The sequence below is a fragment of the Paenibacillus sp. NRS-1781 genome (assembly GCF_050467745.1).
Classification (GTDB): domain Bacteria; phylum Bacillota; class Bacilli; order Paenibacillales; family Paenibacillaceae; genus Paenibacillus; species Paenibacillus terrae_A.
The window spans coordinates 1-115,343 of the sequence record NZ_JBITPI010000047.1; the positions used below are offsets into that span (position 1 = coordinate 1).

A 115,343-nucleotide genomic window follows, 5' to 3' on the forward strand; every position below is an offset into this window, starting at 1 on the left:
TATTAATTTATAGTGGGAGGAGTACAAATGACTGAGGGCAGAGAATATATGGGAGTGTCAGGTAAATATACAAAAAACGGAATGCCCAACGGCTGTACATCTATTACCCCATTTATAACAGTGAAGAATCCATCTGAGGCCATAGAGTTCTATAAAACTGTTTTCAATGCAAGGGTTAAGGATATTACTGAATATCCTGATGGAAATGGCATTAAAATAATTGTTCATGCGGAATTAGATTTTGGAAATGGTTTTTTGCAGCTGGGAGCAGCGAATCCGGCATATAAATTGGCCTTGCCGCCAGATGAGGACAATGCGTGTTATTCTTTAGGAATTTACGTAATGAATGTTGATCAGGTACTTGAAAATGCGGTAGCAAGAGGAGCAAAAGTAAGGGAACCGGTTACAAACTTTGTTTCAGGTGATCGATTCGCAAGTATATTGGATCCTTTTGGAGTAAGATGGTCTATTATGACTAGGATTGAGGATTTGTCAGAAGAAGAAAGTAGTCGGAGGGTTGCTGAATGGTCCAAAAGCTTTAGTGGAGAATAAATGCAATAACTGTCTTGATAAAAGTGTTAAATGTTGAGGTTGAAAAAGCAACCCTTACAAACCAAGAATGCCTGACCAATCAACAGCCAATTTAACTTTCCATGTAAGTTCGTAAATAAAGAAGATGGTTCGAGATATGAAGAAGGCCTGCAAGTATGTTATATTTAACAAACGGCAATCATGGTGAACATCAAATGGATTTACTTTTTTTAGTAAAGCCACAGGATCGAAGAACAGGTGAACAAAGCGTTCTGATGGTGGAACCGTTATAGGATCGAATATAGATTGACTCAGATATAGAAAAGGATGAGATTATTTTGGAAAACAACGAAACTCAACAGGAATTTACAGAAGTTTATGAGCAGCTTAAAGTAGCTGTAAACCGAACCTCCGATTGGAAAGCGCGTCTAGCTGCGGTGAATGATCTAGGTGTATGGCAGAACCAGCAGACGATTGACGTGCTGACACACCGCTTGAATAATGATACGGTATATGCCGTTCAGGAAGCCGCTTACCGCAAGCTTCAGGAATGGGGCGAGAATGTACAGCCGCCTGTGCGCAAAGAGGGTGAGCTTGTTAAGGGCTTGACGAAGATTCTGGTGCGGATTAAAAAAAGCCTGCCAGCCGACCATACCTATACCGATTTTCGCGAGAAGCTGCACAAGATGAGAGTCGATATTTTTGACATCTATGAAGGTGACAAGGGTGCTGAGTTTGATCCGTGGCTGGAGCAAAAATGGGCTTCGTTATCGACAAGATAATGTCGGAATCCTACAACTGAATGTATTTTAAGGATTGTTACTGGTAATGCAGACAAAACCTTAACAGGGATAAGGGGTTATCTTTGTTAAGGTTTTTTTATATTGGGAGAATGCAGGGAATGCGACTAAGGCTATTAGATGTGGATAAATTGTAGGAAATTGATCATTTTTTAATCCAGACAATAGTGAGATTTGTTGCTGATAAACACGTTTTCGTGGCATATAGTAGCCGAAAACGTGAACATAGTGTGAATAAGCTGCTATAATGGCAAAATCATCCCTCTATTTTTTACCATTATTCTTTAACCATTGGTTAATTAACAAATGTTGATTTTCCGTTTTTTTTGTCATACAATTCTTTCATTACTGTAGGATCGGACTCAGAAACTGCTAGGCTTGATTCATATTTGGACGTGATTTCCTTGTACGCACTCGGATGATGAAGTAGCTCTGTATTGGCAAGATCAGCATCACGGCAGACCGATATCTCCATATCCTTTTTGGGATAGCGGCTGTATTTCATATCTTTCAGGTTTGATGATGAACAAATACGAAGGGGAGCGTTCTTTTGGAATCGAAACAATTAACGAGAGGGCTAAAGCCACGACATGTAGAACTGATTGCGCTTGGAGGCACCATTGGCGTTGGCTTATTTATGGGGTCGGCAAGTACGATAAAATGGGCGGGGCCTTCTGTTCTGTTGGCCTATCTCTTAGCTGGGATTATTATGTTTTTTGTCATGCGAATGATGGGAGAAATGCTGATTCTCGAACCGGTGACAGGCTCATTCGCTACTTTTGCTCATAAATATATCAGCCCTTTGGCTGGTTTTTTGACCGCTTGGAGCTATTGGTTCTTATGGGTCACTGTAGGGATGGCGGAGGTTACTGCGATTGGAGTATATGTGGGCTATTGGTTCCCTGACATTCCGCAATGGCTGCCAGCCTTGGCAGGTGTCATCATTATAGCGTTAGCCAATTTGGCGGCTGTGAAATTTTATGGAGAATTTGAATTTTGGTTTGCCATGATTAAGATTGTCGCCATTATCTTTATGCTGATCATTGGTACGGGCATGATCTTCTTTGGACTAGGTAACGGCGGGCAACCGATTGGTTTCTCCAATCTGTACAGCCATGGCGGTTTTTTTGCAGGTGGTTTGAAAGGGTTTTTATTCGCGCTCTGTATTGTAACGGCTGCTTATCAAGGTATAGAGATGGTGGGCATTACGGCGGGTGAAGCAGAAAATCCGAAAATGACGCTGCGGAAAGCTATTAAAAATATCATCTGGCGTATTCTGATTTTTTACGTGGGTGCGATCTTTGTTATTGTTACGATCTATCCTTGGAACCAAATTGGCGAGATCGGCAGTCCTTTCGTTCTAACCTTTGCCAAAGTGGGGATTGTGGCCGCTGCGGGTATCATCAATTTTGTTGTTCTCACAGCCGCGATGTCAGGTTGTAACAGTGGTATTTACAGTGCAGGAAGAATGCTATATACATTGTCTAAAAACGGACAAGCCCCCAAGTTTTTTGGGAAAGTTTCCAAAAACGGGGTTCCCAGAAATAGTATTATTGCGACTATTTCCTTGCTACTGGTGGGAGTGCTGTTTAATTACTTAATCCCTGACTCCAAACTGTTCCTGTATATTTATAGCGCCAGTGTTCTTCCAGGCATGGTACCGTGGTTTGCAATGGCGATCAGCCAATTTAAATTCAGGAAAAAGTGGAAGAACGAAATGGAAGATCATCCCTTCAAGTCTCGCTTTTTCCCGATCAGCAACTATATCACCATTATCTTCTTGTCCCTGGTGATCGTTGGAATGTGGTTCAATCCAGATACACGTACGCCACTGATTGTCGGAGCATCATTTATGGTGATCGTCATTGTTGGCTATTTTGTCTTTGGCATAGGAAAGCGGCAGAGAATTGAAGAATTAGAGAAGAAATAGAAGGCTGCTAAAATGCAGAGATCACGCCGAGCGAGATTCAGGTTACTCCCTGAGTTCGCTCGGCTTTTCTTTTGCCAAGGTAAAAGCAACCTACTTTGGAAACGGAAAAACAGCTCAAGCTTTAACCCTATACCAATACGTATAAACTTCCGAGTATCCTAGTTTGGCATAAAGCCGTTGTGCAGGTTTGTTTTCGGCTACAACGGCTAAATAGCTGTGTTTGGCCCCATGTTCTTGTCCCCATTTGAGCAAAGCGAGATAAACCCTTTCTTCGTTATGATATTAGATAACATGCGTTCCATGATACCCTTATGATGATCTTCCACACGATTAAGTCTGCAAAAATGCTCTAACCATTCTTCATTCATATGTTCATCTATGTTCACCGAATTTAGTTGGGGGCTGCTTAGGTTATCCAGCTTCAAGGTTTGAACACTCGTCGGGTCAATGAGGGAATAGCCCTTTTCCTCTAAAATGCGATCTAAATGCTCAGGATGGATAAAGGGAGTGATTTTATAGGTTGCGGGCAAGTTACGATTGAAATATAAGCTCTCACACTCTTCAATTTTATGATCGAGGTCAAAGGTTGAATAATGAATCGGGTTAATCGAGTTGGCACGTTTGGTATAACCATCTGCAAAGCGCAAAATCCATCCATCGTAAAGTAAAGTGGACAGGGGCTGCCAGTTGTTCAAGGATAGCTCTTCAATAATTTTGGGGTTCATAGGTATCCTCCATATGGTTGGTTGATTGAATGAATAATAATACATACTTATGAATAATAAAACAAAGATAAATAGAAAGAAAGCACTAATTTTGTTTAGGTACTAGCCAATATACAAAGGACATAAATTATCTATACTTTCTTCTAAATTTTAACTGTTAATATAATTTTAGAGAAGCTATAATTTTATTGAATAATTGGAGTGCAAATGGAGAGGGGTTAAGGGGAAGATGTTGAAAAAATGGTCATTGCTCTTGATGTTATCCTTGCTAGTAGTAGCATCATTGGGCTGGAACGGCGGGGTATCTTACGCAGCTACCACAGAATATACTTGGGACAAGTACAAGGGTACTGAGGTGAAGACATATAGATTGACTGCAGTACCTGGAAGAATAGAATATATGGATCAGGAAAGCTTTTTTGCCGCTTTAAGCCAAACCCCAAATGTGTATGGAGATTTCAGCGGCTATAAAACGGGGAAAACAACTGGAGTTGTAACCGTAAGCATAACGGATGCGGTTTACAAATTTACAGTTACTGATTTTCTTCGCGACCAAGAGCCTGAGGTTGTAGAGTATGTCAATCCCAGAGGTGGAATTCCTCATAGATGGAATGGAACTAGTGATATTCGAATTTTTATGAGAGGGTCAGAAGCGACTTCTTTGTCTGAGCTATTTTATGAGGGGACATCAAGTGAAGGACGCTTTCAATTTAATCCTGACGATATATATTTAGTTACATTCTGGTCCAGTACCGTAAGACCTATCAGTGGTATGTCTGCTGAATCGCTAATAGAGGAAGGAACTCACACGTTTATAAATCGGGAGCTTGTAGGTCAAGTAACAAGCGAAGATCCTGCAGCTTATCCGCAAGATGGGATTTCAGAGAGTTACTATTATGTTTTTAATGGTGCTACTACAAAAGAATAACCCAGATGATATAGGATGGCTAATAAGTGATCCAAATAAGTAAGTGATAGTGATCTGCAATAGTAGAGATAACATAGTGTATACCCATCCGGGGCTATATACATGATGTTATCTTTTTTATTTCTACGCTGGCAATGAGAACATACAGTGATGGAAGAAAAGGGTTGAAAATTTAATTTCCAATGAAAACCATTTTAAATGATCGGGATATATGGCTTTAAAATTATGACGATTTAACGGATAATACAGCATACCTAAAGCGACTTTTTTTACTGTCTTTATTCAAATCTAGGGAGATTATTCCGATAATTCAAGTATATACAGTTTGGTGTCACTGGTTATGAAAATTCGTTTGAAAACAAAAGAGATAATTTTCACAAATGAAAAGGAGCACAGGGGGAAGTGATCTGGTATTACATCATAAAGGAGGGAAAATGCTCTAGAATCTTATGAAATGTAAAAAGGAGTTACAACAAATTAGACGGTACATGGCTGGTTTACTAGCTGTTTGGTTGTTCTGCGTACATACTGTGCCTGTTTTTGCAGACAGGGCCTTTAATGATATTGAACATTCCTACGCTGCTGATGCGATTGAAGCCATGGCTGCTCAAGGGGTTGTTACTGGTTATCAGGATGGCAGCTTCCGGCCCATAGATTTTATTTCGCGGCAGGAGTGGGCGAGTATCTTTGCCAAAACCGTAAAACGAACGTCGTACACCAGAAGTGTTGTTCCTTTTACAGATGTATCGCCGTGGGCTCTATCTTATGTGCGGACCCTGCAGGAAGAGAACATTACCAAAGGAATTAGTGATCAGTTATTCGGTGCAAAGCACAATATGACTCGCCAGGATATGGCAGTTTGGTATGCCAGGTATTTCAGCGTTTCTGAAGATATCCGGTCTTCCAGTGTATCCGGATTTGTGGATCAGCCTGATATATCAGACTATGCACAAACGAGTGTATGGCTGATGGAACGGTTGGAGCTGATGGAGGGGGATACAAATCACTATTTCCACCCCAAAGAGCCTGTGAGACGGCAGGATGCTACACTGGTTGCTTATCGGATATGGCTAGGCGGTGAAGATCTGAGAGAACGTGCCAAGCGTTTGCTGGATTCATTAGGAAGTGGAGCAGCAACGACAAATCAGCCGATCAGCCTACCAGAATCGAAGAAGCTAGTGGTCGACCTGGCGCCGGAAATTAGTCACCAGCGTGCGAATCCGGAAATCGAAGAGCCCAGAAGCCATAGTCCAAGGCCCGATCCACCGGACTCGCCGATAACACCAACAGAGCCCAAGCCTGAGCTGCCAGTTATACCATCAGATCCTAGTCCTAGACCACCAGTAATACCGCCAGTAACGCCACGACCACCGGGACCGAAACCACCGGTGATTTCACCGGATCGTTCCTCGGATTTTGTAGTGGATGCGGTTGTAATCAAGGCGCCGGAGTTGGTAAATCAACCGGAAACGTATCCTGCGTATCAGCTGTCCTTCCAGCTATACAATGAAGGACGCTTGGTAAGCATTCCCGATGTCAGCGTCACAAGTGTCACTTACACATTTAGTGATACATTAGGTGTTTTTGATGAAAAAGGGAAAATCGCGCGTTCCGAAAATATTCCTGCTGCTGATGGTTACATCCCTGTAGAGATAGAAGTCACAATTGCCAAACCCTATCGGGTACTTAAAGCACAGACCAAGCTGATTGTGAAAGGGAAGACTCCTCCAATAGAGGACCCGAGTGTAATCAGGTCTGTATACTTGGCGACATACAGCATTTCACAGGCGACTACTCTAGACCCTGTAGCCTGGAGCATGCCCTATGTATTTCAAAATGCAAAAGGAGAGGTCATACCGCCAGGTTTGTTGCCGTCAGACTTGAAGCTTCGGATAGAGGATTCCAGAGGGATATTTGACGAGGATGGGCATATTGCCAATCTGCATCTGATTCCTACAGTGAACTCTGTCATTCCATTCAAGATCGAGGTTGAATCACCATCTCAGGGAATTCACTTCATATCCGATGCCGAGTTAACGGTAGTACCGGGAGAGCGCAAAAAGCAATATTTTGCTGTCTCGATGATGCTACAGGGACAAGATGCGGGCAGTACGACCACGGTAGACCAAATTGAGCAGGCACGTCAATTGCTGATGGATCACTTTGGCCCCAACTTAAAAGTGACCTGGGCCATGGAAAATAGATTTGTTTTTGTAGAAACGAATCGCCCGCAGCTTAAAAAGGTTTTGGAATATGTGGATCAGTATGGTGATGAAGTCGGGATTTTGGATGGGTATCCGAATAATCTGTACGAGCTCCCTGAATGGGAAGCACGGATGAACGAGTGGTTGTATATGTATCGTTATAATGCACTCAATGAGCTGCACCAATCCGGGTCGTTGGGATCACCTTCGGTGTTTGAAAGCATGGATACAGACCAATACCGGAAGTATCTGCCTAAATCATTGACCAGTTTTACGGTGAACCCTGAGCAGGTCCAATGGCTTAAAGATCATTTTAAGATCACTTCAGCGATGGGGTGGTCGGCTACACAATATAATGTTAACAGCATGTATGGTGAAGGTTCACCTTTGATGCCTTACTGGTCCAATAAGGATAATCCGATTGTTCCAGCACAGGGGCTTGCAAATAATAGCGGTATCGTGTTTATGAACTCAATTACGATTGATCCTATTGGATCACGCTATACAAAGGATTCCTCACGTTGGACTCTCCATCCAGGTGACCCATATATGACTGAAACGGATGCGGCACCACAACTGTATATAGCACAGCAATATTTAGATAACCCGTATCAACGTTTAAATACGGTAAACTACATGTCCATTATTTTAGACATCAACTGGTTTGCCAAAAATCAAAATATGTCTCAAATATGGGAGAACTTTGTGAATCACTTCCCTACTGACCGTGAGGTCGAGATTGTGGGAGTGGACGGGCTGAAACGGATTTATGAATCGTTAGCTGGATCGAATAATGATCATACAGAATTTTCGCTCATGTTTAGGGGTTCTGGCATTAAGGCAGTTATGGACTCCAATAATTCACCGGCCAATCTGCGTTACTTGTGGACTGAAAATGCTTCACAGCGGATCATTTTATCCAAGGAGGATGGAGATACGGCATGGTCCATTATTGATTTTACCGACTATACCCGAAATTCGGTTCCAAAGCTGCCATACAACCTGGATAGGAAGACAGATGTAAGCTATATTACGGGAAGGAACTTCAAGCTGTATCCTACGGCTCCATTAACAGCAGAGGAAATTCAGCGTGTCAAGGATCGTTTGAAGGAGATTTACTTCGCAGAAGAAGTGAACTATCAGTAGGAGTTTGGAGCAACAGCATATTTTAAAACCTGAGGTTTTATAATTGGGCGCCCGAAAGCTATGGAAATGGCTATAGGGCGCCCCTTTATTTTAGTGAAAGATATTTTGGTTTAAGCGAAAAATATTCTCTAATCGAATTTGGAAGAACTCTGGCCTACATGGAGCCATCCAAACTCGGCTTGTAGAGGAATGTTTACCTACAAGAGCCTTTTACATAAATCCAGTGAGAGTCCAGTCCCCCTCTTTTTTTGAAGCTTCGATTTTAAGTTGACAGCAGGGAAGCTGCCTGATATATTTCATACGATATTGATAATCATTATCATGTATACTGAAAAGGTTATTTTTACAATACATAGGGGGCTAATATGTTGAAGAAAACATCGTTTTTTATTTTGGCTGCTATGATGCTCGTATTGTCTGTATTCATTAGCGCTTGCGGAGGAAACAGCAATGGTAATCATTCCGCTTCATCTTCAGGAGATAAGCAAGAGTCAGCTTCTACTGGAGAGAAAAATGCTGATACGACAGACGGTCAGATGCGAAGCTTTAAAACGGTCAAAGGGGATATTCGAATTCCAATCAAACCGCAGCGTATTGTGACGGATTTTTACGGCGGAGAATTACTGTCCGTAGGGGCTAATGTGGTGGGTGTGGAGCCGACGGCCTTTCAAAATCCTTTCATAATTGATTTACTTAAGGAAAAAGGGACCAAAGAGGTGGGTGACCCGACCCATTTGGAGAAGACGCTGGAACTCAAACCCGATCTGATCGTGGTGATGAAGGATACCCACTATGAGGCATTGTCCAAAATTGCACCTACGCTGTATATTCCATACGGAACGACTACGAATATTTACGATACGGTCAAGCTGTTTGGTGATATCACCGGGGAGAAAGAGAAGGCAGAGCAATTTATTGCCGCATTTGATAAAAAGGCTGCCGAAGGCCGCGAACGTCTTAAAGGCGTCATTGATCCCAAGGCTACCTTTGGTCTGTATGAGCTGACGGACAAAAACGCTCTTTGGATTTTCGGTGACAATGCAGGTCGTGGAGGACAAGCGGTATACAATGCACTCAAGCTGAACATGCCGAAGAAAACGACCAACTCCAAGGAACAAACCGTACAGCTTTCGCTGGAGGTATTGCCACAGTACGCCGCAGATTATATGTTCCTGACAACCTATGACCCGGAGAAAAAGGGAGACGCGCTTAAGCAGCTGAAGTCGTCCGCTGTGTGGGGGAACCTGCCTGCGGTGAAGAACAATAGAGTGTTCTTTAACGACTTTGATACGTACTATCGCTATGATCCTATCGCCATTACCGGGCAGATTGATATGATCGTGGATATGCTGATTGAAAGAGAAACAGAGAATAAAGCGAGAAAATAAGTATATGATCCACATTCGCAAGCACTTTACTACATAGGGAGCGCGACCTCGGCCCCCAGCTTGTCAAAAACAGAACGAAGGGGAATAAACGCCTGCCCGTTGCGGGTAATGACACCGTTACTTAGGGAGACAGGTGTATCATTGAGACGGACGAGAATCGGCTTTTGTACAGGAACCGGCGTACTGTAGAGAAATTCATAATCCCCTATGCCAAGCTGCGCATGTTTGTTGACCCCCCAGAACCATAACCGTCCTTGTCGATCAATCGCGAGATTGGAACTCCTATTGGTTTTAATTGTTTTGATGTCCGATAAGGCTTGAATCTGCGATGCAGATAAAGCTTCGGAGGGGGTAGTGTTTTTTTAAAATACCTTGGGCCATGTCCATACGGTACCGTCCTTCTTCAAGAAGATCCAGCGTTCCTCATATTGCGGTCTTTCTTCATAGTAACTATTCAATTTTGTAACATCTTCGATGCTGGATAGGGTTTGAAAAGGAGCAAAGTTACCACCATTTTCGATTCGATCAGCGGATAATACGGTTCCTTCGGCGTTTAGGGCCAGCACATGATCATTCATAATACGCACGTCTATGATGTTTTCTAGCTCTTCCAGAGGAATGAATTTCAAGGATAGCCCAATAACCACAAGCTCCCATCGTGTTGAATCAGACTCCCGGAACCATAGGAACGAATACGGGACGTCGATTCATCTTCGGCCGCCCATGCACTGGAACTGAACAATAACAACGCGATCATACTGATTAACAGAGTACGTCTTTTCATGCGTTTTTCCTCATTTATTCATCAATGTATATAAGGAGAATATCTACTTATATACATTGATGAATAATATATAGAAAAGTTTTCCAAAATAAATCAATTCCAAAAAAAATAACCTCCAGAAACCCATGCTTAGACATGGATTTGGAGGTTATTTCTTAGCCCGTTATTCGACTGCGTACGAAATGTCCAAGGGAATCACTCCAAGATAGCTCACTCATGAATAGGCCACCTCTCTGGAGTAGTGTTGCAGATCTATTGCTTTGAGCAGATTCTTGTACAAAATCGCAGTTGTTAATGTGCCGACACCGCCGGGAACCGGAGAAATCGCATGTACCTTTTCTCCAACGTCCAAGGCGGCATCCCCCACTATTTTTCCCTCCAGCGTCTCGTTAATTCCCGCATCTACCAAAATCAGACCGGGATGAACCATATCCTGTGTAATCACATCAGGGCATCCGACTGCGACAAAGGCAATGTCTGCATGACTCAAATGCTCTGCAATATCACGTGTGCCTGCATGACAGGCGGTAACGGTGGCATTTTCTCTTTGCAGCATGTGAAAAAGGGGGAGTCCCACCGTCTGTCCTATGCCGACAAGGGTGACGTTTTTGCCTGCCAAGGTGTGACCGTAATGCTTGAGCAGCTCAATGCAGGCTTGAGGCGTAGCGGGATACAACCCGGCTTCACCTGTAACGGTAGCCAGCTTGTTGCCTGGGGTAATTCCATCAATATCCTTGTATGGGGCGATGGATTGTTTAATGGCAGAGGTGGATAAATGCTGGGAAAGAGGCAATTCCAACATAATACCATGTACATGAGAGGCTTCGTTCAGGCTACCGATCAGGTGAAGGAGTTCAGCTTCGCTTACATGGCGGTCAAAGGTATGAAGATGAAAGGAGATGCCCAGCTTCTCCGCTATTTTTTGCTTGGTCCGGGCGTAGTAAGCAGATGCCGGATCACCTTCTACCAACAGTGTTGCCAAATGAGGGCGATGCCCTTGCTGTTTCATTTGTTCTACTTTGTTACGGATCGTTGCATACACTTTGTCAGCTGCTTCTTTGGATTTCATAATGATAGCCATAGTCTGAACCTCCTCTGAATTTATCGCATGATGGAATCAACAGGGTGTCATGGTCTTGTAAAACGAAAAAAAGTATTTGCACAAGGTCGTCACGACAGACGAATCCTCTGCAAATACTTCTCCCAGGCGAACGGCACGCTTTCATTGTATGCTCCCTCGTGGTTGATTCCACTGACTTCGCCAGTCACATACAGCGTTATTTACCTTATATTTTAACAAATAATCTTCCGAAAGGAAACCCGTGAACATTTGGCAAAGAGGTCATGTTATTTGTCTATATGACAAATGTCATATTCCCGAACTGACGTTTATGACTACATCCAACACAGGTATCCCCTTATACTGAGGTTAGATCAACATGTACGCCTGACGAGATCAAAGTACGGGCGTCATTTTAAAGGAGGATCATAAATAAGTATGACACAACTCCCATTAGCCCAATTGAAAAAAAATATGGCTCCCTATGAGAAAATAAACACGAAATCCAGCGTTCTGCAACTCTTTAATACCCTGGGTCCACTGATCCTGCTATGGTATGCCGCCTATCTTAGTCTGTCGGTATCGTATTGGCTGACTCTTCCGATTACTATTATTACTTCCGGATTTGTTATACGAGCATTTATCATTTTTCATGATTGCGGTCATCAATCGTTCTTCAAAAGTCGCAAACTGAATGACATTGTGGGCACAATTACAGGTATTATTACACTTTGCCCGTATGAACAATGGAAAAATAGCCACGCGATTCACCATGCAACCAGCAGTAATCTGGACAAACGGGGCACAGGTGATATGTGGGTGCTTACGGTGGAAGAGTATGTAGAAGCTTCTGCATGGACACGAATGGCTTATCGTGTATACCGGAGTCCATGGGGGATGTTCGGACTCGGTCCGATCTACACCTTTTTGATTTCCTATCGCTTTAACACAAAGAAGGCAAAACGCAAGGAAAAAATGAACACCTATTTGACGAATGTCTCCCTCGTCGTATTGTACGCTCTGCTGTGCTGGGCCATCGGATGGCAGAATTTTGTTTTGATACAGACACCTATTTTTTTTGTATCAGGTGTGCTGGGCATCTGGTTATTCTATGTACAACATCAGTTTGAGGATTCGTATTTTGAGCATGATGAAGAGTGGAGCTATATTAATGCAGCCGTAGAAGGCAGCTCTTATTATAAGCTTCCTAAGGTGTTGCAATGGATTACGGGCAATATTGGCTTTCATCACGTTCATCATTTGAGTCCGAAAGTACCGAATTACAATTTGGAGAAGGCGCATGATGCCACCCCGCAGCTTCAAAAAGCGACGACTATCACGGTGAGCACAAGTCTGCAATCTCTGAAGTTCCGGCTTTGGGATGAAAGCACGAAAACCTTTTTGACCTTTAAACAAGTGAAGCCGTTGCTTAGCAAACGTGCTGCCGTTACGAAACCCGTCCCTACACCTGTTGTGAGCACAGAAAGAAAATAACTTTGTACGAAGCACGGTATGATAAGATAAGGGGTATAAGCTGAATTAGCGAAATGAGTATTTTGCAACAATCTCAAGAAGCATAAAGGGTGGGCAGGATGCAAAAATGGTATCAGATTTTTCAAAGAAATACGGGACTTAACCCTTATGTATGGGTTGTCTTTTATATCCTGCCCTTCTATTATTTTAGTTCCTCATCTACAAGTCATATCGTGCTGGGTACCGCCTTTATTTTAGTGTTCTTTGCTTGTTATGTACTGGCTTTTGTCTCTCAAGGCTGGCTGATCTACTTCTGGACCAGTGTACAGATTGCGATATCCATAACCATGACGCTGTTATTCAGCTATATGTATTTCTCGATATTTATCGCTTTCCTGATTGGTAATATCAAAAGCAAGGCCGCATTCACTACACTGTATATTGTGCTGATGGTCTGTACCATTGGATTGATCAATTATGGTTTTGTTTCTGAAAATCCTGTTTTTATTAAGCAGCTTCCTTTTATTCTGCTGAATCTGCTTGGTGTAATCTTGATTCCGATAACTACATTTAATCGTAATAAAAGCGATCGGCTTCAAGTACAATTGGAGGATGCTAATAAGAAAATATCGGAATTGATTAAGCTAGAGGAGCGGCAAAGAATTGCGCGCGACCTGCATGATACTCTTGGTCAAAAGCTGTCACTCATCGGACTGAAAAGTGATTTGGCTGGCAAGCTGATGGATCAGTACCCGGAGCGGGCTCACGCTGAAATTAACGATGTTCGCCTTACGGCGAGAAGTGCGTTAAAAGAAGTGCGGGAAATGGTCACTCAGATGCGAGGTATGCGATTAGAGGATGAATTACTGCGTATTCGGCAGATTTTAAAGGCTGCTCACATTGAATTCACCTTGGAGGGCGATCCGAAGCTGGAGCATACGTCCTTAATGAACGAGAATGTGCTCAGTATGTGCATGAAAGAGGCGGTGACCAATGTGGTTAAGCACAGTGGCGCTACAGCCTGCTCCATTGCCATTGAGCCGTCTCGTAAGGAGCTGACCCTTCGGATTCAGGACAATGGAGTCGGCGTTACGGGAGAAAATGCAGCCTTTCGGGGGAATGGTCTGCAAGGGATGAAGGAACGGCTCGAATTTGTGAACGGGTGTATGGAGCTGCGTTCAGATCAGGGAACGGCCCTGATCATAAAAGTGCCGAATATCACTGAAAAGCCAAATGAGGAGGTGGGGCCATGATTCGAATCGTTATTGCGGAAGACCAGCGTATGCTGCTGGGTGCTTTGGCCTCCCTGCTGGACTTGGAAGAGGACATGAAAGTAGTCGGAAAAGCAAGCAACGGGGAAGAGGCTCTAGAGCTGGTCAAGCTGCATCAGCCAGATATATGCATCATGGATATCGAAATGCCAATCAAAAGCGGATTAGATGCGGCTGAGGAGCTCAAAGGCTTGAATTGCAAGGTGCTGATTCTGACCACATTTGCCCGTCCCGGATATTTTGAACGGGCCATCAAGGCAGGCACGCACGGTTATCTGCTCAAGGACAGTCCCAGTGAAGAACTGGCTTCCTCGATTCGAAGTATTATGGCAGGCCGCCGCATTTATGCTCCAGAGCTGGTCGATGATGCTTATGCGGAAGTTAACCCGCTGACCGAGCGTGAGAAGACCGTCTTGTCGCTCATTGCTGATGGGAAGAACACCAAAGAGATTGCCAGTGAGCTGTACCTAACGACAGGAACGGTGCGCAATTACATTTCAGTCATTCTGGATAAGCTGGGTGTCAGCAATCGAATTGAGGCGATTACGCGTTTTAATGAAAAAGGCTGGTTTAAATAAGCGTAAGGCAGAAATGTCCAAGGAGAAACAGAGGAGCTATGAAGGAAGACATAGCTCCTCTGTTTTGTTGTTTTATCGGAGGATACATAAGAGAAAGTATATGCCTTTAGCCTACTTCCTTGTGATACAATAGGATAGCTGTCCATGGGATGGACCGAAGTGCAAGGAGGAACGGAACCATATGAAACAAGCCCCATATATAGCCGTTGAAGGGCCGATTGGAGCAGGAAAAACGACATTGGCTTCCCTGCTTTCAACGGAGCTGCATATGCCAATGATTAAAGAGATTGTCGAGGAGAATCCGTTTCTCGATAAATTTTATCAAAATATAGATGAGTGGAGCTTCCAACTGGAAATGTTCTTTCTCTGCAATCGGTACAAGCAACTGGAGGATACTGGCCTGCAATATATCGAGAAAGCACAGCCTGTTATTTCCGACTATCATATTTATAAAAATTTGATTTTTGCTGAGCGAACGCTAAAGGGTGTGAAGCTCGAAAAATATCGCCAAATCTATCATCTGCTCACCGACGATATGCCTAAGCCGGATATGATCATCTACATTAAAGCCGATTTGGATACGTTGCTGGGCAGAATTCGCAAACGGGCGCGCTCCTTTGAACAAGAGATGGACCCGGCATATCTGGAGCAGCTCATCACCGATTATGATAATGGCATACAATTTCTCGCCAAGCAGGCTCCTTTTCCCAAGATATTGACTGTTAACGGGAATGAGATTGATTTTGTAGAAAACCGAGCACAATTTGAACAGATTGTTTCTGATGTAAAGGAGCTTATTCAATGAATAAATACAACATTCCGGCGAATGCCCTGATTACGGTAGCGGGCACGGTAGGTGTGGGGAAATCCACACTAACGGCTGCGTTGGCTGAACGCCTGGGCTTTAAAACCTCACTGGAGAAGGTGGATCATAATCCTTATCTGGAGAAGTTTTATCACGATTTCGAAAGATGGAGCTTTCATCTGCAAATTTATTTTCTGGCCGAGCGCTTCAAGGAGCAAAAAAACATCTTCTTGTCCGGTGGAGGCTTTGTGCAGGACCGTTCGATTTATGAGGACACAGGAATTTTTGCGAAAATGCATGCCGATCAGGGGACGATGAACCCTACGGATTATGAAACGTATACCAGTCTGTTTGAGGCGATGGTGATGACACCGTTTTTCCCGCACCCGGATGTGCTGGTCTATCTGGAGGGCAGCTTGCCATCCATACTGAGCCGGATCGAGGAGCGCGGTCGTGAAATGGAAATCCAGACCGAGCGATCTTATTGGGAGCAAATGTATCGCAAATATTCCAATTGGATCAACGAGTTCGATGCCTGTCCTGTGCTGCGTCTGAACATTGATGAATATGACGTGCATGACCCCGCTTCTATGGATGCCATTTTGGTAGAGGTAGGCAAGGTAATTTCTAAAAAATAAAGAATATTGACCGTCCGTGAGGACGGTTTTTTTGTGCTATACATTTCTAAAAGCCTTGCACATATGTGCAGGTAAGCACGTTGAAAATGATCCATCAGGAATATGGATTGTCGGTCATGAAGCTGGTATATTTTGATGGATGAATATGAGAACATGTGTTCTTGATTGTTCTTTCTTATTTATTATCGTGGTATAATATGAGCAGATGGAGCTGATTCTAGTGGTAGAAATGCTGGACCCCCGCAATGACTTTTTGTTTAAGCGCATTTTTGGAAGCGAGGAAAATCGTGATGTGCTTTTAACCTTTCTAAATCGTACCTTTGAGGAAGCGGGGGGGCCTCTGTTAACGGAAATTGTACTTTTGAATCCGTATACGGATAAGGACGCACCGCGTGATAAGCAGTCTATTTTGGATATTCGGGCCAGAACGTTGGAAGGTCAGCTCATTAATGTGGAGATGCAGCTTTTCAATAAGTATGACATGGATAAACGAACTTTGTTTTATTGGAGTAAGCAGTATGCAGGACAACTGTACGAAGGACAATCCTATAAGCTGCTGAGAAAGTGTGTAACGATCAATATTTTGAATTATTCCTTCCTACCGAACAGCCGTTATCATAATGTGTTTCATTTGACGGAGGATCGTACGGGCATCCCGTTTAGTGATGATATGGAGTTGCATTTTTTGGAACTGCCCAAACTGGATGAGCACGAGATTCCGGCTGGTAGCGGTGGCTTGGTCAACTGGCTTCTGTTTCTAAAGGGAAGTAATCCATCTCAATGGGAGGTACTAGCCATGAATGAACCCGGTTTGAAAAAGGCGATGACTACGCTGGAGTTTCTAAGTCAGGATAAAGAGGCGCGTTTACAGTATGAAGCCCGACAAAAGTACCTGCATGATGAGGCTTCCATGATCGAAGGCGCAAGGGAAGAAGGCTTGAAGCTAGGTAAAGCAGAAGGTAAAGTTGAAGGTAAAGTTGAAGGAGAGCGTCAGAAGGCAATTGAAATTGCACGAAATATGCTGAATATGGGGCTTGAGATCGATGTGATTGTAAAAGCATCTGGCTTATCCGAGTCAGAGGTGCGTTCGCTGGAAGTATAAATCAGAAACATCATACAAGGACTGTGGTACAATCAGAATGAATTAGCTGATGGCCGCAGTCTTTTTTTGTCGAATGAGAAGCTCTAAAAACGAAGTATGCCTAACCGTATAGTGGACAAGCTTAGGCCAGAATGCGAGAATAGATACATATATTAAATGTAAATGACTCTCGGGGAAGGATGGGATACTGTGATGCGTTTTGGTATAGTTGGAACCAACTGGATAACGGAGAGATTTATTCAAGCCGCAGTAGAGACGGACGAATTTGCCCTGACGGCGGTGTACTCACGAACAGAGGATAAAGGCAAAGCCTTTGCCGCCAAGTACAGCAGCCATCCGGAGGTATTTACAGACCTGGCGCAAATGGCTGCAAGTGATCAGGTGGATGCCGTATACATTGCCAGTCCCAACTCCTTGCATGCGGAGCAAGCGATTGTGTGTATGAATCACGGAAAGCACGTGCTGTGCGAGAAGCCGTTTGCCTCCAATGCAACGGAGGTGCGGAGCATGATTGAGGCTGCGCACAACAATGATGTTTTGCTGATGGAGGCCATTAAGTCCACGCTTATGCCAAACTTTAAGATTGTTAAGGACCATATGTATAAAATTGGTCGGGTTCGGCGTTATTTTGCAAGTTATTGTCAATATTCATCACGCTTTGATGCTTTTAAGCAAGGAAAAGTGCTGAATGCCTTTAATCCGTCTTTTTCGAATGGCTCCTTGATGGATCTTGGGGTTTATTGCCTGTATCCTATGGTGGCATTGTTCGGCAAACCGGAGGAAGTTCGCGCGGTTGGCGTGCTCTTGTCTTCTGGTATAGATGGGGAAGGCAGCATCGCTATGCGATATCTGGATATGGACGCCGTCGTCATGCATTCCAAGATTACCGATTCATATTTGCCTGCCGAAATTCAGGGTGAGAATGGAACGATGGTGATCGACAAAATAAGCCAGCCGTATGAGGTGAAAATTCATTATCGGGACGGCACGATTGAGGATCTGACGAAAGCACAGACCCGTGAACCGATGTATTATGAAATTCAGGAGTTTATTGATCTGATTAAGAGCGGAGAACGTAATAGCTCCATTAATTCACTGGAGTGTTCACTCGCAGTCGCTGAAGTGATGGAGGATGCAAGACAGCAGATTGGTCTTCGTTTTGAAGCGGATTTGAAAAATACGTCTGCACATTAGTTGGTTAAATAGTTCCACCTAAAAAGGGTATCCAAGCGGCCAACAAGACTGTAGGATATCCTTTTTCATTTTCTTACGGGACATCTGCTGCTGTACTTGTAATACTTTCACCCTGTTCGAAAGCTGGTAAAACATACATAATGTTAATAACAAGTTCAACGTTTGATATGAAGTTAAATACAGGAGGATGAAACGGTGGCTTATATGGAAATAAATGGAGTTCGGGTGTGGGGAGCGCCCGATGCAGGGGCGTTATCTCAAGCCCGTACTTGTGCGGAGAATGGTAATGTGATTCAGGCGCTGCTGATGGCGGATCATCATAAAGGCTACAGTCAGCCGATTGGCGGCGTGATGGTATATGACGGACAAATTTCACCTTCGGGTGTCGGGTATGATATCGGATGCGGAAATAAGGCGGTTAGAACCAAGCTGTTCGCAGCAGATGTTTTGCCGCGTATTTCATCCATTTTGGATGAGATTGCACGTCATATTTCCTTTGGCGTAGGCCGTGTAAATGCGGTTCAGGTCGATCATGAACTGTTCGATGACCCGGATTGGGCGGTATATGCTGCGATTGGGAAACAGGAGCATGACAAGCTAAAATCCTTGGCAAGAGACCAGTTGGGTACGGTGGGGAGCGGTAATCATTTTGTTGATGTATTTGTGGAGGAAGCGACAGGGCAGGTATGGATTGCAAATCATTTTGGCAGCCGGGGCTTTGGACACAAAACAGCAAGCGGATTTCTAAATTTGGCGGCAGGACGAGAATTTCTTGGAAAAGCGCCGGGAGAGCATATGGATCAGCCGCCAGTCCTGCTGGACATGAATAGTGAGCTGGGAGACATGTACTACCGTGCGATGCGGCTTGCCGGGCGTTACGCTTATGCTGGACGGGATTATGTGATAGAACAGGTGCTTGGTATTATGGGCACCGAAGCGGAATTTGCCGTGCATAACCACCATAATTATGCATGGAAAGAACAGCATGATGGACGTGACACGATTGTAGTCCGCAAAGGCGCCACTCCCTCGGCTCCTGGCCAAACGGGTTTTATTGGTGGAAGCATGGGCGATATTTCGGTGATTGTACGCGGAAGGGATACGATAGAAAATCGAGATTCCTACTATAGTACAGTTCATGGCGCAGGGCGCATTATGAGCCGTACCCAGGCAGCTGGTAAAATGAACTGGAAAATCCGTATGCGTAGCGGCGGGAAGATTACGGACTTACAGATGAAGGAGGCCGTTCAGAACTATGGTGTTGAGCTGCGCGGAGCGGGTACGGATGAAAGCCCGTTTGTTTACCGCCAGCTGCGTGAGGTGCTGGACGCTCATTCCGAAACGGTGGAGGTTCTGCATGAGCTTAAGCCTATTGGAGTATGTATGGCTGGGGCGAATGAATTCGACCCGTATAAGGATTAATGAAATGATTTTATCATAAAAAAGAGACTATACCCCGGCAGGAACGATCATTCGCCGGATATAGTCTCTTTTGAGTAGTATAGTCCTTTTAATTCTTACAATCGGTCCCCAAACAGCTGTTCCTTGATATAAGAGACTGGCATTTCTTGGCCTGTCCACAGCTCGAAAGCAAGTGCGCCCTGCCACAGCATCATGCCCAGACCGTTAATGGCGGTTGCGCCAACGGATTCAGCTTGCTCCATCAGCTTGGATTTAGCCGGGCTGTATACCACATCAGTCACGATCAGGTCGGAACGAAGCATGGATGTATCTTCAAGTACGCTTTTGCCTTCCAGTGGTTTCATGCCGACACCTGTTCCGTTTGCGAAAATATGACTGGTGCGGATCTCTTCACGCAGTTGTTCTTGATCTTCCAGAGGATATATATTCGCTTTGACTTGGGTGTGTTTCATATCTTCATTAATAATACGGACATTTTCTTCTGCACGGGCAAAGAACTGATCGTTACGGGCAAAGATTGAAATTTCAGCCAGACCTGCTTGAGCCGCTTCAATAGCAATCGGAGTAGCTGCGCCGCCAGAGCCGACGAGTGTCATTTTTTTAACTTTCAGATCAATACCATGTTCACGCAGGTTACGAACATAACCAGATCCGTCTGTACTGTAGCCCTTCAGCTTGCCATCCGTGTTCACGACGGTGTTGACTGCTCCTGTAAATTTGGCGCTGTCGTCCAGCTCGTCAAGGTACTGCACAATGGCTGTTTTGTTGGGCATGGACACGTTATAACCACGTACATTCAGAGCACGCATCCCACGTACCACTTCTTCCAGCTGTTCATTTCCAACTTCAAAGGCCATATACGCGTTGTTTAGGCCCAGTTTTTCAAACGCAAGATTATGCATAGCCGGGGACAAGGAATGTCCGATCGGTGTAGCAAGCAATCCGATTAATTGTGTTCTTCCGTCAATACGCCCAGCATTTTTCATGATATAAGCCTCCAGGTTATCTGTGTAGTTTAATAAAACACTTTTTTATAGCGATAAGCAACAAACACGGCCAGCAAAATACTGACTACGGCAATCGCAATATCCAGAATGAACACGGAAGTAATTCCGAGGCTCTTGGACATGCCCCCGGTAGCTAACGGCATCAGAATGAACGAAAGACTGGCTGCAATGTTCACGAGAGAAGTCGTAGTCCCTTTATTCTTGCGGAAAAATTCAGTCATAACGGTGAGAGCAATTTGGAATATACCTGCGGTAGACAATCCGATTAAGAACGAACTGATTATAGTAGCGACAGGATTGTGCCATGTAATTAAAGCCAGCAAGGAAAGCAGTGCAACAAACGGATACACAATCATGACGGTAATCGGTTTAATGAATCTGCCAAGCACCACGGCTAACAGAATAACGGAAACCAACGAACCTATACTATAGTAGCTTAGCAGTTTAATGGCACTGGCTTTCTCCATGCCCAGGGCCTCTTGACCAAAGGTAGGAAGCCATAGCTGCACGACCATGAACAATACAGTGGAAGTAAAACCGATAATGATCAGAGACAGACCCTCTTGCCAAAACTTAGGCTCACTGCGGAAAGTATTTGCTGATTGGACAGTTTGGGTTGGAGTCTTTTGTTCCTCAGCTTTGTGATTGGGGAAGGCTGTCATCGATAAGAAGATACCGCTTAGCAGATAAATACCTGCCGGAATAAAGAAGGAATAGCCATAGAACATATTGTGATCGATAAAGAATGCAATCATGAACGGAATAACAATGGCACCGATAGAAATGGATGCTTTGACCAAGACGGTTGCAGAACCAGCTTTTTTTCCGAAACCTTCAATTAATGCCGGATACGTTCCCGAATCCATCATGGAGTTACAAAGCCCTGCGATAATGGCAAATACGAATGCCAACGTATAGTTAGGTGCAAGGGGAATACCGATCAGGAAAATTAAATAAGCAAATGATGCGATCACAACGAGCGGCTTTCTTCCGTATTTGTCTGACATTTTCCCGGCTACCCCGAGAGCCAGCAGCTTACCGATCCCGATGGCTGACACCAGATAACCGATGGCAGCCTTATCCGTGTTCAATTGCACGGTCAGGAAGCTCATATTCGAGGAGAGAATAACATTGATCATACCCAGAAGAAAATAGTTGATGTAAAGCCCTGTTGCCATTCTGATGTAAGGATTTTTCATAAGTGTAGCTCCCAACTTGAATTTTAGATCCATGGATTAATAGTGAAAAAATTCACATTGTTTCTATGTCTTTATTATATAAGGAGTGTTATTATAAATCCAATGCATATTTCTAACGTTTTCCATAGTTTAGGTCTATAATTTAAAATATAAATTAAAGAAGGGAACGGCATAATTATGAACCTGAAGCAACTACAATATTTTCGTGTACTTGCAGAGATGGAGCACTTTACCCAAGCAGCTGTGCGACTATGTATTACTCAACCCAGTTTAAGCCATGCAATTTCAGAATTAGAAAAGGATCTGGGGGTTCATTTGTTTGAGAAGCAGGGGAGGAATGTTCGGCTGAACAAATACGGACGATTTTTCCTAAAATATGTGGAGCATGCGATGGATGAATTGGAGAAGGGAGAGCACAACTTGCGGGAATTGGTTAGCCCAAGCCATGGGAATGTGGATCTGGCGTTCATTTACACGTTAGGCTCTCACTTCATTCCAGCGATCATTCAAGCCTTCTCGGCCTCGGATGCCCGTAAAGACATATCCTTTTCTTTTCATCAAGGGAATACGAACGATATTATCCAGGGCTTGAAGCAGGAGCATTATGATGTGGCGTTCTGTTCGCACATGGAAAATGAACCGGACGTTGAATTCATTCCGTTGGCTCAGCAGGAGCTTGTTGTTATTGTTTCACCAGATCATCCGCTGGCTTCCCTGAACCAAATTGATCTCAAGGATGCGGCAGCGTACCCTTTTATCTTTTTTAACAAAAAAAGCGGTATCCGTCCCATTATTGAAAACTTATTCGCCAAAGTAGGTGTTACTCCAGAGATCATTTGCGAGATTGAAGAGGACACGGCGATGGCAGGGCTGGTATCTGTGAATTACGGAATTGCAGTCATGCCTCGAATTTCATCGTTGGATTATTTTAACGTCAAAACATTGCCTATTGTTAATCCCGAATACGAGCGTTTTATCTATCTGGCGAGCATCAAAAACAGGTATTTATCCCCGGCTGTAGTGGACTTTCGGAACTTTGCGCTCAGCTACGGTGAGGAATTTTATTTGAAAACGCATCAGCGTGTTTAAATGTGTCTCTCCCAATATTTGAACTTGATAAATTTAAAAATGTGTTCTATACTTCATCATCGACACGGATAATGTGAAATGATTCACATTTGTGACACTACAAGACTTACTTACAAAAGCAGGTGAATTCACGATGAAACGTTCTTCTTTTCCAGTGGCGTCCGGCCTTTATGTAAACTATCTTTTGTTCGGTATGTTTAACATTATGCTGGCGTCACACATGTCCTTTTTAACCGAGCATTTGCATACAGATCAGGCGGGAATCAGTCTTCTGGTATCCGCAATGGGATTTGGCAGGCTGTTTACGCTGTACATATCCGGGGTGCTTTCCGACCGTTATGGTCGCAAGCCGTTTATTGTGGCCGCAGGGCTACTAATGGCCGTTTTTTTAGTCGGTATACCGCTAAGCCCCAGCTTTGAAATGGCGATGGTGCTGGCTGTGCTGGCAGGCGTAGCGAATTCTTTTCTTGATTCAGGCACCTATCCAGCTCTGATCGAAGCTTTTCCCCAATCCTCCGGCTCTGCTACCGTGCTGGTGAGAGGCTTTATATCCATCGGGGCGGCATTTTTACCGTTAATGATTATCTTTTTTATGAACCATGATATTTTTTACGGGTTCTCGTTCTTTTTACCAGCGCTCATATTTGGTCTGAATGCGATTTACCTGTTCAAAATGAAATTTCCAGACATGCGGATTCAGGCGCCCAAGGAGCCAGTTCACGATACATCTGTATCTAACGTAGAACATACGGTAGAGCTAAAAGCAAATGACCGGAGCAAGCCGCGCTTCTGGCAGGAAGGGCTTTGCCTTATTGTTCTCGGCTTTACCGGGCCTACCTTGCTGTATATTGTTCAGTTGTGGCTGCCTACTTTTGGACAGCAGTTTATCGGTATGACTGAATCAGAGTCCCTGAGATTATTAGTCTATTACAATGTCGGCTCTCTCGTCTCCGTGTTCGTATTGGTGATTGTGTTAAGAAAGTGGGTCAAACCGGTTCATATTATTCTCATTTATCCATGCATTTCTTTGTTGGCTTTTGGAGCACTACTTCTTTTCAAATCACATGCTGCGGCCATTATTAGCTCATGTGTCATTGGATTTTCCATTTCGGGTGTGCTTCAACTGACATTGACCGTAATGAGTGAGTTTTTCAGTCAACGAAAAGGACAGATCACCGGGTTCATTTACACAGCAACTTCAGTATCGTACACAGTCATCCCTGTGTTTACAGGCTTTCTTTTGAAGAGTTCTCAAATATCTAGTGTTTTTATGCTGGCTCTGATTGTGAATGTGGTGGGTATTGTGCTGGCCGTGCTTGTTAATTTCCGGTACAGTACCGTTTTTCCATCAAGTCGCACATTATCCCCTAAAATCGCGCTTGATTCGGAGTAAGCCAACAATCGGGGATGAATGATCAGCAGGCTTATTCAGAATGCGTTATACTATGAAATATTGTAATGGTTCGACTTAAAACTGTTATTTAGGAGTGAGTTAGATATGGCAAAAATCGTTAAGGTAAAAGATGTTCTGATCGGTGAAGGAGCGCCTAAAATTTGCGTCCCGATGGTGGGAGAAACGTTGGAGCAACTAAAGGAAGAAGCTGCCCATTTGCGTACACTCGACCTGGATATCGTAGAGTGGAGAGTCGATTTTTACGAGCATGTAGAGGATTTGGGGAAGGTTAAGGAGGTCTTGCTTGAAATCCGGTCCATCTTGGCCAATATCCCGCTCGTCTTTACGTTTCGTAGTGCCCGGGAAGGCGGGGAAAAGGAAATCAGTACGGCGAGTTATGTGGAGTTGAATCGCATGGCAGCCGAAACGGGACAGGTAGATATCATTGATGTGGAGCTTTTTAATGACGAAGCCGATGTGAAGGTGCTGGTGGAAGCTGCGCATAAGCATAACGTATCCGTGATTATATCCAACCATGATTTCCAGAAGACGCCGCCAAAGGAGGAAATCGTATCTCGGTTGCGTAAGGCGCAGGAGCTAGGAGGCGATTTGCCTAAAATAGCGGTTATGCCGACAAGTACAGCCGATGTGCTGACCTTGCTGGATGCCACCCGTACCATGGCAGAGGAATATGCAGATCGGCCTATTATTACGATGTCAATGGCGGGAAAAGGTGTCGTGAGCCGTCTGACCGGAGAGCTGTTTGGTTCGGCTTTAACCTTTGGTGCCGCTAAGAAAGCTTCCGCGCCGGGGCAGATACCTGTCACTGAACTGAGAGAGATATTAACAGTGCTGCACAGTCATTCATAAAAGACACATGGTATTAATGCTGACAACCCAAGTGCCATCATCCAAAAAAAGGAAGGTCCACATGCAGTAAGCATGATGGAACCTTCCTTTTTGTAACTCTAATTCAATCCACGAGTAGACTCATACAGTTCCCAACCTAGATTTAGAGTTTGAATAATATAGTCTGCGACTTCTTCCGCATCCAGCTGATCTGTATCGATCTTGGAGTGATTTACGGCGTAAATGTCCTGTCTGGAACGGAAAAGAGCTTCGATTTCGTCCAAATTCTTGTTTTGCAGATTGGGACGGGTATCGATGAGCATCTTGAGTCGATCCTTCCAGGATTCCCAATTTAAATCTAAAAAGAAGACGATAGATGAAGCCAGGCAAGCCTGCTTAACCTCTTCTTGTAAAAAGGCACCGCCACCAACCGAGATGACTTTCAGGCAGGTATTGCTGCATAGTTTGAGAATATGATCTTTTTCAATCTCGCGGAATCTTTTTTCTCCATATGTTTTGAAAATTTCTGTTGTCGGCATGTTGTACTCTTGTTCAATCTCCTGATCAATATCCACAAAGTCCCGATACAGCTTGCGCGCGAGATGAGAACCTATCGTTGTTTTACCTACACCCATAAAGCCAATGAGCACAATATTCTGTTCTCTTAATGGAATCTCTCTCTTGTTTTGCACCATAACCACTCTTTTCTCACCAGTAATGTTGAGATGTAACGCTTCAAAGCGCTAAATACATAAATACATTATACGTTCATCAAACGTGTCATTCAATAGCATAGATCACTTTAGGAGAAAGGTACAAGATAAAAATGGTGTTCATCATCATATGGATGATATTGAACAGGTAAGGGGCTGTCCCACAGATCGTTTGGATCTGATGGACAAGCCGGGCTTCGTTCAGAACGAGTACTGTGATATGATCTTGCTATTACATTTTATACAAAAAAGTTGGGAAGCTATGAATCTATTTCATCCATATGTGAATGTTGACGGTACTTTGAATGATACGCAGGTGTGGAGGCGGGAAGTTTTATATACAGGTACAAATGGTCGGCAGGTTGAACGTTTTTACGTGTCACCTTCTGAGAGTTATGTGTTCAAGCCATTAACCAATGATGAGCAAGCAGGCCGGGAGAGATGGGTATATGAGCATGTGCTTGCTACGTTGCCACCCATCTATCCCCGATTGCTGGCCTGTTCTGGCGCAGGCACAGATGGCGGAGTGGAATGGATGATTTTTGAGGATATTGGTCCGTTGCATCATCTACACGAAGAACAAACGATGTTGCGGGCTGTTGGACTTGTAGCAGGGTGGCATGCTTTGCCACCGGATCGTTTTGCTGGAATGCCACTTCGAGGACCCAAGCCGCTCATTCAGGATTTGGTTTCTGAGTTGTACATGCGCAAGCTTGATGTGTTGAAGCTTTGCAGCTCGTTAGGGTTTCCTAAACAGCAGGTTCAGCGTATGTATGCACAGTTGGATCACTTCGCTTTTTCACCCAGCTTGTGTTGTCTCATGGTGATCTTCATCCGGGCAACTATGCGCTGAGTGGGGAGCGGCTAATGGTGCTGGATTGGGAGCATGCCCATTTGAACACACCGCTATGGGATGTGTATCATCTGATCGACATGTCCCACCCATTGTTTCCCCGGCGTATGACGTCCGACTTGCGAATTTGCTTGCTGGACAGGTATTTGGAGCAGCTGGAGCTGTTGGGAGCAGGACTGGAGCGAGGCGCATTTATGCAAGAATATGGCATGTTTGCTGTGGTATTTTCGCTGTGGATGCTGTTGTTAATTGAAAGTGATTTGCGAAGGATCGGAACGAAATTGCATATAAACGGTGATAAATGGTCAAAAGAGCAATTAGAAGCCCAACGGGGCGAGGCGTTAGCCTGTTTGAACCAATGCGCAGCGATGCTGGAATGGGGACAAGTCAGAAGGTGTGAATAAAGAGTTTGAGCTACAGCGTGTGTACAGATCGTAAACAAAGGTGGGGACATATATGAAAAAAGTCGGTTTGGTCATGAGAAAAATACAGTTTGCCGAAGCGCAGGGCCCGCGTATTTTTGCGGAACGTCTGAAGCAGATCGGGCTGGAGCTGGGCGTGGATATCGTATTTGTGTCACCGGAGCGCCATGTTAGCAGCCATGACTGGCTTCCCGGTTATGAGCATGAAAAGGGTGATCTTGTTAATTATGACGTGGTACTCGATCAGCTTCATGAGCAGCAGATTGAGGATGTTATTTATACGGTATCCGGCTTTACATATTTGAAAATGTTTTTTAAAAACAGCGTGCTTTTTCCGCACAGTTTTCCTGATCCGGCGCTTACAGGCTATGAGATGATGAAGCCTTTTTATCAGATCGTGGACAAGGCTATTGTGCAGACTGATTTTCTCAAGCAGGAGATGGCATCCAAATTTGGTGTAACGGATGTGACAGTTATCCCGATTGGGTTTAATGAGCGGCTGGTGGAAAAGCATTTTGACCCTTCGCAGGTCGTGGAGAATCGGGTGATGTGGATCGGAAGGGATGAAGAGAATCGGCGTCCTGATCTGGTATTGGAGTATGCGCGGCATAATCCCGACAAGGAAGTTTACATGGTGTTTGGCGGAGAACGCTATAAGGAAAGCATGAAGAAGTACGATATCCCTGACAATGTGAAGCTCCAATTTGCGTTGACGCAGGATGAGGTATTTGCGCTGATGAATACGGCCAAAGTATACTGGAGCTGCTCCAAATTCGACACGTTTGCGATGCCGCTGACCGAAGCGCTGGCTATGGGGAAAATCGTCGTGAAGCCTGAGCATCCTTGCTACGGACATATCAGCTCCACGCACTCTTTTTCGGGCAATGAGAAAAACTGGTTCGAGCTGGTCAATATGGCTACCGCCTCACCTCGTCGGGTTTCCACGGAAAATCAGTCGTATGCCATGGAGAAGTTTTCGAGCAGGGTGATGAAGCAGGGGTATCGGGACTTTTTTGAGAATTGGTTAAGCTGAGTGCGAGGCAGAATACTTCGGTTTCAACAGCGTTTAAGCGTCCAGAATTAGAGGATGATTTAAAAAGGGACTTTCGCTCAAGTGAACGAAAGTCCTTCCTTTTTAGGAATGTATCCCCGCTACGGCTTCAGAATCAGCCATTCTGCGGTCGATGACGTAGCTGACCAGCATGAGAAGCAGGCCACCGACAGTGATAAGAGATGCGATCCATGGGATGGCGGCAAGTCCCATCTGGTTAATGACGACCCCGCCGATAAAAGCGCCTCCTGCATTGCCCAGATTCAATGCGGAATGGCTGGAGGTAGAGGCGAGCAAAGGAGCCTCATAGGCCAGATTCATGATGCGAACCTGAATGCCGGGCATAATGCCGAACGCGGCAATGCCCCAGATAAAGACAGTGATGACGGCCAGCACCGGGCTTTGTAGCGTGAACGTCAGGATGGCCAAAATAATAGCCAGTATGGCATAATTTGCGATCAGCGACGGCAGCAGCTTCCAATCCGCGAGCTTGCCGCCGACGATGTTCCCGATGGTTACGCCAAGGCCAAACAGGACGAGAATCCACGTAATACTATGCTCGGCAAAGCCGCTAATGTCGGTCAGTAAAGGCGTAATGTACGTAAAGACGGTGAACAGACTACCGCAACCGACAGCACCTGTGAGCAGCATCAGCAGTACCTTCGGATTAAACAGGCTTCGGACTTCTTGTTTGAGACTGGAGGGCTTGTCCTGATGCATGACCGGAATGTACCGGATGATGCCAAAGAGGGAAATCAGGCCGATCACGACGATGGCTCCAAAGGAAGCACGCCATCCGAGCTGCTGTCCGATAAAGGTGCCAAAGGGCACGCCGATAATGTTGGCTACGGCCAGTCCGGTCAGCACCATAGAAATGGCACCAGCCCGCTTGTCAGGGCGAACCAGTCGGGCGGCGATCAGGGAGCCGGCTCCCAAAAAGGTTCCGTGCGATAGCGCGGTAGCCATACGGGCTGCAATCAGAAGCTCGTAGTTGGGAGCAATGACGGAAAAAAGATTGCCCAAAATGAATATAATCATCAGCAGGCATAACAGCTTTTTTTGCGGTACCTTGTGAGTTAATACGGTGAGCACAGGTGCGCCAATGGCCACACCAAGCGCGTAGCTGGTGATGAGCTGTCCGGCTTGCGGGATGGTGACATGAAGATCCTGGGCCACATTGGGCAGAAGCCCCATAATGACGAATTCGGTCATGCCGATGGCAAAGGCACCGAGCGTCAACCATAGCAAGGAGGGGGGAAAGCGATTGGCTGTCAAATTTTCTTGAGTACTCATAAATGTCTTGTATCCTCCTGAAAAATAGTAATGCGAGTATATCATTAGAAACCACATCTGGCGACCCATTTGCAAAAATTTTACATACTAAGCAGATAAGATTTATGTATTTTACAAAAGCGACAGGTATGAGCGGGTTAAATATGTTATTTTTATAGTATGGATCTATCCAAGGAGGATACAATGATGACGCTTAAAGTGGTACATAGCATTACAGATTTAATTGGAGATACGCCTTGTGTACGGCTTCAGCGATTAACCGGACCGCAGGATGCGGAAGTGTATGTGAAGCTGGAATACTTTAATCCCAGCGGCAGTGTTAAGGATCGGACGGCGGGCAATTTGATTGACGAGGCGGAAAAGGCTGGACACTTAAAGCCGGGTGGAACTATTATTGAGCCGACCAGCGGGAATACGGGGATTGGCTTAGCGATGAATGCGGCTGCCCGAGGCTACCGTGCGATTTTGGTGATGCCGTCGAATATGACGAGGGAACGAATCAATATTTTAAAAGCATACGGGGCTGAGGTCGTGCTGACACCAGCGGAGGAACGGATGTCAGGAGCGATTCGCAAGGCGCTGGAGCTAGGGGCTGAGATCGAAGGGAGCTTTATCCCGCATCAATTTGAAAACGAGGCCAACCCGGATATCCACCGTACAACGACTGCAATTGAAATTTTGGAGCAGACAGAAGGCAAGCTGGACGTGTTCGTCGCTTCTTCGGGAACAGGCGGTACGATTACGGGAACGGGGGAGGTGCTGCGCCAGCATTTGCCGAATCTGCGGGTTGTCGTGGTAGAGCCGAAGGGCTCGCCCGTGCTATCAGGAGGCAAGCCTGGTCCGCATAAGCTGGTTGGTACTAGCCCGGGATTCGTTCCTGCTGTACTGAATACGGATATTTATGACGAAATCATACAGGTTTCGGATGAGGATGCGATTGCGATGACACGGGCCATTGCTGCTCAGGAGGGAATTCTCGTCGGACCTTCCAGCGGAGCTACAATATGGACGGCAGTTCAGGAAGCTCGGCGCTTGGGACCGGGCAAACGGGTGCTTTGTATTGCCCCGGATACAGGAGAGCGATATTTGAGTATGGGTATTTTCGGATAAAAAGAGTGAAGGAGGAGCAACATGAAAATTATGCCTTTACAGAAACGCAACATTTCGAATAGCCGTCTGGTGCTTGGCTGTATGCCTTTTGGCGGGGAATGGGATCGTACGCCGTATACACAGGAGCATGTAGTTGAAGCAGAAAGAGCGGTGGAAGCCGCACGTTCCATTGGCATTACGATGTTTGATCATGCAGATATCTATCGAGCAGGGAAAGCGGAAGAGATTTTCGGTCGAATTTTGAAGGGACAACCCGGCTTGCGCGAGCAGATCGTGATTCAGTCCAAATGCGGTATTTGTCTTCCGGATGGTACGCTCCCGACCCGTTTTGATTTTTCATATGCTCATATTATGGAGTCTGTGGATGGTATTCTGAAGCGTCTGGGTACCGAATATTTGGACATCCTGCTGCTGCACCGTCCCGATCCGTTGGTAGAGCCGGAAGAAGTGGCGGAGGCGTTCAGCAAGCTCAAGGCATCCGGCAAAGTACGGCATTTTGGCGTTTCCAATATGAATGTAAGCCAAATTCAGTTTTTGGAGCGCAGCTTAGCCGGCCCGCTGGTGGCTAATCAATTGGAGATGAGCCTAGCGCATCTTCATTTTGTAGATCAGACGGTGCATGTGAATCAGCAGGCCGGGACGCATGTTCATTTTGGCGAAGGCTTGCTGGAATACTGCCAAACGGAGGATATTCAGCTTCAAGCGTGGGGGCCACTGGCACAGGGGCGTTTTAGCGGTGGTTCTTTGGAAGGGCAGCCGGAGCATATACGCCAAACAGCAGAGCTGGTGCAAAAGCTGGCTGCTGAAAAGGAAACGACACGCGAGGCCATCGTTCTTGGCTGGCTTATGAAGCATCTGGCGCGGATTCAGCCCGTCATTGGCAGCGCTAATCCTGAACGGATCAAGGCGTGTCAGGATGCGGAGCGACAGAGCGAGCTAATGACCCGCGACGAATGGTATACTTTATATGTGAGTGCACGGGGACAAGCTTTACCGTAACCTGGCGAGTGCTTTTCAGCTGGTTACAGCAGACATTTTTTTGGAAAAAAGTATGATTTCGCAGTGCAAATCGTAATTGAATAGGCCTGCCTTTTGTCTAATGGACAGAGTGCGGGCCTTTTTTCGTAGGATTATTAAGCATTTTTCCAGTGGCTAATCCTCTTCGTATCTGGCAAGTGCCCTGGCGGTTGTTTCCTTCATTCGGGAAATGATCCGGGAGCCTTGGACGACCTTGACGCGTTTGCCGAGAAAGCGGATTTTGGACAGTACGTATTCACATTCGTCTGTCTGAAAAGTGAGCGTAATACGATAGGTATCCACATCCTGAACATACTCCACCTCTTTCTCAAAGCAGGAAAAGGCATATAAAATACGGGATAATTCCCCGTTGTACACAGGTATAATTTCGATAATGCCCTGTTCCTTGCGTGACTCCAGAATACCGAGTATGCGTTGGGTGAATTTCTCGGTCTCTTCAGGTGGAATTTCCTCTTCGGTGATGGTTACGATGTTAGGCAGCTTGGTGGACATCAGCGCACGGTGCCTGCGATTGTACCAAAGCAGGCTCCATTCCTTTTTGACCATGGAAAATTCCAGTTTATACGGAAAGCCGGACATACGCTCATGAACACGCCCGTTGCGCATTCTGTAGCTCATACAGATACCTGAGCGTGACCGCAGGATGGGACGCAATATACGCAGGAGCGGATGATAAACCGGGGAGGCAGGAATGCCGGCCTTTTCCCTCAAGCTGCCATCGACCTCCAACGGCTCGTCATCTGCGAGCATCAGCCGAAGCTTATCGAGCGTAGACGGGGTAAAAGCTTCTGTCGCCGACGGATCTGCCAGCATGGACTGGAGCCAGATTCTTTCCTGCGATGTGGTAGCAAAAGCGCCCGATTCATCCAGCCGCGAGACGATTTGGTAGTTAAATATTTTCTCGAATAGGCTCATAATAGGCTTGAAGCTCCTTCCATTCCTGCTTGAATTCCTGACGCAGCCGCTTGGGTTCCAACACTTCACAGCTTGATCCAAAGCTGCGCAGCCACGGTTTAATCTCGGTGATTCCGTTCACTGTAATTTCATAGATAAAGGATTCACTTTCTTCCTCCGTGATCGTTCCCCATTGTCCCTGCAACAGCACGCGTTCCCGAATAAAGTTGCGTTTGGCACCTTCGGGATTGAAAAAACGTACCTGCACCTTCACGGTGCGCCCGGTATCCACAAGCCAGCTATACCGCGTTCTTTCTTCCAACACGACCAGCAGGTCGGCAAAACGCTTCTCCGACACGGGTTCGCCCTCCGCCAACTGTGTCATGCCCTCCATGCGAAACTTCATGATCCCTTTGCCGTCCACCTGACCCAGTACATACCAACGTCCATATTGATGATCATAGATGACTTGCAAGGGAAGAATGGTGTGCTCACGGCCTTCGGTTTCTTTTTCAAACAGCGGATTCGTGTTCTGTGACCCATACATGCTTCGTTTGGCCGCCGAAAAGTACAAAAAAGTCACACAGCGACGTTGCCGAATGGCGTGAAGAAGCGGATGAATATGGGCCTCATCCAGAATGCGTGAGTAATAGTGGTATTTGTATAAAAAAGGTTCCACCATTTCCTGATCTCCGGCTTGACGACGCATGGCTTTTTTTAAAAGATCGCGCAGCAGATATCCCTGTACAGAGGGGAGGTGCGTATTCGCCATAATGTCCACAAAGTCATACAGGTCCAGTAATTCCTCGTCCGTCAGTCCAGTGACCAGATCATTGCGAACAGCATAGCGGTAAGGTCTGCCGCCGGGCTCCTTGCGAACCACGCCGACTTCGACCAGATATTTCAGGTCCGAACGGATCGTTTTCTCATCCGGTAGCGTACTGTCGGGAGGCAGCCCATCGCAGCAGGCATCCAGCAGTTCCATGGTGGTTAGCGGTTGTGACTGTAGCGCTGTCAACAGAAGGGCTAGGCGGACGCTTTCCGACTCCTTGAGCGATTTGGCCCGAAACAGGAATAGCAGTAGTGGATCAGCGGATTCATAGTAGTTGAAGCGCAGCATTTCATTGAAGTCATGTCCCTGCTCCGCTGGTAACTGCTGCTGCACGGATTGAACGATTTCTTTGAGACGCCGGATCGTTTTATCAAAGGTATGTACGGAAATGCCCAGTCTGTCTGCAAATTGCTGCCGATTATAAGCGCCGCTCGTCAGTGTCAGCATGCGCAGAAATTGAATTTCTTTATCAAAGCTCTCTCTCGCCATGGCGGATTCCCCGTTTCTGTTGCCGTTCTCCGAAAATAAGTATCCCTTTATTCTAACAGGGAAGAGATGCAGGAAAAAGGGAATTTATTCATCCTTGTAATACTTTCGCCATGTTCGCGGCAAGCAAAATATAGGATGATATAAATACCAAGTAGAATCCGTCAGCCAAGACGGGGCGTAGAATGAATGTGGAGCATTCAGGAAATATCAAGATATAAAAGCGGTGGTTAGGGAGGGAATAGCATGACAGATATAAAACATGGACGGAATTCAATCAGACCGGAAATGCGTGAAACGATATTGCAGGAGCTGCGTGCTTTGGAGCAGGAGGAGCAGGTGCGTATTGTATATGCCTGTGAATCAGGCAGTCGGGCGTGGGGATTTCCTTCACAGGATAGTGACTACGATGTGCGTTTTATTTATGTAAGGCCGGTGGAGTGGTATTTGTCCATTTTTGATAAACGGGATGTGATTGAGCGTCCAATCAGCGATTTGCTGGATATCAACGGCTGGGACTTGAAAAAGTCGCTCAATCTGTTTCGCAAGTCCAATCCGCCTTTACTGGAATGGCTGCAATCCCCGATTCCCTATCTGGAGCCATATTCAGTGGCAGAACAGATTCGCGCTATATCGCCGTTAACTTTTTCGCCTAAGTCCTGTATGTATCATTATCTGAATATGGCGCGAGGAAACTATCGGGATTATTTGCAAGGAGAACAGGTGAAGATTAAAAAGTATTTTTATGTGCTGCGCCCGTTGCTGGCGTGTGGCTGGATTGAACGCTATAACAGTATGCCTCCGATGGAATTCGAAGACTTGCTGGAGGAATTAATTCCGGCAGATACAGAGCTTTATCAGGTGATCGGACATTTGCTGCAACGTAAAAAAGCGGGCGAGGAACTGGATATTGAGCCACAGCTTTCTGTGGTCAATGATTATATCCAGCAGCAAATAGCTTATTTTGAACAAAAGGCGCCTTTGCTCCAGCATATGGAGGGTGGACGTGATCAGCAACTGGATGATTTGTTCCGCGCTGCGGTGAAGGAAGTATGGCAAGCCGGATTGTAGGATTGTCAAAGCAATAGATGTGGTGTACATTATAGTGAATTAAAAAGCATTGTCGGGAGCTTGAGAAAGTCAGGCTGAGAGGGTGGCCCTTGCCATCGACCGTGAAATCTGATCTGGGTAATGCCAGCGTAGAGAAACCTAGAACACTATACAGGAATGCCGCTTGTTTTGCGGTTGTCGATAGATTCGGTTCATATCTTATAATCAAGCTAGACGGCTGCGCTTAGGCTATTGGTTGTATGAGGTATATCGACGAATGATGTTTTGTATGGTGATCCACCTTTTACTGCGCATAAAGCTTGCCTGGAGATTCAGCTCCGGACAAGCTTTTTTTCATGGCCACGAGGCCCATTTTAAGGGAAAAGGGGAGTACATCATCATGAATACTGCTGTACAAGCGTCTAAAGGATTGAAGCTGACGGATATTTTGGTCACGATTGTGATCGCCGTTGTGTTTGGGTTGGTCTATAAAATATGGGGGCCTGCGTATGATCTGGTGAAACCGCTTGGGCTGAACGCCGAGCAATTGATGTATGGCATGTGGTTTATGGCGGGCACATTCGCATATCTTATTATCCGCAAGCCGGGAGTTGCGATTTTGGCAGAGGTGGCAGCGGCAACGGTCAGTGCTTTTTTGGGAAGTGAATGGGGGATGTCCACCTTGTACTACGGCTTGCTGCAAGGTTTGGGAGCAGAGCTGTTCTTTGCGGCTTTTCTGTATCGGAACGCCAACCTGTGGGTCACTTCGCTGGCTGCGGCTGGATCGGCTATAGCCTCCCTGATTTTGGACCTCAATTACGGGTATATTGATCAGCTTTCGACCTGGAACTATGTTTTGTATGTCGGATTCCGCTTGATTGGCAGTATTGTGATTGCCGGGGTGTTCGCGTTCTATCTGGCTAAGGCGCTGGAAGTCACCGGGGTGACACGCACCTTGAGACCTGCAACGGAACAGGACTATAAGGGGCTGGACTAATGAGCTGGGTAGCCGAAGATGTGGTGGCGTCGGTCACCCGTCTTCGTTTGAAATTTCCCGGTGAGCAGGAGCTGCTTTTTCACAACATGTCTGTATCCGTCCACAAAGGGGAAAAGCTGCTGCTGCTCGGACCGAGTGGATGCGGTAAATCAACGCTGCTCCAGGTGCTGAGTGGTCTGATTCCGCGCACGATAGAAATGCCGATGAAATGTGATGCTGCTGTCATTCCGGAGTGTGCGGGTGTCGTATTCCAAGATCCCGATACGCAGTTTTGTATGTCGTATGCGGACGAGGAGCTGGCTTTTGTATTGGAAAATAATCAGGTTCCCCGTGAGCAAATGCCGTCTCGTATCCGCAAGCTGCTGACGCAGGTCGGTCTTTCAACGGATGAGATACATATGCCGATTGGCAGCATGTCTCAGGGCATGAAGCAACGGCTGGCGATTGCGTCAGTGCTGGCGATGGAGCCGGAGATGCTTTTTCTGGATGAGCCGACGGCTTTGCTGGATGAAGAAGGCACCGCACAGGTGTGGGATACGATTCGCCGCATTTCAGCAGATCAGACGCTAGTGATTGTGGAGCATAAAATAAATGAAATTGTCCATGATGTGGATCGGATTGTGGTGCTTTCTGCTCAAGGGGAAATCATGGCAGACGGAACTGCGGAAGAGGTATTTCATGTGCATCGGCAGGCGTTATCTGATTACGGTGTATGGTATCCGGGCGTATGGAATGAGGCATCTTCACCACGTTGGAGTGAACAAGAGGCACAGGGACACATCTTCTGTGAACTGAATGAGTTAAATATTTCTCATCAGGTAGAAGAGGCGGCTGCGGGTACTCCTATACTGGAGCTGGAGCATTTTAGCGGCCTTCGGGGTTCGAGCCCGGTCATTCATGTGGAGAAAGCACAGGTGAAGCCGGGGGACTGGATTGGTGTGATCGGTGAAAATGGGGCTGGTAAAAGCTCGCTGCTGCTCTCCATGATGCGCTTAATCCGAACGCAGGGCAGCTACAGTGTGGACGGAAAAGAGGCGGGCGGTACGGAACAGCTGGCAGAGCGTATCGCGTTCGTGTTTCAAAATCCGGAGCTGCAATTCGTAGCGCATACCGTACGGAAGGAACTGGAGTATTCGTTGCCGGAGAGCTTGTTTACGGATAAACAGCGCCGGGAGCGAGTGGATCGAATACTCTTACAGTTCGGGCTGGAACGGCTGGATGAACGTCATCCGTATCAGCTTTCGTTGGGGCAAAAAAGGCGGCTGAGCATTGCCACAGCTATGATCCGTGAGCCAGCCGTGCTACTGCTGGATGAGCCGACCTTTGGGCAGGACGCCCGCAATACCTTTGTCATGCTGGACATGCTGGAGCAGCTTAGAGCGGCGGGCACGGCGATTGTGATGGTCACGCATGACCCGGAAATTGTCCGTCGATATTGCACGGATATATGGCGGATACAGAAGGGGGAACTGCGGCATGAACCTGTCTTTTCCCCATCATGAAACATGGCTTCACCGGGTTAATCCGGGATTAAAGCTTGTAATGTTTTCCTTGTTGTTCGTGGTCGTCATTCTGATTCACAATCCGAACGTGATGTTCAATGTAGCGTGCGCTATGCTGCTGTTGCTCGTCTGGTCAGGCCATCCGTGGAAGCGACTGCTGCTGTATGGTTCTCCCTTTATACTGGTGTTTATTTCAACCTCCACAGGCATGATGATGTTCGGCAAAGGGGTGACGACCTGGTGGACATGGGGCCTGATCCATATTACGCAGGAAAGCTTTTATCGGGGAATGCATCTTGGATTTCGTGCACTGAGTATGGCGGCGGCAGGATTATTATTTGGTTTGACGACACGCCCGGTAAACCTGTTTTATTCGCTGATGCAGCAATGGAGGCTTCCTCCGAAATATGCGTACAGCTTTTTGGCGGCGATGCGGATGATGCCAATGATGCTGGAGGAATTCCAAACGTTGAGACATGCCCACCGCATTCGGGGTGTACATCAGCATGTGTCCAAATGGAATATGTATGCTACGCTCCGCAGATATGCGATTCCGCTGCTGGCTCAAAGCATCCGGCGCGCCCAGCGAATTGCTATTGCCATGGAGGCCAAGGGGTTTGCCAATGAAACCAAGCGCACGTACTATTATGCGATCCATTATTCGGCTGTAGATAGTGTGTTTATTTGCTATTTTGTGGTGATGCTTACGCTGGCTTGGGGGCTCGGTATCCGCTTTCCTTATGTGGGCGTGTGGGATGTGCGCTAATTTGCTGTCAAAAGGCTTTGCCCGATTTCTGCTCTGTGTTATATTAATGCAATGGGAATTGACGGCTCGTACAGACCTGACTGGGCTGGCGGGCCTATTACATTTTCCCTGAGAAATGGATCATCAGGAGGCCAGTTTCATGATTATGCTGCATCAGGTAAGCAAGCATTATACGACCTCAAGCGGCCCATTTCAAGCGGTTCAATCCGTGTCCCTTCAAGTGGAGGAAGGGGAAATTCACGGTATCATAGGTGCCAGCGGTGCCGGTAAGTCAACGTTGCTTCGGCTGATGAATGTATTGGAACAGCCGGATGAGGGAAATGTGGTTGTAAATGGAGACGAGCTGACCCGCATGCCGGAAAAACGTCTCCGTGAAGCGCGGCGATCCATCGGGATGATTTTTCAGCATTATCATCTCGTCCACAACCGTACGGTTAGTGGCAATGTGGCAATGCCGCTGGAGCTGGCAGGCGTCCCGAAAAAAGAGAGAGCAGCACGTGTGCGCGAATGCCTGCAATTCGTCGGTTTAGCTGACAAAGCAGAGCAGTATCCAGCACAACTGAGCGGAGGCCAGAAGCAACGTGTGGCGATTGCCAGAGCGCTGGCGAATCGACCTGCGGTGCTGCTTTGTGATGAGCCGACCTCAGCGCTTGATCCGCAGACAACGGCGGATATTCTAGGCGTGTTGCAGGAGATCAACCGTGAACTGGGGGTTACGATTGTGATCGTAACGCACGATATGGACGTGGTGCGGAGCATTTGTAGCCGCGTTTCGGAGATGCGGGATGGGCGACTGCTCTCAACGCAGCCTGTAGGCGGTCCATCGGACAGTTCAAAAGCGGGAGAAGGTGAAGCCTGTGAATGAAACGTTGAGCATTATTGTGCAGTATCAGTCCGAGATATGGAAGGCCATCGGAGAGACGTTCATCATGGTGGGTATTTCTATCGCAGCAGCCGTGCTGCTGGGGCTTCCGGCAGGAACGATGTTGTATTTGTGCGGCAAGGGGCAAAAATATGAAAATCGGCTGTTGTTCACCATACTCAACAGTCTGGTCAATGTGATTCGCTCGTTCCCGTTCTTGTTGCTGGTCGTGTTTATGATTCCATTTACACGTCTCGTCGTGGGTACGGCACTGGGTACGATGGCGGCTACGGTTCCCATGTCAGTGGTAGCCATTGCCTACTATTCAAGGCTGGTGGAGCAGTCACTGCTGGATGTACCCAAGGGTGTAATCGAAGCTGCTACTTCTATGGGAGCGTCTACCCTCCAGCTTATTTTTAAATTTTTGTACGTGGAAGCCCGTTCCGGGCTTGTACTTGGCTTGACCACGTCCACCATCAGCTTCATTTCCTACTCCACGGTGATGGGCATTGTGGGCGGCGGCGGCGTGGGCGATTTCGCCATTCGCTACGGTTACCAGCGTTTTGAAACCGGGTTGATGGCGTTCACCATCGTTGTCATGATTATTTTAGTGCAAACAATCCAGTTCACCGGAAGCACCATTTCCCGCCGGATCGACAAGCGATAGTATATTGTAGCTTGCTACGTTAAGACGGATGCTTTATTGAAATACACTTGCACCACCCACTATGGGAAATGAGAATGACTTTACAGTGCCTCAAAAGCGGAGCGGGCAGAATTGTTCTAAAGAAGCGTTAGCGTTCGCCTTTACCCCCGGATTTTTACCTAATAATGTTCTACTAAATGAAAAAAATCCGGGGGTAACAGCGATCGGAAGAACAATCTGCACGCGAAGCGGCTCCACTGTAACTCATTTTCCTCTTCCCAATCATAAATTTACTTGGAGGTTTCTCACCTAATGAGTCGGAACAACAACATAAAAACTAACCTGAAATTACTTACACTATTTGCTGTCGTCATGCTGCTGGTTGGCGGATGCGGCGGTCAAAAGCAGGCGGCACAAGAAACACAGCCTAAAGAAGCGACTTCCCCAAAAGAAGTGACTTTGAAAGTGGCGACACTGATTCCACCGATGACGGATGTGCTGGATATCGTAAAACCATTGCTCAAGCAGGACGGAGTTAATCTGGAAATCGTTGTGCTGTCGGACAATATCCAGCCGAATAACGCATTGGCAGCCCATGAAGTGGATGCAAACTTCTTTCAGCATGCTCCTTTTATGCAACAATACAATGAAAGCAACAAGTCTGATCTGGTAGCAGTCAAACCGATTTACAACGCCATCTATGGCGCATATTCCAAAAAATACAAGAAAATTAAAGACCTGCCTGAAGGTGCGACGATTGCAATTGCCAACGACCCAGCAAATACCGGACGTTCTCTCGTGATGATGGAGCAAAACGGTCTGATCAAGCTTAAAGAAGGCGTAGGCTATAATGCTACACAGGCTGATATTATTGAAAACAAGAAAAAGTTTGTGTTCAAAGAAGTGGATCTCTTGATGCTGGCGCGGTCGCTGGATGATGTGGACATGGCTGCCATGTATCCCGCTTATGCCAAGCCACTGGGCCTGACACCGAAGAAGGACGCGCTAATTACTGAAAAGGATGATACTCACTTTTCCATTAATCTGGTAGCGCGCAAGGATAATGCGGATTCGGAAGCCATTCAAAAGCTGGCGAAGCGAATGACGGGTCCAGAGGTTCGCAAATTTTTCGAGGATAATTACAAGGACAGCGTCATTCCAGCATTTTAAGTGAAAACGAGAGTTGAAACGTTGTTTTATGATGAGTTGTGGCCTGTATAAGGTAATGAAGTCTGTGATGAGCAGATGGAGTTCCTTGTGCAGGTCTTTTTTTATATCCTTTATATGGATATTTTTTAGCGAAAACAGGGTATAAAGTCTTAGTTTTTAAGGTTTTAGGGTGCATACACTGCTATAAATTTTAGTCATTAAGGGTGATGGAGTATTGCTTGCGAGCATATTAAAATAAATATACGAACAAGCATTCGTTTTTGGTTTTGTTAACAGTTTTTTTGTAGGGGTCAAAAAATTCAGCTGACAACGGATCAAAAGTGGAAGCAAGGAAAGAAGGGGAACGGCATGAAACTGGCTGTAACTGTAAAAAGTTTAGGGAAAAGAAAGCCGGAACTCGCAAAACAGGAAATAGAGCTGAATCCTGCCCCTGAAACTTTGCGAGAGCTGATTGCTGCTACCGTCGTCCTGAATGTCCGCAGATTGCGTGAAAAGCAGGAGAGTGTCGCACTGATTCCGTTCCTCACAGGGCAGGAGGTTCAGGCGCAGGGCGAGACAGGCAAGGTAGGATTCGGGTCCATCTATAATGATGGCGTTCCTGATGTGGAGGATGCAGTAAACACGGCGATGCAGGCTTTTGAAGACGGGTTGTACAGAGTTTTTGTACGTGATGAGGAAGCCGCTGTGCTGGATGCCCCTTTGTTGCTTGAGGATGGAAACGAGATTGTATTTATACGGTTCACAATGCTGGCCGGAAGCCTATGGTAGAGGGGGAAATGAAATATGCATCAGGAGAAAAATGAGCAGGAATATTTCACCGAACTGAAGGGGCGCGCGGCGCAACTGGATGGACAACAACAGGAATTGGCCCAACATGTTATGGAACTGGGTCGAATTCATTACATACGCGAGAATGAGGAGCCTTTTAACGAATGCCAGCGCATATTAAAAGTACAGGCAGAAGCAAGCGGAGAGCCGCTGTTCAAGCCACTGGCAGAGGTGCTGCGTCAGTTGATTGGAACAACGGCTGGGGATGTGTTCGCATATATAACGGAGCATGTGACTGAATATCCTTACAGTACAGGGTATGAGCGTAAACCGTTCCGTACCTCGGATATCACATTCCATACGTCGCGGATTTATAAAAGAATGGTGCAGCTTATCCGAATGGACTGGATCGGCTTCTCGCTTATAGATTATTTAACGAAAAAGGATTATGAACATGGGAATGACTATCGGATTCAAGAGGCGATTAGTGATTGGATAGCCTATGAGTTGGACAACGGTAATCCGCAGGTGTTGGAGGCGCTTAAAGGTATTATTTATGGCGATAACCAGACTGCGCTTCTTACGCGTGCCATGATAAAAGGAATGCTCTTGAGCCATCAAAAGGAGAATTACCATATGGTCGGCGAGCTTTTGGCAGCTGCCAAGCTTCAGGAGGGATTGCGCCAAAGCATCGTGGAGCAAATGGATGAAGGAACCCCGGAGGCTCTTGTATATCTGTTGAAGGTGATGATCGACCAGGGTTTCATTCGTTACAGCTCGGTGGTACGGGCGCTTGCGGTATGGACAGGCATGGGCTTGGAGTCTGCTAATCAGCGGGTGGTTCGCCAACTGATTGAGCAGGCGTATGAAGCATTGACGAATAGCGAGCTGCGTCAGGAATGGCTGACTAGCGCGAATGCCAATGAGGTATATATGAGCTTGTGGGCTACCGCAGTACATGAGGAACGTGATCTGTATGGACAAGTTCGACAAGTCATGGAACAGGGAGCACCTTATCAGAAGATTGTAGCGCTTTATGTACTCTCTAACAGTGAAAACAAGGATGTGCGTCTGGGGATTGCCAGAGAATATCTGAATGAGGCGGACCCGGAGCTTCAATATTGGGTATTGACGAACTATACAAGTAATTATTTTTACGAATGGGTAGAAGGCGGGACGGTCGCGGATCGAATCGTTAAAGTGGTGCATACTCCATTACTGGAGAATAAAGAAGAGCGACGCAAGGATTTTGAGCGACTTCATGCTCTGTTTGCAAAGATGAAAAAAGGCGAGTCTGCCGAGCCCTCCAAGGTGCTGGATTTTGTAAACGTTTATCACCGTTCGGATGCACCGATTCAAAAAATGCTGTATCTCGTCAGTTATGATATGGATGCGACCTGGATTGGACAAATCATAGCCTTAAAGGATCAAATGAGCCCTGATCTGCGTGGCGAGCTGCTGAATCAATTTGTGCGGAATCCGGATGATACGGTGCAACGTGAATTTATTTTCTCAAGCCTGTCCGACAAAAGTATGAGCATTCGCGAGTTCGCTGTTGCCAAGGCGCACAAGCTGACGCTGGCGGAAGAGGAAATGCAGCAAATGGAGGGGCTATTGAAGCTCAAGACAGGTTCTCTGCGGCAAAGTGTCATTGGTGTACTACTGGCACAGCCGGAGAAGTCTCTGAATAGTTCATTGGAGCGGTTGCTTCGGGCAAAGGCGGAGCTGCAACGATTGGGCGGACTGGAAATATTGACGAAGATTTATGCAGATCCCGAGCGTGCCGAGCAGTATGAAACGATCCAGCCTTTAGCAGATATCATTCAGCAGCCGACGGCTAAGGAGGAACAACTGCTGTCCAAGCTGGGGCAGGAGGATGCTTATACGGGGACAAACGGCTTTGGCTTGTACGAGCCTGCTGCCAAGGAGGCTTGGCTGGAGAAGCAGCCGGATCTGGGTGATTTCCGGTTGGGTGATGTTTTTGTGGGTTCATTGGAGAAGATGAAGCGGTTCCTGAGCGGACTGAATGAACTTGTCCACCAGCATCGTGATGTAGAATATACTGCTGAGTATTATTCGGGCTACAAAGAAACGCTGCTAATCGGCGCTAATTTTCGTACCGTACGCTTGGCTCAGCCTAATGAGGAAGCAGTTCCCATGCTGTCTTTATATCCTCTTCACGAGGAATGGAGTCGTTATTTGCAGGAGAGCGACATGGAAGCAAGTGAACTGCTAGAGCTTGTTTTATATGACCGATTGGATTCTATGGATCAAACACTTGATCGCTACTACCGTTATTTCTCCAATCATAACATGGACTATTCAGAATTGAGAAAGCACAAGCTGCTGGAAGGATGGCGTAAAGATTTCGCTGAACAAATGTATCCTTTAGATCGAATTAACGAGATGCAGCAATGGATAGCAGAGTTGACGTATAACGATCAGGTAAGCACGCTGATTAATGCTTATTTTCTGGACACTCCCGGTGATAAAACCTTTGATACCATTGATTTCTCGTTGAATATATTGATGCAAGCTATGCCCAAGGGCAGACCTGCTGAGGACATGGGAATGCTGCACCTGCTGTCCAGCCCGTGGATCGGGTTGGAGAAAGGGCGTGTATATGATGATGAGTCTTTTAAACGTTTTTTCCATACTTTTGTTAACTATAATGAACTGGCAGCTGTATTAAATCACTTTTATTCACCGCTGGATCTGGAGGATTATTTTAAAGCGTATGAAAAAGGGCTGATCGGTGTAGGAGAAGTGTATCGGGAACTGTTGGCTGGCAGTGATAGCAGAAGACATATGAGTTCCTTAACGAATGCCCGCAATACATGGATTGCCAGCAATCCGGAATTTTTGGAAATACGGCGTACGGTTATTGACCGACTGCTGAAGGTTGAATTGGTTCGAGGTGATTTGCCTACCGAGGCCACGCCAAAAGTGATGGGCTTGAGCCGGATTGAAGGGATGGATTATTTCATTCGTATTCTGGAGGGACTCGACAAGGAAACGTTCGTGCGTGGTTATGTGTATGGCTACGGTGATCGTATCACCAAAAAAGAATCGTTCAGCCACCTGCTCAAGGCATGTTATCCGCGTGATGGCGAGGATGCTGCTTTGCTTAAGGAAAAGCTGAATAACGCTAAAATTACGGATAAACGTCTGCTGGAGGCGGCAATGTATGCTCCACAGTGGATTGAAATTGTAGCAGGTTATCTTGGATGGGAAGGTCTTCGCAGTGCTGCATGGTACTTCCATGCGCATATCAATGAAGGTTTTTCCGCCGAGAAGGAAACGATTGTAGCTCATTATTCGCCGATTGCTCCGCAGGATTTTAATGATGGAGCCTTCGATATTCACTGGTTTCATGAGGCCTATGAGACGTTGGGCGAGGAACGATTTGACCTGCTGTACGACTGTGCCAAATATATTTCGGCTGGAGCCAATCATCGCCGATCCCAGTTATTTGCGGATGCGACGCTGGGTAAGCTGAGACTGGGTGAAATGAAAAAGTCGGTGGAAGACAAACGGAACAAGGAACATTTGCTGACCTACAGTCTGATTCCTCTTGTGAAACCTCCTGAACCAGATGTACGGGAACGTTATGACTTCATCCAGAAGTTTCTGGAACAGAGCAAAAAATTTGGGGCACAGCGTAAGGCCAGTGAAGCTCTGGTTTCACGAATTGCGCTTGGGAATTTGGCACGTAACGCAGGCTATGATGATGTAACCCGGCTTGTGTGGGATATGGAAGCCCGTAAGCTGGAGGATCTCCGGTCTTATTTTGAGCCACATGCTTTGGAAGAGGCTACAACGATACAGCTTGTCATTGATGAGGAAGGAACGGCAGATATTGAGATTGTCAGCAAAGGGAAGACGCTGAAATCTATTCCGGCTCGCTTCAAGAAGGATGAGTATGTTGCTGCGTTGAAGGAGCTTAAAGGCGATCTGGTAGATCAGTACCGTAGAGCCCGCAAGGAATTGGAACGCTCTATGGAGTCCGGCACGGCCTTTATGATGAAGGAGTTAACGGGATTATTAGGCAACCCTGTGCTTGCTCCGTTGGTGCGGACGCTAGTTTTCAAGGCTGGAGAACGCCTGGGATATTTCAATGAAGATACATCAGGGTTGGCTGATCCCTCGGGTCAACAGTATCCTGTAGGTGAAGAGGACAAGCTGATCATCGCTCATCCGCTCCATTTGTATGAAAGTGGTCGTTGGAGCGACTTCCAGAAGGATTTATTTGACCGCCAGATTCGGCAGCCGTTTAAACAGGTGTTCCGTGAGCTGTATTTGCCGAATGCAGATGAACGTGCAAGTGCCACCGTTTCCCGTCGATATGCAGGACATCAGGTACAGCCGAATAAGACGGTAGCCCTGCTGAAAGGTCGCCAGTGGACGGTCAGCTATGAGGAAGGACTACAGAAGGTGTATTATGCCGAAAACCTGATTGCTAACCTGTACGCGATGGCAGATTGGTTCTCACCAGCCGATACCGAGGCTCCTACACTGGAGACGGTGCAATTCTTTGATCGGACAACGTATAAGAGTGTGCCGTTGGAGGAAGTTCCTCCCGTGCTGTTCTCGGAAGTCATGCGGGATGTAGATTTGGTCGTCAGTGTCGCCCATGTGGGCGGTGTTGATCCGGAAGCCAGTCTTACGACCCTTGAAATGCGCAGCGTTATTGTGCAGGAATCGCTGCGTTTGCTGAAAATCAGTAATGTACGTTTGGATGGCAATTATGCGCGCGTAGACGGAAGTCTTGGTGAATATGCGGTGCATTTGGGAAGCGGCGGTGTCTACAAGCAGGCGAAGGGAGCGCTGCATATCATTCCGGTGCATTCGCAGCATCGTGGGCGCATCTTCCTGCCGTTCCTGGATGAAGATCCAAGAACAGCCGAGATTTTATCCAAAATTGTACTGCTGGCTGAGGATCAGAAAATCAAGGACCCGCAAATTCTTACGCAGCTTCAGGCGTAGGATAGAAGCTGTGATATAGAGATTCATATTGAAGTAGCGTGAAGCCCTGTCCATGCAGATCCGTGTGGCAGGGCTTCATTATTTGTGCCCAGATAATTCTTTTGTTCCTGGCAGGCGTTTGCTAGAATAAAGGGGATTGTGTAAGTCAACGTTGACCATATTGCAGGGAGGGACACAAGTATGAGCAAGAAGATCAAATGGGGAATTGTCGGCACAGGATGGATTGCAGATCAATTCGTCGCGGATTTGGCGCATGTTACGAACGGGGAAGGGTACGCTGTAGGATCACGCACTATTGAAAGCGCTACCGAATTTGCAGCCAAGCATCAAATTGCACGCGCTTATGGAAGCTACGAGGAACTGGCTCAAGATCCCGAGGTAGATGCTATATACATAGGCACTCCTCATCCTTTTCATAAAGAAAATGTTCTGACGGCTCTTCGGGCGGGGAAAGCCGTTCTGTGTGAGAAGCCTTTCACCGTGAATAGTGGGGAACTGGAGGAACTGATCGGCTTAGCACGTGAACATAAGCTATTCCTGATGGAAGCGATGTGGACACGCTTTTTGCCTCCGATTCGGCAAGTGCGGGAGTGGATAGACGCGGGACGAATTGGTGAGGTGAAGCTGGTTAAGGCGGAATTTGGTTTTCGCGTAGATTGGAATCCCGAGGGACGGCTACTGAACCCCGATTTGGGCGGAGGTGCTTTATTAGATACGGGAATTTATCCGGTTTCTTTTGCTTCGATGGTGTTCGGTCCTGAACCCAAGCATGTATGGAGTACCGCTCATATCGGGGAAACGGGTGTTGACGAGACGTTTTCCATCCTGCTGGATTACGGAAATGGACGTACGGCTGTGCTCAATGGGGCGGTTCGTCTCGGATTGACGAATGAGGCATATATCCATGGCACAAAGGGATATATCCGCATTCCATCTTTCCTGAATAGCACGTCGGCTACTTTACATGTGGACGGCGAAGAGGTACAAACCTTTCAGGATGACCGAGCTTCCACAGGGTATGCCTTTGAAGCAGAAGAAGTGGGGCGCTGCCTGAATGAAGGCTTGCTCGAAAGTTCCACGATATCTTTGGATGAATCACTGGGCATTATGAAGCTGATGGATCAGATTCGCGCACAGTGGGGGCTTCGATATCCTTTTGAGTAATTGAATTATGAATTGAATTGAATTGAATTGAATTGATTAAAGAATAAACCACTTAAAGTCGAAAGAGCTTTTTAAGCTCTTTCGACTTTTTTGTGTACACCATTTGGAATGAATGCAATCCCCACAAGTTGGCTGATATGAAAATGAATAATGTTCATAGGGAGTAGTTCCTAGAATTTTTCAATGGAATTTTCAGAAATGTACGGTAGGGTGTTGTACATGTCGCTTGAGCCAGTGCGGCTGTTGCGATCAGACCGATTAGATCGGCATGAACACGAAACCAGTAGCGAATTCCAATAGACGAATCTCATCCAGCAAACATGGATCGAGGCTCGTCTTTTTGGACATATCCACTCAGCTCTCCAAAGAACTAAGTGATGTAGCGGCCTCCTTGCAAGTGGTACAATAACCATTATGACCATTCGAGAAGGACGTTGAGATGATGAAAAATTTGCTCGTTTCGGGCTACCGTGCCCATGAATTGAATATTTTCAACCAAAAGCACGAAGGCATTCCATATATCAAAAAGGCGATCACAGGCAGGCTCATTCCCCTGATTGAAGAAGGACTGGAGTGGATTATTACCCCGGGTCAGTACGGAGTGGATCTGTGGGCCTGTGAAGTAGCAATTTCACTGAAGCAGCAGTATCCTCACTTAAAATGCTCGATTATGGTGGCCTATCAAAATATGGAGGAAAAGTGGAAGGAGGATAAAAAGGAGTATTTTCAGCAGATTTGTGAGGGAGTTGACTATGTGGGAGTCGTCAGTCGCCAGCCTTATCAGGGAATATGGCAGCTCAAGGCACGGGATGAACTGCTTTTCCGCAAAACCGATGGTTTATTGCTCGTTTATGACGAGGATGCCGGGGAGGGCAGCCCACGTTTTATGAAAGAAATGGCATTGAAAAAACAACAGGCAGAAGGCTATCAATATATCAGCATTAGCTCAGAGGATATCCAAAGCATAGCGGATGAAGAACGCTTATTCATGGACCTCTGATTTTTAAAGCATTAGCTCGGATTTTTGAACAAAAAGGGCGAATGCGTCCCTTTACTTTCATGTAAGCGCTAACATAAAATTTAAACAACAATAATCTATCAGTCAGATAAAATAAATTTATTGAAAAAACAAACCATGAAAGGAGTTAAGGATTCAGATGAAAAAAAGATTTCGGTATACCGCGTTGCTCTGTCTCGGTGTCATTTTGTGTGGAACAGTCCCCCCGATGGATAGCCAGGTCTCTGCTGCATCTACGAGGCAAATGGAAAAGCTGAACCGGGGAGTCGTTGCGGTCAAGATGCCAGAGGGCGTGCTGGTGAGCTGGCGGCTGCTGGGCACAGAAGCGGATTCGGTCAGCTTCAATCTGTACAGAGGGACAAGCAAGGTCAATGATGCGCCGATTACGTCGAAAACCAACTTTTTGGACAAGACAGGTACGACTTCCTCTTCGTACACGGTTCGTGCCGTGGTGAATGGAACAGAACAGGCTGCTTCTCCTGCGGTAAAGGTTTGGAGCAACAACTATCTGGATGTTCCCATCCAGCAGCCTGCAGGCGGTACAACCCCGGATAATGTGAGCTACACGTACAATGCCAATGACGCCAGTGTAGGTGATCTGGATGGGGATGGCGAGTATGAGATTGTGTTAAAATGGGACCCTTCCAATGCCAAGGACAATTCGCAATCCGGCTACACGGGAAATGCATTTTTGGACGGCTACAAGCTGGATGGAACACGCAAATGGCGAATCGACCTGGGCCGGAACATTCGGGCTGGAGCGCACTACACGCAATTTCTCGTTTATGATTTTGACGGAGACGGCAAGGCGGAAATCGTATGCAAAACAGCAGACGGCACTAAAGACGGCACAGGTGTAACCATCGGCAACGCTTCGGCGGATTATCGTAATGCCAGTGGTTATATTTTGGACGGGCCCGAATTTCTGACCGTGTTCTCGGGCGATACGGGCAAAGCACTCAGCACAATTGACTATGTGCCGCCACGGGGAACGGTATCCAGCTGGGGAGATAATTATGGCAACCGGGTGGACCGTTTTCTCGCCGGGATTGCTTATCTGGATGGTGTACGGCCGAGCATAGTCATGGCACGGGGGTATTACACTCGAACGGTTCTGGTCGCGTATGATTGGCGTAATGGTAGCTTGAATCGACGTTGGACCTTTGATAGCAGCAGCTCGATCAATGCCGGAACCGCCGGACAGGGCAACCATAGCTTGAGTGTGGCGGATGTGGATGGAGACGATAAGGATGAAATTGTGTACGGTTCGCTGGTGGTGGACGATAACGGAGCGAAGCTGGCTAACACGGGCATGGGACATGGGGATGCGCTTCATGTCGGAGATTTGGACCCGGACCGTTCAGGCTATGAAGTGTTCAAGGTAAACGAGGACAAAAATGCGACCTACGGCGCTGCCATGTATGACCCGCGTAATGGAAACATTTTATGGGGCGTAAATACAGGCAAGGATACCGGGAGAGGCATGTCGGCAGACATTGATCCCCGTACAAAAGGAAACGAGCAATGGGCGCCGGGGATCGGCGTGCGTTCGGCTAAAGGAGAGCTTATTACGAATACGCTGCCGTCCTCCATTAACTTTGGAATTTGGTGGGATGGCGATCTGCTGCGTGAGCTGCTGGATCATACCTCATCGAGCGCTGGTAAAATCGACAAGTGGAACTATACCAACTCGACTACCTCCAATTTGCTTACGGCTACAGGCACCAGCTCCAATAACGGAACGAAAGGAACACCATCCTTGCAGGCTGATCTGTTTGGCGACTGGCGCGAGGAAGTGATTTGGCGCAAAAGCGACAATTCCGCCCTACGAATCTACACAACGCCGTATGAGTCAGAGTATCGTTTTTATACACTTATGCATGATCCGTTGTATCGTTTGAGTATAGCGTGGCAGAACTTGGCCTATAATCAGCCGCCGCACACTGGGTTTTATCTGGGAGAAGGGATGTCGAAGCCCGCGCAGCCGAATATATACACCCCTTGATTTACAGGTTGGTCTGAAGGTCGAAATGAAACGAGAATGAACAAAAACGGAAAGGGCCCCGGGTTGATCGGAGCTCTTTTTGTCATGTAATTATGTAGTAGATCCGATAAGGTGTGTTATTCATATCCACGCAGGAATCTACCGATAAAATACAAAGTAATACACATTTTCTATGAATGACAACAATAGAAGGAGCGCATGACGAATGGGAAGAAAAGTGTTGATTGGTTTTGCTATATTTATGGGCGTCATTATTTTATTTTGCGTGATTACGGTAGGTTCGATCTGGAGTCACCGGAATACGGCTGTGAAGCTGGAAGGAAGAATTGAGGCTCAATATCTATCGAACCAGTCCAGCTACGATAATATGTGGAAGAAATTTAAGGAAATGACGCAGGTCACGGATTTACAGGCTGGACAGGTCAAAGAGGTATATACCGGAATGATTACCGGACGATATAATGATACGAATTTGCTGTATCAAGCGGTGCATGAACAAAATCCCCGTCTGGCCACATCTGTTTATACGGATCTACAGCGTGAAATTGCCGCTAGTCGCCAGCAGTTTGATAACAACCAGAAGCAAATGATGGATATCGTGCGGGAATATAACACGTATATCAAGGTACATTTTATTATGGCTTCCCTGACTAATATGAAAACATATGATATGTCCCAATATATCGTAACTTCTGACCAAACCGAGGATGCTTTTACCAAGAAGAAAGCGGATGAAATCCGTCTGAAATAGGGGGATCATTGTATGTATTGGTTTATCCCTCTCATCATATTCGTAGGGTTGATTCCAGTGAAGCTACTGACCGGGACCCGCTGGAAAACGATCATTTGGACTGCTATTTTCAGTGCTGTATTGACGGCTGTGACGATCTACATTGATTTCCGCATAGAGACTTGGGATACCGAGGTATGGTCCGGCAAAGTCACAGATTGGCACCATAAGGAAGAGTGGGATGAGTGGCATCCGCCTAGGAAAAGCTGTAGTAAAGACAGTAATGGTAAAGAGAAGTGTACGAGACATAGCGGCTACTGGGAGCATCACAAAGCGGAAAACTCCATTTATACCACAGATGACGGATGGATTCGTGTGGATCGTGCGCCCGATGGCAGCACGTTTGGGGATAGCTGGCCCAACAATACCGCGACACTGAAATGGTTCTGGCCCTATGGCACACCGAGTGCTTCGACGCATGATTATCTGAACAAAGTACAGGCTTCCTACTCCATTTTCAGACATAAGGATATAGACGTGGAGCAATACTCCGACCTGCCGGAGTACCCCAAGGCTGTACTCAATTATATTGATATTCACCGTATTATCGGTCAGGTTCCTAACAAAGCAAAGGCATTACGTATGCTGGCGAGCATGAACACTGAACTGAACAAGCCTGTACCCAACCCGGAAAAACCGGGAAAAACCAAGTCATGGAAGCAGGTCAATTTGATTTTTGTTAATGTGGGCTTGAATAAAACACAGGACTATGGCTTCGCGCTTCAGGACAAATGGGAGGGCGGGAACAAAAACGATTTTGTCGTAGCCTTCTCTACCAACGAAAACAATGAACTGCTATGGGTTTACCCGTTTTCGTGGAGTGAAGTGGAACTGCTAAAAATAGAGGTCCGTGATTACATGATGAACGTACACCAGCTCACCGATTTTGTACCCATTGTCAAGAAGGTAGGAAACATGGTGGCAGCCCGCTTTGAGCGCAAGTCTTTTTCCGATTTTGATTATTTGCAGATTGATATTAGCTTGGGAGGATGGCTTTCCATATGCGCTCTTAACCTGATGCTGGTGGGCTTATACTGCCAGCATGTTATGGAGCAAAAAAGAGAACGACAACTTCGGGAGCAGAGATTGACAGGCTAGATGTGGCATCACCTTTGCAGCCTTCTTTTTCAGAAGAGAGCCAACGTATGATTTTCATAAAAAAGGGAACATTAGTTCTTATTGGTGAAATATACGTATGAAAAAGGAGGCGGGATATGTGACTACTCTAACGACCGAAGGTATGATTGCGCTCGTAACCAATGTCGGGTTCCCTGCTGCATTAAGTCTGATTCTGTTAAAATACATCCTTGTCACCCTCAGCCGCAGATTGGAGCAGCTTGACCGGTCTGTTAAGCAGCTGTCACGATCCCTGGAAGAGGTGGAGGCAAAGCGGGTGAAGCAGTCAAAAGAACCGTGCCCGACAAATACGGACAAACTTCGTGCAGAATGAACAAATCAAGGCAAATAGAAACAATTTAGCAACCCAATTGTGGCAGGAGATTCTTATAATAGAAACGTGTGCAGTTTATGCAGGTATATGATTATGGAGGTGCATGTAATGATGAAAACAGGTATGAAAATAAATACGAAGCTATCCGCGCTGTGCATTGCAGCCGCACTTATGAGCGTGGCGCAGGCCGCCGCCGCCGCGCCTGTCGTGACCGCTCCAGCGGAAGCGACGCAGCCGGGCCTTGCCAGTCCGGCCGCAGCAGCCCCGGCCCAGGTGCCAGCAGCATCTGCGTCGGTTACGACGCCGGCCCCGGCACAAGCGCCGTCGGTTCCAGCTACATCAGCCCCGGCTCCAGCCGTCGATTCCGCCAAGGCCGCTACACCAGCAGCTCCGTCTGCGCCAGCACCGCGTCCATCCGCACCGGTAGCGCCAGCGGCTGCTCCGTCCGTGCCGTCGACTGCGAAGCCGTCTAAGCCGCAGCAGCCGTCCACCTCGGCGCCAGCAGCAGCCGCGGCTGCCAGCGTGAAGCCAACGCAGCTGGACAAGCTGAATCACGAGAGCGCCATTCCGCTCGTGCTGGAGGCGCAGTCACGTTATCTGTACGCGATCAGCGGTGGCAGCACGGTGGGCGAATCGTTCCAGTGGAACGGCAAAAGCTACCGCTATCTGTCCGAGGACATAGGCACCAAGACCAAGCTGATCAGCTATCTGTCGCAGGCCTACACCAAGCAGGCCAGTGAGCAATTTGTCAGCAAATTTTTCGTTGAAGCCAACGGAAAACTAGCTCAGCTGAACGCAGATGGTGGTAACCTGCTGGAGTTCAATCGGGCTACAGCGAAAATGGTGACGATGACTCCGGTTAAGCGCAGCTATCTGCTGACTGTGCCTTATCCGGCAGGAACCAAGCAGGCGAACGAGAAAATCACCGTGAATTTTGAAAAGGTCGGCAGCTACTGGAAAATCAGCTCCGCGCCGCATATCATTTTCTAAATTAAGATTTTGCTACGTTATTCACAAATGGAGTAAAGTGAGGTTGAGGCTTGTTTCGTAAGTCCCAATTCAAGGCAGGGGAGTGCTGTGCAATGATGACACCCATCAAGGTAAAAGACGTTAAGGATATTGAAAAAATCAATCAAATCGTTTCGAATTATACCTATGATATTTGGATTCATGGCAAAAGCGGCATGGCAGATGCCAAATCTATTTTGGGCATGTATGTGCTAAAGCTGGATGAACCGCTGACTCTGGTGGTACCCGACACCGTTAATCCCAAAAAACTGTTTAAGGAGCTGGAGGAATTTATTCATTTTCCTGCTCAAGAAGGATAACAGACACGTAAACACCTGTAGACGCTGCATGCTCTAACTAAAAATAATGCAAAGAAGCCGTGGAATGCTTAGATCCCACGGCTTCTTTTTTAATGCTCCTCCTCGTCCAAAAACGGGAGATTCACCGAATAGTACATCACACCCATCAGCAGCACACCGCCAACCAGATTTCCGAGCGTAACCGGAACGAGGTTATGGATCACACCAGCAACAGAGACCGTACCCGGATGGTCCAGCACGAGCGCAATGGCGAAAGTACACATATTAGCCACACTATGCTCATATCCCGAAATGAAAAAGCAAAATACGAACAGCATCATCGCAAACATCTTCGCGCCATTTTCCTTCATAAACATCGGAACAAAAAAGGCAAGGCAGACCAGCCAGTTACACAAAATAGCTCGGAAGAACAGCTGCATTGCGGGCGCTTCCATCTTGTGCTCCACCACGTTCAGCAAAAAACTGTTCACATTGGAGGACTCAAACAGCCCAGTTAAGAAAATAAGGAGTGCGAACACCCCGGCACCCAGCAAATTACCGCCATAGCTGGCAGCCCACAGCCGAAGCACCTGTCCCCAGCGCAGCTTTTTACGGAGCGCAGCATAGGTGTAATAAAAGGTGTTGCCTGTAAACAAATCCCCGCCGCCGTAAGCAATCAGAATGATGGCCGCCCCGAACGTGAGCGCTGCCATAGGATAAGTGAATGGAGATTGCTCCATGTAAAAAAAGTTGCCCGTCTTGAAGGCCACAATCACGCCGAACCCGATGAACATACTCGCCAGCATGGAACGAGCCACATAGCGGAGCAGGCTTTGCTTGTAAATTTTGTACTTCTTCATGGCTAGCTGTTCAACATTGCGTAAGCCTTCCGTCTCCATTTCCAACGACAACCCCCTATTTTCTCGATGTAAGTCTTTAAACAGACCTTATTTTTCCCTAAACATGGCCCAGTCAGTCAGCAACCCTGTTAGCTTATAACAAGCCAAGCTTTTGCAGCCCGTACAAAATGCCGTCTTCATCTGCGCGTTTTGTGACCATTTTAGCTGCGGCCTTGGCTTCATCACAGCCGTTACCCATTGCGACACTATGATGTACAGCCGTCAGCATTTCCACATCGTTCAAGCCGTCGCCAAAAGCGTATTGATTTTCATCGGCAATGCCCAGTCTGGACGTAATTTCGCGGATGCCTATTGCTTTGGAGCCGGCGTGAGGAACAACGTCCACAGAACTCGGATGCCAGCGTACAAAGTCAAAAGCTTTGAATACTGCTTCATAGAAGGGTTCTTCTTCTACCGTACACATCAACAGCGTCTGATAAATATCTCTTCCCTGAAAATAAAGCGGATCGTATCCAACCGACAGCTTGGCCTTGAACGTTTGAAGTGATTTTTGTACAAGCTCATCGTTAGGAATATTAGCCTTCATGTTGGCATGGTCCATATATACGATCGCATGGTTATGAGTGAGAGCCATATCAGTCATCACTTGCAAAGCTTCTCTGTTCAACGGATTGGTAGCAACCACTTCTCCCCGAAGCACGACATATTGACCATTAAAGCTGACGTAAGAATCAATTTCCAGCTGCTCACGGATTTCCTTGAACATAAACGGCGCGCGTCCTGTGGCAATGGCTACCTCATGACCTTGCTCTTTCAAAGCAAAGACAGCCTTTTCAGCCGTTAGTGGCATTTTTTTGTCATCGTCCAGTAATGTACCGTCGATATCGAAAAAGATAATTTTTTTGTCTGACATGTTCTTACACCTGACTTTCAATAATGTATTGTCGAAATGAACTCATATGGATTCATTATATCAAAGGAACTGCTTCTGAATATACAAATACGTATAAATCCTCATGAATGTCTGTCTTCTATAGCTTACAATATAAAATAAGGATTACTGTAAAATATAATGCCTATCTCCTATTTTCATAGACGGGATGTGATCATCATAACTAAAATTCAAGTCACACCGGAGCAACTGGATCACGTGGCCTCCCAATTTGCCAATGCTCACGGAACACTGAATAACCAGTTAAACGGCCTGGATAGCACAATGAACAGCCTTCACAGCCAGTGGGACGGTATGGAGAGAAATCGCTTTTATAACGACTATCGAACGGCTAAATATACGCTTTCTTCCGTGTTGAACAAGGTTCAATCCATTGAAATTGAGCTGAAAAGCATAGCTTCGAAGTTTAGAAACGCGGATGATAACCCGCGTGGCTTCTGGACCGCGCTGGCGGCGGCTATGAGCGCAAGTGCAGCGCTGGAGGGCGATGGAGAAGCTGGAAACCATGCTGGGGATGCCTCCAAGTCGCCCAAAAGCATAGATGGTTGGGATCAGGCTGACGCCGATAAATACCTGCAATATGACAAACTCCTGAAAGATGCCGAGGCGATTGGAGACAAGCAAGCTATGCAGAAAATCCACGACCAGATGAACGTCCTGCGGCTGCAATATGAGGATTCAGTTACCCGCACAGATTACAATACAGGAGAAACGTCCAAGATCACATCCGATTCTCTCGTTGCCGTCACCGAGCTGACGGGGAAGGATGGCACGAAAACGGATATTTATATAGATAAAAAAGGAAATATTGTCAGTTACGAGCAAAATACCGACAAATATGATTATTGGGTCCAAGAGCATACCCAATCCGCCGGAGAGCACGCTCTGGGTAAAACGGCCCAGACCGTCACCGGATATGGCATAGGTCTTATTTTGTCGCGTGGGACTGGCGTTAGTGACGCAGGCTCGAGCATTAGTTCCAGCGCAGCCTCCGGCTGGGAAGAGCATGTCGTCGGCATCGGTGGCGGTATGATCAGTGACCAGGTGCTATTCTCTGTATCGGATGAAGGCGAAACCCGCACCATGATCTACCGAACTGACAAGGAAACCGGACATATCGAAAACATGATCATCGTCACCAAAGGTGAGAATGAAATGGAATACAGCTATTGGGAGGACTATAAATAGAAGTGGTCCAGGGTATGAAACGACATTAGCAACTCGAATAGGAGTATCTATACAATCTACAGTCTTTTTTTCTGGAACGGTGAGTGGCAGTTGAAAACTGTAAAACTCGCTAGCTGGAGAAGTCTGTAGATTTTTTTGTTTCTTAATTGAAAAAAGACGCAGTGACTTCCACTGAATTGGAAGGCTGCGCCTTTTGTTTTTTAAATTAAATTTTACTGAGCTTCCCCGTTCAAATAACGATAAAAGGGAGCATCCACCCAGAAGTGGTAGCTTTCCACCTCTACACCTGGCTTGATCTTACGTAAGCCATCGGCAATGGAGGAAGCCTTGTCCGTCAGCGAAAAAGACTGGGCGTAATAGCGTCCCGCGCTGACCCGATTGTTCGCAATCTCCGTGTAGGCTGAGCCGGGGGAGGACAGGGAGGAATAGAGCGGCTGCCACCAGGACTGAGCGATCAGACCGGCTTGGTCTTTACTGTTCTTTTTGGCGTATTGGTTGATGATGGAGTCAAAACGATTCTTCTGCCCGATCGTCGCAAATTCGAGGGCAAGGTCATATTCCTTGGAGTAGGCGATATAGTTGCCGTTGTTGCTTTGTGCGACTTTATAGTCTTCGGTCTGGACAGGCTGTCCCCATTCTTTCAAGTATACAAAAGCCGAAGTTTTTGGCTCTAGCTGTACATTGGCTTGAATACCCTCGCTGCGAAGCAGCCCGATCAGTTGGATCGCGTGCTTGAGATCGCTGTGTCCATAGGTGAGGGACAGCTTCGGATCAAAATGGGCATCATAGCGGCTGTCCTTGATATTGTAGCCTGTGAACAGATTCTGCTGAAGTCCTGTGTCGAACAGGGCTTGCAGCTCCGGGGATTGGACGAGTATCTGTGTATTATAGGCCTGATGGATTTTAGCAAAAATATCGTCGTCCTGCACTTGGCCGATGGCATTTTTGTATTCGCCGTGGAATGCCAGCACACGGCTTAGCACCTCGGCGGTGAATGACGCATCGGCTTGCTCGCCCGGCTGGAAGGAGGACAGCGCGCTTTGCGGCAGCAGTCCTGTATCTACAGCGACTGCCAGATGGGTCTCAGCAGTTCGAGCCAATGTACGAATCCCCGATTTTGTTAGCACGGCCTGCGCCTTATCCGCAGGGTATGTAGCAGCCAACTCAGTCAATCCAGCGGCTTTTACAGCTATACGGATCGCGTCATTTTGTGTCAGGGGAACAGACGGTTTTATGTCAGTGTTATCCAGAATACCTTCTGCATACAGTGCTGCCGCTTGGGCATACAACGGATCATTTGACTTTAAGCCTGTAAAGGCGGTGTTTTTGTCCGCAGAAGCTGTACTTGAGCTGTTCAGGTTCAGCACAGTGGCAAGAGAAGCGATATATTCCCCTCTTGTCGGGGATGAGGATAATTGGATGTTAAAACGGTCCTTTAGATAGGTGAGCTGGTGGTCCGAATCAGTAACAGAGCCAGAAGCGGAGCTGGTTACTTGCTGGACGACCGGGGCTGCCGCGGGTGCGGCATAGGAATCAACAGGACTGGAAAAGGCAGCGATGAGTAGAGCGGCGGATAGAGGAATTATTTTCCAAGAGGACGATCTTAGGCTAGTCAAAGGTGCGGTCATGTGAAATTTCCTCCTAAATTAGCTGTACTATTTTATATTATTCCTAGCGAAATACTTGTGATTTGATAGAATGATATCTTGTTCCTCTCAAACTGTCAATCCATCTAGAAGAATAGGGCTGTATTTAGCTTCATAATCCATATGGTTATATCTGTGTGGTATCTATGGACTTGCAATTAGGGTACCAAATGATAGATGATGGAAGAGGGTCTTTTTTCAGAAAATAGGGCTAAAGATAGAGAGGATACCGACAAAAAATAGACCGGATTTACCGTATTTTTGTATATTATTGTAGAAAAAGATCGTAATTCAGGTTATAGTAAAGGAAGAAATTAACTAGTATGCGTTTCACCCAAATACGATTTTGTGGAGGGCAACATGAGTACATTTAAAAATTGGCTGAGCACGACTAAGAAGGGTCTTGGAGACCAGGTTAAGAAGTTTAAAAATAAAGATTTCATGGAAGCTGTTGTTGCGGGTTGTGCGCTGGTAGCCTTTGCTGACGGTACCATTAGTCCGGAAGAGAAATCAAAGATGGCCGGATACATAAATCTCAGTGAAGAATTGAAAGTGTTTGATATGGGCGAGGTCATTAGCCGTTTCAATCACTATGTAGCGAACTTTGAATTTTCGCCTGAAATCGGCAAACAGGAAGCACTCAAAGCGATTGGCAAATTGAAAGGCAAGCCTGAAGTGGGCCGACTCGTCGTTGGCGTATGTAGTGCCATTGGTGCTGCTGACGGTGACTTTGATGCAGATGAACAACGAATTGTCGCTGAAATTTGCGGTGCGCTGGGTTTGAATCCGTCTGAATTTAGTCTGTAAATTTTACGGAAGGGAGGTGTGTTAATCAGTGGCTGTAATTAATCTGGTTAAGGGCCAGAAAATTGATTTGACCAAAGGAAACGCAGGTCTAACCAAAGTTATTGCTGGATTGGGATGGGACCCTGTGCAGTCCAAAGGATTTTTTGGCTTCAAGAAGCAACCGAATATTGATTGTGACGCTTCTGCCATTATGTTGGACGCCAACGGAAAACTGACTCAGTCGGATAACGTAATATGCTTCCACAATAAAAAAAGCCCATGTGGCTCAATCGTACATTCCGGTGATAATTTGACTGGACAAGGTGACGGTGATGATGAACAAATTGTAATTGACTTGGCACGTATTCCTGCCAGTGTCCACAAAGTGCTTGTTGTTGTAAATATATATGATTGCGTAAACCGGAAACAGGATTTTGGCATGATCGAGAAAGCGTATATCCGCATTCTGGACGGTTCTAATTCCAAGGAACTGGTCACGTTTAATTTATCTGACAATTATGAAGGGCTGACTGCATTGGTTTGTGGAGAACTCTATCGTCATAACGACGAATGGAAGTTTGCTGCCATCGGTGAAGGCACGAATGCCGTACATATTGATGTGCTGGCTCAGCGCTACATGTAATTTTATTTTACGAATACCAAACTTAATTATGGAAAAGGGGTTCTTATCATGGCAATTAACTTATCCAAAGGTCAAAAGATTGATTTGACGAAAACAAATCCAGGCTTGTCCAAAATCACGGTTGGCTTGGGTTGGGACACGAATAAATACGATGGCGGTAAAGATTTTGACCTGGACGTATCTGTATTTTTGGCTAATGCAGAAGGTAAAGTAGAATCGGATAAGAACTTCGTCTTTTTCAATAACCCGCAAAATGAGAACGGCTCTGTCGTCCATACTGGGGATAACCGTACTGGCGAAGGCGACGGAGATGACGAGCAAATCAAAATTGATTTGGGCAGCGTGCCAGCTAACGTAGAAAAGATCGCTTTTACAATTACAATCTATGAAGCACAAGAACGCAGCCAAAACTTTGGACAAGTGTCCCGTGCTTATGCTCGTATCGTAAATGAAGCGAACAATGAAGAATTGATCCGCTTTGATTTGGGAGAAGATTTCTCGATCGAAACGGGCGTTGTTGTAGGCGAATTGTATCGTAACAGCGGTGAGTGGAAATTCAGTGCCATCGGTAGTGGTTATCAGGATGGTCTTGCAGGATTGACTCGCGATTACGGTTTGGCGTAACTAAAATCTGTACAAAGAAAGCAGGTATGCGGTATGACTATTAGTCTTTCCAAAGGACAACGCATTGATCTGACCAAAACCAATCCCGGCTTGACCCGTGTTGTCGTAGGTCTTGGATGGGATACGAATAAATACAGCGGTGGCGCGGATTTTGACCTGGATGCTTCGGCTTTCCTGCTGTATGAAGACGGCAAAGCAAAAGCTGCGGATGATTTTGTATTTTACAACAATCCAAACGGCGGAGCAGGATCTGTGACCCATACAGGCGATAACCGCACAGGTGAAGGGGATGGGGATGACGAGCAAATCATCGTTGATTTTGCGAAGATTCCTGCGAACATCCACCGTATCGGGATCACGGTTACCATTTATGATTACGAGGCGCGTGCGCAAAACTTTGGACAAGTGTCCAATGCTTTCGTACGTGTGGTAGATGCAGCGACGGATCGTGAAGTGCTGCGCTACGATTTGGGAGAGGATTTCTCCACTGAAACGGCCGTGGTATTCTGTGAATTTTACCGTCAAAATGCGGACTGGAAATTCCAGGCAATCGGTAGCGGCTTTGCTGGTGGATTGGGTGCGCTTGCTAAAAACTATGGCTTGGACGCTCAATAATATCCACTTGGGGTGGTGTCCATAGGGCGCTACCCTTTTTTTTAGGCCATTAAATTGCATGCGCTGACACATGACAAACGGACAGAAAGGTGACACAATCATGGCTGTTATCGTAGTAAAGGGACAGAAGGCAGATTTGACGAAAACGAATCCGGGTCTGACCCAGGTCAACGTAGGGATCGGCTGGGAGTCCCCAGCGACACTGGAACTGGATACTTCGGCATTTTTGTTAGGCTCTGGAGGAAAGGTGTCAGGCGATGAGGATTTGATCTTTTACAACAATCCGACCACGCCCTTCATCACGTATTCAGACGGACAACAGTCGGGTGACAAAAAGCAATTTGCACTTGATCTAACGCGGATTCCTGCCAACATTGAGAAGATTGCGTTCACGCTGACGATTTATGATGCGGATCAGAAACGGCAAAATTTTGGACAGGTTCAAGGCGGATTCATTCGTTTTTCTCATCCGGTTAGCGGAGAGGTTTTGCGGCTTAATTTGGACAGCGGATTTACAGTGGAAACGGCCATTGTCATTGGTGAGCTGTATCGCCATAACGGGGAATGGAAATTCAACGCGATTGGCGCGGGCTTTTCCGGTGGATTGGATGCGTTGTGCGTCAATTTTGGGATTGAAGTGGAAAATAATCCGGCTCCTCCGGCGCCAGTGCCTCCAGCGCCTCGACCAGCACCAACACCGCCGCCAGCGCCACCTGCTCCGAAGCCAGAGCCATCTGCAACACCAGTGAATCTGAACCTGCGCAAAATTGAGCTGAAGAAGAAGGGCGACACCATCAATCTGAAAAAAGGCTCAGGTGGATTAGGAGAGCTCCTGATCAATCTGAACTGGAATCAGGTACAGCAGAGCAAGGGCTTTTTCAGTCGTGGCTCCAAGGGTGTCGATCTGGATCTGGGCTGCTTGTATGAGATGAAGGACGGAGATAAAGGGGTGGTTCAGGCGCTGGGTGAAGCTTTCGGCTCGCTGAATCGCTTCCCATACATTGCTTTGGACGGCGACGACCGTACAGGGTCTGTGAAAACAGGGGAGAATCTCCGCATCAACGGCGCTAAAATTTCTGAAATCAAGCGAATTTTGGTGTTTACCTTTATCTATGAAGGGGTTACGAACTGGTCGCAGGCGGACGGAGTGGTCACGTTGCATCAGAAGGACGGACCGGACATTGTTGTTCACTTGAACGAACATGACAACCGCAAGGGGATGTGTGCGATTGCCATGCTCCAAAACGTGAACGATGAAACGTTCAGCATTGAAAGACTCGTGCAGTTCTATGGCGGCCATCGTGAGTTGGATCGTGCATATAACTGGGGCATGCGCTGGTCGCAGGGTAGCAAATAAACTGAATTATCGGAGGCACTCTTTTCATGTTGAATGATTTATTTAAAAATATCAGCGAGAACTACGGCCATTTTTTTTCATGGAGTGATGTTGTAGCTACACTTTCTGACCCGGTGAGTTGGGGGATTATTGGAACTCTCATTTTGCTGGAAGGTCTTTTGTCGGCGGATAACGCCTTGGTTCTCGCAGTTATGGTTAAGCATTTACCGAAGGAGCAACAAAAGAGAGCCTTGTTTTACGGAATTTTGGGAGCGTATATATTCAGGTTCCTCGCGATCGGCTTGGGTACATTCCTGATTAAGTTCACGCTGATTAAGGTACTGGGTGCGGCCTATCTTCTTTATATTGCATATAAGGGCTTATTCAAGTCCGAAGCGGATGGAGAAGTGGAGAACAAACCTATTTCTTTCTGGAAAACCGTATTAATGGTCGAACTGATGGATATTGCCTTCAGTGTTGACAGCGTCATTGCCGCTTTTGGTGTAAGCGAACAGGTATGGGTTCTGTTCCTGGGTGGTATTATCGGCGTTCTGATGATGCGTGGTGTTGCACAAGTGTTCCTCAAGCTCATTGATAAATTTCCGGAACTGGAACAGACAGCCTTTATTTTGATCGCCATTATCGGGGGTAAGATGCTGGCTGCTGCTTTTGGCTTTCATATGTCGCAGGTTTTATTCTTCGGCATTTTGATTGCCGTCTTTGTAGGCACCATGTTTATTAGCTCGACGAAAAGAAAGAAAAAGGCCGACGAAGAGGCTTAATGTACAAAGTATAGCGAAATCCCTCCTGAACCTAAGGGGGGATTTCTTGTATACCCGAGGCACAGGGCTTCAGTCAGGCAAGAAAGAGCAAGAGGAGGAGAAGGCCCTGAAATATTTTAATGATTTGACCTCTGAGGAAGTAGAAGCGATCTTTTGTACGCCGCCGTCAGAATTTAATAACCGATCCCCAAAAAGTGTATTGGCTTATGCGGTAGGAGCGGCTTTGTACATGCCTGCGACCCGTTCGGAAGTAGCGGAAGAGATCAAGAATGGAAAACATGAAGGATTGACGACGGTCATGCTGGATTTGGAGGATGCCATAGGGGATCAGCAGGTCGGGCAGGCAGAACAGTCGCTGACACAGCAGTTGCTTCAACTATTATCGTATGTACGGACAGGCGTGATGAGTGAACAGAGTTTACCGCTGCTGTTTGTACGTGTGCGATCTGTGGAACAGTTGGAACGGCTACTGAACGGGTTGGGAGAATCTCTGTCGCTGCTGACAGGCTTTGTTTTGCCCAAGTTTTCTTCTCACAATGGACGAGCATATTTTGAACTCATTGCCAGATATAACCGGGGTAAGGCTGAACGGAACATCCCTGTGCTGTACGGATTACCGATCCTCGAAAGCTCCAACATTATTTATCGGGAAACCCGCTGGAATGAGCTGCTGTCGATCAAAGAGATTTTGGATGAGTATGAGGAATATGTGCTGAATGTACGAATTGGGGCAACTGATTTTTCCAGCCTGTTCGGCTTGAGACGTAGCCCGGATATTACAATCTATGAAATTGCCGTCATTCGGGATTGCATCGCTGATATTATTAACTTGTTTGGACGGGTAGATTCGGATTATGTCATTTCCGGCCCAGTATGGGAATATTTCTCCCATCGGGAACGTGTATTTAAGCCTCAATTAAGAGTGTCGCCCTTTGAGGATGCATTTGGTAAGCAGGGACGCAATCTGCGAATGGACTTCATTTCAGATGCGGTGGACGGACTAATACGAGAGGTCATGATGGACAAGGAAAATGGCATCATCGGCAAAACAATCATCCATCCTTCCCATATTAAGCCGGTACAGGCCATGTACGCAGTGACACATGAAGAGTACATGGATGCCCTCGCGATTGTGGAGCGTAATGACGGTAGTCTGGGTGTATTCAAAAGCACCTATGCCAACAAAATGAATGAAATTAAGCCGCATTTAAATTGGGCTTATCGTATTATAAACAGATCAAAAGTATACGGGGTGTTACATGAACAACAACATTTTGTCAGTCTCTTACCCAACCACGAAAACACATCTGCTGCCGATCCTGGAGCAGTTCAGCGTTAAAATTACGGAAACACATAATCCATTCTGCCTTCCAGTAGACAAGCTGTTTGCGATGGCGGCGCGGGTGAACAAGAAGCGTTCGTTTTTGTTTGTCAGCAAGGTGCTGGGCAAGCATATTCCGGTGAACCCTTACACCTCTTTGTTGAGTGGTGCGGCGCTGGCTATACTGCTGTACAAGGAGCTTGTCCCACAGGCAGGACAACAGATGGATGAGCTGATTGGAGAGGCTGTGAAGGGACTTCTGGATTCGCACTATGCCCAAGAAGCTTATCGTAAGCTGATGGAAGAACGTTTGGCCTTTGCGGAGCCGATCAAGTTTGTTGGCTTTGCCGAGACGGCTACGGCGCTGGGACACGCCATGTATCAGGTGTTTGCGGACGGTGCCTCGTATATTCATACGACACGCGAGGATATTCCGGGTCTTCAGCCGATCATTCGGTTTGAAGAAGAGCATTCGCATGCTGTTGATCATCGCTGCTATGCGCTGAATGAGCAAGTATTTGAGGGAGATGGCCCCATTGTGCTGGTAGATGATGAAATCACGACGGGCAAAACGACCCTTAATATTATTCGGGATATTCAGGAACATTTTCCAAGAAAGCAATATGTGATTGCTTCGTTATTGGATTGGCGGACAGATAGCGATGAGCAGGCCTTCACCGATCTGGAGGCAGAGCTGGGCATTACGATTACGCCTTTAAGCTTGCTCAAAGGAAAGATTGAGGTACAGGGAGTGCCAATGCTGGATCACGCAGAATACGGTGGGCGAGCCAGGCACGCAGAACATGCTGCTACCAGCATAGCAGAGGATACGACAGATGCTTCTGGAATAATTGACCACTGTTTTGCAGAGGCTGCGTCTGGTTTTGAACGGGTAGTACACAGCTCGATTTCAACGGACGGATACGCCAATCAGGCTCCTTATTTGAAATATACAGGTCGTTTCGGCCTGCAATCGGCTGATAATACTGCGTTGGATGCGGAGATTACGCGTACTGCGGAACGATTGAAGAAGCTTCGTTCAGGGCAGCGCACGCTGGTGATGGGCACGGGGGAATTTATGTACATTCCAATGCGGATTGCAGCGGAGCTAGGCCCGAATGTGTATTATCAGTCGACGACGCGTAGCCCGGTTTACCCCCATCGTGAGGAAGGATATGGCGTAGCTTGTGGTGTGCCTTATCCCTCGCCTGAGGATGGGACGGTACGCAATTTTATTTATAATGTAGACCCTGGTCAGTATGACGAGATCTTTGTTTTGATCGAAAGGGAATCAGAAGCGCAGCGAATGCAGCCCATGCTGGATGCCTTGACCCATCTTGGCTGCGACCAAGTGCATGTTGTTTATTTTAATCGTTTAGCTGAGCAGGAGAGTAAAGGAGCGCGGATATGAAGCAGACACTCATGAAGCAAATACAGCAGAAGAACATTCATCCACCCGAGCCGTTGGGGAGCTATCCTGCATCGGATGTTACTTTTTTATTGAAGGATTTGAGCCGCGTTACGTTGGAAAAGGGGACCGAGGATCGTGAAGAGGCGATTCAGTCAGGCGTCCATTATTCAGAAATGCTTCCGGTGGAATATGAGCCTACAGCGGAGTATATTGCACTGTTTCACGAAACGCTTGCTCAATCGGCCGAAAAAGTCGCATTAGCCGCAGCTTCTGTGGCTGAAATGATTGTGAGAAAAAGGGGTCTGAACACGGCGATTGTGTCGCTTGCCAGAGCAGGAACGCCCATCGGTATCTTGATCAAGCGGTACATTGACTGGAAGTACAGTGTTTCCCTGCCGCATTACAGCATTTCCATTATTCGCGGCAAAGGCATTGACCGGAATGCTATTTTGTATATTTTACAGCAGCACGGGCTGGATATGGAGCTCCAATTTGTCGATGGCTGGACGGGAAAAGGGGCAATTCGGCAGGTGCTGATTGAGGCTTGCCGTGAGATGAACGCAGATTACGGGCTGCACCTGAATGATGATCTGGCGGTGCTAGCCGATCCGGGGAGCTGCTCGGATACCTTTGGTACGCGGGAAGATTATTTGATCCCGAGCGCATGTCTGAATTCGACCGTTTCGGGTCTGATGAGCCGGACGGTATTGCGCGACGATCTGATAGGCCCAGACGATTTTCATGGGGCCAAATTTTATGAATCCTGGCGGTCGGTCGACCAGTCCAATACGTTTGTGGATACGGTTTGCGGTTACTTTCAACATGTGGCTGAAACCGCCGCTACGTATGCTGAACAGATGACAACGAATCCACCTGTGGTGACGTGGCAGGGCTTACGGGATATCGAGGCGATACAAAAGGCTTTTGGTATTCAGGATATCAATTTGGTCAAGCCCGGTGTGGGGGAGACGACCCGTGTACTGCTGCGCAGGGTGCCATGGAAAATCCTGATTGACCGTGAGGATAATCCGAATCTTCGGCATATTATACTGCTGGCAAAGGACCGGGGAGTGCCTGTCGAGGTGTTTGAAGGTCTGACCTATTCCTGCTGTGGGATCATCAAGCCGCTTAAGGGAGGACAAGAATGATCTACGCAAGCGATCTGGATCAGACGCTAATTTACTCCAAACGCTCGCTTGGCGTGCCGTTGGAGTCGCCTGGGCTGCTGCCTGCGGAGCACATTGAAGGGGAAACAGCGGCGTTTATTTCAGCACAGGCCCTCCAACTGCTGAAGGCGCTGCCGCCAGACGTGATATTTATGCCTGTGACGACTCGCACAATGGCACAGTATGGACGGATCACGGTGTTTCAAACGGAGCTGGTTCCGGCGTATGCCGTGACCAGTAATGGCGGTAACATCATCGTTGGAGGCGAGGTGGATCGGGAGTGGAATCGCCGCATTCACGAGCAGGTACGTCGAGATGGTGCTAATGCGGAAGAAGCACGTCGTGTATTCGGACAGGTGCTGCATGAGGATTGGGTTAGAAGTGAGCGTTTCTGCGACGAGTTATTTTACGCATTCGTTATTGAACGGGAGCGGATGCCACTGGAGCAGGTGCTGGAGCAGGCGCGAATCATGCGTGAAATGGGCTGGGAGGTATCCATTCAAGGGCGCAAGGTGTATCTGGTGCCTGCGGCCGTGAATAAACAGGCAGCCGTGGAGCATATCCGTAACCTCACGGATGGAGGGCCTGTTGTAGCGTCCGGGGATTCTTTGCTGGACCGTTGTCTGCTGGACTATGCCGACTATGCGATTGCTCCACGTCATGGCGAGCTGTACCGGGAACAGCTGCGGGATGAGCTGGAGGTCAATTACCGTTTTACGGATGTGTCGGGGGTATATGCTGCGGACGAGATTATGGCCTATGTCCATGAAATACAGTTCATTTCAAGACAGGAAGGGGGCAAGGCTCTGTGAAGAAGCTCAAGGTGTATTTTAACCGCTGGTTTTCGGTGGCGTATCATTATATGAATGCGATTCGTAACAATGAGGACGGTATTCCGTTCGAAATCTATGCGACGCACTCGGACCCGCAGCATATGGCATTACAGGCCAGTGATGTGGCTGAGGTGGAGCCGCGCATAAGTGGCGTGGAGTATGCACGTTATTGTGCGGATTTTTGTCAGCGTCACGGAATTGATGTATTTATTCCACGGTGGAATATGCTTGATATTAGCAAAAATCTTCATCTGTTCGACGAAATCGGAACGAAGGTCATCGTATGCCGGGATACCGAGCTGCTGAGGCAGTTAATGGAAAAGGATCTGTTTTACGAATCCATTCGCCAAAAGGATATTGTCGCGATTCCCGATTATGCCATTGCCAGCAATGCGGAGCAGTTTAAACACGCTTATGAAACGTTAACGGCACGCGGGCATAAGGTATGCTTCAAGCCATGTAATGCAGAGGGCGGAATGGGCTTTCGCATCATCGACAACGAACGTAACCCACTGGAGGAACTGTTCGGTCATGCGCTGAATCATATCTCGTTCGAGGAGGCACATCGCGTATTGTCATCCACAGAGTCGTTCCCCAACCTGATGGTGATGGAGCTGCTGGAGGGCTATGAATACAGTATTGATTGTCTGGCTGATCGAAACGGAAAGCTGTTGGCAGCAGTTCCACGCAGGAAGGCGGGAGGGCGATTACGGTTGTTGGAGCAGCATACCGAGCTGCTGGATGTGGCGCATAAGGTGGCTGAGGCGTATCACATTCCGTACAATTATAACATTCAGGTAAAATATAACGACGAGCGTCCCAAGCTGCTGGAGATCAATCCGCGGATGTCTGGCGGGCTGCATGTATCCTGCTTGTCCGGCATCAATTTTCCTTATCTGGCGGTGAAATCGGCTTTGGGCCACGAGGTCGGCTCGCTTCATCCGCAATACGACATTCTAGCCAGTCATATCGAACAGCCGATCACCATACGTAAATCCTTACATTGACACAGGTAGAGTGTGTTTTCTACAATATGAAAAGGGTTTACGTCAGGAGGTACAAGCTATGACGTCAAAAATGTGGGGAACCACGATTGCCGTGGGCAGCTATCTGATTGCGCTTTTGCTGAGCTTGTGGCTGCCGTTGTTTGTGTGTTTGGCGATTCCGGTCATTTGTTTAGGGGGATACAATGTTGTTATGGCTATCCGCCATCCCCGACCCAATCTCACGGGTTCCGTTATTCCGGTAGAGCAGGTACAAGCTGTTGAGACACAGAAGATTGAAAAGGAAGCCTCGGCACCAACGGAGCCTGTAACTGGAAAACCACGCTTATCTGAACAGGTGAGCAGCGAATTTGCTCAGGTCATGGAGTATCTAGAGGTCTTGGAGGATATGGTGATCTCCGAGGGGCAAAAGGATTCGCTCGATAACGAGATCGTCGAGAAGGCATTGGCTCTGTTCGCACGTTTGCAGCGGGTGATTCCGCTTTTGCATGAATTAAATAACAGCGAAGTGAACCACACAGTTCGGAGATTGATTTTGAAGGACCTGAACGGACTGATTAATCCGTTTCTCCGGCTCAGCGGTGATGCCAAGCGAACCAACCGGAGAACGTTATTAAACGGCCTGCGGGATGTGGATAGCAAGATATCGGTGATTGTATCCACGGTGGAGCACAAGGATCTGCTTGAATTACAAACCAAAGCCGAGCTGATTCACCAGCGGTATAGCAGTTCCGAATTGTAGGGTGTTTTTTAAAAAAATCAGCAGCATAGCTGCTCTGAACCATAACTATTAGCCGTTGGTTAACGGTTATTGTGTAGAATAGGAGGTTAGCGTTATGGCGACCCCATGGGCTGAATTGAAAAAAGAAGACGAACAAAAGGTGACCGAGGAGGCTTCTCAGCTCATTCAGAAGGTGTCACAGAGCGATGTCATGAGCCTGGATACCTTAATGGACGACATCGGGAAGCTAGGGGTCAAAACGCAGGAGCGTGCGGGACAGACTCTTAAAATGCTGGATCGTCCAGTGAACGATCTCATGTCCAGCGACCGGGCTGAGGTATCGAACATGATCTTAAAGCTGCGGGATGAATGTGAAACGCTCCAGCAGAGCAAAAATGTGAGCTTTTTCGGCAAGCTGCTACGGAAAAGCCCGCTGAAGAACTACATTTACAAGTATCAGTCGGTCAAAACAAACATCGAGCAAATCATTACAGCCTTGAGAGACGGTAAGGACAATCTGGAAGAAAATATTGTCAGCATGAGGCAGTTGAAAAAGGCTTCCATTGAGGAAATCTACAATTTGCAGACGAAGATCGCCTTTGGTAATCGGTTGAAGGAGCTGTTCGAGACTGAGATTGCCAAGCCGGAGAATGAATTGAGGAAGTCTCATCTGGAACGGGGACTGCGCAAGGTGGTTACTCGCACGCAGTCGATGACCGAAATGATTTTGCTCTACAATCAGGCGATTGCGGCCACGGATATTATTAATGATAATAATGATAAACTGATTGATTCCGTGAATAATGCCATTGATAAAACGTCGAATTTGATCACTGTATCGGCTATGATTGCGATGGCACTGGCCGACCAGGACAAAATCATTTCAGCCGTGGATGCCACGAATCGTACGATTGAGAATCAATTCAAGGAAAATGCCAAGCTTCTCAAAACGACGACCGAGAGAACGACAGATTTACTTAGCAAGCCTTCGATGTCACTGGAGGCTGTAAATCAGGCGATTGGGGATTTGGTATCTGCTTTGGATCTGTCCGAAAAATCCAACCGTCAAATTATTGAAAGCTGCCATGATTATACAAGCAAAATGACGGCAATCAATGCCAACTTCAGCCAACGTCTGGGTATAGAGGGGAAGGAACAGCCCCAGAGTTTGAAGGATAAAGATTCTTCCGAAGGACTAAGCTCGTTTCTGAACTGATTTTACAAATGTAAAATAATAGACCTAACCTATTGAAAAGACGCCAGAGTGATCCTGAAAGGCGTCTTTTTTGGTTTGGGGGCAACTAATAACGGACATGATAATCATACATAGCCATCTCGTGCATAAACTCTTAAAAAGTGAAATGACAAAGGAGAGAACGAGCGTATGATGTCCTTTATTTTGGGGTGTGTGATTGTCTATCTGCTTGTAGCTGCCAGTAGTGAACAAGCTGATTCTATCGTGGAATTCAATGATGCTGTGAAATAAATTTTTTTATTGAAAATCATGCATTTTCTGATAGGATAGAGTTAAATATTGGAATCCTAAAGGAGAATGCATGCTGGAATTTTCATTTGAAATCATCGACGAATCGAAAATCAACATTGTGTATCAGTATGGGAGCAGCAGCTTTAATTTTAATTTGTTTTTTAATTACGGTGTGTGGACGCTGCATCCTTTTGACGGAATTCTGTTGCAAAATAAGGAAATGTGCCGTCTGATCGTGGCAGACCTGTTTAAGAACAAGGATTTTCATGTCATGCTGGTACGGGAAAATATTTTGTTGTCAGCCTTGCGTACCTCTATTGATCTCAATCCCGAAACCCGGGGAGAGCGATATCAAGAGCAGGAGCCAGATGAGCTGTCTGAATTTGCTGGGGCACACAGCTTTGAAGATGTGCTGCATATGGAGCAGGAATCCATCCGCCAGCGTATCGAATTTTTCCAGAATATCATTCAAAAAATGTATATGGAAGGATTCGGCCCGGAAGACAGCGATTTTAACAAGGTACAAGCTATGATCCGAATTTACAAAGATGCGCATGACCAACTCGGAGATCTAAGCGACTTTCCCCTGAGAGGCGACGAACGCCGCAGATGGTAAATTAGACGGACTAAGCCTTCGTAATGTGAGAATGCTACAAAGTTTTTTTTAAAAAGAATAGATATCAAAAAAAGAGAGTCCCACGATTAAACTTCGCGGAACTCTCTTTTTTGTGTTATCCATATTGAAACAAATGAAACATGGTGGATACTGTCCATTTAGTCATTACTACCCAAAAGATACTGATATTTTTCGGATTCATTGCGAATATCGACGGCAAGCTCTTCATATTGGACTGAAAGAACGATGGTACGGATACGTTGCGCTTCCGGATCTTTTGGTTCCAGGAACCCTTCTTCAATCCATTTTTTAATCTTTTCTCTTACCGTCCGTTCACCAGCGTTCAATAGCCTACAAATCTCAGTTATTGAGGAGGCATTTTGCTTGAATACCAATTGACGGAATAGCGTACGTTGCTGTATGTCCAGTTTACGGATCAGTTCAGGTTCTACCCTGGGAATGATAAAACGGTTTAGGTGACATGTCAAGGTAAGGTTTTACATTATAGAACATTGGTCAAATTTTCGTCACAGGTTTTCCATTTTTATAAGGCTAAGATTCCGCTCCATCCTCTCGACGAGTATCTTGCGGTATGTTATGATGATACTCTGATAACGTGTTAACGAACTAAAGTGTTTGCCGCCTGTCCTTTGGATAGGGAGGTTACCATTGCTGGAGGGAATAAGATGAGAAAAACAGCCATGTTTACAATGATGATTGGATTGATTATGATCGTTTTGGCCGGATGTTCCGGTGGTAAGGATAACAGCAAGCTGATTATCGGAATTGATGATAAATTTGCACCGATGGGTTTTAGAGATGAAAATAACGAGCTAACCGGCTTTGATATTGATTATGCCAAAGCGGCTGCGGAGCAAATGGGCAAGCAAGTGGAATTTCAGCCCATTGATTGGTCTTCCAAAGAATCCGAGCTGAACAGCGGCCGTATTGATCTGATTTGGAACGGCTACACGATTACGGATGAGCGCAAGGAAAAGGTGCTGTTTACGAAGCCATATCTGAAAAATAGTCAGGTGATCGCGCTCCCGGCCAAATCCAACCTCTCGAAGCTGGATGATCTGGCGGGCAAAAACGTAGGTCTTCAAACATTATCCTCAGCTGCCGATGCACTGGATGCGAACCCGATCAAGAGCAAGGTGAAGGTATCTGAGTATCCCGATAATGTGCTCGCTTTGACCGATCTGAAAACCGGACGTCTGGATGCGGTTGTCATTGACGAAGTGGTAGCCAAATACTACATGTCCAAAGAGCCAGGAACGTATAAGCTGCTTGGTGAATCGCTGGCCCCTGAGGAGTACGGCATCGGCGTGAAAAAAGGGAACGACGAGTTGCTGACGCAGCTACAATCCGCTTTGGATGAGCTGCACAAGAACGGCAAAGCTGCTGAAATTTCGAAAAAGTGGTTTGGTGAAGATAAGGTATTGAACTAATACGTAGTGTATTGAACTAAGGGTTTAGGAGTCGAAGGTTATGAGTATGGATTATATTTTACGAATTATGAAGCCTATGCTCGAAGGGGCGCAGATGACCGTTATTTTATTTTTCATCACGCTCATCTTGTCCATTCCACTGGGTTTTATCGTTACGTTGCTGGCGAAAAGCCAGATTAAGCCGATTGCCTGGCTGATGCATACGTACATTTATGTCATACGGGGCACACCGCTTTTGCTGCAATTGCTGTTCTTTTGCTTTGGTCTGCCGATGCTGCCTGTGATCGGGGAATATCTGGTGCTGGATCGGACAACGGCTGCGTTGCTGGCGTTTGTGCTGAATTATGCGGCTTATTTTGCTGAAATTTTCAGAGGCGGGATGTTGTCGATTGATAAGGGGCAATACGAAGCTTCTCAAGTGCTGGGCCTGAGCAAGTCGCAGACGCTGATTCGAGTTATTGTGCCGCAAATGGTACGGATTGCTTTGCCAGCGGTCACGAATGAGGCGACAACACTGGTGAAAGATACGGCGCTGCTATATGCGGTAGCTGTACCGGAGCTGCTGCATTTTGCCAATACGGCTGTGAACCGTGATTTTACGATTGTGCCTTATTTTGTAGCGGCTATGATCTATTTGTTGTTGGCCTTGGTGCTGACGCTATTCTTTAGAGCGCTGGAAAAACGTTTTAAATTCGAGTAAAAGGAATGTCGGGATATGAACACTAACGCAATAGAAGTAATCGATTTGAAAAAATCGTTCGGTAAGCTCGACGTTCTGAAAAGAGTGAGCTTTAACGTCAAGGCAGGTGAGGTCGTTGCGGTCATCGGTCCTTCTGGCTCGGGGAAAAGCACGATGCTTCGCAGTCTGGTTCATCTGGAGGATGTGACGGGCGGGACGATCCGCATTCATGATAAAGCTTTGGTGGAAAATGGTCAGTATGCCCCGGCAGGCGAGATTAAGGGCATTACTACCGGGATGGGCATGGTATTCCAGCATTTTAATCTGTTCCCTCACTTGACGGTGCAGGATAATCTGGAGCTGGCTCCAAAGCTGGTGAAAAAAACGAGCAAGGCCGAGCTACGCCGTCAAAGCGCTGAGCTACTGGCTAAAGTCGGCTTGGCGGATAAAGCAGATGCGTATCCATCCCGATTGTCGGGGGGGCAGAAGCAGCGTGTGGCGATTGCACGGGCAATGATGATGAACCCTGATATTTTGCTGTTCGACGAGCCGACCTCTGCCCTTGATCCCGAGCTGACGGGCGAGGTGCTGCGAGTCATTAAAAAGCTGGCTGAGGAGCATATGACGATGGTCATCGTGACCCACGAGATGAGCTTTGCGAGAGATGTGGCGGATCGTGTGATTTTTATGGACAACGGAGAGATTGCCGAGTCTGGCACGCCTGAGCAGATTTTCGGTAATCCGCAGCTGGAGCGGACGAAGGTGTTTTTGAATCGGGTGGAGGCTTAAAAATAGTTACTGGTGGGGGTGTGTCAGGGAGGCTCTGCGCGTGCAGATTGTGCTTCCCATCGCTGTTACCCCCGCCGGACCTATGCATGAACCTATTTTTAGGCAGGAAGTATGGAGCAGGTTTCAGGGCGTGGTGCAAACTGGCTTTAGGCTCCTATTCTTTAGCTGACCACGCCCCCTTTTCTCCGCTAAATACCTCAATCATCGTCATTGCTCCCGTTCGATACCCGTGGATGAATGCTGCTGCGGAGTGCAGGGAGGTGGACTCGTTCAATAAATCAAATATGATTTCCATTTGCTCAAAATCGACTTCTGATAATTTATTTTTCAGCATCTCCATATGTTCACTAATTTTTTGATTCACTTTTTGAGATTCAGGATCGGTAGGTTCACTGGGATGCCAATTCCCATAATACATATCCTCCAAAATCATTTTCATTATGCCTCCTATGAATACTATTTTGTTAAGTCTTTGTTCTCACGTAAATCCATCACCCAAGGCAAGTATACGTCAAGCGGAAGCTACATATTGATATTTATGCGTTATTTGCATAAAGTTTTTTTTATAAGCTGAGTTAAAAATGTACATGAGGCGCCACTACGTGGTCGGATGGTGCTTCTCATCGCTGTTGCGCCCGGATTTCTTAATCAAGCCAAGAAGGTTGAAATCCGGGCACAAAGGCGAACGCTATCGCTTGTACAGCACCATTCCGCCCACTCCGTTCTTGTTCAACTTGGTTTATTCTTGATCAGACAGATAATCCTAAACGTTACAGGTAAAAAGGCATAACATGCACAACAAAGCTCCCGTGATGATTCACAGGAGCTTTATTGCTGAAATTATTCATTGAATCGTCCCATCATAACTGTGTTGTGGTACTTACCGTCGGACAGAATTTTGTCTTTTTTTAATATACCTTCGATCTCAAACCCCAGTTGTTTATACAGTGCAATGGCCTTATCGTTTGTTTCTAAAACATTCAACGACATTTTTTGAATGTCATTGGAATCAGCCCAGTCGATAGATGCTTTCAGCAGATTTTTTCCCATACCATATCCCCAAAATTCTTTACAAACACAGACTCCAAATTCTACTTTATGAGCGAATCTATTTAAATAAACTCCTTCGCATCTTGAAAACCCCACGATTTGATCACCAACTACAGCAACTAAAAATAAATTTCTTGGTTTTACAGTGTCCGTTTGTATAATCTGTTCAAACCCCGATGCATCTATAAATGCCTCCCCTTGCTCTCTATCCAAATTCTCTGTCTCTCCATCAATTTGTAATCTTAATTCAGATAAATCTGCCGCATCCTTGTCGATTGCCGATCTAACAGTATAATTTAGTCCATTCACATAAAATTCTTGTTTGTTAATGATCATGATATACTCCATTCCTATTTCGGCTTATATAGAGATTGCAATATTATTTACTGGGAAATATAAACAACCGTATGTATAATAAGCATTATATCACTTTATTTTAAAAAGAAGATGGTCCCTGCAAGTAAAAGGTAACACTACTGGATAAAATAATAATTCTATTGATTAAGGAGTTGAGCGAGAAATATGGTTAATATAAACTCAAGGAAATGGGCTTAATTGGTGCGATTTTCGTTACATTAACCATTATTTTTGTTTGTTCTTATCAAGTTTATCAAAACGTAGGAACTGTCCATAGTCAAAAATAAAAAGAATCATCTATGCCGGGAATTTCCCAAACACCTATGATTCTCATTCAGCTATACATATTTTTACCAACTGTGATTTTGATTAGATTGCCAATCGTGATTCGAAGGTGAATTGATCCTGAATTGCCGTTGATAAACTACTTACATCAGCACACGCCTCGCGAAAAGCTGGTTTGTAACTTTTACAGGCTTCTCCCCTTTACATCCCTATTCCAATAAAAAAATCCCGTTACAACAGCGATCGGAAGAACAATTTGCACTCATCCCCCTATTAGGTTGAAATCCTATATAAATCGGTTGAAAATGTTGATTTTACCAATGGACAAGTATTTGTACAATGGAGTTGTAGCGCTTACATTTCCAAGGAGGTTGCGGCGAAATGAAGAGAGTTCAGGTGATTGGCAAGCAAATCAGGACCCCAGGATCCAAAAGGAGGCGTGTTGATGAAATTTAAAGGAATATTGGCGGCATTTTTGTTTTTAACCGCGGGTTCTGTACTATTTGGGACGCATACGGCGGAGGCCTATGAACTATCCAATGACAAGCTAACGATTCAGACAGGCGAGCATGGCGAAATTTCATCCATCCGTATCAAGGGAGATGCCTTCCCGACAGAGTACGTGATGAACGCAACGGTAACACCCGAGCAGAATACGGCGGATCATCAATGGCTCGGTGAACTGATGTTCACGTACCGATTGGACGAAGGCAGCTGGACGAAGGCTTGGACGAACAAGTCGGCAGACGCGCGCAAAATCACGACCAGTGGCAACCGCGTTACCGTTACGTATGAGAATTCAAGCAACGCAGAAGGCATTCGCAATTTTAAAGTCATCGAAACGTATTCGGCGGAGTCGAACGGTTCGGTGTTGTGGAATATACAGGTACAGAACACAAGTGGCAAAAAGTTGGAGATTGGCGATTTCGGTTTGCCTTTGCCTTTTAATGAGCAGTGGACCAACGGAGATGCGATTTACGAAACGAGGGTCGTGACGCATTCCTTTGTCGGCAACAACAGCTCCTATATTACGGCTGGACGTCCCAGCGGCATTGGTTCTTCCCTGCTATTGATACCTGATTCCTCGACGGGTGCTGGTTTCGAGTATCAGGATCACTGGCGGGATGAGGAGCATCCGGGCAGCAAATGGGCCTGGAATCCGGCGAATGAAGGCAAATGGCTGGAGGGACTGAATGTATTTTATATTCACTCCAACGTAATTAAGTCCACCAACCGTGGATATTTGCCCAACACAAGTCTGGTCCTGAACCCCGGCCAAAGCCGCAACTATGGCTTCAAGTTTCTGGCGGTGAAGGACGAGCATGATGTGAAGGATACGCTGTATCAAGAAAACCTGGTGGATACAACGGTTGTACCGGGCATGATCGTGCCTACGAATCAGAAGGCAAAAGTGGACCTGCGCACCAAGCAGACGATCAGCAAGGTAACCTATCCAGATGGAACCGTCATTCCGCAGACGGACAGCAAGACTGGAGGGCACCACATTTATGAGCTGAAATTCACCAAGCTGGGTCCAAACTTCATCACGGTGGAGTACGGAAACGGCAACAAGTCGGTTTTACAGTTTTATGCCATCGAGCCGATTGATTTGGCGCTGCAACGGCACGCTACGTTTATGGTAGATAAAACCCAGTGGAATGTACCGGGTGATCTGCGCGACAAGGTCTTTGACGATTGGATGATGCATAACAAATCCAAGCGCAACATTTTCAATGGATACTGGGGCTGGGGTGATGATTGGGGGCTGACTCACGGACAGTTCCTGGCTGAGAAAAACACACTTACTCCGGTTGCCAAAGAGGTACGGGCGGTAGACGATTATTTGGAGACGGCGATCTGGACGAATCTGATGAACGGCCATCATGAGGATTATCTGATTCATGATTTCCTGATGCCGGAGCCGAACGATACACCAACCTATCGGGGGTACGCATACCCTCATGTGTACAACACCTATTTCAGCATGTACAAGATTGCGAAGGAATACCCCGATCTTGTCACTTACAAGCAGCCGAAGGAAACGTATTTGCTGCGGGCGTATAACATTTTCAAAGCATTGTACGAAGGGCCAGTCGCGTACAACTGGGAAACGGGCTTGATGGGCGAACTGACCACACCGGATATTATCCAGGCACTTCATGATGAAGGCTATGACGATGAGGCGAACGATCTCAAGGAAAAAATGAATCGCAAATATAACAATTTTAAAAACACAAAATATCCTTACGGCTCCGAATACAGCTACGATAACACTGGGGAAGAGGCCGTATATACGTTAGCCAAGCAGAATATAGATACAGAGGGCGAGCAAAGCAAAGCGCTGGAAATGATGAGTAAAATCAATGCTAAAACCCGTGCAGCACGCGGACATATGCCCATTTGGTACTACTATACCGATCCGGTGACGATTACCGGGGAGAACTGGTTTAACTTCCAGTACACGACTTCGCTTGCCGGATATGCGATGGACGACTGGATACGGCACCATGAGGACAATCACCGCGAGGAACAACAGCGTCTGTCCTATGCAGCTAAAATCGCCAATGTGGGGGCGATTAATTCCGGGCAAATCAGTTCGGACCCTGAGAACATCGGGGCAGTCGCATGGACGTATCAGGCGGAAAAAGGTAACCAGGGAACAAACGGCACCGGAGGCGGTAAAAATGTTCCGCTCTTTAACGGCTGGCGCGGTATGAGCGGCGAGGCGGATCTTGGACTATTCGGTGCGCTCAAAACGCTAAGTGCCGACATTGCAGTAGATCCGATCTTCGGATTGACGGGCTATGGTGCAGAGGTAAGCAAAAGCGGTAACGTGTATGCGATTAAGCCGCTGGACGGCCTGTTCAAGCGGGTCAACCTGATCACGGAAAAGCTGTATATCGAGCTGGACAGGGACCAATATACAGAAGCCAAGCTGGCAACATCCAAGGATTATGTATGGCTCCAGCTGAAAAATCAAACGCCAGGCCAAGCACATTCCACGTACGTTACATTTGATGGCTTGAAGAAGGGAACGTATTTGGTTAAGGTGGGCGGACAATCGCAAGGTAAATTTAATGCGTATGCACCTACCAACAAGCTGAAATTGGATATGGGCACAGCCTCTTCCTACACGGTGGAGCTGACACCAACGACGCCTGATCCGAACAAGGCGCCTGTCGTAGATGCGGGTAAAGCGTCCAAGGTGAAGCTGCCGGATCCAATCATTTTGAAAGGTACGGCTGTGGATGATGGACTTCCGCAAGGCAAGGTTACAAGCGAGTGGAGTCTGGTCGAAGGGCCACAGAATGCCAAGGTCACATTTAGCAGTAAAGCATCGCTGCGTACGAAGGTGGACGTTTCCGAGCCGGGAACGTATATATTCAAGCTGACAGCCAGCGATTCGCTGTTGTCTGCGGAGGCCAGAGTGAGCGTAATCGTAGAACCTGCGGCTCCGTTACTTGAACAGCTTGCGTTGTATAAGTTTGATGAAACCAGCGGTTCTGTTGCTGCGGATTCGTCGGACAGTCACAATGATGCTGTCGTGAAGGGTACGGCTGCATGGGCTGCAGGGAAAAAAGGCAATGCCGTCAGCCTCAATGGCAAGGACAGCTATGTACAGCTTCCAGCGGGCATCGTGAGCCGGACACAGCAGTTGACCGTATCCGGTTGGGTCAAGGCGAACAGCCTGAGCGATTATGTACGGATTTTTGACTTCGGCTCCGGGACGAATGAATATATGTTCCTCACGCCCAAAGCCGGAAATACGATGCTGTTTGCGATTACCAACCAAGGCAACGGGCAGGGGCAGGAACAGACGATTGAGGCTCCTGTGCTGTCGACAGGGGTGTGGAAGCACGTTGCGGTCACGCTTTCGGGCTCCACAGGTATTTTGTATGTGGATGGTAAAGAAGTGGGACGCAATACCAGCCTGACCTTGAATCCTACCAGTCTGGGCCAGACGAAAAATAATTTTATTGGCAAGTCTCAGTACCCTGATCCGTATTTTAACGGTCTGGTGGATGAATTCCGCATCTACAGCCGCGCTCTGAATGCTTCCGAGGTAGCAGGTCTGGCTTCCGGTACAGCACAGAGCCTGACGGGAGCCGAGAAAATCACGGCTATAAAAGAAGTAAACGTGACGACACGTGCGGGTGAAAAACCTGAACTGCCGAGCGTGGTGGAAGCTACGTATGGAGAAGACTCCACCAAGTGGATAGCTGTAGAGTGGGAAAATATTGATCCTGCACAATATGCTACTCCGGGTTCATTTGAATTGAAGGGCAATGTAGAAGGAACAGAATTGAAGGCGATTGCCAAGGTGACCGTAATCGAGGCGGGGGCCCCTGTCAACTCCGGTACTCCGGAAACGCCAACAACTCCGGTTAACTCCGTAACACCTGAAACACCTGCTCCTGTCAGCTCTGCTAAATCAGCAGGGGGATCACGATTTGGAGTAAACAGCGAATAGCTCTTGTTAAATAACCTTTCCCACCATCACTTTCTTCCTGCAAAGGGGAGAGTAGCGGTGGGTATTCTTGCATTTGGAGTACAAAGCTGCGAAACGAATGTGAATGGGAGAAAAGGCATGAGCAAGATTACATTTCTGGGTGCAGGCAGCACGGCATTTGCCAAAAATGTGCTTGATGATTGTATGCTGACACCTGCTTTGCAGGGCTTTGAGCTGGCGTTGTTCGATATTGGCCCCGGAAGGCTGAAGGATTCGAAACATATTTATCCAATTTTAAAAAAACGACGGGGAGTGGCTGTACTGACGAATGTGATGAACGTACACGGCGGCGTCCGTAAGGTGGGGCTGTGTCATAGCGTGCAGGCGTGTATACCGGAGCTGTTCAAAAGCTTCGGGCTGGAGCAGGAAGGCGTGAAGGAGAAAATAGCATGCATCAATCATATGGCGTGTATGAGCAGCTATATCAAGCTGGGAGTTCAGGTGTGCATGTATGATCTTTGAGATGTTTCGTGAGAAAAAAGTAACGTTTGATTTTTAGTCAGTTATGATTTATGATGTAAGAAATATTGGATGATGCTGGAACAAGTATTATCGTATGAACTGATATATTTATCGTATTTTGCGCGTGAAGCACACGGGCTGTTTCTTCCTTAACAGGGGAGAGGCAGCCCTTTTTTGTTGAGATTTTGGGGAAAGGCAATAACTCGAACGAGCTAGTCTTCTGAATATTAGGGGAATAAAACTTTGGTCAATGTAGCCTGGCTTTTTTTAGAATGCTTTATATTAGAAGTTTTCTTATAGATTTTGTGACAGGGAAAACATATAATATATAAGTTGTATCCAGTATTTTCCGAAAGTGGGGATGCGATAAGTTCGTGGGATTTGGCTTGGTATACATAGTTTATAGTTTAAGCAGACAAAGGGGATCGAGAGATGAGTATGAAAAAATGGATGTTGAGTTTGACCGCAGTCACGTTACTTTGGGGAGCAACAGGTACAATTCCTACGACGGAAGCAGCAAGCAGCCCCAAACCGATTGAAGTCTTATTGAATGCGAAAAAAATTCAATTCCCGGACGCTAAGCCTTTTCAGGATGAGAACGATTATGTGATGGTTCCCATTCGTTTTGTATCCGAAGCGCTGGGGGCTAAGGTAGGCTGGGAAAAAAATGGTGGTCAGTTGGCCGTGTCGATTAAGAATGACGCACATGCGGTCAACATGACGGTTGGACAGAACACGGCTACCGTGGACGGACAGACCAAGACGTATGAGACGAAGATTATTTTGAAACAGAACCGTACTTTTGTACCGCTGCGGCTAGTAAGTGAGGGCTTGGGACAGACGGTGGAATGGGATAAGGTTAGCCGCTGGGTTTGGATTGGGAAGAAGGAGATTGCTGCGCTGGAGGATACGGGGCATCAGGCGGTGAGCATTGAGCCGTATAAGAAGGCTATTGGTACAACACCAGGTCTTTTAAAAAATGTTATTGGCCAGCCATACGATAAAGTGGTGATTTTCAAACGATATGATTTGCCTGTTAAGATGCTGCGCGATATATATTCAATTGAGCCTTACACAACTTCTAAAGGTGTACCATACCTACAGATGAGAGTGAAAACAAATTCTACTTCAGGAGGGGTTTTTTACTTAACAAAGAATAAAGACGCACGTCTTCGTCCTGTACTAGAACAAATGACGCAAGATAACGGGGACGGTACGAAAATGGTTTATTACCCGATCTATTCGTCTGCTGATGAGCTGTACTTAGGGATTAAAAACTATAAATCCTTTAAGTTACAAGACATTGAGTATATTGGTTTTGACCTCGCATCGAGGAACTATATCCCGATGATGATTAATCCGTGGAAAGGATATTAATCATATGAGTAACACCAAGCTCATTTTGGCCATATTGCTGGTGGGGGTACTGCTATTGTTGCAGATCCCTCCTTTTTATTTACCCACCGACAAGGCGGCAGCCAATACGGAAATCACACCATTGTCTTATTATGCGGATAAAAATGATCGCTATTTTGTCGGCATGATGTATTTCGATATGTGGAAGAACATAGCCGGGGAATGGGTAACCCAAAAGAAGCAGCCCGGAAAGGGTATGCAGGGTGAAGCGACTTTCACTTACAAGTTTCAGTTTCCGGGCCGTAAAATCAAGAACGTTACCGCTCGCTTATATACGACAGCTGATTATATGAGCCATGGTGACTATTTTGTTAAATCTCGATCTGATAATTATGAGGAATATGCGAGACATATGAGTAAGGGGACAAAAGATTCAGATATCCGTTCCTTTCAAAAACAGGGAATTGGTTCAGAAACTACTATCATCCCAATAACTGTAAACATGAAACTTGATCCAGTAGATCAGGCTCGCAACATCAAGGAAGAAAGCTGCCCCACCTGCGCCAAAGAGGTCGAAGCCTGGCGTATCTACCAGCCCATCCTCTTCAAAATAGAACTGGACAGCGGACTCATCGTCAAGCATTTTACTACTGATGGAAAATCTCTTAACTACGTATTTACACCAATAGAAGATGAGCTGAAACCTGATCAATCGTATGACTTCACCCCGCCAACCGATCCCAGATATGAGTATGTTGGCTACAAAAAAAGTACCACGGGTAATCCGCCGAGCGAAGACATTTTGCCGGGAAATGTACCCGGATTTACCTATAACGGCTCTTTCGAGAAATTTACAGCTTACTTATATTATAAGGAGCTAGAGACGATAGAGCAGCCCCCAGCAGGAGTCACCTGCACCCGACCTACGCCAAGCGGCAGCCAGTCGGACAAATACCTCGACCCAATGGCTTCAGGTGTTATTAAAGCCGATCAGCGGGGCGCGTCGCGTTTTGATGTAGCCAAGGGCATTCCAACCTCCGAAAGCCTGTATGGAAACGTGTTGGCCCGAAATTACCTGTTCCAGAATACCTTCCAGCAGCTCAAAGGCGAATGCACCTACAACGTCAAGCTGAAGCGCACGTATGATCTGGAATGGGAGGATATCAACGATACCCGGCATATGAAGGTCGTGGAGTATTACAAATACGAAATTGTAAAACCGTACTCTTACTGGAGGATCGACAACCTCGAAGTGTACGGCATCAAGAACGCGCAGCTTCGCAACTATGCACTGCCGGGAGGAAGCATTACGATTCCACCGCGTAATTATACGCCGCCAGCGTTGGAATCTGCGACCAACGGGAAATACTATCCGGCTCCTTCACCGGGCATTATCGACGGCGGATCACTTTATATTTATGGCGGCAAGAGTATGCCGAAGGTGCCCAATGAACAAAGGTCATTGGAGCCTGTGGCCCAGAAGGCTACACCAGACGTGGAAGTGGAGAACGATACCGTGAAATTCAACGGTCAAACGATCATGGACCACCAGCGTGTCAAGGAAAAAGGCCCAACTCCTGGGAAAATCCCCGAACCCGCAAAAATCGGGCCGGATACCCTCTACAGTCCGGGCCATGTGATTGAAAAGCACAAGACAAATAAGCCCAATACGCCTGGTAGCGGTGATATCACCTATGCGATTCTCAAAGGAAATATCAATGGCGGTGCAGATAAAATTTTGCCGATTCAAGGGATCAATACCGTGACTGTCCATACGCCCGTGGTGAATCTTTCAAGCGTATCAGACGATGCGGCTCACAACCAGAAAACCCAACCGACGAAAGGTCGATCGGCGCTCATTCTGGAACGGCCTTTCCGCGTGACGATCTCAACGGCCGGCCCGCATCTGAATATTCCCGGCTATGGTGATCGGGAGTATGCCAAATATGTGCGAACCAAGCAGGTGCGATTTCCGTTTGATGTGTACGACAAGGGGAAAACGCAGTTCTATCTGCGTGGAACTTGGATCGACATTCCGGTAAGGCAATTGGACACCGACTTCTATTTGCCCGTATGGGTGGATGAAGGGAACTATACCGTCGAGTTTCGGACTATTGCGGAAAACGCACCGGACGGCTTCACTGAGCAGCGACATGCCAATACGGATATCGCGCATCATGTCGCCAATGATGTGGTAGAGATCGAGGTCATCGGACGGATGTATGATTTTCATATCACGGATATTGCCGACTACCATTGGGAGCGGGTGTTCCGACAGCGCAAAGGAAGCCCGGTGCATAGCGGTCTGTCCTATTGGACGGGACTAGGCAACATCGACGGACTGCCAAGGGGGAATCAGGAGCCGTTTACCTTGCCTGTCCGTCCCGGCAGTCATCCGCATGAAGGCTACCCAAATGTGGCGATCAAGACAGGCTACCATTTCAAGTTTGACCTCAAAACGAAAGGGAATATGTTCAGCGCTAAGGACGGTATCCGCATCACGCCATCATTTTATTGGGTGAGCAAGGAGGGTCGTCAGCGGGAAGAGGTAGAACTGTATACACATGTGGGAAGCCGCAAGTTCATCCGATTGGGATCGGCGGAGGATCGGGAGAAGCGATATGTCATTTTAAATGAGCGGCTGCGTAATGTACCGACGGAGGAAATGCAGGATACAGCAGCCTACCAATACAAGCATGAGCTGAGTGAAGCACAACAGGGTCATTCGACGCTGGAACGCTATGTTTCCCTGTATGCCCAGCGTATCACGCGCAGCAAGACGTGGATCGGCCGCTATGATTGGCTGGTGCTGCCTGCGGCGGTCCGTACCTTGATCGGTCCCAAGACGGACCTGCCGGATGGAGTCGATGTGGATCGTGCCAATGCGTCGATTCAGCGCTGGTATGGCGAATATAGCCTGCCTGCTGATGTATACGTGGTTCCTAAAGGGACGGATTTACGTGAAGAAAGCCGTCGCCGGGAGCTAAACGAGCATGCGAGCATATTCAAGAAAACGGGCTACATCATTGTGAACTTCAATGTGGAGTCGCTCCGTCAGGGGGATACCGAGCACCCACATTTGCAGTATATTAACGGCCCGCTGCTGAACCAGTGGCAACTGGAAGGCTACCGGAGAGAAGTGAAAAATCCGTACGGGCAACCCTTTCATTTGCAGGATGGGGATGCAGTGTTTTATCATGCAGACCAGTCGAGCCGGGATGATTTCAGCTCCTTTGTTCCACATTAAGACCCCAAAAGAAGCTCACTTGATGAGAGATGCTTTCCATCCTTCGGTGAGCTTCTTTTATGTAAGCTGAACTGAAAAAATGTACATGTAAAACGGAGTAGGCGGAAGGGTGCTGTACAAGCGAAGCGGTCGCTTTAAAATCGAGTTCCTTTTGCAAAAACGGATTGGAGATGGGACAGGGATCATTTTGCCGGATTTAACCGGGTCTTTGCCCATGCCCTTCATGCGGTATAATAGACCGATACGTCTGTGGGCTTTTTTCCTGCGGAGAACACAAGAACGTATGAACAAGGGAACAATATAACGAAAGGAGTGACGATGATGGATGAAAAGGATTGCCTGATGTTGTGCTACATTGCAGAAGAATATAGTCTGAAACGTGCCGCTGAGCGTTTGTATATTACACAGCCCGCCTTGACCTACCGTCTGAACCAAATGGAAAAGGAGTTCGGGGTGCCGATTATCGTACGCGGGAACAGAGGAACGAAGCTGACCATGGAAGGGGAACGACTGGCTGAGTATGCCAAACGAAATTTAAGAGAATTGACCGAATTAAAAGAAGCCGTTATTCACCTGAGAGGCGAGGTAAAAGGGACGCTGCGGTTAGGGATTTCAAGCTACTACGGGCACTACAAGCTGCCGCCGATTCTGAAAAGCTTTAAAGATATTTATCCTGACGTGCAATTTTCGGTTACCTGCGGACTCAGCGCAGAAATTTATGAAATGCTCCGTGGAGATGAAATTCATCTGGGCGTCATTCGCAATGATTACCCTTGGTCTGAGGGAAAGCAGCTTCTATCGGAGGAGCATATTTGTGTGATCTCCCAAGAGGCCGTAGAGCTTGAGCAATTGCCGGAGCTTCCAATGATTCGTTATAAGGACCCGGGCAAGCCGCAGCATTCCGGCCACATGTATTCCTCGTTTAACGAATCGGTGCAGGCGTGGTGGAGTGAGATGCTGGGCAGGCCGCCACGAGTTTCCATGGAGGTGGACAGCTACGAAACCTGTAAGGAAATGGTCCGACACGGATTGGGATATTCCATCGTACCCGAAATATTTGTCTCTCCAAAGGATGAATTATATGCATTTAACTTAGTTCGCAAGAATGGGGAGCCTGTCCTGCGTCGAACATGGATGTTGTATAAAAATAAATCCAGTCATCTTATGGCAGTGGAAAGATTTGTAGAATGGATGCTCCATTCTTGACGTGATAAAGGCAGCAAATATACGTAATTTTTGGTGTGAAATGACGTATTTCAAGAGATGTCATGTCATATATAAAATAATTTTAAGGGTAAACCCAAAAAATATTAAATTTACTTCACTGGCATTCGCTTATACAATGTTGAATATTGATTGTATATTTATTCGTTATGACGAATGAAAGGCGGCATTCCATTGATGAACTCAACAGCGAACGGACATAATGGCAAAACGCCATCCCATGAAAAGATTATGAAGGCTGTAGATACGAAGGATCACGAATTACGGGAGCTTGCCCGAACAATACATAAACATCCTGAGCTAAGCTTTCATGAATATCAGGCACAGGGCTGGCTCACCCATACACTGGAACAGGCTGGTTTTGCTGTGGAAAAAGGCATTGCCGGACTGGAGACCTCCTTCCGTGCGGAATGGGAAGGGACATCCGGCGGACCCACAATCGCTCTGCTGGCTGAATATGATGCACTTCCAGCCATCGGACATGCCTGTGGACACAACCTGATTTGTACCGCATCAGTGGGGGCCGCTATAGCCCTCAAGGAAGCGATGCCGGATCTGCCCGGACGCATCGTGGTGTTAGGCACACCAGCCGAGGAGGAGGGCGGCGGCAAAATCATCATGTGCGAGCATGGCGTATTCGACGGCATAGACGCTGTAATGATGGTGCATCCGCAGAGCAAAACGATGGTTTTGCGCGGGGGATTGGCCTGCGTGGATGCCACGTTTACATTTCATGGCAAGCAGGCCCATGCCGCTTCCTCCCCGGAGAAGGGCATCAGCGCACTGGATGCCATGATTAATGCCTTTGTGGCGATTAATTCAGTTCGCCAGTTTGTCACCAGCGACGTGCGTATCCACGGCATTATTACAAAAGGCGGGGATGCCCCGAATGTGGTGCCGGAGCTGTGCGAGGCCGTATTTATTTTGCGGGCGCAAAATAAATACGGCCTGGCAGAAGTGCGGAGCAAGGTGTATCGCGCTGTTCGTGCGGCGGCAGAAGGTATGGGCGCCACCGTGGACATTGCCGAGGGACTTATTTATGCGGAGCGCAATACGAATAAGAGATTGGCCGCTTTGTTCCAGAACAATCTGGAACAGCTCGGTTTGGAGGTTCACGAGCCGCCTGCGCAAGGGGGCATCGGTTCGTCGGATATCGGCAATGTCAGCCAGATTACCGCAGCGATTCATCCTTACATCCGATTGGGGGACGCATCCACGCATACGCCGGAATTTGCCCAGCTTGCGGGAGCGGAGGAAGGCATGATTGAAATGAACTATGCCGCCAAAGCGCTGGCCTTAACGGCTTATGATCTCGTGACCGATCCGCTGGCTTTGAGAGAGGTACGGACTGAATTTGAACAGTGGCAAGCGCAGAGAAACGGGGGAGCATCCGAATGAGTAGCAACACGGCCGTACCGAGCGGCCCGAAAAAATGGCTGAAAATGCCGCATACCTTTGTCATTCTTATTTTTCTGACCTTAGTGGCCGGGATATTGACCTATGTCGTGCCCGCCGGAGAGTTTGAACGGGTTAAAAATGAAACAACCGGCAAAACCCTTCTCATCCCCGGTTCGTACGCTCATGTCGATCCGAATCCGGTTACGCTGTGGGATATTCCGAAATCCATCGTATCGGGTCTGGTCGATTCTGCCGATGTGGTCTTTTTCATTCTGATCATCGGCGGTGTTTTTCAGATTATTACGTCCTCGGGGACGATTGAGGCTGTGACGGGAAGGGTAGCGAGGTCTTTTTCCAACAAAGGGATATGGGTGATTCCGGTATTTATTACCCTGTTTTCCGTGGGTGGCTTTACGATGGGCATGTCCACCGAGGTTATGGTATTCGTGCCGATTGGTATTGCTATCGCCAGGGCGCTGAAGTTTGATGCGATGACGGGTACGGCCATGATTTCACTGGGGGCTTCCTGTGGATTTACTGCCGGGCTGCTGAATCCGTTTAATGTCGGCTTGGCACAGGCGATTGCGCAAATCCCTATTTTTTCAGGGCTGTGGCTTCGTGCCATCCTGTTAGTCATCCTGATCGTCATTACGAGCTTATATATTATGCGCTATGCCAGCAAAGTGAAGAAAAGCCCGGAAAGCAGCCTCGTTTACGAATTGGAAAAGAGCGCTGAAGACAAGCCGGTGGATCTATCCAATCTGCCTTCCATCCAGCTTAAGCATATCCTGATCATCTTGACCGTTGTCGTAAGCTTTGCGACGTTGATCTGGGGAGTGTCCAAAAAGGATTGGTGGATGGAAGAACTGGCTGCCCTGTTTCTTTCGATGGGAGTCATTTCCGGCTTTTGCGCAGGCTACGGGCCAAGTCGCATTGCGACAGAGTTTGCCAAAGGAGCCAAGGATATCACCTATGGTGCGCTGATTATCGGTTTTGCACGTTCCATCGTGGTTGTACTGGATCACGGCAGTGTGATTGACTCCATCGTTAACAGCCTTGCTATCATGGTGGGACATTTGCCTGAATCGGTACAAGTGCTGGGCATGTATGTGTTCCAAAACATTATGAACGTATTCATCACCTCCGGTTCGGGAATGGCCGCAACGACGATGCCGATTATGGTTCCACTGTCTGATCTGCTCGGCATTACACGCCAGACGACAGTGCTTGCCTTCCAGTTGGGAGATGGATTTTCGAACATGATTTTGCCTACTTCCTCAGCCTTAATGGGGAGCTTGGCCGTATCGGGTATTCCGTATCAGAAATGGGTTCGCTTCTTTTGGCCGCTACTGGCTGTCTGGTTCGTACTGGGTGCAGTATTGGTAGTTGTCGCTCAAATTATCGGATATCACTAACATAACTCTGTAAATACTTTTCAGCCCTCATCTTGCCGTGTTCGTACAGGCTTGGTGGGGGCTGTTTTATGCGAAACGGCAAACAACACGGATTTGTGAAGAGAAATCATCGGATTTTTAAACGCTTTGGGGAGAACGGCAAAACTATAATAATAAGGAATTTAAATTATGTAAGCGCAATCATTTTGGGTATTTGCTTGTCATCACAACACAATGGAGGAGGACGACTTGGATGGCTCAAAGGAAAGGCGCATGGCGAAAGGGAACCTTGACCGCCGCGTTGGCAACGATGCTGGCGATGACGGGTACAACGGTGGGGATGGCGGCAGAAGCTCCATCTGAACCGGAGCTTCAGGCAGCATCGGCTGTTGCTGTCGAACAGAACCGAAGTGGCAGCATCCAACTGGAAAAGCTGGATCGGGGACTGGTGGCTGCGGTGACACCGGAGGGTGTATTTTTAAGCTGGCGGCTGCTGGCGCAGGAAGTGAATGGTTACAGCCCAACGGGGCTGACAGGCGCGGATTTTAATGTATACCGTGACGGTAAAAAGATCGCGACGGTAACCGACAGCACCAACTATGTGGATAAAGAAGGAACCGGAAAAGCGGTGTACAGAGTAGCTTCGGTCGTGAATGGACGGGAAAAGGATCGCAGCGCCAAAGTGACGCCGTGGCAGCAGGGCTACTATGAGCTGCCTCTTCAAAAGCCCGCCGATGGCGTAACACCCGCAGGTGAGTCCTATACCTACTCTGCAAATGATATGAGTGTGGGGGATGTGGACGGAGACGGACAATATGAATTTTTTGTAAAATGGGACCCGTCGAACTCCAAGGACGTTTCTCAGAAGGGCTATACCGGAAATACGTATGTCGATGCATATACAGCCCAGGGCAAGCTGTTATATCGGATCGACCTGGGTGTGAATATTCGTTCAGGTGCCCATTATACACAGATGATGGTGTACGATTTTGATGGCGACGGCAAAGCTGAGCTGATGTTCAAAACGGCCCCGGGTACCAAAACGATTACTTTTGACAAGAAGGGCAAGCCGAAAAAAGAAACCTATATTACCCTGCCCCGTGAGGATCGCAAAGCAGGGATTACGCATAAGGACGATTACCGTTTAAGCCGCACGGATTATTACGAGCATGTGGTGAACATGTTCATGAACTGGACGAAGCATGAAGAAGTGGTCAAAGGGAAGTGGCCTGCTACGCTGGAGGAATGCTTTGGTATCGCTCCAAAGTATAGCTATCCGTTATCCCGTAAGGATGCGGAAAGCCTGACGGACTACTTTATGGATGTATACGCGCCTGCGCGGAGCGACAAAAACAAGCTGAGAGAGTTCGAAGGCTTCATTGTGGATGGACCGGAGTATTTGACCATTTTCAAAGGAAAAACGGGAGCAGAGCTGGACACCGTCCGCTATGAGCCAGAGCGTCATGACGATGGCCTCATGTGGGGCGATTACGCCATGGCCCGGATTGAACCCGCCAACCGGGTGGATCGTTTCCTGGCAGGGGTGGCTTACCTGGACGGCCGCAAGCCGTCTGCTGTGTTTGCACGCGGCTACTATACGCGCTCCACACTGATCACTTACACATGGGATGGTCGTCATCTCCAAAAGAACTGGATGGTGGACAGCGACTGGGCACCGATGACGAATCCGTTTAACGACAGCCCGCACGGGCGCGATGGAACGGACCCGAAATTCGGCACCTTGACCACACAGGGAGCGCATTCGCTGAGCGTCTCAGACGTAGATGGTGACGGCAAGGACGAAATCGTATACGGCTCTGCCACCATCGACCATGACGGCAGCCTGCTGTACAGCTCGTTCGATGTCATGCCTCCCGAAAGCGCGATTCCCGGCGAAACAGCCCGTTTGGGTCACGGCGATGCGCTGCATGTGACGGATATTGACCCGGATCGGCCGGGCAAAGAAATCTTTATGGTGCATGAGGGCGGCACCTATGCTCCTTATGGTTATTCCCTGCGGGATGCCAAAACGGGTAAAGTCATCTACGGCGGATATTCCGGCAAGGATACAGGCCGGGGAATGATCGGAGACATAGACCCGGATCAGCGAGGGCTGGAAACCTGGGCCATGGGCTTATGGACCGCTGCCGGCAAGCAACTGGATACCAAGATGCCTGGCACTAATATGAGTATCAAATGGGCAGCCGATATGACCACACAAATCGTAAACGGCGCGATTGATGTTACCCCAACCATTGAGGATTGGAAACGAGGAACATTATTGACCGCCACTGGAACCAAAACGAACAACTATACGAAAGGAACGCCATCGCTGGTAGCCGACATTTTCGGAGATTGGCGGGAAGAAATGCTCGTTCGCACAGCGGATAGCTCGGCGATCCGTATCTATTTGGGCACTGAGCCTACGACGCATAAATTGTATACACTGATGCATGACCCGCAATATCGGGTGGATGTGGCGCGTCAAAATACGGGCTATAACCAGCCATCCTATACGAGCTTTTATTTCGCATCCGATATGGATTGGGCGAATGTACCGATTCCCAAGCTCTACACGCCAAGAGCCGTAATTCAAGAAGAGAACAGCGATGAGGTGGATGAGGCAGAGACATCGGAGATGGATGGGAAGCAAATGAATACGGAGGAAGTAGAGGTAGAGTCAGCAGTACCAGCAGAGGAATAATGAACACTGGGAACGACAAGTAGGTTGATTACAATGGAATCGCAAGGAGAGACGTATTTACGTTCTCTCTTTTTTGCATATTTTTAATTGTGGCAGCAGAAATCTTTCATTTATTAGTTAGAAGGAGGGCGTTCAGAAGGGTATAATAAAATATAGTGCTGTATGACGATCACACGCTGATCTGGAAGGACGGCTGTCGAGCAATTGGAGGAATGCTAGTGGGGATGATGTTCTCTTTTCTGAAAAAATACCGGGTTCCAGCCATCGCGGCTCTCGTGATGATGCTGCTGGAGCTGACGGTGGAATTGTCGCAACCGTATTTGATCTCCAAAATTATTGATGAGGGCATTCGGCAGCAGGATTTGTCCGTCGTCTGGTTATGGGGCGGTGTGCTGGTAGGAAGCGCCGTTATTGCTTTTATAGCAGGGATTTCTAGTTCCTTTTTTGCTTCCCATGCCAGTCAGGGCTTTGGTTATGATTTGCGGGAAAGGCTGTATCATAAGGTGCAATCCTTTTCCTATCCGGTGTTTAAACGTTTTGCTACCTCATCGCTGATTACGCGTTTGACGGGAGACGTTACGCAGGTGCAGGATACGGTGTTTATGAGCTTGCGGTTTATGACACGGGTGCCGCTGGTGGTGATTGGCAGCATCGTGATGGCGCTGGTCGTACATTTCAGGCTTGGACTGTTGCTGGCGGTCATGGCTCCAGTGCTGTTCGTATTTGTGCTGGTGATGATGCGGCGAACCGTCACGTTGTTTAAGGGCGTCCAGCGTCGTCTGGATGATGTTAACGGGGTGATTCAGGAGAATCTGACAGGTATCCGGCTCATACGGGTTTTTGTGCGGATGCGGCATGAAATCGAGCGCTTTGCCCATTACGGGGGCGAATTGATGAAAGGGACGGTTTCCGCTTTGCGCTGGACAGAAACGACGATGCCGTTCATTTTGTTTACGATGAATGCGGGAATTATCGCCGTGCTTTGGTTCGGACGGGGGCAAATTGCAACAGGGGATGCCAGTGTGGGACAGGTGGTCGCTGTCGTCAATTATTCACTGCGGACGATTGGAGCCTTGTCTGCCTTGTCGGGGATTGTTGTCGTGTTTTCCCGGGCGACCGCTTCCACGGCAAGGATTCGTGAGGTATTGGAGACACCTCATGAAGACCACGGAGAACGGGAGTCTATTCCAACACATAACACGCGAATCGAGGGACAGGTGGAACTGGATCGGGTGAGCTTTCACTATCCGGGCAACGATCTCGCGGTGCTAAAGGATATTTCCTTTATGGCTCGACCGGGTGAGCGCATCGCTATTATGGGGGCTACGGGGTCGGGTAAATCCTCACTTGTGCAGCTCATTACGCGTTTGTATGAAGAAAATGAGGGCCGGGTGCGCTTTGACGGCAAGGACGCGCGGGAACTGGACGCTTCCATACTGCGTGAGGCCATTGGGTACGTGCCGCAGGAGGTGCTTCTTTTCACTGGCTCGATTCGGGAAAATATCGCTTGGGGGCTGGAGAATGCCAGTCTGGAGCAGATTCAGGAAGCGGCTCGTATGGCGCAAATTCACGATATGATTGAACGCTTGCCACAAGGCTATGACACGATGCTGGGACAGCGCGGTGTGAATCTGTCCGGTGGACAGAAGCAACGGCTATCTATTGCTCGCGCGCTGGTGCGCCATCCGGCAGTGCTTATTTTGGACGATAGCACCAGTGCGCTGGATGTGCGGACAGAGGCGGCTTTGCTGGAGGCGCTGGAGGGCTTGTCCTGCACGACCTTTCTTATTACGCAGAAGATCAGCTCGACCGCAACGGCAGATCAGATTTTACTGCTGGATGAAGGCCGTCTGATCGCGAGTGGAAGTCATGAGCATTTAATGGACAGCTCGGAGCTGTATCGACGCATCTATGAATCACAATACAGAAAGGAGGAGTCGCATGTTCAAGGAACTCATTGATCCCTTCCGTCAGCCTACACCGCCGTCCGGTGTGCTGCGCAACCCAGCAGGAGCAGAGGGACGCCGCAAGGCCAAGGCCAAGAACTGGTCCGGCACGCTGGGCAGGATATGGGAGTATCTGGCCCGCCGCAAGGCCAAGCTAATGCTGGTGCTGTTCATGGTACTGCTCAGCTCCGGGCTGGCATTGCTGGGTCCGTATTTGGTCGGCGTTGCCGTGGACCATTTTCTGGAAGGTATGGGCGGACGCACATGGATGTATTTTCTCATTGGGCTGGGGGCTGTGTATTTGCTCAATTCGCTGACCTCCTGGCTGCAAAATATCTGGATGATCGAAATCGCCCAAGAGACCGTGTACCGGATGCGTTTCGACCTGTTTTCACATTTGCATCGCTTGCCGATTCCTTTTTATGGTAAACGTCAGCAGGGAGAGATTATGAGTCGATTGACCAATGATATTGAAAATGTCAGCTCTACGCTGAATAGCTCAGCCATTCAGATTTTTTCGAGCGTATTGACGCTGGTGGGTACACTCGCAGTCATGCTGTGGCTAAGTCCGCTGATGACACTGCTAACCTTTATCGTGGTGCCGCTGATGGCAGTCGGGATGCGCTGGATTACGCGCCGCACGGGTCCCTTATACAAGGAACGGCAGAAGAATCTGGGCGAACTGAACGGATACATCGAAGAAACGTTATCCGGGCAGCAAATTATCAAAGCATTTTCACAGGAAAAGAGGGTTATTCGCGGCTTTAGTGAACGTAATGACCGTATCCGTCTGTCGGGCTTCTGGGCACAAACGATTTCCGGCTTTATCCCCAAGCTGATGAACGGCCTGAACAATCTCAGCTTTGCCATTGTGGCAGGAATCGGCGGGATTTTGGCCATACACGGTTCTATTACCATCGGAACGATTATCATCTTTGTAGAGTATGCCCGCCAGTTCACCAGACCGCTGAATGATCTGGCTAACCAGTGGAATACCTTGCTGTCCGCTATTGCTGGAGCTGAGCGCGTATTTGAAATATTGGATGAGGATGAGGAGTCCAAGGACGAGCACAGCGCCGTAGAGCTGGAGCATGTCGAGGGTGCAGTTCGGTTTACCGATGTTTCCTTCGGCTATGATGCTGAGAGCGCTACGCTGAAAGACATCTCTTTTGAAGCCAAGCCTGGTGAGATGATCGCGCTGGTCGGTCCGACCGGGGCAGGAAAAACAACGCTGATTCAGCTGATATCCCGTTTTTACAGTCCCGACAAGGGAATGATCACGCTAGATGGGCGCGACATTACCACCATACAGCGTGAAAGCTTGCGCTCACGTATGGCGTTTGTGCTACAGGATTCCTTCCTGTTTCAGGGGACAATCCGTGAAAATATCCGCTTCGGCAGGCTGGATGCCACTGATGAAGAGGTAGAGGAAGCATCGAAGCTGGCGAATGCCCATTCCTTTATCATGAGGATGAAGGACGGATATGAGAAGGTGCTGGAGGTTAACGGCAGCGGCATCAGCCAAGGGCAAAAACAATTGCTGGCTATTGCCCGTGCTATTTTGGCTAACCCTTCGATCCTTGTACTCGACGAGGCAACCAGCAGCATCGACACGATTACCGAGATGAAAATACAAGAAGGACTGGCGCGGCTTATGCAAGGGCGAACGAGCTTTGTCATCGCGCATAGACTGAATACCATTCGTCAGGCTGACCGGATTCTGGTCTTGAAGGATGGTCGTCTGGAGGAGCAGGGCTCGCATGATGAGCTGCTGGCTCATAAAGGCTTTTACAGTGATTTATATTATGGTCAGTTGAGAAAGCAAAGCTCTTAGGCTGGAGCTGGATAAATAGATTTGCAGGCGTGATGCTGGAGCTTTATGATGATAAAAAGGGCTACCCCAGGGTTAAATGTACCCTATGTAAAGGACCATTCTAAAGAAAGACTAGATTATTTGGACATGGATTGTTGGAACCCCATATGCTTCACCATTTTTTGAAAATCTGGATGCGCATAGTGGGGTTCCTTGGTCAGAATGAATCAAAGCTTTGAAGGCTTTAATCGTGGATAGATACGCTCGTTTATCTTGGATCATCAGCTTTACTTTTAACTCAATTTACAGCCTTACGATTCATCTGCTAGGAAAACAGTACCATTTTACTTGAGGGATCTTATGGTTTTAGCGTTCTTCCCTTAAAGAGAATATACGACAGCTCATGTTTGATCATTTTATTATTCTCTATTGTTTTCACATAATCTATGTCATCTTCGCGAGTTACAATTTCATCCTTATCTATACTGGGTCTTTTACGATTTCTATTTTCGCCCGCCGTGCTGTTGTCAGAAAAAATAAAAGTAGTATTTAAATCTTCAATGCCCTCACTAATCTTTTTCCCTGTCATATTCTTAGCTGTGATTGAGAGATGAATCTTTTCTCCCATGATCAATTTGTACGATAACAACTGGAATGCATTTTCATTATCCACTTGTTCTCTAAAATGATCCAAATCTTCTACATTCTCCATCATAGGTGTCTTCATTAATTCCTTCCCAGAGAGGGAATACAGTTTATTTTGCTGATCCCATTCCTGGTGTATGTCTAAGTTCTTGGTAAGTACCCCTAAAGGGACAAACATCGCATTTTTATAAAGCACAGGGACGGTATCCATCACGGACGTGTTCGAGTCGGTAACAATCTCAGTGGAGTTCATTTTAAACTCAACCTTGTGTGTTCCAAACTTAATTGTAGCCGTATTAGAAGTTGGGTTATACGTAGTCTGTCCTCCCAACAAATCATTAATGGATCTCAAAGGCACCATATAGCGATTGTTCTTATCAATATAAGGGGCTTTGGGGGCTGTGAACAACACATAGTAGTTGTTAATCTTCAAAAATGGAGAGCTTGGTTCTATACTGTGAGCTGACATTTTTCCTGTATAGGGTTGAGAAAAGCAAAATACCATTACACTTAAAAGCAGAATCCTAAACAGCATCTTTCCCACAAAATTTCCTCCTTAAAAGAGAGGGGCAAAAAAGCCCCTCTCATAAAATTCAGTCTAAAAATATACTGTCTGTTTCCTCTCCTCCGTGCACGTAATCCACTTCAACTTTACTCCGTGGCATAGAACAATAATCATAGGTTTGGCTGTTTCGCCAAGGGATATTATCTTCTGAATTTGTACCGATATAGGATGTAGCCCAACGAACTTTTCTGATGTAAGAACCATCATAATAGTCTTGTCGATCTTGTATCTGGCCTATGCTTGTCGTTCTTTTGATAAGGTTACCATTACCAGTCGCAGTCCAACCAGGAGCGGGCTTAACCCAGCTTCTTTGGATCTTAGTACCGTCTGCATAACCCGTTACAGTCAAGGCAATGTTACCGTCAGAAGGGACATAAAATTTCATTTGTACTTCCTGATCAGGCTCAAAGCGTGGCGTAAATGTATAAGGGGTCTTTACACCACCATCCGGCGGTATTCCTTGAGCTTAGGTGACCATGAAATGGCATGTTATAATAAGAGGACAATGAGGATGGTTCCTGCGGAATCATAAGGCTGTCTTACGATGAGCTGGGCCTGGCGAGAAATCTGTAGAGATGAGGGGCTGATGGAGCTTGAACAGAATAGCCATACTGGAGCGTCTTCAATCACAGCTGTACGAGGGTAATCACATCATTGGCGTCTCGACAAGCACAGGGATCACAGCCAGGTATGCAGCTCATAGCGGAGCGGACTTTATATTAATGCTGAACTCCGGCAAGTTTCGCCAGATGGGGAGAAGCTCTCTGGCGGGCTTTTTGCCGTTTTGCAACAGTAATGATATGGTGATGGATTTTGCGTCAAGAGAAATTGTGCCGTTGGTGAGGCATGCTCCCGTGCTCTTTGGACTGAATGCGAATGATCCAACCAGAGAAATGGCCGATTATATTGAGGAAATCAAGGGCAGAGGCTTTTCGGGAGTCAATAATTATCCGACTGTCGGTCTGATGGACGGATTGTTCAGAGAGGCTCTGGAGGAAGACGGAATCAGCTATGACAGAGAGGTTGAGGCCATACGTCTGGCCCATCGACAGGAGTTGTTTACGGTGGCCTTCGTATTTGACGAGCTTCAAGCGGCCCAAATGATTGAGGCGGGGGCAGATGTAATCTGTGCTCATCTTGGCCTGACCGAGGGCGGATTATTGGGTGCGCGGAAGGTTGTATCCTTAGAGGCTACCAAATCAAAAGCGCTGCGTATTTTCGATGCCTGCAAGCACCTTAAGCCGGATTTGATCAAGATGATTTACGGCGGTCCGGTAAAGACGCCGGTCGATGTCCAGTACATGTACAGCAACAACACAGACATTATGGGCTATATTGGCGGATCTGCCTTTGAACGAATTCCTTCGGAGAAGTCAATTACGGCAATTACTCGCGATTTTAAGCGCCTGGGCAAGCTGGATGAGGACGATTTTATGGCCAAAATGCTGAACGGCATCACCAAGCATTATGATTACGTTGAGTTTGTCAAGGAGTATGTGGCACAAAACTACAGCAGTGAAATTGTTTTTTCGGATCTGGCCAAGGTTGCTCATGTTTCGCGCAGCTATTTGAGCAGCTTGTTTAAAAAGGAGGTTGGCTGCAGCTTTCAGACCTATCTTGTGAGCTTCCGCATAAATAAAGCTGTCACGCTACTCCATGCGCCGCAGCTTCAATTATCCGAGGTGGCTGGGATGGTAGGGTATCCGGATTATGCCCAATTCAGCAAAATGTTTAAAAAGCTTAAGGGCTGCTCACCCAAGCAGTACAGATCTAACCTAAACACAAAAACATAGAACATAAAAGCGTTTTCATGAATAAACAGGACCAGTATGATGAAGCTATAGCGATCATACTGGTTTTTCTGTTAGCGAAAAAATCAGCATGCTACCCTGCGATCGAACATTGTACTAAATGATCATACGAGGAGGCAGCAGAATGAAGACCATCGCAATAGCTGGAACGTTTGATACGAAAGGCGATGAGTACCTTTACATCAAGAGGATTGCAGAGCAGCTTGGGATGGGGACCTTGATGATTCATACAGGCGTATTCGAGCCGGCCTTTATTCCGGATGTGTCCAATCGGGAAGTCGCTCGCGCCGCAGGCATGGACATGGAGGAGCTTGCGGCAAGGAAGGATCGGGCTTTGGCTACAGAGGTATTGTCCAAAGGCCTGAAGAAGCTGGTACCACAGTTGTACAAGCAGGGTAAATTTGACGGAATCATTTCCTTTGGAGGCACTGGCGGGACCTCACTGGTCGCACCGGCCATGAGAGCCCTGCCAATTGGCGTTCCAAAGGTGATGGTATCGACCGTTGCTTCTGGAAATACAGCTCCATACGTAGGCACGAGTGATATCGTCATGATTCCGTCTGTGGTGGATGTAGCAGGATTGAACTCGATTTCTACGAAAATCTTCACAAATGCGTTATTTGCGATAGCGGGAATGCTCAAGTTTGAACATGCGCATGAACCGGAGAAGAAGCCGCTGGTTGCAGCCACGATGTTCGGAGTAACCACGCCCTGTGTGACAGCGGCAAGAAAATATTTGGAGGAAAGGGGCTACGAGGTGCTTGTGTTCCACGCCACGGGCATCGGAGGGCAGTCGATGGAGGCGTTGATCGAGGCGGGCTTCATTGAAGGGGTATTGGACTTGACGACGACGGAGTGGGCGGATGAAATCATCGGCGGTGTCTTGAATGCAGGGCCGCATCGCTTGGAGGCTGCAGGCCGCCATCGCATTCCGCAGGTGGTCTCGGTGGGCGCCTTGGATATGTGCAATTTTGGGCCGAGAGATACCGTGCCGGAGAAATTCAAGGATCATAAGTTTTATCAGCATAATCCGACCGTAACCCTGATGAGAACTACGGTGGTAGAAAATGAACAGATCGGCAGGAAGCTTGCGGAGAAGCTGAACATGGCAAAGGAAAGCACCGTGCTAATGCTGCCGCTTAGGGGCATTTCTGCAATTGATGTGGAGGGGCAGCCTTTCTACGGCCTGGAGGAGGACCGAATGCTGTTCGATACCCTGCGTAAGCATGTCGACATCTCGGTTATTGAAGTGATTGAATTGGATTGCGCCATCAACGATCCGGCCTTTGCAGAGGCCGCAGCTCAAAAACTGATTGCTCTCATGCAAGCATCAAATTCCTAAGAATCTAATAAGGAGGATATACGAAATGAATAAGCTGACCAGATCAGAAATTATGACTAAATTCAGGAAAGAGGTAAAGGCGGGTAAAATTCTCCTCGGTGTCGGGGCAGGCACAGGCATTACGGCCAAAAGCAGTGAAGCGGGCGGAGCGGATATGCTGATCGTATACAATTCCGGCCGATACAGAATGGCGGGCCGCGGCTCGCTGGCGGGCTTGCTTTCCTATGGAGATGCCAATCAAATCGTCGTTGAAATGGGAGCCGAGGTGCTGCCGGTCGTCAAGCATACGCCTGTTTTGGCAGGGGTATGCGGCACCGACCCGTTTAGAGTGATGGAGGTATATTTGAAGCAATTGAAGGAGCAGGGCTTCAGCGGTGTTCAGAACTTCCCTACAGTAGGCTTGATTGATGGGGTGTTTAGACAAAACCTGGAGGAAACCGATATGGGGTACGACCTTGAGGTTGAAATGATCCGTAGCGCCCATGAGCTGGATTTGCTGACTACTCCGTATGTTTTTGATCCCGCTCAGGCGAAGGCTATGGCGGAGGCGGGAGCCGACATTTTGGTTGCGCATATGGGCTTGACGACCAAGGGCACGATTGGTGCAAAAACAGCGCTGACCCTAGACGACTGTGTAGAACGAATCGAGGCGATTATTAAAGCCGGTCGGGCTGTGAACCCGGATATCATGATTATTTGCCACGGCGGACCAATTGCAGAGCCGGAGGATGCGACTTATGTCATTGAGAGAACGAAGGGCATCGATGGATTCTTCGGCGCGTCCAGCATCGAGCGCTTTGCGGCAGAGAAGGGCATCACACAGCAGACCGAGTCCTTCAAGTCGATTCGGAAATTTAATTGAGAATGCCTCAGATGTACAAGGGAAGGCGGTAGACAGTATTGTGTTTGCCATGGCTAATCCAGAGCCGGAGATTGCGCCTGAGCAAGCTATCCCGCATGTTCGTGTACTTGCCACGGGTTGCAGCCACTATCCCAACCAGATTAACAATGTGCTTGTGTTTCCGGGTATCTTCAGGACGTATTCCACCGGATTTCAGATAGTGTACTAGAGCGAAATAGAATTACATAGCATCGTCTGTTAAACTGTGAAAATAGGCGGTTGCAGATACGTTGCCGTGTTAGCCTGATCTATTTTGCGGAGGTGGGGGGATGAACGGAAGTCTGTTTGAGCCACGGCTGCGTGACGGGGATTATATTCCCCGTTTTTTTGCTTACTATTACAAGCAGTGGCACGATTACACCATGCCGTATCACGATCATCATTCTACCGAAATTATGTACATGATCTCCGGCTTGTGCCGGGTGGATGTACAGACAGGAGAGAAGGCAGGAGAAAGCATCACGCTGCGCAAGGGAGAGTTTATTATGCTGGACGCGGGTGTGTCGCATCGACTGGTCGTAGAAGGAGAGCAGCCATGCCGGATGCTGAATGTAGAGTTCGGTTTTACGGAAGGGGTGCGAGTAGGTCCGTCTATTCGACAAATGGCAGGGGAAGAGCACGAGGTCACTGCCTTCATGTCGCGTCCATTTCCTTATCTGGTGCTGTCTGACCCGGAAGAGGTGTATTATACGCTGAAAAGCCTCGTGCTGGAGCTGGATCAGCGAAAAGAGCATCCAAGTGCAATGGCTGAGCTGCTGTTTATGCAATTGCTCGTGCGAATTGCGCGTTTGCGTGAGGAAACGGAACGGAGTGACACGCAGCAAACGGATGTCTACATTAAACGATGTATCGAATTTCTTCATCTCAACTATGACCAGGAAATTCTGGTGAAGGATATGGCAGCAGCGGTGAATCTGCATCCGGGGTACTTGCATCGCATTTTCAAAAAACATACCGGACAAACGCTTACCGCTTATTTGACGATGCTGCGGATGGACAAGGCCCGAATGCTGCTCCAGCAAACGGACATTCCCATTCACGAAATTGCCGATTATGTAGGCGTGGGCAGCAGGCAGTATTTCCATATGCTTTTCAAAAAGCACACAGGCAAGACACCTGTCGAATACCGCACTGCCGTGGAACGCCATGTGTGGAACTATGCGGAGGATGAAGAGGGATAAGGCGGCAAGTTAAGTTAGGATTTTTGACACCTAAACGCGAATCTGGTCATGATTTTGATAACGCTTCCCTCTGGCAAATTGCTACAATGACGGTATACTACACATCTAACGCTGGAGGTTGAATGCCGTGTCATTTAAGGTGACTTTTATTGGAGCGGGGAGCATCGGCTTTACCCGTGGAATTTTGCGAGATCTGTTGACGGTGCCGGAATTTAACGAGATTGAAGTAGCTTTTACGGACATTAATCAGCACAATCTGGATATGGTCACTGAGCTGTGCCAGCGGGATATTCGGGAGAACGGTTTGTCTATTCAAATACAGTCCTCCACGGACCGGAAAGTGGCTTTGAAGGATGCCAAATATGTGATTTGTACGATCCGGGTTGGCGGGCTGGAAGGGTTTGCGACCGATGTAGACATTCCGCTGAAATATGGCGTGGATCAATGCGTGGGCGATACGCTGTGTGCAGGAGGTATTATGTACGGGCAGCGTGGCATTGCGGAAATGCTGGAGATCTGCAAGGATATCCGCGAGCTAAGCGCACCAGATGTGCTGCTGCTGAACTACTCGAACCCGATGGCGATGATGACCTGGGCCTGCAACAAGTACAGCGGTGTACGTACGATTGGGTTGTGTCACGGTGTACAGCATGGGCATCACCAAATTGCTGAAGTATATGGCTTGGAGAAGCAGGATGTGGACATTGTGTGTGCCGGAATCAATCACCAGACATGGTACATTCAGGCGTCACATGAAGGCAAGGATCTGACAGCTGGACTGCTGGAGGCTTTTGAAAAGCATCCCGAATATAGCCGCACCGAAAAGGTACGCATCGACATGCTTCGCCGTTTTGGCTATTACAGCACCGAATCGAACGGCCATCTAAGCGAGTATGTTCCCTGGTACCGGAAGCGTCCGGATGAAATTCTCGACTGGATTGATCTGGGAAGCTGGATTAATGGAGAAACGGGAGGCTATCTGCGTGTATGTACGGAAGGACGCAACTGGTTTGAAACAGATTTTCCAAACTGGATGAAGGAAGATCCACTGGAGTACAAGTCGGAAAAACGCGGTGAGGAGCATGGCTCCTACATTATCGAAGGACTGGAAACAGGACGTGTATACTGTGGACATTTTAATGTCGTCAACAACGGAGTGATTTCCAATCTGCCGGATGATGCGATTATTGAGGCGCCCGGATATGTGGATCGTAACGGCATTTCCATGCCTCTTGTGGGTGAACTGCCGCTCGGCCCTGCGGCTGTCTGCAATGTTAGCATTTCCGTGCAGCGATTGGCAGTTGAAGCTGCCGTGCATGGGGACGACAAGCTGTTGCGGCAGGCGTTCATGATGGACCCACTGGTGGGTGCGGTATGTAATCCGAAGGAAATCTGGCAAATGGTCGATGAAATGCTGGTAGCGCAGGAAGCGTGGCTTCCACAATACGGAGCGGCAATTGCCGAGGCGCGTCAACGTTTAGCTGCGGGCGATCTGATCCCAACTCGTGCGTATGAGGGAGCGGCAAGGCTTAAGGTCAAGACGATTGAGGAAATGCAGTTGGATCGGGAGGCGGCCAACAAAAATGCGGGCGAATCCGACAAAGGCAAGGAACGCGAAAAGGAGTAGCCTAGCTAGGCCTGGCAGCTTGGTACAATGGCATGAGCGCTCACTGCATGTACATGCATGATGAATGGCCGTGAGGCTGCACTACGATGAATAGGGTATTTTCATGGCGATGAGAGCCTGAAAATACCCTATTGGTGTCGATAGATTTAACGATTTGGCATAGTACGGAGTTTGGAGTTTATCATTGTCGATTTGAGCTGACGGAAATTAAAGAAAATAGCCTAATTTTTTCTAAATCCGCTTTTTGGTGTCGATCCCGTAGGTCGGGAGAGCTTGTCACAGCAGGCATAGTTCATCTTATGAAGGACTCGGCCCTGGGAAGTGGGGAGACAGCAAAAACGGGTACTGTGGCAATTCATGTGCCTAATTAATAATTTAATCCTTAATTTATTCAATTTACATCAGTTTTCCAGCCCACTATAATCTAACATAGGAGGTGACAAAAAGGGGAGGAAGTAAGCGCGTGAAAAAATAGAAAGCGCTTACCTTAGCAGCTAAGAACGCCGCTTTTTTTGGAGAAAGATGGCGTAACTCACACATAATCATGTAACAATCAGGTGCCGCCATAGGAAGATTCAACAAAATCTACGGAAAGATAGGTGAAGCAATTGAAAACAAAGCAAGTGCTTCGTAAAGGCATGAAGTATGCTTTTGCGCTATCACTCGTCGCAAGCAGCTTTCTACCAGGTGCAGGATTTACGGATAAAATACATGCAGAATCCCATGTGGACAATCCTTATCAAGGGGCAACCAAATATGTTAGTCCTGATTATGCGGCTAGCGTCGATACATCGATTGCCCAGGTTACAGATTCTACACTGAAAGCGAAAATGCAAACCATCAAAACGTTCCCGACTGCCGTATGGCTCGATCGCATCGCTGCTATTAACGGCGGTGGAGGCAAGCTTGGTTTGGAAGCGCATCTGGATCAAGTGTTGACACAAAAGAAAGGCAACACACCGATTACGGCAGAGTTTATTGTATATGATCTGCCCGGACGGGATTGTAAAGCCTTGGCTTCCAACGGTGAGCTGCCGTTGACCCAAGCGGGTCTGGAAACGTACAAAAAGGATTATGTCGATAAAATTGCTGCTATTTTTGCCAAACCGAAGTATCAGGATATCCGCATTGTAGCGATTATTGAGCCGGACAGTTTGCCGAATCTGATAACGAATCTGAATGATCCCAAATGTGCTCAAGCCAAATCTACAGGGATTTATGAAGCTGGCGTGAAATATACCATGAACAAGCTGAACGCGATTCCGAACGTCTACAAATATGTAGATATCGGTCACTCCGGTTGGCTGGGTTGGGATAACAACCGTTCAGCAACCGTCACACTGTTCACGAATGTTTTCACAGATACGAGCAAAGGACTGTCCAGCGTGGACGGCTTTATCACGAATACAGCCAACTCTTCCCCATTGACAGAGCCTAATCTGCCCGATCCAAACCTGAATATTGGCGGACAGCCGATCAAATCGTCCAAGTACTACGAATGGAATCCTAACTTCGATGAACTGGATTTCACAGAGTCCTTGCATAGAGATTTTGTAAACGCAGGTTGGCCGAGCTCACTCGGTATGCTCATTGATACAGGCCGTAACGGATGGGGAGGACCTAACCGTCCGACTGCCGCTGTCGGCAGTGATATTAACTCCTATGTGAACTCAGGCCGTATAGACAAACGCTCGCATCGTGGCAACTGGTGTAATAACAGCGGAGCAGGTATGGGTACGCCGCCGCAAACAGCTCCAGCTTCCCATGTCGATGCTTATGTATGGGCGAAACCTCCGGGTGATTCCGATGGTTCCAGTTCGCTTATTCCGAACGATGAGGGTAAAGGCTTTGACCGATATTGTGATCCTACCTATACAACCAAGGATGGCACATTAACAGATGCTTTACCGAATGCACCTATTTCAGGAGCTTGGTTCCATGATCAGTTTGTCATGCTTGTGCAAAATGCATATCCAGCGATTGTCCCTTCATCTGGTGGCGGAACAACTCCTACACCAGCCGCTCCGGCAGTACCAGCGGGCTTAAAGGCGACAGCGGGTAATGCGGAAGTGAAGCTGACTTGGAATGCGTCCACTGGGGCCGACAGCTACACGGTAAAACGTGCAACCAGCGAAGCAGGTCCTTTTACAGCCGTTGCGCCTCTTGTTACTGAGAAAGAGTACACAGATAAGGGTCTGACCAACGGAACCACTTATTTCTATGTTGTAAGTGCTACGAATACGAAAGGAACAAGCAAGGATTCCACTGCGGTAAGCGCTGAGCCAAAAGGAACACCTACAGATCCAACGGACCCTACAGATCCTACAGAACCAGCGGGTGATCTGGTTGTAATGTATCGGGCCGGGGATACCGATCCAGCTAATAACGCAGTCAAGCCTTTCTTAAATCTGAAAAATAAAGGTACAACACCCGTGATGCTGAGTGAGCTGAAAGTCCGGTATTATTTTACGAAAGATGGCAGCCAAGAGCTGCAATCCGCAGTAGACTATGCGCAAGTAGGCAATGATAATGTGCTGCGAACTATTACTGACAATTATATCGAAATTGGTTTCAATGCTGCTGCCGGTACGCTTGCAGCTGGAGCGCAAACAGGTGATATTCAGATCCGTATCAACAAAAGCGACTGGTCTAACCTGGACGAATCCAATGATTATTCCTTCGATCCTACCAAAACCTCTTATACAGAATGGAATAAAGTAACATTATTCCATAATGATAAGCTGGTGTGGGGAATCGAGCCTTAGGATTGGGACAGAAGATGTGCGCTTAAGCAATGGAAGAGCCCCGAAGGAAAAGCTACGGCACAACTGCCGTAGCTTTTTTTGATCGTGTTTAGATAAAGAACCTCATGACCAAGAGAATAAGCATTCAATTGTGTATAATGAAAAAGAATGCTGTTCTACTGTGGAGGTCATCATGAGTAAAAAAGGATCAAGCTCATTCACAGACTAGTATTGACGTGGCACTTGAAGTGGATGCGGAGCGGTTTTTGCGTCATTTTCTGAGTCGAGTGGTATAAAAAATAATTCAAAAGATTGCCGATGACACTGCATCGGCAATTTTGTGCATGCATGTTAGACTGCGCCCTCATAAACCACAAAGGAGGAGATTTATTGTGTTTTCTGCTGCTCAACGACTGCCTTTGCTGGAACACATGTACAATCATGCCCCGACAGGGATAGCCATTTTCTCCAGGGACGGAAAATGTCTGTATGTCAATCCGGCCCTTTGTCACAAGGTCGGATACAAGCAGGAGGAATTGCTGAAAACCCGATATTATCATTTGTTGTATAAAGGAGATAAAGATCGACAAGCGTTGCAGGACGCCTATACGGGCTGGCTGAAAGCTACGGATCAAGTGTACAAGGCAGAGCTTCGATTAAGACATCAGCGGGGAACATCCGTCTGGTTATCGCTGGAATTAACGATATTTGATGACCCGGCTACGGGTCAAACGTATCTGATTGCCTACGCGATGGACATCACAGAGAAAAAAGACATGCAGCAGGTACTCTCGGACAATGAGGACTTGTACATGCTAATTACAGAAAATACGCCGGATGTGATCTCGTTCAGCACGCCGGACGGGAACCTTCAATATGTTTCTCCTTCGGTAGAAAAACTTCTTGGCTACACTAGGCAGGAAATGCTCGGCAAAAAACGGCTCGAATTTTATCATGCAGAAGATGCCGATTATATGAGAGTACATGGAATCTTCCAGGAAACAGGTATTATGAAGCGTCGTGTCCGTCACAAGGACGGGCATTATTTGTGGCTGGAAGTGTCATACCGCATCATTCGGGATGAGGAAGGCAAAATCAAGCGAGTTTTGTCCATCGGCCGCAACATCACCGAGCGCCAGAAGAGCGAGGAAAATCTTGCAAAAGCTCAGCAACTGGCGATGTTTGGCTCATGGGACTGGGATTTGGTTAACGACGTTTTGCATTTTTCCAAGGAATTCCGCAGCATTTTTGGCTTTAGCGTAAAGCCGGTCGAGACAAGCATTGATTCTTTTCTGGATGCTATTCATCCAGAGGATAAAGAGCGAATGATCGAGATCATTACGAACGTCATTTTAAAAGGGATTCATAAAGAAACCTTTTATCGGATTGTACTGCCTAATGGTGAACAGAAAGTGCTGCGTTCGACCTGGGAAGCGGAAATGGACGAGCGCGGAGAACAGCCGATTCAAATTGTCGGTATGGTACAGGATGTCACGGAGCACCAAAAAATGGAGCAACGCCTTCGTGAAAGTGAAAATCGTTATAAATCGCTGTTTCAGCATAACCCGCTCGGCATATGCGCCATGAATATGAAAGGTCAAATCCTGAGCGTGAATCCCAGTCTGGAGGAACTTATTGGTTATACAAGGAAAGAACTGCTTGGGACTGGAGTTCTTGTGATGGCTTCTTCCGAGGAACGGGACAAGATTAGGCATCATATGGAGCTGGCCAAGCAGGGAGAAACGCAAACCTATGAATCAGAGTTCATACATAAGGATGGGGAGCGCTTGTTTATCAAGGTAACCAATATCCCGATTTTTGTGTATGAGCAAATTGTGGGCTGCTACGGCATCTTTGAAAATGTCACTCCGCTCAAAAGCTACATCGCCCAAATCGAAAAGCTCAGCAACGAGCATTCACTCATTCTGAACGCCGTATCCGAAGGCATTGTGGGCTTGAGCACCGAGGGGCATGTCCGTTTTATGAATCCGGCGGCGGCTTCCATGTTTGGAGTGGGGGCCGAAAATTCACTGAATGGGACATGCACGGATATGATCCGCCATGTCGATGAGATAAGCAGCCATTACCCGGATGAGCAGCCATCCATTCTTCAGGCGATCCGCAGTGGCGCTTCTTATCAGGCTGAGGAAGCCGTGTTTTGGAAAAAAGACGGGTCCAGCTTCCTCGTCTCTTATCGGATCAGTCCCCTGATGGATAATGGGGAGCGTAAAGGGGCCGTAATGGTTTTTGTAGATATAACGAATGAAAAGGAAATCATCCGGGCCAAGGAATCCGCCGAGCGGGCCGACCGGGCCAAGTCAGAATTTCTTTCTGTGATGAGTCATGAGCTTCGTACACCTATGAACGGAATTATCGGAATGGCTGGACTGCTCGCGGACACTGAATTGGATGAGGAACAGCGAAGCTATATCGATATTATTACCAATAGCAGTAGTGCTTTAATGCAGATATTGAATGAAATACTGGATTTGAGCAAAATTGAGGCTGGCAAAATGTCGCTGCTGCACGAACCTTTTGAACTTGAGGATATGATGGGCAGTGTGGCGGACCTATTTCTCAAGCAGGCTATGGAAAAAGACATTGAGCTGGAGTGGCACGTGGATCAGGAATTGCCGGGGGTCCTTGTCGGTGACCATGTGCGTATCCGGCAGGTGCTGGTGAATTTGGTGAGCAATGCAATCAAATTTACGGAGCGAGGGCGTGTAAACATCTTTGCCGAGAGCAAGGCTTACAGCAGCCGTACAAAGAAATGCTTGATTGAGTTCAGTGTAACCGATACTGGCATCGGTATTCCCGCAGATCGCCAGCATCTATTGTTTCAGCCCTTTTCCCAGCTTCATCCGGCACTGAACCGGAAATATGGAGGAACAGGCTTGGGGCTGTCCATCTGCAAAAACCTGGTCAGTCTGATGGGCGGCTCCATTGATGTGGATAGTGACGAGGCCAGAGGAGCCACGTTCCGGTTTCAGCTAGATCTTATGCTACCGGAAGGGGAAGCACCTGCGAATATAAGCCGTGACGAATCTTACGAATCGACGGAATGCTAAAAGAAATAGCCAGTCGTGGTGCTTAACGCATCACGGCTATTTTTATGTTCAAGTGGAATGTTAACGATGATTTCAAGACCCAGCTTTCTGAGTTGGTCTTTTTTTTCTGTAATAAATAACTAAAGAAATGATTGACAAACTGTTCTGACTGTATTATTAATAATAGTACAGTTAGAACAGTTTAAAGGATGCAGATGAATCTGATCAAGTCTTGAAAGGAGGAAGTCTATGTTCGAGCTGGATATCCGCAGTCGTAAGCCGATCTACGAACAGTTAATAGACAAGGTAAAGGAAATGATTGTATACGGATCTCTTCAGCCGGATGAGCAATTGCCTTCTGTACGGGTTTTATCCGCTCAGCTTACGGTGAATCCCAATACGATTCAGAAGGCGTATCGAGAGCTGGAACGCGAAGGATACATCTATTCCGTCCAAGGCAAGGGCAGCTTTGTCACCCCTGCCGAGCATCAGCCGCAGCAAATGAAGCGGGATGAGATTCGGGCGGCGCTGTTGAAGCAGATGATCGAAGCTGTCCATTTCGGTTTTACGCAGCAGGAAGTGGACGCCTTATACGTGGAAGCTACGCAATTGAAGGAAAGGGGGATGTCCCTTGATTGAATTAAGGGAAGTCACAAAAACATTTACAGAAGAAAAGGCTGTCGATCAGCTCGCCCTCACGGTGAAGAAAGGCTCTATTTTTGGACTTTTGGGCTCTAACGGAGCAGGTAAAACGACGCTGCTCAAAATCATCGCCGGGATTTACAGACCGGATACTGGCAAGGTGCTAATCGGTGGACAGCCGGTGTATGAGCAGCCAGAAGTCAAGCAGCGCATTCTGTTTATGCCGGATACCCCTTATTTTTTTCCGCAAGCGACGATTCGCCAGATGGCCCGGTTTTACCGCTCCATTTATCCGAGCTGGAGTGAGGGCCGCTACATACAGCTTACCGACATTTTCAAGCTTGACCCGAAGCGTAAGCTTCACCGTTTTTCCAAGGGGATGAAGCGTCAGGCCGCTTTTTTGCTTGCCTTGAGCTGCATGCCAGAGCTGCTGATTCTGGATGAGCCGATCGACGGACTGGACCCTGTGATGCGACGGATGGTCAAAAATTTGCTGTTCCAGGAAACCGCCGCACGTGAGATGACCGTCGTGATTTCATCCCATAATTTGCGTGAAATTGAAGACATGTGTGATCATGTCGGCATTATGCATCAGGGACGTATGTTGTTGGAAAAAGAGGTTGACGACCTCAAGTCCGATACGCATAAGGTGCAGGTTGCCTTTCGTGACAGCACGCATGAGGAAGCCGTCTGTGGACAACTTCCGGTTGTACATAAGGAGCGCAGAGGCAGTGTTCTGCTGCTTATTATCCGGGGGGAACGAGAGCAGATTACAGAAACGATTCAGGCGTATGAGCCGCATGTGTTCGATTTACTGCCGTTGACGCTGGAGGAAATTTTCATTTATGAAATGGAGGACGCAGGTTATGACATCCAACCGATTCTTCTGTAGCGGCGGCGTGATTCGCCAAAGCCTGAGACAGCATGGCTGGATCGGTCTGTTGTACTTGGTGGGATTATTGTTTACAGTGCCGCTGCCGTTATTTATGAGTATCGGACACGAACGGGTGCCTACGGTTTTGAGAAGCCTGTTCGATAGTGCAAACTCAGGTAATGATTTGCAAAATATGATTTTATTGACCGTACCAGTGCTGGCAGGTGTGATGTTGACTCGTTTTATTCAGCGGCAGGGGCCATCTGATTTGTATCACAGTCTGCCATTACGCAGGGAACATCTGCTAACGGCACATTTGATCAGTGGTCTCATCCTCTTGCTCATACCCGTGTGGCTCACGGCGGGAGTGACGGCTTGGGTTAACGCCACGAATGATCTGCCTTATATTTTTCACATGAATGATGTTGGATCATGGGCATTGGTCGTCTCGGTCATTAGCATTTTTCTTTTCGCTTTTACTGTGTTTGTAGGTATTTGCGTAGGGCAATCGCTGCTGCAAACTGCTGTAGTGTACGTTTTGATGGTGCTCCCCTTCGTTCTGTCATCCATGATTAGTGGCTTTCTGGGGCATCATTTGTACGGTTACTATCAGGTCAGTGGAACAATAGTTCGTTATAGTAATGGCATGGAGTTACGTAGTAACATTAATATTTGGCATTCTTTATCGCCGTTTATTCGCTTTACGGAATTGCTGAAAACTCCATTTTCATATATTGAACTGCTTGTTTATATTGGTGTTTCTTTGCTGTTTGTGATCTTGAGCTATGTGTTGTATCGCAAACGGCTGGTAGAGAAGGCAACACAAGCAATGGCATTTACCTTCTTCCAGCCCTTATTTAAAGCAGGTGTGATGCTGTGCGCTATGCTGCTAGTAGGGGAGTATTTTAATAATGTAAGCGGACAAGGTAAAGACTGGTCTATCTTCGGCTATATACTTGGAGCTATTTTGGGCTATATCGCTGTGGAGATGGTGATTCGCAAGACGTGGCAAATTGTACGTGTCCGTGCTTTGCTGGAATTGGTCGCTTACACCGCTGTGTTAGGTCTGGCAATGTACATGCCGACTTCAAGTTGGGTAGGTTACGAAGAGCGAATTCCAACTGCACATTCCGTGGAGCAAGTTTATGCCGGACCAAGTTTGTATTTGGAGGGTGGCTTTACACGAAAAGAACTTTATTTTTCGCAGGATAAAGCCTTTATCGCTTCTGTACTGAATCTACAACGTGAGCTTGTGCTGGCACATTCAGCCGGACAGATGTCCGGGTCCAAAAATGAACCTCAGCAAATGATATCCATTGCCTATCGCCTTGATGATGGTTCGATTATGACCCGAAGCTATACATTTCCCGAGCAGCCTTTCCGGGCAGCGCTGGCAAAGGTCATGGTGTCTGAGCCATACAAAACGGTAGCATACACTTTAGATAAGCTGGATGGCAAAGCCGAGACGATCAGCATTAAATCAGGGGATGATGAGGAACGGAGGGTGATACTGACTGATCCGAAAGAAATTCGCGAATTTGAAGCTGTGCTGAAAGAAGAAATTTTGGATATGAGCTATAGCGAAATGCAGTCTGGAAGTTATCCGCTGGGGAATATTGAGATTATGCATAAAGCTTCCTCTATTTCCAAATATGAGCCGGAATGGGCTCGTAATGTTGCATTTAACTGGCGTTTATCCTTTCACAAACTGGAAGGTTGGCTGAAACAGAAGGGATATGCCGACAAGGTAATGGTCACCTCGAAGGATATACTTTCTGTGCGTGCTGTTCCAATTGTTTCTCAGGAGATGAAACCTTATCAATCTGGTCAGTATATCGAAGACGTCAATTTATTCAGAGATATACAGCAGAAGCATAAAGCAATCGTCATTGAAGATATGAAGCTCTGGAAAGCTATTTTGGAAAACCGCAGATCCTATAACTATACTCCGGATATGGAGAAAGGCACTTACCTGATACAGATCAAAATCAAACCTTTATATGGTTTAAATGCTCACACAGGCTATTATTTATTAAATCCAAAAGACATGACACCTGAGCTTGCGAAGGCTCTACCAGCAGCTCCTTAAAACAGCACAGAATGGCAGGCAAGGGCTCCCCCTGATTTGGGCAGACGTAGAGGCGTAGAGAGATAGAGCGCAGAACATAAAGAGAGCAGAGTTTTATAATAATGTCAGCCCAATTCAGGAAGGAGCACCATAAGCAGTCCTTTGCTGGGTGGGATTTCTCATTCATCTCGGATACAGGACGCGTAGCGAGCGAGCCCTTGGACTGGTCTTATACCAGCAAGGCCATGACGCTCATCCATTCATCCACGGCGATGCTGGATATGGGAACGGGCGGAGGAGAACTTCTGTCACGGCTACGTCCTTTTCCAGAGATCGTATGTGCGACAGAAGCGTATGCACCGAATATTCCTGTTGCCAAGGAACGATTGGAGCCGCTGGGTGTGCGTGTTATGGCTATAGATGACGACAATTCACTTCCATTTGATGATAACGGGTTCGATCTTGTGCTGAATAAGCATGAGGCATTTTCTCCAGCGGAAGTGCGGCGTATTTTGCGTCCGGGCGGTACGTTCTTGACCCAACAGGTCGGGG

98 protein-coding genes, 2 pseudogenes and 1 riboswitch (1 of these 101 running past the window's edge) are annotated in these 115,343 nt (G+C 47.3%); of the genes and pseudogenes, 79 read left to right on the top strand and 21 right to left on the bottom strand.

The genetic code is table 11. The annotated features are described in order from the left end of the window. Positions 1–27 precede the first annotated feature (27 nt). The gene (locus ACIFO6_RS17275; protein WP_430042284.1) at positions 28–552 is read left to right on the top strand and encodes a VOC family protein; all 525 of its coding nucleotides are present in this window, start codon (positions 28–30) and stop codon (positions 550–552) included. Between the two features lie 317 nt (positions 553–869). Then, positions 870–1,313, top strand: coding sequence for a HEAT repeat domain-containing protein (locus tag ACIFO6_RS17280; protein ID WP_430042286.1), 444 nt, complete (start codon positions 870–872; stop codon positions 1,311–1,313). Between the two features lie 313 nt (positions 1,314–1,626). On the opposite strand, the gene ACIFO6_RS17285 is transcribed toward ACIFO6_RS17280, so the two are convergent. Next, entirely contained in the window at positions 1,627–1,806 is a 180-nt protein-coding gene (locus ACIFO6_RS17285) for a hypothetical protein (RefSeq protein WP_430042288.1), read from the bottom strand. 75 nt (positions 1,807–1,881) lie between these two features. Between ACIFO6_RS17285 and ACIFO6_RS17290 the strand changes: the two genes are divergently transcribed. Further along, entirely contained in the window at positions 1,882–3,261 is a 1,380-nt protein-coding gene (locus ACIFO6_RS17290; protein WP_430042290.1) for an amino acid permease, read from the top strand. Positions 3,262–3,375: 114 nt separating this feature from the next. Here the strand turns inward: ACIFO6_RS17290 and ACIFO6_RS17295 are convergent, their stop codons facing one another. After that, complete coding sequence (locus ACIFO6_RS17295) at positions 3,376–3,513, bottom strand: GNAT family N-acetyltransferase (protein WP_430042294.1); 138 nt, start codon at positions 3,511–3,513, stop codon at positions 3,376–3,378. Further along, positions 3,468–3,986, bottom strand: a complete 519-nt coding sequence (locus tag ACIFO6_RS17300; protein ID WP_430042296.1) for a GNAT family N-acetyltransferase, cg3035/Rv0428c family — start codon at positions 3,984–3,986, stop codon at positions 3,468–3,470. Before ACIFO6_RS17300 ends, ACIFO6_RS17295 begins: the two co-directional genes overlap by 46 nt. Positions 3,987–4,215: 229 nt before the next feature. On the opposite strand from ACIFO6_RS17300, the gene ACIFO6_RS17305 reads away from it, so the two are divergent. The 3 genes from ACIFO6_RS17305 to ACIFO6_RS17315 all read left to right on the top strand — a co-directional run bounded on the left by ACIFO6_RS17305 (position 4,216) and on the right by ACIFO6_RS17315 (position 9,652). Continuing rightward, on the top strand, positions 4,216–4,914 hold the full coding sequence (locus ACIFO6_RS17305; protein WP_430042298.1) for a hypothetical protein: 699 nt from the start codon (positions 4,216–4,218) through the stop codon (positions 4,912–4,914). 488 nt (positions 4,915–5,402) lie between these two features. Continuing rightward, positions 5,403–8,264 carry an S-layer homology domain-containing protein gene (locus ACIFO6_RS17310; RefSeq protein WP_430042299.1) on the top strand — a complete coding sequence of 954 codons (2,862 nt, stop codon included), beginning with the start codon at positions 5,403–5,405 and terminating at the stop codon, positions 8,262–8,264. Positions 8,265–8,629: 365 nt separating this feature from the next. Continuing rightward, positions 8,630–9,652 (top strand): ABC transporter substrate-binding protein, encoded by a 1,023-nt coding sequence (locus ACIFO6_RS17315; protein WP_430042301.1) that lies wholly within the window; start codon positions 8,630–8,632, stop codon positions 9,650–9,652. A gap of 29 nt (positions 9,653–9,681) precedes the next feature. Here the strand turns inward: ACIFO6_RS17315 and ACIFO6_RS17320 are convergent, their stop codons facing one another. From ACIFO6_RS17320 to ACIFO6_RS17335, 4 genes are all read right to left on the bottom strand, one after another. After that, entirely contained in the window at positions 9,682–9,975 is a 294-nt protein-coding gene (locus tag ACIFO6_RS17320) for a hypothetical protein (protein ID WP_430042487.1), read from the bottom strand. 39 nt (positions 9,976–10,014) lie between these two features. Next, positions 10,015–10,281, bottom strand: coding sequence for a hypothetical protein (locus tag ACIFO6_RS17325; protein ID WP_430042304.1), 267 nt, complete (start codon positions 10,279–10,281; stop codon positions 10,015–10,017). After that, complete coding sequence (locus ACIFO6_RS17330) at positions 10,278–10,436, bottom strand: hypothetical protein (protein ID WP_430042306.1); 159 nt, start codon at positions 10,434–10,436, stop codon at positions 10,278–10,280. The genes ACIFO6_RS17325 and ACIFO6_RS17330 overlap by 4 nt, the downstream gene beginning before the upstream one ends. A 214-nt stretch (positions 10,437–10,650) precedes the next feature. Continuing rightward, on the bottom strand, positions 10,651–11,517 hold the full coding sequence (locus ACIFO6_RS17335) for a bifunctional 5,10-methylenetetrahydrofolate dehydrogenase/5,10-methenyltetrahydrofolate cyclohydrolase (RefSeq protein WP_430042308.1): 867 nt from the start codon (positions 11,515–11,517) through the stop codon (positions 10,651–10,653). 113 nt (positions 11,518–11,630) lie between these two features. Next, positions 11,631–11,715, bottom strand: a riboswitch (ZMP/ZTP riboswitch). A 219-nt stretch (positions 11,716–11,934) separates the two neighbouring features. On the opposite strand from ACIFO6_RS17335, the gene ACIFO6_RS17340 reads away from it, so the two are divergent. The 8 genes from ACIFO6_RS17340 (at position 11,935) to ACIFO6_RS17375 (ending at position 19,979) form a co-directional block, all read left to right on the top strand. Next, positions 11,935–12,990 (top strand): fatty acid desaturase, encoded by a 1,056-nt coding sequence (locus ACIFO6_RS17340; protein WP_430042310.1) that lies wholly within the window; start codon positions 11,935–11,937, stop codon positions 12,988–12,990. A gap of 98 nt (positions 12,991–13,088) precedes the next feature. Beyond that, positions 13,089–14,222 carry a sensor histidine kinase gene (locus ACIFO6_RS17345; RefSeq protein ID WP_430042312.1) on the top strand — a complete coding sequence of 378 codons (1,134 nt, stop codon included), beginning with the start codon at positions 13,089–13,091 and terminating at the stop codon, positions 14,220–14,222. Next, complete coding sequence (locus ACIFO6_RS17350; protein WP_430042314.1) at positions 14,219–14,818, top strand: response regulator; 600 nt, start codon at positions 14,219–14,221, stop codon at positions 14,816–14,818. Before ACIFO6_RS17345 ends, ACIFO6_RS17350 begins: the two co-directional genes overlap by 4 nt. A 181-nt stretch (positions 14,819–14,999) precedes the next feature. Beyond that, a complete protein-coding gene (locus ACIFO6_RS17355) occupies positions 15,000–15,623 on the top strand; it encodes a deoxynucleoside kinase (RefSeq protein WP_430042315.1) in 624 nt (207 codons plus the stop codon). After that, a complete protein-coding gene (locus ACIFO6_RS17360) occupies positions 15,620–16,261 on the top strand; it encodes a deoxynucleoside kinase (RefSeq protein ID WP_430042317.1) in 642 nt (213 codons plus the stop codon). The genes ACIFO6_RS17355 and ACIFO6_RS17360 overlap by 4 nt, the downstream gene beginning before the upstream one ends. A 205-nt stretch (positions 16,262–16,466) precedes the next feature. Beyond that, positions 16,467–17,363, top strand: a complete 897-nt coding sequence (locus ACIFO6_RS17365) for an Rpn family recombination-promoting nuclease/putative transposase (RefSeq protein ID WP_430042320.1) — start codon at positions 16,467–16,469, stop codon at positions 17,361–17,363. Between the two features lie 192 nt (positions 17,364–17,555). Next, the gene (locus ACIFO6_RS17370) at positions 17,556–18,557 is read left to right on the top strand and encodes a Gfo/Idh/MocA family protein (RefSeq protein WP_430042322.1); all 1,002 of its coding nucleotides are present in this window, start codon (positions 17,556–17,558) and stop codon (positions 18,555–18,557) included. A 195-nt stretch (positions 18,558–18,752) separates the two neighbouring features. Further along, a complete protein-coding gene (locus ACIFO6_RS17375) occupies positions 18,753–19,979 on the top strand; it encodes an RtcB family protein (RefSeq protein ID WP_430042324.1) in 1,227 nt (408 codons plus the stop codon). Between the two features lie 95 nt (positions 19,980–20,074). Here ACIFO6_RS17375 and ACIFO6_RS17380 read toward each other — a convergent pair whose 3' ends face one another. Both ACIFO6_RS17380 and ACIFO6_RS17385 read right to left on the bottom strand, forming a co-directional pair. Continuing rightward, complete coding sequence (locus ACIFO6_RS17380) at positions 20,075–20,965, bottom strand: shikimate dehydrogenase (RefSeq protein WP_430042325.1); 891 nt, start codon at positions 20,963–20,965, stop codon at positions 20,075–20,077. 29 nt (positions 20,966–20,994) lie between these two features. Then, a complete protein-coding gene (locus ACIFO6_RS17385; RefSeq protein WP_430042327.1) occupies positions 20,995–22,185 on the bottom strand; it encodes an MFS transporter in 1,191 nt (396 codons plus the stop codon). Positions 22,186–22,362: 177 nt separating this feature from the next. Here ACIFO6_RS17385 and ACIFO6_RS17390 point away from each other — a divergent pair, with 177 nt between their 5' ends. The 3 genes from ACIFO6_RS17390 (at position 22,363) to aroD (ending at position 25,537) form a co-directional block, all read left to right on the top strand. Next, positions 22,363–23,274, top strand: a complete 912-nt coding sequence (locus ACIFO6_RS17390; protein ID WP_430042328.1) for a LysR family transcriptional regulator — start codon at positions 22,363–22,365, stop codon at positions 23,272–23,274. A gap of 133 nt (positions 23,275–23,407) precedes the next feature. After that, positions 23,408–24,667, top strand: a complete 1,260-nt coding sequence (locus ACIFO6_RS17395; protein ID WP_430042329.1) for an MFS transporter — start codon at positions 23,408–23,410, stop codon at positions 24,665–24,667. 105 nt (positions 24,668–24,772) lie between these two features. Beyond that, positions 24,773–25,537 carry a type I 3-dehydroquinate dehydratase gene (aroD, locus tag ACIFO6_RS17400; protein WP_430042331.1) on the top strand — a complete coding sequence of 255 codons (765 nt, stop codon included), beginning with the start codon at positions 24,773–24,775 and terminating at the stop codon, positions 25,535–25,537. 98 nt (positions 25,538–25,635) lie between these two features. Here the strand turns inward: aroD and ACIFO6_RS17405 are convergent, their stop codons facing one another. Continuing rightward, positions 25,636–26,208 carry a shikimate kinase gene (locus tag ACIFO6_RS17405; protein ID WP_430042488.1) on the bottom strand — a complete coding sequence of 191 codons (573 nt, stop codon included), beginning with the start codon at positions 26,206–26,208 and terminating at the stop codon, positions 25,636–25,638. Between the two features lie 151 nt (positions 26,209–26,359). Between ACIFO6_RS17405 and ACIFO6_RS17410 the strand changes: the two genes are divergently transcribed. Genes ACIFO6_RS17410 through ACIFO6_RS17420 form a run of 3 tightly spaced genes read left to right on the top strand, consistent with a single transcriptional unit; the run spans position 26,360 to position 28,537 of the window. After that, a complete protein-coding gene (locus tag ACIFO6_RS17410) occupies positions 26,360–27,082 on the top strand; it encodes a hypothetical protein (protein ID WP_430042333.1) in 723 nt (240 codons plus the stop codon). After that, a complete protein-coding gene (locus tag ACIFO6_RS17415) occupies positions 27,043–27,486 on the top strand; it encodes a phosphotransferase (protein ID WP_430042335.1) in 444 nt (147 codons plus the stop codon). Before ACIFO6_RS17410 ends, ACIFO6_RS17415 begins: the two co-directional genes overlap by 40 nt. A gap of 52 nt (positions 27,487–27,538) precedes the next feature. After that, entirely contained in the window at positions 27,539–28,537 is a 999-nt protein-coding gene (locus tag ACIFO6_RS17420; RefSeq protein ID WP_430042337.1) for a glycosyltransferase, read from the top strand. 102 nt (positions 28,538–28,639) lie between these two features. Here the strand turns inward: ACIFO6_RS17420 and ACIFO6_RS17425 are convergent, their stop codons facing one another. Then, positions 28,640–29,848 carry an MFS transporter gene (locus tag ACIFO6_RS17425; RefSeq protein ID WP_430042339.1) on the bottom strand — a complete coding sequence of 403 codons (1,209 nt, stop codon included), beginning with the start codon at positions 29,846–29,848 and terminating at the stop codon, positions 28,640–28,642. Positions 29,849–30,034: 186 nt separating this feature from the next. Here ACIFO6_RS17425 and cysK point away from each other — a divergent pair, with 186 nt between their 5' ends. Both cysK and ACIFO6_RS17435 read left to right on the top strand, forming a co-directional pair. Further along, positions 30,035–30,958, top strand: coding sequence for a cysteine synthase A (gene cysK, locus ACIFO6_RS17430; protein ID WP_430042342.1), 924 nt, complete (start codon positions 30,035–30,037; stop codon positions 30,956–30,958). 21 nt (positions 30,959–30,979) lie between these two features. Further along, positions 30,980–31,957, top strand: coding sequence for an aldo/keto reductase (locus ACIFO6_RS17435; protein WP_430042344.1), 978 nt, complete (start codon positions 30,980–30,982; stop codon positions 31,955–31,957). 153 nt (positions 31,958–32,110) lie between these two features. Here ACIFO6_RS17435 and ACIFO6_RS17440 read toward each other — a convergent pair whose 3' ends face one another. Both ACIFO6_RS17440 and ACIFO6_RS17445 read right to left on the bottom strand, forming a co-directional pair. Continuing rightward, entirely contained in the window at positions 32,111–32,911 is an 801-nt protein-coding gene (locus ACIFO6_RS17440) for a WYL domain-containing protein (RefSeq protein ID WP_430042346.1), read from the bottom strand. Continuing rightward, positions 32,886–34,211, bottom strand: a complete 1,326-nt coding sequence (locus tag ACIFO6_RS17445; protein WP_430042347.1) for a helix-turn-helix transcriptional regulator — start codon at positions 34,209–34,211, stop codon at positions 32,886–32,888. The genes ACIFO6_RS17440 and ACIFO6_RS17445 overlap by 26 nt, the downstream gene beginning before the upstream one ends. A 243-nt stretch (positions 34,212–34,454) precedes the next feature. Here ACIFO6_RS17445 and ACIFO6_RS17450 point away from each other — a divergent pair, with 243 nt between their 5' ends. The 17 genes from ACIFO6_RS17450 (at position 34,455) to ACIFO6_RS17530 (ending at position 54,710) form a co-directional block, all read left to right on the top strand. Next, positions 34,455–35,279, top strand: a complete 825-nt coding sequence (locus ACIFO6_RS17450) for a nucleotidyltransferase domain-containing protein (RefSeq protein ID WP_430042349.1) — start codon at positions 34,455–34,457, stop codon at positions 35,277–35,279. Between the two features lie 379 nt (positions 35,280–35,658). After that, on the top strand, positions 35,659–36,255 hold the full coding sequence (locus ACIFO6_RS17455; RefSeq protein ID WP_430042351.1) for an ECF transporter S component: 597 nt from the start codon (positions 35,659–35,661) through the stop codon (positions 36,253–36,255). Next, on the top strand, positions 36,255–37,757 hold the full coding sequence (locus ACIFO6_RS17460) for an ABC transporter ATP-binding protein (RefSeq protein WP_430042353.1): 1,503 nt from the start codon (positions 36,255–36,257) through the stop codon (positions 37,755–37,757). The genes ACIFO6_RS17455 and ACIFO6_RS17460 overlap by 1 nt, the downstream gene beginning before the upstream one ends. Beyond that, positions 37,732–38,523, top strand: coding sequence for an energy-coupling factor transporter transmembrane component T family protein (locus ACIFO6_RS17465; RefSeq protein WP_430042355.1), 792 nt, complete (start codon positions 37,732–37,734; stop codon positions 38,521–38,523). The genes ACIFO6_RS17460 and ACIFO6_RS17465 overlap by 26 nt, the downstream gene beginning before the upstream one ends. 139 nt (positions 38,524–38,662) lie before the next feature. Then, positions 38,663–39,388: a methionine ABC transporter ATP-binding protein gene (locus ACIFO6_RS17470; RefSeq protein ID WP_430042356.1), complete on the top strand. Its 726-nt coding sequence runs from the start codon at positions 38,663–38,665 to the stop codon at positions 39,386–39,388. Then, positions 39,381–40,052 (top strand): methionine ABC transporter permease, encoded by a 672-nt coding sequence (locus ACIFO6_RS17475; RefSeq protein WP_430042358.1) that lies wholly within the window; start codon positions 39,381–39,383, stop codon positions 40,050–40,052. Before ACIFO6_RS17470 ends, ACIFO6_RS17475 begins: the two co-directional genes overlap by 8 nt. 291 nt (positions 40,053–40,343) lie before the next feature. Next, positions 40,344–41,201 carry a MetQ/NlpA family ABC transporter substrate-binding protein gene (locus ACIFO6_RS17480; protein ID WP_430042360.1) on the top strand — a complete coding sequence of 286 codons (858 nt, stop codon included), beginning with the start codon at positions 40,344–40,346 and terminating at the stop codon, positions 41,199–41,201. A gap of 348 nt (positions 41,202–41,549) precedes the next feature. Then, positions 41,550–41,969, top strand: a complete 420-nt coding sequence (locus ACIFO6_RS17485; protein WP_430042362.1) for a hypothetical protein — start codon at positions 41,550–41,552, stop codon at positions 41,967–41,969. A gap of 15 nt (positions 41,970–41,984) precedes the next feature. Continuing rightward, on the top strand, positions 41,985–46,955 hold the full coding sequence (locus ACIFO6_RS17490) for a DUF4132 domain-containing protein (RefSeq protein ID WP_430042364.1): 4,971 nt from the start codon (positions 41,985–41,987) through the stop codon (positions 46,953–46,955). Positions 46,956–47,135: 180 nt separating this feature from the next. Beyond that, the gene (locus ACIFO6_RS17495) at positions 47,136–48,119 is read left to right on the top strand and encodes a Gfo/Idh/MocA family protein (RefSeq protein ID WP_430042365.1); all 984 of its coding nucleotides are present in this window, start codon (positions 47,136–47,138) and stop codon (positions 48,117–48,119) included. A 442-nt stretch (positions 48,120–48,561) separates the two neighbouring features. Continuing rightward, positions 48,562–49,119, top strand: coding sequence for an SLOG family protein (locus ACIFO6_RS17500; protein WP_044646637.1), 558 nt, complete (start codon positions 48,562–48,564; stop codon positions 49,117–49,119). Between the two features lie 226 nt (positions 49,120–49,345). Beyond that, positions 49,346–51,142 carry a rhamnogalacturonan lyase gene (locus ACIFO6_RS17505; protein ID WP_430042490.1) on the top strand — a complete coding sequence of 599 codons (1,797 nt, stop codon included), beginning with the start codon at positions 49,346–49,348 and terminating at the stop codon, positions 51,140–51,142. Positions 51,143–51,347: 205 nt separating this feature from the next. Then, the gene (locus ACIFO6_RS17510; protein WP_430042366.1) at positions 51,348–51,893 is read left to right on the top strand and encodes a hypothetical protein; all 546 of its coding nucleotides are present in this window, start codon (positions 51,348–51,350) and stop codon (positions 51,891–51,893) included. Positions 51,894–51,905: 12 nt separating this feature from the next. Next, positions 51,906–53,030 carry a hypothetical protein gene (locus ACIFO6_RS17515; RefSeq protein ID WP_430042367.1) on the top strand — a complete coding sequence of 375 codons (1,125 nt, stop codon included), beginning with the start codon at positions 51,906–51,908 and terminating at the stop codon, positions 53,028–53,030. Between the two features lie 118 nt (positions 53,031–53,148). After that, positions 53,149–53,382, top strand: a complete 234-nt coding sequence (locus tag ACIFO6_RS17520; protein ID WP_430042369.1) for a hypothetical protein — start codon at positions 53,149–53,151, stop codon at positions 53,380–53,382. Between the two features lie 123 nt (positions 53,383–53,505). Then, entirely contained in the window at positions 53,506–54,372 is an 867-nt protein-coding gene (locus ACIFO6_RS17525; RefSeq protein ID WP_430042493.1) for a DL-endopeptidase inhibitor IseA family protein, read from the top strand. A gap of 92 nt (positions 54,373–54,464) precedes the next feature. Further along, positions 54,465–54,710: an HPr family phosphocarrier protein gene (locus ACIFO6_RS17530; protein WP_014279995.1), complete on the top strand. Its 246-nt coding sequence runs from the start codon at positions 54,465–54,467 to the stop codon at positions 54,708–54,710. An 89-nt stretch (positions 54,711–54,799) separates the two neighbouring features. On the opposite strand, the gene ACIFO6_RS17535 is transcribed toward ACIFO6_RS17530, so the two are convergent. Next, a complete protein-coding gene (locus tag ACIFO6_RS17535) occupies positions 54,800–55,588 on the bottom strand; it encodes a formate/nitrite transporter family protein (RefSeq protein WP_430042495.1) in 789 nt (262 codons plus the stop codon). 94 nt (positions 55,589–55,682) lie between these two features. Further along, positions 55,683–56,462: a Cof-type HAD-IIB family hydrolase gene (locus ACIFO6_RS17540; RefSeq protein ID WP_430042373.1), complete on the bottom strand. Its 780-nt coding sequence runs from the start codon at positions 56,460–56,462 to the stop codon at positions 55,683–55,685. 189 nt (positions 56,463–56,651) lie between these two features. Between ACIFO6_RS17540 and ACIFO6_RS17545 the strand changes: the two genes are divergently transcribed. Then, entirely contained in the window at positions 56,652–57,689 is a 1,038-nt protein-coding gene (locus tag ACIFO6_RS17545; protein WP_430042375.1) for a WXG100 family type VII secretion target, read from the top strand. Positions 57,690–57,901: 212 nt separating this feature from the next. Here the strand turns inward: ACIFO6_RS17545 and ACIFO6_RS17550 are convergent, their stop codons facing one another. Beyond that, positions 57,902–59,317 carry a hypothetical protein gene (locus ACIFO6_RS17550; protein WP_430042377.1) on the bottom strand — a complete coding sequence of 472 codons (1,416 nt, stop codon included), beginning with the start codon at positions 59,315–59,317 and terminating at the stop codon, positions 57,902–57,904. 378 nt (positions 59,318–59,695) lie between these two features. On the opposite strand from ACIFO6_RS17550, the gene ACIFO6_RS17555 reads away from it, so the two are divergent. From ACIFO6_RS17555 to ACIFO6_RS17620, 14 genes are all read left to right on the top strand, one after another. Then, positions 59,696–60,142 carry a tellurite resistance TerB family protein gene (locus ACIFO6_RS17555; RefSeq protein WP_430042378.1) on the top strand — a complete coding sequence of 149 codons (447 nt, stop codon included), beginning with the start codon at positions 59,696–59,698 and terminating at the stop codon, positions 60,140–60,142. 28 nt (positions 60,143–60,170) lie between these two features. Then, positions 60,171–60,764 (top strand): TerD family protein, encoded by a 594-nt coding sequence (locus ACIFO6_RS17560; RefSeq protein ID WP_430042380.1) that lies wholly within the window; start codon positions 60,171–60,173, stop codon positions 60,762–60,764. 48 nt (positions 60,765–60,812) lie between these two features. After that, a complete protein-coding gene (locus ACIFO6_RS17565; RefSeq protein WP_430042381.1) occupies positions 60,813–61,388 on the top strand; it encodes a TerD family protein in 576 nt (191 codons plus the stop codon). Between the two features lie 33 nt (positions 61,389–61,421). Further along, positions 61,422–62,003: a TerD family protein gene (locus ACIFO6_RS17570; protein ID WP_430042383.1), complete on the top strand. Its 582-nt coding sequence runs from the start codon at positions 61,422–61,424 to the stop codon at positions 62,001–62,003. Positions 62,004–62,103: 100 nt separating this feature from the next. After that, positions 62,104–63,360 (top strand): TerD family protein, encoded by a 1,257-nt coding sequence (locus ACIFO6_RS17575; RefSeq protein ID WP_430042385.1) that lies wholly within the window; start codon positions 62,104–62,106, stop codon positions 63,358–63,360. Positions 63,361–63,386: 26 nt separating this feature from the next. Then, positions 63,387–64,121, top strand: coding sequence for a TerC family protein (locus ACIFO6_RS17580; RefSeq protein ID WP_430042387.1), 735 nt, complete (start codon positions 63,387–63,389; stop codon positions 64,119–64,121). Positions 64,122–64,245: 124 nt separating this feature from the next. Continuing rightward, positions 64,246–65,460 (top strand): HpcH/HpaI aldolase/citrate lyase family protein, encoded by a 1,215-nt coding sequence (locus ACIFO6_RS17585; protein ID WP_430042497.1) that lies wholly within the window; start codon positions 64,246–64,248, stop codon positions 65,458–65,460. A gap of 52 nt (positions 65,461–65,512) precedes the next feature. Continuing rightward, on the top strand, positions 65,513–66,853 hold the full coding sequence (locus tag ACIFO6_RS17590) for a phosphoribosyltransferase family protein (RefSeq protein WP_430042499.1): 1,341 nt from the start codon (positions 65,513–65,515) through the stop codon (positions 66,851–66,853). After that, positions 66,850–68,001 carry a cysteine protease StiP family protein gene (locus ACIFO6_RS17595; RefSeq protein ID WP_430042389.1) on the top strand — a complete coding sequence of 384 codons (1,152 nt, stop codon included), beginning with the start codon at positions 66,850–66,852 and terminating at the stop codon, positions 67,999–68,001. Before ACIFO6_RS17590 ends, ACIFO6_RS17595 begins: the two co-directional genes overlap by 4 nt. Beyond that, positions 67,998–68,831 (top strand): HAD family hydrolase, encoded by an 834-nt coding sequence (locus tag ACIFO6_RS17600; protein WP_430042390.1) that lies wholly within the window; start codon positions 67,998–68,000, stop codon positions 68,829–68,831. The genes ACIFO6_RS17595 and ACIFO6_RS17600 overlap by 4 nt, the downstream gene beginning before the upstream one ends. Beyond that, positions 68,828–69,859 (top strand): ATP-grasp domain-containing protein, encoded by a 1,032-nt coding sequence (locus ACIFO6_RS17605; protein ID WP_430042391.1) that lies wholly within the window; start codon positions 68,828–68,830, stop codon positions 69,857–69,859. The genes ACIFO6_RS17600 and ACIFO6_RS17605 overlap by 4 nt, the downstream gene beginning before the upstream one ends. A 58-nt stretch (positions 69,860–69,917) precedes the next feature. Next, on the top strand, positions 69,918–70,598 hold the full coding sequence (locus ACIFO6_RS17610) for a hypothetical protein (protein ID WP_430042393.1): 681 nt from the start codon (positions 69,918–69,920) through the stop codon (positions 70,596–70,598). Between the two features lie 94 nt (positions 70,599–70,692). Next, on the top strand, positions 70,693–71,793 hold the full coding sequence (locus tag ACIFO6_RS17615) for a toxic anion resistance protein (protein WP_430042394.1): 1,101 nt from the start codon (positions 70,693–70,695) through the stop codon (positions 71,791–71,793). Between the two features lie 340 nt (positions 71,794–72,133). Beyond that, on the top strand, positions 72,134–72,679 hold the full coding sequence (locus ACIFO6_RS17620) for a hypothetical protein (RefSeq protein ID WP_430042397.1): 546 nt from the start codon (positions 72,134–72,136) through the stop codon (positions 72,677–72,679). A gap of 158 nt (positions 72,680–72,837) precedes the next feature. On the opposite strand, the gene ACIFO6_RS17625 is transcribed toward ACIFO6_RS17620, so the two are convergent. Beyond that, the gene (locus ACIFO6_RS17625) at positions 72,838–73,167 is read right to left on the bottom strand and encodes a hypothetical protein (RefSeq protein WP_430042400.1); all 330 of its coding nucleotides are present in this window, start codon (positions 73,165–73,167) and stop codon (positions 72,838–72,840) included. Positions 73,168–73,365: 198 nt separating this feature from the next. On the opposite strand from ACIFO6_RS17625, the gene ACIFO6_RS17630 reads away from it, so the two are divergent. From ACIFO6_RS17630 to ACIFO6_RS17640, 3 genes are read left to right on the top strand one after another with little or no spacing between them, the layout of a single operon-like run. After that, positions 73,366–74,130 (top strand): amino acid ABC transporter substrate-binding protein, encoded by a 765-nt coding sequence (locus tag ACIFO6_RS17630; protein ID WP_430042402.1) that lies wholly within the window; start codon positions 73,366–73,368, stop codon positions 74,128–74,130. Positions 74,131–74,170: 40 nt separating this feature from the next. Next, on the top strand, positions 74,171–74,830 hold the full coding sequence (locus ACIFO6_RS17635; RefSeq protein ID WP_430042404.1) for an amino acid ABC transporter permease: 660 nt from the start codon (positions 74,171–74,173) through the stop codon (positions 74,828–74,830). 15 nt (positions 74,831–74,845) lie between these two features. Then, complete coding sequence (locus ACIFO6_RS17640) at positions 74,846–75,598, top strand: amino acid ABC transporter ATP-binding protein (protein ID WP_430042405.1); 753 nt, start codon at positions 74,846–74,848, stop codon at positions 75,596–75,598. Between the two features lie 154 nt (positions 75,599–75,752). On the opposite strand, the gene ACIFO6_RS17645 is transcribed toward ACIFO6_RS17640, so the two are convergent. Then, the gene (locus ACIFO6_RS17645; protein ID WP_430042501.1) at positions 75,753–76,031 is read right to left on the bottom strand and encodes a DUF6809 family protein; all 279 of its coding nucleotides are present in this window, start codon (positions 76,029–76,031) and stop codon (positions 75,753–75,755) included. 407 nt (positions 76,032–76,438) lie between these two features. Next, the gene (locus ACIFO6_RS17650; RefSeq protein ID WP_430042406.1) at positions 76,439–76,984 is read right to left on the bottom strand and encodes an N-acetyltransferase family protein; all 546 of its coding nucleotides are present in this window, start codon (positions 76,982–76,984) and stop codon (positions 76,439–76,441) included. A gap of 751 nt (positions 76,985–77,735) precedes the next feature. Here ACIFO6_RS17650 and ACIFO6_RS17655 point away from each other — a divergent pair. The 10 genes and pseudogenes from ACIFO6_RS17655 to ACIFO6_RS17700 all read left to right on the top strand — a co-directional run bounded on the left by ACIFO6_RS17655 (position 77,736) and on the right by ACIFO6_RS17700 (position 97,365). Continuing rightward, the gene (locus ACIFO6_RS17655) at positions 77,736–81,761 is read left to right on the top strand and encodes a DUF5695 domain-containing protein (protein WP_430042408.1); all 4,026 of its coding nucleotides are present in this window, start codon (positions 77,736–77,738) and stop codon (positions 81,759–81,761) included. Positions 81,762–81,878: 117 nt separating this feature from the next. Further along, positions 81,879–82,208, top strand: a pseudogene (locus tag ACIFO6_RS17660) (alpha-glucosidase/alpha-galactosidase); the annotation flags it as partial. Between the two features lie 486 nt (positions 82,209–82,694). Further along, a complete protein-coding gene (locus ACIFO6_RS17665) occupies positions 82,695–83,639 on the top strand; it encodes a copper amine oxidase N-terminal domain-containing protein (protein ID WP_430042409.1) in 945 nt (314 codons plus the stop codon). Positions 83,640–83,643: 4 nt separating this feature from the next. Next, a complete protein-coding gene (locus tag ACIFO6_RS17670; RefSeq protein WP_430042411.1) occupies positions 83,644–86,865 on the top strand; it encodes a DUF5704 domain-containing protein in 3,222 nt (1,073 codons plus the stop codon). A gap of 321 nt (positions 86,866–87,186) precedes the next feature. Continuing rightward, a complete protein-coding gene (locus tag ACIFO6_RS17675; protein ID WP_430042413.1) occupies positions 87,187–88,071 on the top strand; it encodes a LysR family transcriptional regulator in 885 nt (294 codons plus the stop codon). Positions 88,072–88,266: 195 nt separating this feature from the next. Continuing rightward, positions 88,267–89,487 carry a M20 family metallopeptidase gene (locus ACIFO6_RS17680; RefSeq protein ID WP_430042414.1) on the top strand — a complete coding sequence of 407 codons (1,221 nt, stop codon included), beginning with the start codon at positions 88,267–88,269 and terminating at the stop codon, positions 89,485–89,487. Continuing rightward, a complete protein-coding gene (locus ACIFO6_RS17685; RefSeq protein WP_430042417.1) occupies positions 89,484–90,902 on the top strand; it encodes a YfcC family protein in 1,419 nt (472 codons plus the stop codon). Before ACIFO6_RS17680 ends, ACIFO6_RS17685 begins: the two co-directional genes overlap by 4 nt. Before the next feature lie 232 nt (positions 90,903–91,134). Further along, positions 91,135–93,585, top strand: coding sequence for a rhamnogalacturonan lyase (locus ACIFO6_RS17690; protein ID WP_430042418.1), 2,451 nt, complete (start codon positions 91,135–91,137; stop codon positions 93,583–93,585). 224 nt (positions 93,586–93,809) lie between these two features. After that, positions 93,810–95,546: an ABC transporter ATP-binding protein gene (locus ACIFO6_RS17695; protein ID WP_430042503.1), complete on the top strand. Its 1,737-nt coding sequence runs from the start codon at positions 93,810–93,812 to the stop codon at positions 95,544–95,546. Beyond that, positions 95,527–97,365, top strand: a complete 1,839-nt coding sequence (locus ACIFO6_RS17700; protein ID WP_430042420.1) for an ABC transporter ATP-binding protein — start codon at positions 95,527–95,529, stop codon at positions 97,363–97,365. The genes ACIFO6_RS17695 and ACIFO6_RS17700 overlap by 20 nt, the downstream gene beginning before the upstream one ends. Positions 97,366–97,702: 337 nt before the next feature. On the opposite strand, the gene ACIFO6_RS17705 is transcribed toward ACIFO6_RS17700, so the two are convergent. Both ACIFO6_RS17705 and ACIFO6_RS17710 read right to left on the bottom strand, forming a co-directional pair. After that, positions 97,703–98,524, bottom strand: coding sequence for a copper amine oxidase N-terminal domain-containing protein (locus tag ACIFO6_RS17705; RefSeq protein ID WP_430042505.1), 822 nt, complete (start codon positions 98,522–98,524; stop codon positions 97,703–97,705). Positions 98,525–98,582: 58 nt separating this feature from the next. Beyond that, complete coding sequence (locus ACIFO6_RS17710; protein WP_430042422.1) at positions 98,583–98,939, bottom strand: hypothetical protein; 357 nt, start codon at positions 98,937–98,939, stop codon at positions 98,583–98,585. Positions 98,940–99,147: 208 nt separating this feature from the next. Between ACIFO6_RS17710 and ACIFO6_RS17715 the strand changes: the two genes are divergently transcribed. The 12 genes and pseudogenes from ACIFO6_RS17715 to ACIFO6_RS17770 all read left to right on the top strand — a co-directional run. Further along, positions 99,148–100,347 carry a phosphoenolpyruvate hydrolase family protein gene (locus ACIFO6_RS17715; protein ID WP_430042424.1) on the top strand — a complete coding sequence of 400 codons (1,200 nt, stop codon included), beginning with the start codon at positions 99,148–99,150 and terminating at the stop codon, positions 100,345–100,347. Between the two features lie 142 nt (positions 100,348–100,489). Beyond that, positions 100,490–101,707, top strand: a complete 1,218-nt coding sequence (locus ACIFO6_RS17720; RefSeq protein WP_430042425.1) for a Tm-1-like ATP-binding domain-containing protein — start codon at positions 100,490–100,492, stop codon at positions 101,705–101,707. Positions 101,708–101,732: 25 nt separating this feature from the next. Then, on the top strand, positions 101,733–102,569 hold the full coding sequence (locus ACIFO6_RS17725) for a phosphoenolpyruvate hydrolase family protein (RefSeq protein WP_430042427.1): 837 nt from the start codon (positions 101,733–101,735) through the stop codon (positions 102,567–102,569). A 1-nt stretch (position 102,570) separates the two neighbouring features. Beyond that, a pseudogene (locus ACIFO6_RS17730) lies at positions 102,571–102,744 on the top strand (NAD-dependent malic enzyme); the annotation flags it as partial. A 133-nt stretch (positions 102,745–102,877) separates the two neighbouring features. After that, positions 102,878–103,789, top strand: coding sequence for a helix-turn-helix domain-containing protein (locus ACIFO6_RS17735; protein WP_430042430.1), 912 nt, complete (start codon positions 102,878–102,880; stop codon positions 103,787–103,789). Positions 103,790–103,916: 127 nt separating this feature from the next. Continuing rightward, a complete protein-coding gene (locus ACIFO6_RS17740; RefSeq protein WP_430042432.1) occupies positions 103,917–105,416 on the top strand; it encodes an alpha-glucosidase/alpha-galactosidase in 1,500 nt (499 codons plus the stop codon). Between the two features lie 599 nt (positions 105,417–106,015). After that, a complete protein-coding gene (locus tag ACIFO6_RS17745) occupies positions 106,016–108,181 on the top strand; it encodes a glycoside hydrolase family 6 protein (RefSeq protein WP_430042434.1) in 2,166 nt (721 codons plus the stop codon). A gap of 371 nt (positions 108,182–108,552) precedes the next feature. Next, positions 108,553–111,228 carry a PAS domain S-box protein gene (locus tag ACIFO6_RS17750; RefSeq protein WP_430042436.1) on the top strand — a complete coding sequence of 892 codons (2,676 nt, stop codon included), beginning with the start codon at positions 108,553–108,555 and terminating at the stop codon, positions 111,226–111,228. Positions 111,229–111,456: 228 nt separating this feature from the next. Next, complete coding sequence (locus ACIFO6_RS17755) at positions 111,457–111,846, top strand: GntR family transcriptional regulator (protein ID WP_044646746.1); 390 nt, start codon at positions 111,457–111,459, stop codon at positions 111,844–111,846. Next, positions 111,839–112,741: an ABC transporter ATP-binding protein gene (locus tag ACIFO6_RS17760; protein ID WP_430042438.1), complete on the top strand. Its 903-nt coding sequence runs from the start codon at positions 111,839–111,841 to the stop codon at positions 112,739–112,741. Before ACIFO6_RS17755 ends, ACIFO6_RS17760 begins: the two co-directional genes overlap by 8 nt. After that, a complete protein-coding gene (locus tag ACIFO6_RS17765) occupies positions 112,716–114,812 on the top strand; it encodes a multidrug ABC transporter permease (protein WP_430042441.1) in 2,097 nt (698 codons plus the stop codon). Before ACIFO6_RS17760 ends, ACIFO6_RS17765 begins: the two co-directional genes overlap by 26 nt. 101 nt (positions 114,813–114,913) lie before the next feature. Next, positions 114,914–115,343, top strand: the 5' portion of a protein-coding gene (locus ACIFO6_RS17770) for a class I SAM-dependent methyltransferase (protein WP_430042442.1). 317 nt of this gene lie beyond the right edge of the window; the window shows 430 of its 747 coding nt (coding positions 1–430); it begins with the start codon at positions 114,914–114,916; its stop codon lies off the right edge, out of view.

Bases quoted from the DNA above. Each gene is read 5' to 3' on its own strand.
- ACIFO6_RS17425 (WP_430042339.1), bottom strand. From the start codon at position 29,848: ATGAGTACTCAAGAAAATTTGACAGCCAATCGCTTTCCCCCCTCCTTG.
- ACIFO6_RS17410 (WP_430042333.1), top strand. From the start codon at position 26,360: ATGGATGATATTGAACAGGTAAGGGGCTGTCCCACAGATCGTTTGGAT.
- ACIFO6_RS17385 (WP_430042327.1), bottom strand. From the start codon at position 22,185: ATGAAAAATCCTTACATCAGAATGGCAACAGGGCTTTACATCAACTAT.
- ACIFO6_RS17720 (WP_430042425.1), top strand. From the start codon at position 100,490: ATGAAGACCATCGCAATAGCTGGAACGTTTGATACGAAAGGCGATGAG.
- ACIFO6_RS17675 (WP_430042413.1), top strand. From the start codon at position 87,187: ATGGATGAAAAGGATTGCCTGATGTTGTGCTACATTGCAGAAGAATAT.
- ACIFO6_RS17630 (WP_430042402.1), top strand. From the start codon at position 73,366: ATGAGAAAAACAGCCATGTTTACAATGATGATTGGATTGATTATGATC.
- ACIFO6_RS17575 (WP_430042385.1), top strand. From the start codon at position 62,104: ATGGCTGTTATCGTAGTAAAGGGACAGAAGGCAGATTTGACGAAAACG.
- ACIFO6_RS17540 (WP_430042373.1), bottom strand. From the start codon at position 56,462: ATGTCAGACAAAAAAATTATCTTTTTCGATATCGACGGTACATTACTG.
- ACIFO6_RS17590 (WP_430042499.1), top strand. From the start codon at position 65,513: ATGGCGGCGCGGGTGAACAAGAAGCGTTCGTTTTTGTTTGTCAGCAAG.
- ACIFO6_RS17420 (WP_430042337.1), top strand. From the start codon at position 27,539: ATGAAAAAAGTCGGTTTGGTCATGAGAAAAATACAGTTTGCCGAAGCG.
- ACIFO6_RS17490 (WP_430042364.1), top strand. From the start codon at position 41,985: ATGCATCAGGAGAAAAATGAGCAGGAATATTTCACCGAACTGAAGGGG.
- ACIFO6_RS17705 (WP_430042505.1), bottom strand. From the start codon at position 98,524: ATGCTGTTTAGGATTCTGCTTTTAAGTGTAATGGTATTTTGCTTTTCT.
- ACIFO6_RS17680 (WP_430042414.1), top strand. From the start codon at position 88,267: ATGAACTCAACAGCGAACGGACATAATGGCAAAACGCCATCCCATGAA.
- ACIFO6_RS17620 (WP_430042397.1), top strand. From the start codon at position 72,134: ATGCTGGAATTTTCATTTGAAATCATCGACGAATCGAAAATCAACATT.
- ACIFO6_RS17510 (WP_430042366.1), top strand. From the start codon at position 51,348: ATGGGAAGAAAAGTGTTGATTGGTTTTGCTATATTTATGGGCGTCATT.
- ACIFO6_RS17300 (WP_430042296.1), bottom strand. From the start codon at position 3,986: ATGAACCCCAAAATTATTGAAGAGCTATCCTTGAACAACTGGCAGCCC.
- ACIFO6_RS17455 (WP_430042351.1), top strand. From the start codon at position 35,659: ATGAATACTGCTGTACAAGCGTCTAAAGGATTGAAGCTGACGGATATT.
- ACIFO6_RS17275 (WP_430042284.1), top strand. From the start codon at position 28: ATGACTGAGGGCAGAGAATATATGGGAGTGTCAGGTAAATATACAAAA.
- ACIFO6_RS17390 (WP_430042328.1), top strand. From the start codon at position 22,363: ATGAACCTGAAGCAACTACAATATTTTCGTGTACTTGCAGAGATGGAG.
- ACIFO6_RS17340 (WP_430042310.1), top strand. From the start codon at position 11,935: ATGACACAACTCCCATTAGCCCAATTGAAAAAAAATATGGCTCCCTAT.
- ACIFO6_RS17530 (WP_014279995.1), top strand. From the start codon at position 54,465: ATGATGACACCCATCAAGGTAAAAGACGTTAAGGATATTGAAAAAATC.
- ACIFO6_RS17345 (WP_430042312.1), top strand. From the start codon at position 13,089: ATGCAAAAATGGTATCAGATTTTTCAAAGAAATACGGGACTTAACCCT.
- ACIFO6_RS17440 (WP_430042346.1), bottom strand. From the start codon at position 32,911: ATGAGCCTATTCGAGAAAATATTTAACTACCAAATCGTCTCGCGGCTG.
- ACIFO6_RS17525 (WP_430042493.1), top strand. From the start codon at position 53,506: ATGAAAATAAATACGAAGCTATCCGCGCTGTGCATTGCAGCCGCACTT.
- ACIFO6_RS17360 (WP_430042317.1), top strand. From the start codon at position 15,620: ATGAATAAATACAACATTCCGGCGAATGCCCTGATTACGGTAGCGGGC.
- ACIFO6_RS17600 (WP_430042390.1), top strand. From the start codon at position 67,998: ATGATCTACGCAAGCGATCTGGATCAGACGCTAATTTACTCCAAACGC.
- ACIFO6_RS17580 (WP_430042387.1), top strand. From the start codon at position 63,387: ATGTTGAATGATTTATTTAAAAATATCAGCGAGAACTACGGCCATTTT.
- ACIFO6_RS17370 (WP_430042322.1), top strand. From the start codon at position 17,556: ATGCGTTTTGGTATAGTTGGAACCAACTGGATAACGGAGAGATTTATT.
- ACIFO6_RS17650 (WP_430042406.1), bottom strand. From the start codon at position 76,984: ATGATCATTAACAAACAAGAATTTTATGTGAATGGACTAAATTATACT.
- ACIFO6_RS17330 (WP_430042306.1), bottom strand. From the start codon at position 10,436: ATGAAAAGACGTACTCTGTTAATCAGTATGATCGCGTTGTTATTGTTC.
- ACIFO6_RS17655 (WP_430042408.1), top strand. From the start codon at position 77,736: ATGAAATTTAAAGGAATATTGGCGGCATTTTTGTTTTTAACCGCGGGT.
- ACIFO6_RS17480 (WP_430042360.1), top strand. From the start codon at position 40,344: ATGAGTCGGAACAACAACATAAAAACTAACCTGAAATTACTTACACTA.
- ACIFO6_RS17765 (WP_430042441.1), top strand. From the start codon at position 112,716: ATGACATCCAACCGATTCTTCTGTAGCGGCGGCGTGATTCGCCAAAGC.
- ACIFO6_RS17700 (WP_430042420.1), top strand. From the start codon at position 95,527: ATGTTCAAGGAACTCATTGATCCCTTCCGTCAGCCTACACCGCCGTCC.
- ACIFO6_RS17465 (WP_430042355.1), top strand. From the start codon at position 37,732: ATGAACCTGTCTTTTCCCCATCATGAAACATGGCTTCACCGGGTTAAT.
- ACIFO6_RS17695 (WP_430042503.1), top strand. From the start codon at position 93,810: ATGATGTTCTCTTTTCTGAAAAAATACCGGGTTCCAGCCATCGCGGCT.
- ACIFO6_RS17395 (WP_430042329.1), top strand. From the start codon at position 23,408: ATGAAACGTTCTTCTTTTCCAGTGGCGTCCGGCCTTTATGTAAACTAT.
- ACIFO6_RS17485 (WP_430042362.1), top strand. From the start codon at position 41,550: ATGAAACTGGCTGTAACTGTAAAAAGTTTAGGGAAAAGAAAGCCGGAA.
- ACIFO6_RS17460 (WP_430042353.1), top strand. From the start codon at position 36,255: ATGAGCTGGGTAGCCGAAGATGTGGTGGCGTCGGTCACCCGTCTTCGT.
- ACIFO6_RS17350 (WP_430042314.1), top strand. From the start codon at position 14,219: ATGATTCGAATCGTTATTGCGGAAGACCAGCGTATGCTGCTGGGTGCT.
- ACIFO6_RS17645 (WP_430042501.1), bottom strand. From the start codon at position 76,031: ATGATTTTGGAGGATATGTATTATGGGAATTGGCATCCCAGTGAACCT.
- ACIFO6_RS17355 (WP_430042315.1), top strand. From the start codon at position 15,000: ATGAAACAAGCCCCATATATAGCCGTTGAAGGGCCGATTGGAGCAGGA.
- ACIFO6_RS17555 (WP_430042378.1), top strand. From the start codon at position 59,696: ATGAGTACATTTAAAAATTGGCTGAGCACGACTAAGAAGGGTCTTGGA.
- ACIFO6_RS17710 (WP_430042422.1), bottom strand. From the start codon at position 98,939: ATGAAATTTTATGTCCCTTCTGACGGTAACATTGCCTTGACTGTAACG.
- ACIFO6_RS17365 (WP_430042320.1), top strand. From the start codon at position 16,467: ATGGAGCTGATTCTAGTGGTAGAAATGCTGGACCCCCGCAATGACTTT.
- ACIFO6_RS17690 (WP_430042418.1), top strand. From the start codon at position 91,135: ATGGCTCAAAGGAAAGGCGCATGGCGAAAGGGAACCTTGACCGCCGCG.
- ACIFO6_RS17565 (WP_430042381.1), top strand. From the start codon at position 60,813: ATGGCAATTAACTTATCCAAAGGTCAAAAGATTGATTTGACGAAAACA.
- ACIFO6_RS17285 (WP_430042288.1), bottom strand. From the start codon at position 1,806: ATGGAGATATCGGTCTGCCGTGATGCTGATCTTGCCAATACAGAGCTA.
- ACIFO6_RS17595 (WP_430042389.1), top strand. From the start codon at position 66,850: ATGAAGCAGACACTCATGAAGCAAATACAGCAGAAGAACATTCATCCA.
- ACIFO6_RS17535 (WP_430042495.1), bottom strand. From the start codon at position 55,588: ATGGAGACGGAAGGCTTACGCAATGTTGAACAGCTAGCCATGAAGAAG.
- ACIFO6_RS17615 (WP_430042394.1), top strand. From the start codon at position 70,693: ATGGCGACCCCATGGGCTGAATTGAAAAAAGAAGACGAACAAAAGGTG.
- ACIFO6_RS17735 (WP_430042430.1), top strand. From the start codon at position 102,878: ATGAACGGAAGTCTGTTTGAGCCACGGCTGCGTGACGGGGATTATATT.
- ACIFO6_RS17755 (WP_044646746.1), top strand. From the start codon at position 111,457: ATGTTCGAGCTGGATATCCGCAGTCGTAAGCCGATCTACGAACAGTTA.
- ACIFO6_RS17685 (WP_430042417.1), top strand. From the start codon at position 89,484: ATGAGTAGCAACACGGCCGTACCGAGCGGCCCGAAAAAATGGCTGAAA.
- ACIFO6_RS17515 (WP_430042367.1), top strand. From the start codon at position 51,906: ATGTATTGGTTTATCCCTCTCATCATATTCGTAGGGTTGATTCCAGTG.
- aroD (WP_430042331.1), top strand. From the start codon at position 24,773: ATGGCAAAAATCGTTAAGGTAAAAGATGTTCTGATCGGTGAAGGAGCG.
- ACIFO6_RS17500 (WP_044646637.1), top strand. From the start codon at position 48,562: ATGAAAAATTTGCTCGTTTCGGGCTACCGTGCCCATGAATTGAATATT.
- ACIFO6_RS17380 (WP_430042325.1), bottom strand. From the start codon at position 20,965: ATGAAAAATGCTGGGCGTATTGACGGAAGAACACAATTAATCGGATTG.
- ACIFO6_RS17450 (WP_430042349.1), top strand. From the start codon at position 34,455: ATGACAGATATAAAACATGGACGGAATTCAATCAGACCGGAAATGCGT.
- ACIFO6_RS17435 (WP_430042344.1), top strand. From the start codon at position 30,980: ATGAAAATTATGCCTTTACAGAAACGCAACATTTCGAATAGCCGTCTG.
- ACIFO6_RS17470 (WP_430042356.1), top strand. From the start codon at position 38,663: ATGATTATGCTGCATCAGGTAAGCAAGCATTATACGACCTCAAGCGGC.
- ACIFO6_RS17550 (WP_430042377.1), bottom strand. From the start codon at position 59,317: ATGACCGCACCTTTGACTAGCCTAAGATCGTCCTCTTGGAAAATAATT.
- ACIFO6_RS17495 (WP_430042365.1), top strand. From the start codon at position 47,136: ATGAGCAAGAAGATCAAATGGGGAATTGTCGGCACAGGATGGATTGCA.
- ACIFO6_RS17635 (WP_430042404.1), top strand. From the start codon at position 74,171: ATGAGTATGGATTATATTTTACGAATTATGAAGCCTATGCTCGAAGGG.
- ACIFO6_RS17670 (WP_430042411.1), top strand. From the start codon at position 83,644: ATGAGTAACACCAAGCTCATTTTGGCCATATTGCTGGTGGGGGTACTG.
- cysK (WP_430042342.1), top strand. From the start codon at position 30,035: ATGACGCTTAAAGTGGTACATAGCATTACAGATTTAATTGGAGATACG.
- ACIFO6_RS17335 (WP_430042308.1), bottom strand. From the start codon at position 11,517: ATGGCTATCATTATGAAATCCAAAGAAGCAGCTGACAAAGTGTATGCA.
- ACIFO6_RS17305 (WP_430042298.1), top strand. From the start codon at position 4,216: ATGTTGAAAAAATGGTCATTGCTCTTGATGTTATCCTTGCTAGTAGTA.
- ACIFO6_RS17505 (WP_430042490.1), top strand. From the start codon at position 49,346: ATGGATAGCCAGGTCTCTGCTGCATCTACGAGGCAAATGGAAAAGCTG.
- ACIFO6_RS17610 (WP_430042393.1), top strand. From the start codon at position 69,918: ATGACGTCAAAAATGTGGGGAACCACGATTGCCGTGGGCAGCTATCTG.
- ACIFO6_RS17310 (WP_430042299.1), top strand. From the start codon at position 5,403: ATGGCTGGTTTACTAGCTGTTTGGTTGTTCTGCGTACATACTGTGCCT.
- ACIFO6_RS17665 (WP_430042409.1), top strand. From the start codon at position 82,695: ATGAGTATGAAAAAATGGATGTTGAGTTTGACCGCAGTCACGTTACTT.
- ACIFO6_RS17640 (WP_430042405.1), top strand. From the start codon at position 74,846: ATGAACACTAACGCAATAGAAGTAATCGATTTGAAAAAATCGTTCGGT.
- ACIFO6_RS17570 (WP_430042383.1), top strand. From the start codon at position 61,422: ATGACTATTAGTCTTTCCAAAGGACAACGCATTGATCTGACCAAAACC.
- ACIFO6_RS17725 (WP_430042427.1), top strand. From the start codon at position 101,733: ATGAATAAGCTGACCAGATCAGAAATTATGACTAAATTCAGGAAAGAG.
- ACIFO6_RS17445 (WP_430042347.1), bottom strand. From the start codon at position 34,211: ATGGCGAGAGAGAGCTTTGATAAAGAAATTCAATTTCTGCGCATGCTG.
- ACIFO6_RS17315 (WP_430042301.1), top strand. From the start codon at position 8,630: ATGTTGAAGAAAACATCGTTTTTTATTTTGGCTGCTATGATGCTCGTA.